Genomic DNA, 112,886 nt, shown 5'->3' with positions numbered 1-112,886 from the left:
TGGATTTACCGCGTCAGGTTGCCTGATAATGCGACCGACGATCGCGCCGCGACCCGGCTGGTCGACGATGCGCGCGCCACGCACCCGCAAGCCGGCTGGGAAATTCGCAGCCGCGGCAACGCCTCGCCGCAGCTCGAGCGCACCATCAGCCGCTTCACGCAATTCCTCACGCTGGTCGGCCTTGCCGCGCTGCTGGTCGGCGGCGTCGGCGTCGCCAATGCGGTCAAGAGCCACATCGACCGCCGCCGCGACGTCATCGCCGCGTTCAAGGCGCTCGGCGCCACCGGCCGCGACGTTTTTTCGATCTATCTGACCCAGGTGGTCGTGCTGGCCGGGATCGGCTCGATCATCGGGCTCGCGGCCGGCGCCGCGCTGCCGTTCGTCATCGTCGGCGTGTTCGGCAAGGTGCTGCCGCTGCCGGTGATCCCGGCGCTGCACCCGGACGAACTCGCATTGTCGTTCATCTACGGGCTGCTCACCGCGCTCGCCTTCGGGCTATGGCCGCTCGGCCGGGTCCATGACGTGCCGGTCGCGGCATTGTTCCGCGAAGAGGTCGCCCGCGAATGGCATCGCCCGCGCTGGAGCTATCTCGCGCTGATGGCCGCCGTGATCGCGCTGCTGATCGGCGTTGCCATCGGCCTTGCCTATGACAAGCGCGTCGCCGCGGTGTTCGTGGTTTCCTCGATCGTCGTCTTCGTGGTGCTGCGCGGCGTTGCCGCCGGCCTGATGGCGCTGGCGCGCCGCCTGCCGCGGTCCCGCATCACCATGCTGCGGCTGGCGATTGCCAACATCTACCGGCCGGGCGCACTGACGCCGTCGGTGGTGATGTCGCTCGGCCTTGGCCTCGCGGTACTGGTCACGATCACCCAGATCGACGGCAATCTGCGGCGGCAGTTTCTGGCCGCCTTGCCGGATCGCGCGCCGTCGTTCTTCTTCATCGACATTCCGACCACGGAGGCCGACCGTTTCTCAGCCTTCCTCAAGCAGACCGCACCCGACTCGACCGTGGAGGACGTGCCGATGCTGCGCGGGCGTATCGTCGCCGCCCGCGGCGTCAAGGCCGAAGAACTCGGCGCCTCCCAGGATTCCGAATGGGTGCTGCAGAGCGACCGCGGCCTGACCTATACCGGCGAGATTCCCAAAGGCTCGAAGATCGTCGAGGGCGAATGGTGGGGCGCCGACTATAGCGGCCCGCCGCTGGTCTCGATGGAGAAGAAGATCGCCGACGGCCTGAAGCTCAAGATCGGCGACGAGGTCGTGGTCAATGTGCTCGGCCGCGACATCCCGGCGAAAATCGCCAACCTGCGCAACATCGACTGGCAGGGGCTGGGCTTCAATTTCGTGCTGGTGTTCTCGCCGAACGCCTTCAAGGGCGCGCCGCTGACCCATGTCGCTACGCTAACCGAAGCCCATCCGGACGCCGCCGGCGACGCCAGGATCATCAGGCAGGTCGCGGACGCCTTCCCGATGGTGACGAGCGTGCGGGTGCGCGAGGCGCTGGAGACCATCGGCACCGTCGTCACCAACCTCGTGCTCGCGATCCGCGGCGCCAGCGCGGTGACGCTGATCTCGGCCATCCTGGTGCTGGGCGGCGCGCTGGCCGCCGGCCACAGGCACCGGGTCTACGACGCCGTGATCCTGAAGACGCTGGGCGCCACAAGGGTGCGGCTGCTCGGCGCCTATGCGCTGGAATATCTGATGATCGGGTTTGCCACCGCCGTGTTCGGCGTGATCGCGGGCTCGGTCGCGGCCTGGCTGATCGTGACCCGGATCATGACGTTGAGCTTCATTTGGCAGGCCGGCAGCGCGGCCGGCGTGGTCGCCGCCGCCCTGATCGTCACCGTCGGCCTCGGACTCGCGGGGACGTTGCTGGCCCTGAACCAGAAGCCGGCCAGCGTGTTGCGGAATTTGTGACAAATTGTAGCGGCCGCAAGGCAGGGTTAACCCTGCTTTTGCTCGGGAATCGCTGATCGGAGCGACATTCAGCCGCGCGTGGAAGCTTGCAGCGAATGTGTTAGTTTCCCACATATCGGATGGGAACAGACCCGGTTTGATGACGTAAAATTAATGTCGGCAAATCGCGGTGATCTGAGATAGATTTCTAACCGGCGTCGCAAAACCCCTTGCGCTCCGCCGGGCAACCAACGGGAATTCGACCATGTCGGACCTAGACCGTAACTACGCTTCTCCTTTCGGCCGGGCCGCCGGGCGCGCTGATGCCGCGACCGTCGATGCCGGTCTGCGCGCCTACATGCTGCGCATCTACAACTACATGAGCATCGGCCTGGCCATCACCGGCCTGGCGGCGCTCGGCGTCTATATGGCGGCGGTGACGACGGATCCGTCGGCGGGTGCTGCCAAATTCGGCAACGCCTTCCTGACGCCGTTCGGCTACGCGATGTATGTCAGCCCGCTGAAGTGGCTGTTCATCTTCGCGCCGCTGGCGATGGTGTTCGCGATCTCCGCCGGCATCAACCGGCTGCGGCCGGCGACCGCCCAGATGCTGTTCTGGGTGTTTGCCGCACTGATGGGCATTTCGCTGTCGTCGATCTTCCTGGTGTACACCCACACCTCGATCGTGCGGGTGTTCTTCATCACCGCGGCATCGTTCGGCGCGCTGAGCCTCTACGGTTACACCACCAAGCGTGACATGACTGGCATGGGCTCGTTCCTGATCATGGGCCTGTTCGGCATCATCATCGCGAGCCTGGTCAACATCTTCCTGGCGAGCTCGATGCTGCAGTTCATCGTCTCCGTGGTCGGCGTGCTGGTGTTCGCGGGCCTCACCGCCTGGGATACCCAGCGGCTGAAGAACGACTACATCTACGGCTATGCCTCGCAGGGCGGTGACATTGCGGAGCGGGCGGCGATCACCGGCGCGCTGTCGCTCTACCTGAACTTCATCAACCTGTTCACGCTGCTGCTGCAGCTGCTCGGCCAGCGCGACTAGCGCTTCAGCCTAGCCCGACGATTTAAAGCCCCGGCCTTCGCGCCGGGGCTTTTTGTTTTCTCTTCCCCTCTCCCCTTGTGGGAGAAGGGAAGAAGTGCGGAGCGGCTTCCCTTTCACGGAAAAGATTCTAATCTTCCCCCATGTCCGCAGCAGAAATCAGGCCCGCGACCGAGGCCGACCTCCCCTTTGTCACCGAAATCTACGAACACGCGGTGCGCTACGGCACCGCGACCTTCGAGCTGATCCCGCCCGACCTTGCCGAGATGACCCGGCGCTTCCGGGCCTTGATCGACGGCGGGTTTCCGTACCTGGTCGCCGCCGTCGAAGGCCGCGTCATCGGCTACGCCTATGCCGGGCCGTACCGGCCACGGCCGGCCTATCGCTTCACGGTGGAGAATTCGGTCTACCTGCAGCCTTCGACCCACCGCCGCGGCATCGGCCTGCAACTCATGCAGCGGCTGATCGTCGAATGCGAGGCGCGCGGCTATCGGCAGATGATCGCCGTGATCGGCGACTCCGCCAATGCCGGTTCGATCGGCGTCCACACCAAGACCGGTTTCCAGATGATCGGGACCCATCCCAGTGTCGGCCTCAAATTCGGCCGTTGGCTCGACACCGTGATGATGCAGCGCGCGCTGGGCGAAGGTGCGGGCACGCTGCCGGATGGGAAAGCGTGAGCTTCGCAAATGCGTAGGGTGGGTTAGCGAAGCGTAACCCACCAACTTCGTGCGGCGCTGTTAATACCGCGGTGGGTTACGGCTTCGCCTGACCCACCCTACGATTAAACCACCGCCAGCTTGCGGTCGATCACCAGCAGCACGCGCTCGAGTTCGTGGCCGCGGCGCAGGATCAGCCCGGTCGCCGTGATCACGCTGTACATGCCCTGCTTGCGCGCCAGCCGCGGATCTTTCTCGATGCGATAGATCGGGACTTCGGAGGCGCGGCGAAACACCGAGAACACGGCGCGGTCTTTCAGGAAGTCGATGGCGTAGTCGCGCCACTCGCCGTCGGCGACCATGCGGCCGTACAGGTTGAGGATGCGGTTGAGTTCGAGGCGGTTGAACGTGACGCGATTTGGCGAGGGAGTTGTTTGCCCGGGGCTCGCAACGGCGGCGCGCGCCGCTGCGCGGTTCTCGCTTGGATCGGTGTCCTCCGATATCGAACTCATCGGGTGCCTCCTGTCATCCCGATGACAGCACTTCCTGTCATCGCCATGACATGATTGCGCTAACCGCGGAGCGTCGCAAGGGCCTTTGTCGATATCCCGGGAAGCCGGACATCGCGGGAGCCGCGACGGATTGTCCGGCTCGGTTTCTCCCGATACCGCAGGAAACGTCGAGTCACGCGATCGTTAGCGGAATCTTATTGCTGCCCTACTTCCGCCAACCGACCGCCCCGCTGGATTGCGAGAAGATAATTCTGCGTTGACCCGGTCCTTTCGGTTCCGGATTCCTCAGCCCCCAGCCCCCCGGGGCCGTCGGGATCGGGTCTGTTCGCAGGGGAGTTAATCCCGAACTCGGGCCAACGAAAGTTGGTCCTTTTTCGTTTCTGGGGTCTGCTTTCCGGAGCCCTGCTGCGCCGGCCGTGTTTCGACAGCCGCCAAGCCCTCGCCGGCAGCCGCGACATCCGCTCCAAAATTTCCTTTGGAATTTAACGCAGCGGCGTATAGGCCGCGCCGAGCATCGGGCCCGGCTTCTCGCGATTGCCGTCCTGAACATAGACCACCGCGGCATCGACGCCGTCACGCGAGATATTCTCGATCGGCACGGTCCAGCTTCCGGAATTGCCATTCCAGTCGCCGACCTTCAAGAGATTGCGCACCACATTGTAGTAGGTGATTTCGCGGCCGCGATTTTCTCCGCGCCCGATCGAAATCGGCACCGCCTTCGAGACCGAACAGATCCAGACCTCGCCGTGCGCGATCGTCGGCGCCTTGCTGGCGGCGACCGAAACATTGATCAGCTTGCCGGACAGTGTCATCGTCACCGGCACCGACATCACGCCATCGGCCTTGGTCGTATCCTGGATCGCGCCTTCGATGCTGTCGCGATCGCTGCCGATCACATGCGCCGAACCGTTGACGATCACCTGCGGCGTATAGACGTCGCGATCGCCGCGCATATGCGAGTAGGCTTTCTGGCGGGCGCTGAAGCGCGAGTCCGCCAGCGTGTCCTTCCAGCCGAGATAATCCCAATAGTCGATCGGCATGCTCAGCGCGATCACCGAGGGGTCCTTGGAGAGCTCGCCGAGGATCTTGTCGGCGGGCGGACAGGACGAACATCCCTGCGAGGTGAACAGCTCGACCACGGCGCGCGGGTCGGCATGGGCGGGTCTGATAACGGCGACGATCGCGCAGACGCCGAGTGCACCTGCACTGAGCGCGCCGGACCAACGTGAAATACGGTTATAGGCCATCATCGCTGTCATACTGCGAACCGGTCGTAGCGATTTCCATCCGTAGTTTTACGGGGCGAGTTCGTAAGGGGCATCGTCCTGATCCTTGTGAGCGTGCCCCAAAACGCCGAAAGCGGCCCTTTTCATAGGCCGCCTTCTTGGGTGTCGCTACTCACTTCGCAGTGAGGCGCTGATCACAAATCCGCGTCAGGCCGCGAGATTGCGCAGCACATACTGCAGAATGCCGCCGTTGCGGTAGTACTCGAGCTCGTCGAGGGTATCGATGCGGCCCAGCAGCGGCACGCGCCGCAGCGAGCCGTCGCCGGAGACGATTTCCGCGGTCAGGGTCTGGCGCGGCTTCAGGTCGCCCTGCAAGCCCCGGATCGTCACCTTCTCGTCGCCCTTCAGGCCCAGCGACGACCACGAGGTTCCTTCCTCGAAGGTCAGCGGCAGCACGCCCATGCCGACCAGGTTCGAGCGATGGATGCGCTCGAAGCTCTGGCAGATCACGGCGCGAACGCCGAGCAGCCGGGTTCCCTTGGCGGCCCAGTCGCGCGACGAGCCGTTGCCGTATTCGGCGCCGGCGAACACCACCAGCGGCACCTGCTCCTGCTGATACTTCATCGCGGCATCGTAGATCGACATCTGCTCGCCGTCGGGCCAGTGCTTGGTGAGGCCGCCTTCCGGAATGTTGCCGTCGGCGCCCTTCAGCATGAAGTTCTTGATGCGGATGTTGGCGAAGGTGCCGCGCATCATGATCTGGTGATTGCCGCGCCGCGTGCCGTACTGGTTGAAGTCGGCGGGGCGTACCTGGTGCTCCGACAGATATTTTCCGGCCGGCGAAGTCAGCTTGATCGAACCGGCCGGCGAGATGTGGTCGGTGGTGATCTTGTCGCCGAACATCGCCAGAATCCGCGCATCGACGACGTCAATGATCGGCTCGGGCTCCTTCTTCATGCCTTCGAAGTAAGGCGGGTTCTGCACGTAGGTCGAGCTCATGTTCCAGCGATAGGTCTCGCTCTCGACCGTCTTGATCTTGCGCCAGTTGACGTCGCCCTTGAACACGTCGGCGTAGCGCTTCTTGAAGATCGTCGCGGTGACGTACTTCTTCATGTAGGCGTTGATTTCCTTGGTCGTCGGCCAGATGTCCTTCAGGTACACCGGCTTGCCGTCCTTGCCGTTGCCGATCGGCTCGACCGAGAGATCCTTGGTCACCGTTCCCGCCAGCGCGTAGGCCACCACCAGCGGCGGCGAGGCGAGGTAATTCGCTTGCACGTCGGGGCTGACGCGGCCTTCGAAGTTGCGGTTACCCGACAGCACGGCGGCACCGATGATGCCGTTGTCGTTGATCGACTTCGAAATCTCCTCCGGCAGCGGGCCCGAGTTGCCGATGCAGGTGGTGCAGCCGAAGCCGACCAGGTTGAAGCCGACCTTGTCGAGTTCGAGCTGTAGGCCGGAATTGGAAAGATACTCCGCGACCACCTGGCTGCCCGGAGCCAGCGAGGTCTTGACCCAGGGCGCGGCCTTGAGACCCTTGGCGGCGGCGTTGCGGGCCAGCAGGCCGGCACCGATCAGCACGCTCGGGTTCGAGGTGTTGGTGCAGGAGGTGATCGCCGCGATCACGACGTCGCCGTGGCCGAGATCGAAATTGCGGGCCTCGACCGCATAGCGCTTCGAGATGTCCGCGGCCTTCTTGTATTCGGTGCTCATCGCCGCGGAGAAGCCTGCGGCGACCGCGGGCAGCGCGACGCGGCCTTCGGGCCGTTTCGGTCCGGCCATCGACGGCACCACGTCGCCAAGGTCGAGCATCAGCTTTTCCGTGAACACCGGATCGGCGGACTTGGCGGTGCGGAACAGGCCCTGCGCCTTGGCATAGGCAACGACCAGCTTGACGCGCTCCGGCTTGCGGCCGGAAGTCTTGAGATAATCGATGGTCGCGGCATCGACCGGGAAGAAGCCGCAGGTCGCGCCATATTCCGGCGCCATGTTGCCGATGGTGGCCTTGTCGGCGACCGAGAGATGATCGAGGCCGGGGCCGTAGAACTCGACGAACTTGCCGACCACGCCCTGCTTGCGCAGCATCTGCGTCACGGTCAGCACCAGGTCGGTTGCGGTCACGCCTTCCTTCAGCGAGCCCTTGAGCTTGAAGCCAATCACTTCCGGCAGCAGCATCGACTGCGGCTGGCCGAGCATCGCGGCTTCCGCCTCGATGCCGCCGACGCCCCAACCGAGCACGGCGAGGCCGTTGACCATGGTGGTGTGCGAGTCGGTGCCGACCAGCGTGTCGGGATAGGCCACCTCGAAGGTGCCGGTCTTCTTGCCGACCGTCAGCTTCTCCTTGCGGGTCCACACCGTCTGCGCGAGATATTCGAGATTGACCTGGTGGCAGATGCCGGTGCCGGGCGGCACCACGGAGAAATTCGAAAACGCCTTCTGGCCCCACTTCAGGAACTCATAGCGCTCCTGGTTCTGCTTGTATTCCTCGACCACGTTCTTGCCGAACGCCTTGTTGTCACCGAAGAAGTTCACGATCACCGAGTGGTCGATGACGAGATCGACCGGCACCAGCGGATTGATCTTCTCGGCGTCACCGCCGAGCGCCTGCATCGCGTTGCGCATCGCGGCGAGGTCGACCACCGCCGGCACGCCGGTGAAATCCTGCATCAGCACGCGCGCGGGACGGAACGCGATTTCATGCTGCAGCTTGCGCGTCTTCATCCACTTCGACACCGCGATGATGTCGGCCTTCTTGACCGTGCGATCGTCCTCGAACCGCAGCAGGTTCTCCAGCAGCACCTTCATCGAATAGGGAAGCTTCGAAATTCCCTTCAGACCGTTCTTCTCGGCGGCGGGCAGGCTGTAATAAACGTAGGTCTTGCCACCGACCTTGAGGGTCTTGCGGCATTTGAAGCTGTCGAGCGAGGTCATGTGAGGAAATCCCAATTCTCAGTTATACCCGGCAAGGGTATTTAAACACCGCCGCTTGGTCAGCCAATTGGCTTGCGGCGGCCGATTGTGTGCTGCATCAAGTTCCGGACTTATAGAATCTTTCTAGAAGCGCCGCCACACCGACAATCGCGCGGCGGCACGGCGCGACCCACAAATTTGGATGCGGTACCCATAGGATTCAAAGGGCTGGCTTTCAGAGGGCTGGGTTTTCAGAGGGCTGTGCAAAGGGCTGTGAAGGACAAGATGCGGCTCTCGGGGCGCCAAGTCAGTTGTATCAGGGGCGGCCGCGAGGTGTTTTCCGGCCTCGATTTCGAGGCTTCCTCCGGCCAGGCGCTGGCCGTCACCGGCCCGAACGGATCGGGCAAGACCTCGCTGCTGCGCCTGATCGCAGGGCTGCTGGTGCCGGCGGGCGGATCGTTCGACCTGGAAGGCGGCGACACTGAGCTGACCCTATCAGAACAATCCCACTATCTCGGCCACCGCGACGCGCTGAAGCCGGCGCTCAGCGTCGCCGAAAACCTGTCGTTCTGGCGCGATTTTCTCGGCGGCGAGGTCGCGGATCTCAGCCCATGCCTCGCCTCGGTCGGGCTCGGCCATGCCACCCATTTGCCGGCAGCGTTTTTGTCGGCCGGCCAGCGGCGGCGGCTGTCGATCGCCCGGCTGCTGGTGGTGCGGCGGCCGGTCTGGCTCCTGGACGAGCCGACCTCGGCGCTCGATGCCGCCGGGCAAGACCTGTTCGCTGGACTAGCGCGCGACCATCTGGCCCGCGGCGGCATCGTCATCGCCGCCACCCACGCCCCGCTCGGCATCGAGGCGCAGGAATTGCGGATCGGGGGTGCGACGTGATGGTGCCAGAGGCGACTTCGCTGGTCCGCTTCGCCTCTCCCGCTTGCGGGGGAGGCCGACGCGCTCGAAGAGCGCGGCGGGTGGGGGCTCTCTCCACGCAGGGAATCCCGATGCGGAAACACCCCCACCCCAACCCTCCCCCGCAAGCGGGAGAGGGAGCGCACCGCGCATGTCGAGGTGCCGCATGACTGCCCTCGCCGCGCTGATCCGACGGGACATCAAAATCGCGCTGCGCGTCGGCGGCGGCGCGCTGATCGGCGTGCTGTTTTTCCTCACCGTCACGGTGCTGATGCCGTTCGCGATCGGGCCGGATCTGGCGCTGCTGACCCGGCTTGGACCCGCGATCCTCTGGCTTGGCGCGCTGCTGGCGAGCCTGCTGACGCTCGATCGCCTGTTCACGTCGGACCATGACGACGGTTCCCTCGACCTGATCGTGATGGGGCGGACCCCGCTGGAACTGGCCTGCGCCGCCAAAGCGCTGGCGCACTGGCTCGCCGCCGGGCTGCCGCTGGTGATCGCAACTCCCGTGCTCGGGCTGCTGTTGAACCTGGATGCGGCCGCGACCACGGCGGTGGCGCTGACGCTGCTGGTCGGAACGCCAGCGCTGACCTTTACCGGCATGATCGGCGCGGCGCTGGCCGTGACATTGCACCGCGGCGGGTTGTTGCTGGCGGTGCTGGTGCTGCCGCTGTCGATCCCGGTGCTGATTTTTGGCGTCGCGGCCTCGCAGGCCGCGATCACGGGGCCGCTGTCGTTCGGAACGCCATTTTCGATCCTGTGCGCGCTGTCGCTGGTCAGTTTCGTCATCGGCCCGTTTGCCGCGGCGGCTAGCCTGCGGCACGGGTTGGACTGATCAAGGAAATGCGATGGACCAGCGATTGCCTGTGACGCCGCCGACGACTATCAGGATGCCATGACGCTGCTCGACCTCGCCAACCCCACGAAATTCCTGTCGCTGACGGCGCGCGTGCTGCCGTGGCTGGCGGGCGCGACCGCGATCCTGCTGCTGATCGGCCTCTATCAGTCGGCGATGGCGCCCGACGACTACCAACAGGGCGCCACCGTCAAGATCATGTTCATCCACGTACCGAACGCGTGGCTGTCGATGTTCGTCTGGGGCGTGATGAGCCTTGCGGCGCTGGGCACGCTGGTGTGGCGGCATCCGCTAGCCGACGTCGCCGCCAAGGCCGCCGCCCCGATCGGCGCCGCCTTTACCTTCCTGGCGCTGGTCACCGGTTCCCTGTGGGGCCGGCCGATGTGGGGCACCTATTGGGAATGGGATGCGCGGCTGACCTCGGTGCTGATTTTATTTCTGATGTATCTCGGCCTGATTGCGCTGTGGCGCGCGGTCGACGATCCCTCGCGCGCCGCGCGCGCGGCGGCGATTCTGACACTGGTCGGCGCGCTCAACCTGCCGATCATCAAATTCTCGGTCGACTGGTGGAACACGCTGCATCAGCCGGCCTCGGTGATGCGGATGGGCGGGCCCTCGCTCGACAAGGCGTTCCTGATTCCGTTGCTGGTGATGGCGGTCGGGTTTTCCCTGCTGTTCGTCACGCTGCATCTGGCGGCGATGCGTAACGAGATCCTGCGCCGCCGCGTCCGCGCCTTGCAGATGATGCAAGCCAGCCAGCAGGCGGCGTGACGCGATGACGCTCGGTCCCTACGCCTCCTTCATCGTGACGTCCTACGCGCTGGTAGCGGCCATGGTGCTGATCCTGATCGTCTGGATCGCGATCGACTATCGCCGGCAGCAGGCGCGGTTGCGCGAACTCGAGGCCAGCGGCGTCACCCGTCGCTCCGGCCGCAACGCGACGGACATCTGATGGGCGAGCCAGCGCAATCGGACGTTCCCCCGCGCGGCCGGCGCTGGGTGGTGGCGCTGCCGCTGATCGGCTTCGCAGCCCTGGCCGGACTGTTTCTGGTGCGGCTGCATGGCGGCGATCCCGCGAAGATTCCGTCCGCCCTGATCGGCCGTCCGGCGCCGCAGACCGTGCTGCCGGCGCTGGAAGGCCTTGCCGTCAACGGCGCGGTGGTGCCAGGGCTCGATCCGGCGGCGTTGAAGGGCAAGGTCAGCATCGTCAACGTCTGGGCATCCTGGTGCGTGCCCTGCCACGACGAGGCGCCGCTGTTCGTGCAACTGGCCAAGGACAAGCGGCTGCAGGTCATAGGCATCAACTACAAGGACTCCGCTGATAACGCCCGCCGGTTCCTCGGCCGCTACGGCAATCCGTTCGGCATCGTCGGCGTCGATGCCAACGGCCGCGGCTCGATCGAATGGGGCGTCTACGGCGTGCCCGAAACGTTCGTGGTCGGCCGCGAAGGCACCATCCTCTACAAGATGGTCGGGCCGGTGACGTCTGACAATATCGACAGTGTGCTGAAGGTCGAGATCGAGAAGGCGCTGAGGGCCGGGACGTAACTGCTCGCCGTCATTCCGGGGCATCGCGCAGCGATGAACCCGGAATCTCGAGATTCCGGGTTCGATGCTACGCATCGCCCCGGAATGACGTGCCCTCCAAATATTTCCGCGCTTTTATCTGCCGTTCATTCTGAGGCCATGGCGCCGCCACGAATCCGAAGCTAGTTTAATGGCGTTACTTAAACCGTCCTTGGAGGGACACTTCTATGCGTCATTTCACGCTCGCTTCCGTTCTCGCAACCGCGCTCACCCTGGGCATGCTGACGGCCACCCCGTCGATGGCCCAGACCGCGCAGCCCGCCGCCAAATCCGACGGCAAGATGATGGCTCCGGCTCCGAAGGCGCCCGCCGCCGAGTCGAAGATGGCACCTGCGCCGAAGGCCGAGCTGCTGGATATCAACACCGCGACCGCCGATCAGCTCGATGCGCTCCCCGGCATCGGCAAGGCCTATTCGGCCAAGATCATCGCGGGCCGCCCCTACAAGGGCAAGGATGACCTGGTGAACAAGGACATCGTCCCGCGGAAGACCTATGACGGGATCAAGGACAAGATCATCGCCAAGCAGAAGAGCTGATCTTCTCGTCATTGCGAGCGAAGCGAAGCAATCCATCTTTCGGCACAAAGAAAGAATGGAATGCTTCGTCGCTTCGCTCCTCGCAATGACGGCGCGGGGTGAGTAGGAGAATCTATCCCCGAGCACACTGTGCGGAACCACCCCCACCCCGGCCCTCCCCCGCAAGCGGGAGAGGGAGCGCAAGCACCGACCTCAGCCCTTGCTGATATCCCCGCCCTCCGCCTCGCTCGCTTCGAGCGTGGCCGGCTCCAGATGATAGCGCTTGGTCAGCGGCATCTGGGCGATCGCAAAAATCATCGTCAGCGGCGTCACGCCGAACACTTTGAAATTCACCCAGAAGTCCGTCGTCTGGCTGCGCCAGATGATTTCGTTCAAAATCGCCATGCCAAAGAAGAACAGCGCCCAGCGCAGCGTCAGGATGCGCCAGCCATGTGGCGTCAGGTTGAACATCTGGTCGAACATGATGGCGATGAAGGAACGACCGAACAACAACCCGCCGCCGAGGATCGCGGCGAACAGGCCGTAGATGATGGTCGGCTTCACCTTGATGAAGGTTTCATCGTGCAGCACCAGGGTCAGCGTGCCAAACACGATGACGATGACGCCGGTGACGACAGCCATGATCGGAATGTGCCGCGTCACCACATAGGACGCGATCATCGCCGCCACGATCGCCACCATGAAGGCGCCGGTGGCGACGAACAGGTTGGCCTTGGCGTTGGCGACAAAGAACACGAGCAGCGGACCGAGTTCGGTCGCGAGCTTGAACAGCGGATGCGGCTGGGTCTTGTCCATTTCATACCCTGTGTTGTCGTCATCACTCGCCTTGTGCGCCATTGCGCACTGAAGCGGGTGATCCAGTATTCCGAGCGCCTCGATTCTGATCAGCAGCGCGGCGTACTGGATGCCCCGCCTGCGCGGGGCATGACAAGTGAAACCTAAGACTCGATTCCTGCGATCGCGTTGGCGAAATCACGCGCGGTGAACGGCGCGAGATCGTCGACGCTTTCGCCGACGCCGATGAAGTGCACCGGCAGTTTGAATTTCTCCGACAGCGCCACCAGAATGCCCCCGCGCGCGGTGCCATCGAGCTTGGTCATGACAAGGCCGGTGACCCCAGCGGTACGATGAAATGCCTCGACCTGCGACAGCGCATTTTGTCCCACCGTGGCGTCGAGCACCAGCAGCACCGCATGTGGCGCCGAGGCATCGACCTTCTTGATGACGCGAACGACCTTTTCCAGTTCGTTCATCAGCTCGGCCTTGTTCTGCAGCCGGCCGGCGGTATCGACCAAGAGCACGTCGATGTTCTGCTCTTTCGCTGCCGTCAGCGCGTTGAAGGCCAGACTCGCCGAGTCCGAGCCTTGCGTACCCGCAATGACCGGCGATTTGGTGCGCTCGCCCCAAACCTTCAATTGCTCGATGGCGGCGGCACGAAAGGTGTCGCCGGCCGCCAGCATCAGCTTGCGACCTTCGGCGGAAAGTTTCGCCGCCAGCTTGCCGATGGTGGTGGTCTTGCCGGAACCGTTGACGCCGACCACGAGGATGACGAACGGCTTGTGCGAGGAGTCGATCTCCAGCGGCTTTGCCACCGGCGACAGCACTTTTTCAACTTCGGTCGCGACCACCGCCTTGACGTCGTCCGCCGAGATCGCCTTGTCGTAGCGGCCGGTGCCGACGGCGGTCGCGATGCGGGCTGCGACCTCGGTGCCGAGATCGGCGCGCAGCAGCACATCCTCGATATCGTCGAGCATGGCGCGGTCGAGCTTGCGCTTGGTGACGAGGTCGGCAACGGCGGTCCCGAGCGAACTCGAGGTCCGCTTCAGGCCGCCCGAAAGCCGCCGCCACCAGCTCAATTTGGGGGGTCCGGGAGTGGTATCGTTCATGTCGGCGCTGTGTTAGCGGTTTCGCGCCATGAACGAAAGTCACAACAAACCCTTCGATATCCCCCCGGCATCACTTGATGTCCGGAGGACATCGTTTGATGTTCCCGGATTGACCGAAGCGGAAATCCAGGCCCGCGTGCTCCACCGCGACGGCCTGATGCTGGTCATCAACAAGCCGGCCGGCCTGCCGGTGCATCGCGGCCCCAAGGGCGGCGCCAATCTGGAGGCCTCGTTCGACGGCTTGCGATACGGCCTGCCGCGGCCGCCGGTGCTGGCCCACCGGCTCGACAAGGATACCTCCGGCTGCCTGGTGCTGGGACGCCACCGCAAGGCCACCGCTTCGCTCGGCCTGCTGTTCAAGCACGGCAAGATTTCGAAGACCTATTGGGCGGTGGTCGAAGGCGGACCTACGGAGGACGAAGGCACCATCGACATGCCGCTCGGCCGCCTCAACGAGGAACGCGGCTGGTGGCAGAAGCCGGACCCGGACGGTCAAAAAGCCGTCACAAACTGGAAAGTCTGCGGACGCGGCGACGGCCTCTGTTGGCTGGCGCTGGAGCCGGTCACCGGCCGCACCCATCAACTGCGCGTGCATACGTCGGCGACGGGCTGGCCGATCGTCGGCGACAACATCTATGGCAACGGTCCAAGATTCGGCGAGCCGGTCCTGCATCTGCATTCCCGAGAAATCGGGATTCCGATCTCGAGGAACAAGGAGCCCGTGCACGTGGTGGCACCGGCGCCGGAGCATATGCACGAGCGGTTGCGCAAGTGCGGATGGAACGGGGAGTAGCTTCTTCCCTCTCCCCATCCTCCGTTGTCATTATCCGCGAAAGCGGATGATCCAGTATTCCGAGTAGCCGGCGATCAACCGAGAAGCCGCGGCGTACTGGGTCGCCCGGTCAAGCCGGGCGATGACAGCGGAATTAGCGGCTCACACCGTCAGCCGAGCACCATCATTCCCCGTGACGGCCAGCGCCCGCACCGCGCCCGGCGATTCACCTTCAATCGCCACCGGCAGGAAATGCTCGGTGCGCCCCTGTTTCCCACTCTCGATCAAGACCTGACGCGTTGCGCCCGTCTCCGACGCCAGACGCCTTTGCAGCGCCACGTCTCCCGTCGCGCGCAATCGCTTGGCGCGTTCCTTGATCGCCTCGCCCGCCACCTGCGGCATCCGTGCCGCCGGCGTGCCCGGACGCTTGGAATAGGGAAACACGTGCAGGAAGGTGAGATCGCATTCGTCGACCAGATCCTGCGAACGGGAAAACATCTCTTCGGTCTCGGTCGGAAAGCCCGCGATGATGTCGGCTCCGAGCGCGATGTCCGGCCGCAGCCGCCGCACCTGCGCGCAAAATTCGATGGCGTCATTCCGTAAATGCCGCCGCTTCATCCGCTTCAGGATCAGATCGTCGCCGGACTGCAGCGATAAATGCAGATGCGGCATCAGCCGCTCTTCTTCCGATATAACGTCGAGCAGATCGCGGTCGGCCTCGATCGAATCGATCGATGAAATTCGCAAGCGTTTCAGTTCCGGCACATGCCGCAGGATCTGCTTGGTGAGTCGCCCGAGCTTCGGCTCGCCTGGCAGATCGGCGCCGTAGCTCGTCATGTCGACGCCGGTCAGCACGATCTCGGCGTGGCCGCGCTCGACCAGCGCACGGACCTGATCGACGACGGCACCCATCGGCACCGAGCGCGAATTGCCGCGGCCATAGGGGATGATGCAGAAAGTGCAGCGATGGTCGCAGCCGTTCTGCACCTGCACGAATACGCGAGGCAGGCCGGTCTTGAAGCCGTCAAGCAGATGCGGCGCCATCTCGCGCACCGCCATGATATCGGCAACCGCAATCTTCTCGCTTGTCTCGATACCGAAGCCGCCGTCAAACGCCGCGCGCGCATCGCGCCAGGCGTCTCCGCGCATCTTCTCGTCATTGCCGACGACGCGATCGACCTCGATCATTTCGGCAAACATGCCCGGCTGGGTCTGCGCCGCGCAGCCGGTGACGACGATGCGTAACCCAGGCCGCTCGCGCTTCAGCCGCCGGATCGATTGCCGCGCCTGCGCCACCGCCTCGTTGGTGACGGCGCAACTGTTGATGACGACGGTATCGGAGAGGCCGGCGCGCTCGGCCTCGCGCGCGATCACTTCGGATTCGAAGGCGTTGAGGCGGCAGCCGAAGGTGAGGACGTCGACGCTCATCTCACGCGACGTGGGCGAACAGCGCCGGATCGAAACGACCCTCATATTCGAAATCGGCGGTACCGGTCATCAGCACATGGTCGTCGCGCTCGCGCCACTCGATCGAAAGCTTGCCGCCGGGCAGCGTCATCTCGACGGTGCGGTTGGTGCGCTTCAGCCGCGCGGCCGCGACCGCGGTGGCACAGGCCGCCGAGCCGCAGGCCCGCGTCAGACCGGCGCCGCGCTCCCAGGTGCGCATCGTGATGTGATCGCGGTCGACGATATGAGCGAGCGTGATGTTGGCGCGATCGGGAAAGATCGGATGATTTTCCAGCAGCGGCCCGAAGCGTTCGAGGTCATAGGCCTCGATATCGTCGACCCAGAAGATCGCATGCGGATTGCCCATGTTGACCACCGAAGGCGAATGCAGGATCGGCGCGTCGATCGGTCCGACCTGCAACTCGATATAGCGGGTGTCGCGAAACTCTTCCGCCAGCGGAATGTCCTGCCAGCCGAACTTGGGCGCGCCCATGTCCACCGTATAGAGATCAGGCGCCGGGCCCTGCCAGCAGTTCAGGAGGCCAGCGCGGGTCTCGAACGTCACGGCGGACTGGCCGGTCTTCTCGAACAGGCGGCGCACCACGCAGCGCATGCCGTTGCCGCAGGCGCCGGCTTCCGAGCCGTCATTGTTGTAGATCTTGATGAAGGCTTCGGTGCCCTGCAGCCGCGGCGGCTGCAGCACCATCAACTGGTCGTAGGGCACGCCGGCCGGCGACGCTACCGCGCGCGCCTCCTCGGCCGTCACGGCCGCCTTCGAATCGCGCAAATCCACCACGACGATTTCGTTGCCGATCCCGTTCATCTTGGCAAAGCTGTGGTTGGCCAGCGCGCTCATGGAAATTCCCAATTTCTGCCTGCTTATATGGCGAATGATGGCGCGTTGACCAGTCCGCAGGGGTGCATGACGCATCTGTCATGGGACGAAAGCAGACCTCACGTGTTAGGAACGGATTGCGCCTTTTGCAGGCATCGGCCGGGACACGCCGCAGGCGCTCTTGTTGTACCGCAGGCGCTTGGTGGGATGGAGAATACCTGAATGAACCGTATCCGCAGTTTCCGCTCGGCCCTGGTCGCGCTGGTCCCCGTCGTGGCGATCGCGCTGGGTGGCACCGCCCTGGCGCAGGCCCCAGCGGCCACGCCAACCCCAGCCCCGCAGGCCACCCCGGCGCCTGCCGCAACCCCCGAGCCTTCGGCCACGCCGGCGCCGGCCGCATCGGCCACACCCGCGCCGGCTGCGACGCCGGCCCCCGTCGCGAGCCCGTCGGCAGCACCGTCACCCCCGCCGGCAACCGCGCAGACCCCGGCCGCCCCGCCGCCGGCCGCAACCGTCCAGACCGCCGACCCCTTCGGCGAGCCGTTCGCGCTGGAGCCCAAAAAGGTGGTGGTCATGAAGGGCACCGCCAATTGGGATGCCGCCTTCGACACCCTGATCGATTCGTTCAAGGCGCTGACCGCGCTGCTCGACAAGCAGGGCATCAAGGCCACGGGCAATTCGATGATCGTCTACACCTCGACCGACGATACCGGATTTACGTTCCTGGCCGAAATTCCGGTCGAGCAGGATCCGAAGAACCTGACCAAGGACATGAGCATCAGCAAATCGCCGGAGGGCAAGGCGCTGAAATTCGTCCATCGCGGCTCCTACGACAATATGGACAACACCTATGAGGCGATCACCAATCACCTCGACGACAAGAAACTGGAAGCCAAGGACACCTTCATCGAGGAATACATCACCGATCCCTTGAAGACCGCGGAAGACAAGCTGGTGATCAACGTCTATGTGCCGCTGAAGTGATCCGCATGAAGCACGCGCTCGCACTCGCCGTTGCCGCCGCCACCTGGCTCGTCGCGCCCGCGTTGGCCGAGACGGCGCCGCCACCAGCGATCTCCGTGACCGGCGAAGCCACCGTGTCGGTGCCGCCGGACCAGGCACAGATCGATGGCGGCGTGACCTCCGACGCCAAGACCGCGCGCGAGGCCTCCGATGCCAACAATGCGGCGATGGGCAAGGTGCTGCTGGCGCTGAAAGGCGCCGGGATCGACGAGAAGGACTATCAGACCTCGCGGCTGTCGTTGCAGCCGCAATACGCGCCGAACCGCTCCGGCCCATCGCCCGTGGTCGGCTATCGCGCCAGCAACCGCGTCACGGTGAAACTGCGCGACGTCACCAAGGTCGCCAGCATCATCGACGTCCTGGTCAGCGCCGGCGCCAACGAACTCGGCGGCATCAATTTTGTGGTGTCGCAGGCGTCGAAGCTGCTGGATGAGGCCCGCGAGAAGGCTGTCGCTGACGCGCGCCGCAAGGCGGAAATCTACGCCAAGGCGGCCGGTGTGACGCTCGGCGAACCGCTCGGCATTTCCGAGGAAGGCGGTTCAGGTCCGCCGGTATTCCGCAGCAAGATGGCAGCTCCGATGGCCGCCGGCGCACAGGTGGCGCAAGGCGAAGAGACGCTGTCGGTGACGGTCAGCGTGTCCTGGGCGATCAAGCCGAAGGAATGATCCGTCGTCCCGGCTACGCACTCAGCCGTCATTGCCTGCAACAAACGCGAAGCGTTTGTGCAAGGGAGCGAAGCGACGAAGCAATCCATTCTTCCTTATGTGCCGCCAACTGGATTGCTTCGCTTTCGCTCGCAATGACGTTGATGGGTTTTACGATCACCGCTCGTGCAGAACATCCTGCTGATAGCGAATCAGCGGCGACAGCAGATAATCCAGAATCGTCCGTGACCCGGTCTTGATCTCCACCGTGACCGCCATGCCCGGCGACAAATCGACCATCCGGTCGTCGATCTGCATCTTGGTGCGATCGAGCGATACGCGTGCGCTATAGTTCAACTCCTGGCCCTTCGGTTCGCTGGAGTCGTTCTGCGTACCCGGGCGGCGGTCGCCCGAGCGATCCTGCGGCTGGTCGCGAATGATGGCATCCTGCGAAACGCTCAAGACCTCACCGCGCAGCAGGCCGTAGCGGGTGAAATTGAAGGTATCGATCTTGATCTCGGCGTCCTGCCCGGGATGGACAAAACCGATGTCGCGGTTCGACACCATTGCCTCGATTTCCAGCCGGCTGTCGCTCGGCACGATCACCAGCAGCGCCTGCGCGGGCGTGACGACACCGCCGACCGTATGGATCGCGAGCTGCTGCACCACGCCGTCAACCGGTGAAGCCAACTGCTGGAGCCTGGTCTTCTGCTCGGCCTTGATCAGGTCCTGGGCCAATCCGCTGGCCTTTTGCTCGGCCTTGGCGAGTTCGTCCGACAGCGTGTGCCGGTATTCGGCCGCCGCCTGGCCGCGGGTCTCGCGTATAGCCGCCACCGCGGCCTCGGCTTCCGTCAGATGGCTCTTCTGGACGCTGAGTTCCTCCTGCTGTTCGACCAGCAACTGAAGGGTCTCGAAGTAAGTGATCTTCGAACTCAGCTCCCGCTCCATCAGCGTCTTGCGGATGTCGACGCGTTGCTGGACCACCGGAATCATCGCTTCGAGCTTGTGGATGGTGGCTGCGGTGGTGGCCTGCTCGGCCTCCTTCTGCGCCTGTTGACGGGCCAATGCTGCGATCTTGGCGCGGTGCTCGGTCACCTGATTGAGCAACAACTGGCGCTGGGTGCTGACCAAGCCCGGGTCCGCGCCGGCCGGCGGGATGAAATCGGCCTCGCGATCGTCCACGGCCGCCAGCGCCGCACGCAGCCGCGCGATATTGAGCTTCTCGGCGATCAGGTCGTTCTGGGAATGATCGCGTTCGGCCGCGTTGACGGTCGGATCGAGCTCGACCAGCACGTCGCCGGCCTTCACTACCTGCCCGTCCTGCACCCGGATCGAACGCACCACGCCAGTCTCGAACGGCTGGATTACCTTGGTGCGGCCGCTCGGCATGATCTTGCCGGTTGCCGACGCCACGATGTCGATGGTCCCGAACCACGACCAGATCAGTACCAGGCAGAACAGCAGGACGATGCTTGCCACCAGCAGGCGGCCGGTCGGCGACGGCGGCGTCTCCACGATCTCCAGCGCGGCCGGCAGGAAAGCGAGTTCGTCGCCGCGCCTCTCCGGCTTGCGCTTGAACGGAATGACGGTTTGCGCCGGCTTGACCGGCAACGCCTGGTTAGCCGACTTCATAGATTCCTCCCTGCATCCGGTGCAGCGTCGCATAACGGCCGCCGGTCTTGATCAGGGCATCGTGGGTTCCGTCCTCGACCAGACGGCCGCGCTCCAGCGTCACGATGCGGTCCGCCGCCCGGACGGTGGAGAGCCGGTGCGCGATGATCAAAACCGTGCGTCCCCTCGCGATCTCCTTCATGTTCTGCTGGATGATGCGCTCGCTCTCGTAGTCGAGCGCGCTCGTTGCCTCATCGAAGATCAGGATTCGGGGGTCAGCGATCAGCGCGCGGGCAATCGCGATCCGCTGGCGCTGGCCACCTGACAGCGTCGAGCCCCGTTCGCCGACGACGGTGTCGTAGCCTTCGGGCAGTTCGAGGATGAATTCATGCGCGCCCGCCAGCGTCGCGGCCGCGACGATACGCGCCATCGGCATCGCCGGATCGCTGAGCGCGATGTTCTCGCGCACCGAACGGTTGAACAGCACGTTTTCCTGCAGCACCACGCCGATCTGGCGACGCAGCCCGGCCGGATCGGCCATCGCGATATCGGTTCCGTCAATCAATACCCGCCCGCTTTCCGGCACGTAGAGCCGCTGCACCAGTTTTGCAAACGTGCTCTTGCCCGAACCGGACGGACCGACGATGCCGACCATCTGTCCCGCGGGTACGTCGAAGCTGATGTCGTGCAGGATTTCCTGGCCATCGACCCGGTAGCGAAATGTCACGTGCTCGAAGCTGATGTTGCCGCGGAGCGCGGGCAACTGCGCGCGGCCCACCGAATAGGTCGGCTCCGCGGTCGTGTTCAGGATATCGCCCAGCCGCTGCACCGAAAGCCGCGCCTGGTGAAAGTCCTGCCAGATCTGCGCCAGACGCAGCACCGGCGCGCTGACCCGGCCGGCCAGGATGTTGAAGGCCACGAGTTCGCCGACCGACAGGCTGTTATCGATCACCAGCCGGGCGCCGAAATACAGGATGGCCGCGATGACGACCTTGCTGACGAACTGGACCATCTGGCTAGCGGTATTGCCCAGACTGAGGACCCGAAAGCTCGCCGTGACATAACCCGCGAGTTGCTCCTCCCAGCGCCGCTGCATCTGCGGCTCGACCGCCATCGCCTTGAGCGTCTCGATGCCGGTTACGCTCTCGACCAGAAAAGCCTGGTTCTCGGCGCCGCGGCGGAATTTCTCGTCGAGCCGTCGCCGGAACAGCGGCGTCACGCCTGCCGAGATCGCGATGTAGAACGGGAACGAGCCGAGCACGATTCCTGTCAGCAGCGGCGAATAGACGAACATGACCGCGAGAAACACAAAGGTGAACAGCAGATCGATCGCCAGCGTCAGCGCCGAGCTGGTGAGGAAATTGCGGATATTCTCGAGTTCGCGCACCCTCGCCACGGAATCGCCGACCCGCCGCGCCTGGAAGTAGGCCATCGGCAATGCCAGCAGGTGACGGAACAGGCGCGCGCCGAGTTCGACGTCGATGCGGTTGGTGGTGTGCGCGAACAGGTAGGTTCGCAGGATGCCCAGAATGGTCTCGAACATCGAGATCGCGACCAACCCGATCACCAGCACGTCCAGCGTGCTCAGCGAGCGATGCACCAGCACCTTGTCGATCACCACCTGGAAGAACAGCGGCGAGACCAGCGCAAAGATCTGCAGGAAGAACGACGCGACCAATACCTCGCCGAGCAGGCGCCGGTACTTGTGGATCGCGCCGAGAAACCAGGTGATGTCGAAGCGCCTGACGATGTCGGACAAGCCGGCCCGGCGCGTCATCAGGATCAACCCGCCGTCCCAGATCGCGAGCAGTTCGGTCCTGGTCATGAAAGCGGGGCGAGCCTGCCCGGATAACTGAACCAGCACCTGATCCTCGGTGGCTTTGCCGATCACCATGAAGCCGCCGTCACGCAAGCTCGCGATCGCGGGCAGCGGCGTGCGGGCGAGCCGCGACCAGCCGGTGCGGAAGGACCGTGCCTTTAACCCGAGATCCCTGGCGCACCGGAGAATCTCCGATGCGCCGACCTTGTCCGTTCCCAGCCGATGCCGGATCTGCTCGCGATCGGCTGCGACGCCCTGGAAATGCAGCAACAACACGAGGGCTTCGAGTCCTTGATCTAGCCGTCTCATGCTGCCGGTTTCATCGCTCATCTGCATTCTCCAGGGCAATCAGTCTTCAAGGCAACGCCACGATCACGCGTGCTGTGACATCGCCAACACCGGCTGCTGACCGGCTTGCGGATCGGCCATCGCCATCGCTCCAAGGCCCGGGCCCGCCGGGGCAAAGCTCGACGCCATGAACTGGCCGAGCAGAGCCGCACTCGCGCCCGGCGCCGGGCCGGCAAAGCCCTGGATCACGATGTTGTTGCCGGGTCCGCCATCGAGCACGTCCTGCCCGCCACCGCCGATCAGAACGTCATCGCCGTTGCCGCCGGTCAGGATGTCGTTGCCGAGGCCGCCGATGATGACGTCATCGCCATCGCCGCCATTGGCGGTCAACTGGATGCCCGGCTGAAGGCCGGACGCAGTGATGACGTCGTCGCCGCCAAGACCGTTGATCACGATGCGATCGCCGGTATCGAACCCCTTGATCGTCACATCCTCGGCGAGGCCCGACACGGTAACCACACCATTGCTTTCGCTGATGTTGATGACGTCGTCGCCGTTGGTCGCGTTGATGACGATCGTATCCGCCTGGCCGTCCCCGACGCCGCTGCCGATTGTGCCGCTGAGATCGATCGCGACCTGCTTGGCGTCGGTCCCGGTCAGGTCGTTGACGGTGATGGTGTCGGCGCCTCCGAGTGCCGCAACGTTGATATTCTCGACGCCGTTGAGATCCATCGTGACATTGCCGACGTCGCGGAACAGCCGCACCCGGCTGCCATTGGCCGAGATGTCGATATTCTCGTTCGCGTTGGAACCGTTGAACTGCAGCGTGTCGGTGCCGGCCTGGCCCTCGACCGTGTCGCTGCCGTCGCCCGGATTCCAGACGAAGGTGTCGTTGCCGGCGCCCATCAAGGCGACGTCGTTGCCGCGGCCGCCGTTGACGATATCGTCGCCGGCGCTGCCAATGATCTGGTCGTTGCCGTCGCCACCGTTGAGCGTGAGCTGGAGCTGCCCGGCCTTGATCGAGGACGCGTCGATCACGTCATTGCCGCCGAGGCCGTTGACGACGAGCTGGTCGCCGGCTTCGGCGTTCGCGATCGACACCTGTGCCGCGAGGCCTCTCACCACCACCGAACCGCCGCTGTTGACGACGCTGATGTGGTCGTCCGCCTGCGTCCCGTTGGCGATCACGGTGTCATGCTGGCCGTCACCGCCGGGAGTGCCCGGCGTGGCGCCCAGATTGATCGCCACTTGCGTGACGCCGGTCCCGGAGAGATCGTTGACCGTGATGGTGTCGGCGCCGCCAAGCGCGTTGAGCTGAATGTGCTCGACGCTGTTGAGATCCATCGTGACGTTACCGACATCGCGGAACAGCCTGGCGCGGGTGCCATTGGCCGAGATATCCATGTTCTCGGCGGCATTGGAGCCATTGAACACCAGCGTATCGGTGCCGTCCTGGCCCTCGACCGTGTCGCTGCCGTCGCCCGGATTCCAGACGAAGGCATCGTTGCCGCTCCCGAGCAAGGCCACGTCGTTGCCGCGCCCGCCGGTGACCGTATCGTTGCCGTCGCCGCCGAGCAGCGTGTCATTGCCGGCGCTGCCGATGATGGTGTCGTTGCCGGCACCGCCGTCGAGGACAAGGTTCATGGCGCCCGATTGAACGCCGGACGCGTTGATGGTGTCGTTGCCGTTGCCGGCACTGACGGTCAACGTATCGCCGACCTCGATACCGGTGATGCCGATCGCGGCCGCCAGCCCTGTGACGGTAACCGAAGTGCCGGAGCTCGCGATCTGGATCTGGTCGTTACCATTGGTGCCGTTGACGGACACGGCGTCCGCCTGGCCATCGCCGGTGCCGCTGCCGGGCGTCCCGCTCAGATCGATATTGACTTGCGTAATGCCGGTCCTGGTCAGATCGCCGACCGTGATGTTGTCCGCACCGCCCAGCGCCACGATGTTGATCTGCTCCATGGCGTTGAGATCCATGGTGACGTTGCCGACATCGCGGGTGAGCCGCGCGCGGGTGCCGTTGGCGGAGAGATTGATCTTTTCTCCGACGTTCGCGCCGTTGAACTGCAGCGTGTCCCGGCCGGCGCCGCCGTCGACCGTGTCGCTGCCATCACCGGGATTCCAGATGAAAGTGTCGTCGCCGTTGCCGAGCCGCGCCGTATCACTGCCGCGGCCGCCGGTGATGACGTCGTTGCCGTCGCCGCCGATCAGCGTGTCGTTGCCGTCGCCGCCGGTGATGGTGTCGTTGCCGGCACCGCCGTCGATGGTGAGCTTGATCAGGCTGGCGAGACCGTTCCCCGCCGTGATGACGTCGTCGCCGCCGTTGGCGTTCACCACCAGGTTTTCGGTGGTTCCGATGTCAAGCGAGAACGGGGCCGGGCTGATCCGGTCGAAGCGGACCCGGGAGCCATTGGCCGTGATCGTGAAAACTTCGGCGCCGTTGCCGCCGTTGACCTGCGCGGTGTCGATGCCGTCGCCGCCTTCCATCAGATCGGTGCCGTCGCCGGGATTCCAGATCATGAGATCGTTGCCGGCCTCGCCGAACATCTGGTCGTCGCCGCTGCCGCCGATCAGGGTATCGTTACCCGCGCCGCCGAACAGCAGATCGTTGCCGCCTTTGCCGATCAGGGTGTCGTCGCCCGCCTGGCCGAACAAGATGTCATTGCCCGAACCGCCGGTGAGGGTGTCGTTGCCGTTACCACCGAACATCGAGACCGGAGGCATCGCACCGTTGGTTTCGTCGACCGTGAGGCTGTCGTTGCCGTCCAGGCCGAACATCTGGATGTTCGTGGTGTTGGCGACCGTCGCGCTGCCGCCCAGGATCTTGACTGCGCCGCCATTGATCAAAATGCGGCCTGCCGCATCGCGGCTCACGACCACGCTGTTCTTGTTCGCGTCGCCGAATATCGAAAGAAGACCATTGGAAGAAAAACTCGCCGTGATAGCCATGCTGAAATATCCTTCTGAAGGGGCAGCCCTGAGCATCACGCTTAGTCGCGGTTCGCATGGCGGTCCTGAAGCTTGGCTTCAGGCCAGCTTGAGTTGTTGTGGAGATTTCCTGACTGTTTTCCCGGACGTAAATCTGTTTCACGACGCGGTGATTATTCCGCGACCGGCGTACAATTTCTCGTCAGCGATTACGTGCGCGGAGGACTGCCGCGAACTGCGGCGCGGTAATTCGTCGTCCAGGCCTGGTGCGCAACTGCGCGCGAGCACCGGGACGATGGCGGACTAAATCTCCATCACCTGCCCCGGCTTCAACGCCGCAAACCGCTCGCGCGGAATTTTGGCTTCGTCGAGCGCCTCGCCGAGCGCGATGACCGGCGCATCGATCGCTTCATCGGTCAACTGGAACGTGCCGTGATGATGCGCCAGTGCTTGTTGCGCGCTGCAATCGGCCAGCGCCTTCACCGCGTCGGACGGATTCATGTGCTGGTCTTTCATGAACCAGCGCGGCTCATAGGCGCCAATGGGAAGGATCGCCAGCCTTAGCGGGCCGTGCTGCTCGGCGACGCGGCGGAAATGCTTGCCTTCGCCGTAACCGGAATCGCAGACGATGTAGAGCTTGCCGGCCGGCGTCTCCAAAACAAAACTCGCCCACAGCGCCTTGTTGCGGTCGAACAATCCACGCGCCGACCAGTGCCGCGTCGGCACCAGGGTGACCGCGAGGCCATTGCCGAGTTCGACGCGATCCTGCCAGTCGAACGCTTCGGCCTTGATCGCCGCATCCGCGTCGCGCATCGTGACGTCGTTGCCGAGCGGCGTGATCACCCGCGGCGAAAATTTTGCGGCGAGTTTCGACAGCGTCGCGAGGTCGAGATGATCGTAATGGCCGTGCGACACCAGCACGATATCGATCCTGGGCAAGGCATCGAACGCGATGCCGGGATCGTTGTGACGTTTGGGCCCGGCGAACGAGAACGGCGAGGCCCGCATCGACCACACGGGATCGACCAGGATGTTGAGACCGGCGGTCTGGACCAGCCAGCTCGCATGGCCGACGAACGACAGCCGCACCTTGTTGCCCTCGACCCGCGCCGGCGGCGTGTCGGAAAACGGACTCGGCACCCACTCCGCCCAGTTTTCGCGCTGCTGGCCAGAGCCGAACTGCCAGCGCAGCACTTCGCCCAGCGACTTCGGCGGCGCTCCGTCGGGATCGAAGAACTGCAGGCCATCGAAATGATCGGAGACCGGGCCGTCATAGGTTTTCATGCGGGACATCCAGATTGACGGCACACCCACGGCCGCGGCGGCCCCTGCGAGCACTCCAAGAACACGGCGGCGGGTGATGGGCACGGGGTGGGATCACGAAGGGAGGGAGAAAGAAACCATGCCGCGATATATGGCGTGTGCCGGCCCAACCGGAACCCTGCGGCAACTAAACGATGCTCTGGAAGGCCCAAACACAAAATTGCGAAAACAACCCCATGCAAAGTAGAATGGCGCGCATGCTTTAGACGCCCCTTCGCGTCGCCGAAATTTTCCTGATTCCAGAAACGTCAGCTATTACAATATCTTGACGGAGGTATAATAGTACTCTATCGCGACTTTCCTTGACTTTGCCTCTTTCCAGGGGTTTAAACCGCCGACTTCTCGAAAAGACGTTCTTTTCGACCCGCCGCCCGGCCCTTGAGACCGGAGGCCAACGCCCGACAGCGCGATGCGCCCTCGGGCGTAAAATTGTTTGGAAGACGACTGGCGTTCCGGTCATCACCCGCGAAAGCGGGTGATCCAGTATCCCAGAGCTGCTCGCTTGAACCGAGAGGCTGCGGCGTACTGGATACCCCGCCTTCGCGGGGTATGACGGTGGTGGATTAGGCGACGCCTGCAAGATGCAGGACAGAGGAAAACGGCATTGTTCGACAATCTGTCGGAAAAGCTTGGTGGGATACTCGATCGGCTGACGGGCCGCGGTTCGCTGTCGGAAGCCGACGTCGATGCCGCGATGCGCGAGGTGCGCCGCGCGCTGCTCGAAGCCGACGTCTCGCTCGATGTCGTGCGCAGCTTCACCGACCGCGTCCGCGAGCAGGCGGTCGGCGCCACCGTCGTCAAGTCGGTCACGCCCGGCCAGATGGTGGTCAAGATCGTCCATGACGAGCTGGTCAACACGCTCGGCTCCGACGCTCAGAGCATCGATCTCAACGCCGTCCCGCCTGTCGCGATCATGATGGTCGGCCTGCAGGGCTCCGGCAAAACCACCACCACCGCCAAGCTCGCGCGCCGCATGGTCCAGCGCGACAAGCGCAAGGTCTTGATGGCCTCGCTCGACATCTACCGCCCGGCGGCGATGGAGCAGCTGGCCGTGCTCGGCCGCGATCTCGATATCCCGACACTGCCGATCGTGGCCGGCCAGAAGCCGGCGCAGATCGCGCGCCGCGCGCTGGAGGCCGGCAAGCTCGGCGGCTACGACGTGGTGCTGCTCGACACTGCCGGCCGCACCACGCTCGACGAAGAGATGATGAGCGAGGCTGCGGAAATCAAAACCGCCGCCAACCCGCATGAAGTGCTGCTGGTCGCGGACTCCCTCACCGGCCAGGACGCCGTCAATCTCGCACGCGCCTTCGATCAACGCGTCGGCCTCACCGGCATCGTGCTCACACGAGTGGACGGCGACGGCCGCGGCGGCGCTGCATTGTCGATGCGCGCGGTCACCGGCAAGCCGATCAAGCTGATCGGGACCGGCGAAAAGACCGATGCGCTGGAAGATTTCCATCCCTCACGTATTGCCGGCCGCATTCTCGGCATGGGCGACGTGGTGTCGCTGGTCGAAAAGGCCGCCGCCAATATCGACGCCGAGAAAGCCGCGCGCACCGCCGAGCGCATGCGCAAGGGTCAGTTCGATCTCACTGACATGCGCGAGCAGCTTTTGCAGATGGCGAACATGGGCGGCATCAGCGGCCTGATGGGCATGATGCCCGGCATTGCCAAGATGAAGAACCAGATTTCGGCCGCCGGAATCGACGACAAGATCATCAAGCGCCAGGTCGCGGTGATCGATTCGATGACGCGGCAGGAGCGCAAGAACCCCGACATCCTCAAGGCCAGCCGCAAAAAACGCATCGCCGCCGGCGCCGGCTCCAAGGTCGAGGAAGTCAACAAGCTCTTGAAGATGCACCGGAACATGGCCGACATGATGAAGGCCATGGGTTCGGGCAAGCGCGGCCCGATGGCCGGGATCGCGCAGGCCATGGGCTTTGGCGGCGGCATGCCGTCGCCCGAACAGATGAAGGCGCTGGCGGAGAAAATGCCGGGCGGCGCAGCACCGGGCGGCATGCCTGCGCTGCCCAAGGATCTTCCGGCCGGCTTGCGTTCAGGCCTGCCGAACCTACCGGGCTTAACCGGGCTCAGCGGCAAGCCAGGCTTGCCTGGCCTCGGCTTTCCGGGGAAGAAAAAATGATCGCTTCCGTCATTGCGAGCGCAGCGAAGCAATCCAGAGAGCCACAAGGAAGACTGGATTGCTTCGTCGCTTCGCTCCCTTGCACAAACGCTTCGCGTTTGTGCAAGCAATGACGAACTAACAAACCATCGCTTAATCCAACCACACGCAGGAGAACTAAATGTCAGTCGTTATCCGCCTCGCTCGCGCAGGCACCAAGAAGCGTCCGGTCTATCACGTCGTCGTCGCCGACTCGCGCTTTCCCCGCGACGGCCGCTTCATCGAGCGTCTCGGCCATTTCAATCCGCTGCTGCCGAAGGACAACGAGTCCCGGCTCAAGCTCGACATGGACAAGGTCAAGGCCTGGCTCGCCAAGGGCGCGCAGCCGTCGGACCGCGTGACCCGCTTCCTGGATGCTGCCGGCGTCGTCAAGCGCGCCGCGCGCAACAACCCGGAAAAGGCCGTGCCGCGCAAGGAGCGCAAGGCCGCCGCTGAAGCTGCTTCGAAGTAAGACGTAGCGGCGCACGACGGTGGCAGCACCGATTTGCGTCGCCCGGATCGGCGCCGCGCATGGCGTGCGCGGCGCAGTGAAACTGTGGCCATTTACCGAAGACCCGCTGGCCGTGATGGATTACGGCCCGCTGACGACCAAAGACGGCGCGCGCCAGTTCGAAGTGACGCACGCCCGTCCGGCCAAGGACCATCTGGTGGCGACGCTGAAAGGCGTTGCGACTCGCGAGGACGCCGAGCGCCTCAACGGCATCGAACTCTATGTCGCGCGTGACAAACTGCCCGCGACCGACGCGGACGAATATTACCACGCCGACCTGATCGGGCTTGCCGCCGTCAATGCTGCGAATGAACCGATCGGCCGCGTGCTGGCGATCCATAATTTCGGCGCCGGCGACATCATCGAGATCGCGCCACCGAGCGGTCCCACGTTGTTGCTGCCGTTCACCAATGCTGTGGTGCCCACGGTCGATCTTGCCGGCGGACGCGTGGTGATCGAACTGCCGCAGGAAATCGAAGGCGACGACGTTCCGACGCTCACGTGATGGGTTTCCAATGACGTGTTTTCAATGATTTGGCGCGCCACCGTTCTCACGCTTTTCCCCGACATGTTTCCGGGGCCGCTCGGCGTCAGCCTGGCGGGCAAGGCGCTGGCCTCGGGGCTGTGGTCGCTGGAGGCGCGCGATATCCGGGATTCCGCCACCGACAAGCATCGCAGCGTTGACGACACTCCGGCCGGCGGCGGACCCGGCATGGTGCTGCGGGCCGACGTGCTGGCAGCCGCCATCGATGTCGCGGAGGCTGACCAGACCAGGCCGCGCCTGCTGATGAGCCCGCGGGGTCGGCCATTGACCCAGTCGCGGGTGCTGGAACTCGCCGCCGGGCCCGGCCCCCTGATCGTCTGCGGCCGGTTCGAGGGCATCGACCAGCGGGTCATCGACGCGCGGAACCTCGAGGAAGTCTCGGTCGGCGATTACGTGCTGTCAGGCGGCGAAATCGCAGCGTTAGCGCTGATCGACGCCTGCGTGCGGCTTTTGCCGGGCGTGATGGGCAAACTGGCCTCCGGGACGGACGAGAGCTTTTCCGAAGGACTACTGGAATACCCCCAATATACCCGGCCGCAGGAGTTCGAGGGCCGGACCATCCCCGAAACCCTTACTTCCGGCGACCATGCCAAGGTGGCGGCCTGGCGCCGGGCCGAGTCCGAGGCCCTGACCCGGGCGCGGCGCCCGGATCTGTGGGCGATAAAGTCCCGCCAAACCGGGACAAAAAGCACGACAGACGGGTGACAAGCGCGCGCCTTTGCCTTATACGGGCGCCAAATCCGCGCATGGATAGATGGACGTTCGCGCAGCCCGCGCTGGACTGGCTGGGCGCGCCGCCGATGGAGATTTCAAAATGAACCTCATTCAAGAGCTCGAAAAAGAGCAGTTCGACAAGCTCGCCGCCACCAAGACGATTCCGGAATTTGGCCCCGGCGATACCGTGATCGTCAACGTCAAGGTGGTCGAAGGCGAGCGCACCCGCGTGCAGGCCTATGAAGGCGTCTGCATCGGCCGTTCCGGCGGCGGGCTCAACGAGAGCTTCACCGTTCGCAAGATCTCCTACGGCGAAGGCGTCGAGCGCGTATTCCCCGTGATGTCGCCGATGATCGACTCGATCAAGGTGGTGCGCCGCGGCAAGGTGCGTCGCGCCAAGCTGTATTACCTGCGTCAGCTGCGCGGCAAGTCGGCCCGCATCGTCGAAAAGACCGAGCGCGCTGCCGCCGTCGGCGAGTAATTCGTCTCCTCAGGAGATGTGACGGAGAGCGCGGGGCTTGCCCCGCGCTTTTTTGTTGCCCGGTACCTATATGGACATCTGCCCTGTCCAATCGATTGATTGTCGCGGCTGCAGGGCCTGTGTTAGAAATTTAAAATGGTTCCAGATCAGACCAGCACTGCCGGCCGGAACGTCGCCCCCATCGTGATCGACGACCGCTCGCGGCTGCCTGGCCGCTTCTTCGGACGCTTTGCGACCTCGGCGACCTCAGAGCTTACAAGCGCAGCCTGATGCTGCGCTGAATCTGCTCTGCTCGCGCGCTGCCGCGCTTTATCGCTCACACAGAATTTCCTTTGGAGCTGACGCTCATGTCCAAACCGACCACGCTGTACGACAAGATCTGGAACGACCACCTGGTGCACGAAGCCGATGACGGCACCTGCCTGCTCTACATCGACCGCCACCTGGTGCACGAGGTGACCTCGCCGCAGGCGTTCGAAGGCCTGCGCGCCACCGGCCGCAAGGTACACGCGCCGGAGAAGACGCTGGCCGTGGTCGATCACAACATCCCGACCACCGACCGCTCCAAGCCCAATCCCGATCCGGAGAGCATCGAGCAGATGCGGGTGATGGAAGCGAACGCCAAGGAATTCGGCATCGAGTATTTCAACGAATTCGACAAGCGTCAGGGCATCGTCCACGTCATCGGCCCGGAGCAGGGCTTTACGCTGCCCGGCACCACCATCGTCTGCGGTGACAGCCACACCTCGACGCATGGCGCGTTCGGCGCGCTGGCGCACGGCATCGGCACCTCGGAAGTCGAGCACGTGCTGGCGACGCAGACGCTGATCCAGAAGAAGGCCAAGAACATGCGCGTGTCGGTCGACGGCAAATTGCCCGACGGCGTCACCGGCAAGGACATCATCCTGGCGATCATCGGCGAGATCGGCACCGCCGGCGGCACCGGCTATGTGCTGGAATATGCCGGCGATGCGATCCGTGCACTGTCGATGGAAGGCCGCATGACCGTCTGCAACATGTCGATCGAAGGCGGCGCCCGCGCCGGCCTGATCGCGCCAGACGAAAAGGCGTTCGAATTCCTCAAGGGCCGCCCGAAATCGCCGAAGGACGAGGCCTGGGATGCCGCGATGCGCTACTGGGACACGCTACGCTCCGACCAGGGCGCGCATTTCGACCACGAGCTCAAGCTGGACGCGGCCAAACTGCCGCCGATCGTAACCTGGGGCACCTCGCCCGAAGACGTGGTCTCGATCGCGGGCCTGGTGCCGGATCCCGATGAGATCGCCGACGAAGCCAAGCGGCTGTCGAAGCATCGTGCGCTGAAATATATGGGCCTGACGGCGGGAACGAAGATCACCGACATCAAGCTGGATCGGGTTTTCATCGGCTCCTGCACCAACGGCCGCATCGAGGATCTGCGCGCGGCCGCCAAGGTCGCCGCGGGCAAGACCGTCAGCAGTCATGTCAACGCGATGATCGTGCCGGGCTCCGGCATCGTGAAGGAGCAGGCGGAAGCCGAAGGCCTCGACAAGATCTTCATCGCGGCCGGCTTCGAATGGCGCGAGCCGGGCTGCTCGATGTGCCTTGCCATGAACCCGGACAAGCTGGCGCCGGAAGAACGCTGCGCTTCGACCTCGAACCGCAACTTCGAAGGCCGTCAGGGTTTCAAGGGCCGCACCCACCTGGTGTCGCCGGCAATGGCAGCGGCCGCGGCGATCGCCGGGCACTTCGTCGACATCCGGGACTGGCATTAAAAAAGCGTTTTCGAGCGAAGCATGCCCTCGGACTTGATCCGTGGGTGGGCACCGGTTCGCACCGCAATCAAGCTTGCGCAGATTGCGTAAACTTATCTGCGGCAGAAAACGCGTCAGAACAAAAGAAGCCGTTTGTCTCGACAACGAGGCGTTCTGGAAACGCCTCGTTAACGGGCTGGGCGCAGATTGATCCCTTGCGGAAGCATTTTCGCGAGGAAACCGGCCATGGCGGACAAGCCCGAATTCGTCGATTTGATCAGCGAGGCGACCAGGCAGTCGCGTCGCAGCAATCAGTCGCGCATCGTCGATCTTCCGCCGGAGGTACCGGGCAAGGAAACCTCCCGTCTCAGCCATCGGTCGGAGCGGATGGAACAGTGGCGGCTTGAAAATATCACGCCGTGGAAGATCAAGCCGTGGAAATTCAAGGACTGGGGTTTCGGCAGCTAAGCCCTGGCAGCTAAGCCCGCGACGCTTTCCGTGAAGAAAAACAGGCGCCCGATCGGGCGCCTGTTTTTCTTTATGCTCACCAATAGCGATAGTGGTGCCAGTGGTGGCGCCGATGCCAATAGTGGTGACGGTACCACGGGCGATAGCGGCAGATCCTGTGCGGCCCGTAATAGGTCCAGACCACCCGGCAGTAGCGGTGCGGATAACCGTAATAGTAGGGATAGTAGGACGCTCCGTAGAAGCGCCGGAAGTGATGATGCCGGTGAAAGAAGTGCGGCCGATAGTACGCATGGCGATAGCCGCCATAGTGGAACGCGCGATAGCCGCCATAGCCACCACCGCGGAACACGTGCGCGGCGCGGAAACCACCGCCATGAAAGCCGCCGCCGTGAAAACTACCACCGTGGAAACCTCCACCATGGAAACCTCCACCGTGGAAGCCACCACCTCCGCCGTGGAAACCGCCGCCGCCATGGCCGCCACCACCGTGACCGCCGCGAACCGGGATCACCGATCCGTCGGTCGCGACTTTCGCCAACGGCGCAGTGCCGGGACTGGCAAGCGAAAACGCCTCGGCGCGCTGTTGTGAGAAGGCTGCGAGAACGAGGATGGCCGCAGCCGCAAGACCCAGACGGCGGACAAGGCCGCGTCCGGGATTGGATGTCGTCATCGATGAACCTCCCTAACCGGCGTCGATGCCTTGCGCCGCACGGCGGCGGGCCGCGCCGCGTTTGTGTGCGATCGCCCCATCATGACATTACGGACAGGCACGTGAACCCGCCATGAATGCGCGCGCCGCAACGAAGAAATGCTTCGTCGCTTCGTAGGGTGGGTTAGCCGCAAGGCGTAACCTACCTCTTCTCTCTCGGGCAAAGAGGGTGGATTACGCTAGCGCTAATCCACCCTACGATTCATCTTCACCAGAACGGACCAAAGCCGAGGCCGAACGGGAACGGCGCCGGCGCGTAATACGGATACGGCCGATAATAATAGGGCCGCGCATAGTAATAGGACCGATCGTACGTACGATAGCCGTAGTGACGATCATGGTGCCGGTAGTGACGGCGTGCGCTGATGTCGATCGGATCTCGCGTAACAGCCGACTTTGCTTGCGGCGCAGCCGCAACCTGATCGATCGTTGCCGGAGTGGCAAATACAAATGCGCCCGCAACGAGGGCCGCGCCGATCAAACGCTTCATGATGAGCTCCTGGTTGGATCGATATGGCCAGATAACGTGAAGCGAACGGGCCGGTTTCGCAACCGCGACATCATGCACCAGCGGAGATTGAAACGAAAAGACCGCCGAAACGAAAACAGGCCCGCGATAGCGGGCCTATTTGAATTCAATTATTTGGTTGACGCGTTTTCTACCGCAGATAAGTCTACGCAATCTGCGCAAGCTTGATTGCTATGCGAACCGGTAGCCACTTCGCTTGAAAACGCTACGGGATATTACCAGCGGCGCCAGTGATGACGATGATGCCAGCGGTGGTGACGATGCCAGCCGCGGTGCCAGCGATGGTGATGATGATATCCCCACCTGACTTCGGTGGTATCGGCTTTGATATCCTGCTGGACCGCCGCGGCGGCGCCGGGATTGCTGAGCGACAGCGCTTGTGCGGTCGGAGCGGCGAGCACGAGCAATGCGCCGACGGCCGCAAGCCCAAAAACTTTGGCCGGAGATACTTTCGTCACCTGCATCTAGGGTCTCCCTGGGTTCATGTGAGCCGCATCGACGCGACGCAGTTCAGATGTTGAAGCTGATCACGTGAATGCGGCCTGAATGATCGCGCCACGAACATGAATGCGGATCACATGTCGTTGTTCCGCTGCGCAGGACAATATTTTCACGCGCGTGCGCAAAACCGTCGTAGACTGTCGCCGTATCTTCTTGAGTTGGTTCTTCAGGAGATCGTCATGACATTACCATGCATGCACAGTTCGATGTCGCGCGCCGCGATGGCGACGGCTTCGATCGTCGCTGGCGTGTCGTGGGCCAGTGCTGCCCTTGCGTCGCAGGGCCCCGGCGGCGGGATGGGAACCGCAAGCCATCTCACCCAGGTGGTCATGGCCATCCTGGTCTACGGCGCATCAGCGCTTGTCGTCGCCGCCGGACTGATCGGTGCCATGCGAAAGCAACACTAAGTCAGCAAGCGACAGAGTGCCTAGCCGGGCCGCCAGTAGCAGTTCATGCGCGGCGTGATCACCGTGCCGCTCGGCCGACGTTCCTGCACATAGGTCGCCGTGCAATCCCGCACCGCGTTGGGGCCGGGGTTGTAGCGGGGATAGACGTCGGGCTCCCAATCGGGCCGGTAGATCGGCACGCGCCGCAGCTTTCGGCTTTGCGCGGACACGTCCGTGACCGACACGGCCGGCTTCCGCGCGCCCTGCGTCGCCGTTTGCGCCTGCGCGGCCGTGCCCGTGAGCAAAAGCCCGGCGAAAGCCACCCAAAGTGCAACCGTCACAAACCGCGTCATATCGCCCACCCAAGCCTGATATCAGGCCGTACGGTCTCCGATTGGAGCGCCAAGGTCAACTCCCGCAAAACCGGTATGCGCCGGTCGGGAACATGTTCTAAGTAGGCGTCATGTGGACCGAAGCAAAAGCCCCCTCGCTCGCCGAAATGGAAGCCATGGCGCATGAGGTGTTCGAGCGCCTGCCGGCTGATTTTCGCACTCTGTGCGAAGGCGTGATCCTGCGCGTCGACGATTTTCCGACCGACGAAGTCCTGGACGAGATGCAGGCGCAATCCGAATTCGACCTGCTCGGCCTGTTCCAGGGCACCGGCCTGCCGCAGCAGAGCCACGGCGACATCGCCCGCCTGCCCAACATGATCTGGCTCTACCGCCGGCCGATCCTCGACTACTGGGCCGAGCATGAGGAAACGCTGGGCCATATCGTCCGCCACGTCCTGATTCACGAAATCGGGCACCATTTCGGGCTCTCCGACGCCGATATGGAGGCGATCGAGGCCAATGCAGGTTAGGCCATAGCGTTTTGTGGAGCCCGGTTCGCGTCAAGAAAACGCGTCAAACAAAGCAACCATGCGGAAATTAGCCTTTTGCCAAGGCCCTATTCGGTATAAATCAGCCGCCCTATCCCTCATTTCAGACCGGGAAGCGATCGATGGAAAAGTTCACCACACTGGAAGGCGTCGCGGCGCCCTTGAAGATCATCAATGTCGACACCGACATGATCATTCCGAAGCAGTACCTGAAAACCATCAAGCGCACCGGCCTCGGCAAGGGGCTTTTCTCGGAACAGCGCTACAAGGATGACGGCAGCGAGAATCCCGATTTCATCCTCAACAAGCCGGCCTACCGGAATTCGAAGGTGCTGGTCGCCGGTGATAATTTCGGCTGCGGCTCGAGCCGTGAGCACGCGCCGTGGGCGCTGTTGGATTTCGGCATCCGCTGCGTGATCTCGACCTCGTTCGGCGACATCTTCTACAACAACTGCTTCAAGAACGGCATTCTGCCGATCCGCGTTGCCCAAGAAGATCTCGACAAGCTGTTCGACGATGCCGACCGCGGCTCCAATGCGACGTTGTCGATCGATCTCGCCAAGCAGGAAATCCGTGGCCCCGACGGCGGCACGGTGAAGTTCGAGATCGATCCGTTCCGCAAGCATTGCCTGCTCAACGGCCTCGACGACATCGGGCTGACGATGGAGAAGAAGACCTCGATCGACAGCTACGAAGCCAAGGCGAAGAAAGAACGCGCCTGGGCTTGATGTTTCTCTGAGAGCCCCGAGCAAAAATCGGGGCTCTTTTTTTATGGGGCGACGCGGATGCGGCCTGACGTCGTCAGCTTCTGGCATGGCCCGCTCGACGGGCTCCGGCTGACCTGCCTGCGATCGCAGGTCGCTGCCGGCCACAAGGTCACCGTCTACAGTTTCGACCCGCTCGCCGGCCTGCCCGACGGCGTCGGCAATGCCGAGGCCGAGGCGATCCTGCCGCATTTCTTTGCCGAACGGCTGCGTCCGCCGGAGCCCGACGGAAGCTGGCGTGACTGGACCATTCTGCAGTTCAGCGATTTCTTCCGCATGCGGCTGATGGCGGAAAAGGCCGGGCTCTGGCTCGACGCCGACGTGCTGCTGTTGAAGCCGGTCGAGATCGATCCGGCAAAACCCTATTTCGCCTGGGAGCGTCCGCGCCAGCTCGGCAACTCGGTGCTGTATTTGCCGCCGGACGACAAAATCGTGCGCGCGTTCGAAGAGCTGATGGAACAGGACGAACTGACGCCGGACTGGCTGGCGCTGCGCCATCGCCTGACCTTTGCCTGGCGGCAATGGCGCGGCCGTTCAAACCGCCTTTCCGATATCAGGGTCGCGATCTACGGTCCGGCCGCGCTCACAGCCTTGGCGCGCCGGTCGAATGAATTGCAGCATGCGCTGCCGAAGCAGTCGTTCTATGCCGTGCATGCCGAACCGAAGCTGTTTTTCGAGCGCTCGGATTTTTCGGCGCTGCTCGCCGATCCCGGCATCATCGGCCTGCACATCTCGCCCAAGGGCCGCGGCGGTGAAGAGCCGATCCCGGGAAGCCTGTATGCCTGGGCGGCGGAGAAGTTCGGTTGAGCACGGACTCCTCCCTTCTCCCATCGAAGTCGGATTTATCCGACTTCGACAATTAATATGCCCAACTCGGGTAAACCCGAGTTGGGATGGGAGAAGGTGGCGCGCAAAGCGCGCCGGATGAGGGGTTTCTATCCGCGGAGAGAACCCCTCACCCGTCCGCGATGCCGCGCATCGCGTCCACCCTCTCCCACAGGGGGGAGAGGGGAAGAGGGCCTCGACCGTGGGATGAATCAACTTCCCATCGCCGCGATCGCGTCGGCAATCGCGATCGTGCGCTTGGCCATGTCGGCGTGCAGCCGCTCTACCATCCGGCCGTCGAGCTGGATCGCGCCGCGCGAGGCGTTTTCGGGCTTGGCAAATGCCGCGATGATCTTGCGGGCTTCAGCGACCTCTTCGGCCGGCGGCGTGAAGATGGCGTTGCAGGCTTCGATGTGGCTCGGATGGATCAGTGTCTTGCCGTCGAAGCCGAGATCGCGGCCCTGGGCGCATTCGGCGGCAAAGCCGTCGATATTGGCGATGTCGCTGTAGGGACCGTCGAGAATTTCCAGCCCGTGTGCGCGCGTCGCCAGAATACAATGCGTGATCATCGGGATCATCGCCGCCCGGCCCGGCGCCATCCGGATCCGCGTCTCCCGCGAAATATCATTGGGTCCGAACACGAAGCCGGCGAGGCGGGTTTCCGAATCCTTGGCCGCGGCAGCGAGCTTGTCCGCGTCCAACACCGCGCGCGCGGTCTCGATCATGGCCCAGACCCGGATCGAGGTGTCGGCGTTGATGTCACTAAGACGGTCGGCGATGGCATTGAGATCGCCGACGGTGGAGATTTTGGGAACCAGGATGCCGTCGGGCCTGGCCTTGCCGGCCATGCCGATATCGTCGACCCACCAGGGCGTATCGAGGCTGTTGATGCGGATCAGCACCTCGCGCTTGCCGAACCCACCGGCCGCGACCGCCTTGGCGATCTGGTCGCGGGCGGTAGCCTTGGCGTCCGGCGCCACCGAATCCTCGAGGTCGAGAATGATGCCATCGGCGGGCAATATGCGCGCCTTCTCCAGCGCCCGCGCGTTCGATCCCGGCATGAACAACAGGCTGCGGCGCGGACGGGTCATCGGCGAGTTCCTTGAGCATTTTTTTGGCAACCACGCCTAACATTTCGAGCCGGGGCCCGAAAGCCTTGTTCCTGTCATCGGCCTGTGGTTAGGCAAGGGCCAATCAAGGCGGAAAGCATGGCTGAATTTCCCAAACATCTGATCGAAGGCTACCGGACCTTCACCTCGCAGCGGCTGCCGACCGAGCAGACCCGCTATCGGGAACTTTCCGAGCGCGGCCAGTCGCCCGCCGTCATGGTGATCGGCTGCTGCGATTCCCGGGTTTCGCCGGAAGTGATTTTCGACGCCGGCCCGGGCGAGCTGTTCGTGGTGCGCAACGTCGCCAATCTGGTGCCGGTATTCCAGCCCGACGGCGGCGCGCATGGCGTCTCGGCGGCATTGGAATACGCGGTACAGGTCTTGAAGGTGAAACACGTCGTGGTGCTCGGCCATGCCCAGTGCGGCGGCATCAAAGCCTTCATCGACGATATCGATCCGCTGTCGCCGGGCGACTTCATCGGGCGGTGGATGCAGATGTTCATCAAGCCCGGCGAGAAGGTCAGCCAGCGCGAGCATGAGAGCCGGCAGGATTTCACGACGCGGATCGAAAAGGCCGCGGTGTTTCGCAGCCTCGAAAACCTGATGACGTTTCCGTTCGTGCGCAACAGTGTCGAGCGCGGCGAGATGAGCCTGCACGGCGCCTATTTCGGCGTCGCCGAAGGCTCGCTGTTCGTGCTCGATCCGGTGGCGAAGGAATTTCGCGGCATCGGCGAGTTAGTGGGCGAATAGCGAGATCGCGTAGTCTCGTGGCCCGGAACTGTCCTCATCCTGAGGAGCGGCCACTTGGCCGCGTCTCGAAGGATGGGCCACGGGCCTCATGGTTCGAGACGCGCGAAGACGCGCTCCTCACCATGAGGGACTCACTTCAATAATCCTATTCGCCGCCGCTCAGGCGGCCTTCTTCTTGGCGCTGATCAGCTTGCGGTTGATCAGGCACTCGGCGATCTGGATCGCGTTCAGCGCGGCACCCTTGCGCAGGTTGTCGGAGACGCACCACAGCGACAGGCCGTTCTCGACCGTATTATCCTCGCGGATGCGGCTGATATAGGTCGCGTCCTCGCCGGCCGCCTCATACGGCGTGACGTAGCCGCCTGGCTCGTGTTTGTCGATGACGAGGCAACCCGGCGCGTTGCGCAGGATGTTGCGCGCCTCGTCGGCGCTGATCGGGTTGGCGAATTCGATGTTAACGGCTTCGGAGTGGCCGACGAACACAGGCACGCGGACGCAGGTCGCGGTCAGCCTGATTTTGGGATCAAGAATCTTCTTGGTCTCCATCATCATCTTCCACTCTTCCTTGGTGTAGCCGTCCTCCATGAACACGTCGATCTCGGGGATGACGTTGAAGGCGATACGCTTCGGGAATTTCTTGTTGACCAGTTCGCTGTTGGTGTAGACGGCCTTGGTCTGCGTGAACAGTTCGTCCATCGCATCCTTGCCGGCGCCCGACACCGATTGATAGGTCGCGACCACGACGCGGGTGATGGTAGCCTTGTCGTGCAGCGGCTTCAGCGCGACCACGAGTTGCGCGGTCGAGCAGTTCGGGTTGGCGATGATGTTCTTCTTGGTGAAGCCCGCGACCGCGTCGGCGTTCACTTCCGGCACGATCAGCGGCACGTCCGGATCCATCCGCCAGGCCGACGAATTGTCGATCACGACGCAGCCTGCGGCGCCGATCTTGGGCGACCATTCCTTCGACACCGCGCCACCGGCCGACATCAGGCAAATATCGACGTCGGAAAAATCATAGTGCTCGAGCGCTTTGACCTTCAGGGTTCGGTCGCCATAGGAGACCTCGACGCCGACGCTGCGGCGCGAGGCCAGCACCACGACCTCGTCGGCGGGGAATTTGCGCTCGTCCAGGATGTTGAGCATTTCGCGCCCGACATTGCCGGTCGCACCGACCACCGCGACTTTGTAACCCATCGTTCACTCTCCGAGGAAAAATGCTTGCCCGCCGCGTCAAGCGGAAAGGGAAGAGGCAGCGCTTCTATGCGAGAAACGCCCGCAAGACAACGTTTTACCGTGCGTTTGGGCGTTTGATGCATTCGTTTCCGGCTAGAACAGCCACCTCCAATTATACGACAAGAATCCATCCCCTGCTGATGGGTTTCGTCGACGAAGTCTGCGGCACCGTGGCCCGGCTCTGTGCCTATGTGATGACGCTGGCGCTGGTGGCCATCGTCGGTATCGCGCTGTGGCAGCAGTTGCCGGATGCGACCGCGATGGCCCCCTCGGTGCGGGACGGCTGGGCCGTGGCCACCCGCTCGGCGCCGGCCTTTGCCGTCAGCCAGTTTATTTTCCAAGGCAAAACAGAGGTTTATCAGATATCCCGGCACCCCGAGGGCGGCCGCAAGGACGCCTTTCACTGGAGCGGCCCCGACGGCAAACCGGTCGCCGAACTCGAACTCTATCGCCCGGGCGACGAGCATCAGGCCGTGCCCGCCGTCGCCGACATCGCCGCGCGCATGGACCCGGACGGCGCGCTGGCGCTGGAGGCCGCGGGGGTCATCGACAGCAAATTCGGCCCGGTGACGCTGCTTCGCCTGGTCGGCGGCGCGGACGACGCCCGCGCCTGCCTCGGCTTCATCAAGCGCTTCGACGATCCCAATTTCCGCATTTCCGGCTGGTCGTGCCAAGGCGAGAACTTCCCGGCCCGCCGCGCCGCGATCGGCTGCATGCTGAACCGCCTGATGCTGCTGACCGCCGGAAACGAACCCAAACTGGCGGAATTGTTCGCTCATGCCGAACTGCGGCGAAGCGATTGCACGGTGACATCGGTGCCGGCGCTGTCGGCGGACTGGCTGACCGGCGCCGACAACCCGCGGCTGCGCGGCGCGTTCTGATACCGGTTTGGCGGATCGAGCTTTCGCAACCATCCGTAATTGTGGCGACATCCGGCCAAGACACTGGTTTTCATGAAATTTTTTCGCTTTTCGTGGCATTATTCTGATCCGGTGTGGCGCAATTGACCTAGCGATGCCACGTGAGGGGCGGCTACAATGCGCCCAATCAGACGTGACGATCCGCCGGCCCGCGCGGGTTGACCAGGACGAGGATGTGATGACCCCGAAATTCCCTGCTGCGAGCAAGCTCGCGATGCTGCTTGCTGCCGCGGCGCTCGTCGCTGCCAGCGTAACTTCCGCCAGCGCCCAGTCCCGCCCGAAATACGACAAGGACGGCCGCATCGTTTACGGCCCGCAGGGTCCGAACCGGGTCTATCAGCAGGGGCCGCACACCCGCGTTTACGTCACCACGCGCTCCTGGCTCGACGCCGGCACCGAAGTGCTGCCGGGCGACCGCAAATTCCAGGACTACGCCTTCCCGCCGGCGATCGGTTACCCGTCCTTCGCGCGCGAAAACAACAACCGCCCGATCGACCGCCAGCCGCTTAACCCGCCGTCGGATCTCGGCGGTGTCCCCACGCCGTTCCCGCTGTATTGATCGCGACCACTTCGCTTCAAGAAAAAGCCCGGTCTCACGACCGGGCTTTTTGTTTGGTGCGTGGAACGCTTACGCGTGCAGCTTCTGCAATTCCTTCAAAATCGCATCGCCCATCTGCGTAGTGCTGGCCGCGGTGGTGCCCTCGGACTTGATGTCGGCGGTGCGCAGCCCGCTCGCCAGCACGGCGGCGATCGCGGCTTCGATCTTGTCGGCGAGATCGCCCATGTCGAACGAATAGCGCAGCGCCATCGCAAACGAGGAAATCATCGCGATCGGATTGGCGAGGCCTTTGCCGGCAATGTCAGGCGCCGAGCCGTGCACCGGCTCGAACAGCGAGCGGCGCTTTTTGGTCTTGGCGTCGATTTCGCCGAGCGAGGCCGACGGCAGCATGCCGAGAGATCCCGTCAGCATCGCCGCGATATCGCTGAGCATGTCGCCGAACAGATTGTCGGTAACGATGACGTCGAACTGCTTCGGCGCCTTCACCAGATTCATGCCGCCGGAATCGGCGAGCTGATGTTCTAGCGTGACATCCTTGTATTCGCGGGCATGCACCTGCGTCACCACCTCGTTCCAGAGCACGCCTGACTTCATGACGTTGCGCTTTTCCATCGAGGTCAGCTTGTTGCGGCGCTTGCGCGCCAGGTCAAACGCGACGCGGGCGATGCGCTCGATCTCGTAGGTGTCGTAGACCTGGGTATCGATGGCGCGCTTCTGGCCGTTGCCGAGATCGGTGATGGTCTTCGGCTCGCCGAAATACACGCCGCCGGTGAGTTCGCGCACGATCATGATGTCGAGGCCTTCGACGATCTCGCGCTTCAGGCTGGAGGCCTCCGCCAGCGCCGGGTAGCACACCGCCGGACGCAGGTTGGCGAACAGGCCGAGATCCTTGCGCAGCCGCAACAGCCCGGCTTCGGGCCGCACCTCATAGGGCACGCTGTCCCACTTCGGACCGCCCACCGCGCCGAAGATCACGGCGTCGGCGGCTGTGGCCTTGGCCATGTCGCCCTCGCTGATGGAAACCTTGTGCGCGTCATAGGCGGAGCCGCCGACCAGCCCCTGCTCGGTCTCGAAACGCGCGATGCCTGCCGCGTTGATCCAGTCGATCAGGCGTTTCACCTCGCCCATCACTTCGGGGCCGATGCCGTCGCCGGAGAGAAGCAGCAGTTTATGGGTCGCCATGAATATGTCCTCGTTCAGCCCGTCATGGCCGGGCTTGTCCCGGCCATCCACGTCTTTGGCGCAGCAAGCAGGAAGGGCGTGGATGCCCGGGTCACCTAGTGCGAAGACGTGCTTCGCACTTCTGCCCGGGCATGACGACCACTGTCGCAGCGCGCGGGAGTGCTAAAACGCCCGAAGCCGATTGGCAAGGCGGCTTGCACGGGCGACAATTGCGCTGGGCGCGCAGGTCCATGTGCACGGCCTTATTCGCTGGCTTTGACCGCACTGCCAACCGCCCATTGAACGCCGAATTTGTCGGTGAAGTTGCCGTAGTGATCGCCCCAAAACTGCTTCTTGAACGCAACGGTGATCCGCCCGCCAGCGGACAACGCGTCGAACAGCTTCTCGGCCGTACCGGCGTCGTCAGCTTCGAGGAAGATGGCGCATCCCTTCATCGGCTCTGAATCGGCACCGTCGGATGCGCAGAGACGAAGTCCAGGGCCTTCGAAACGGGAAAACAGCACTTTCTGATTCCAGGCCGGGCCATCGCGTTCCGCCAGCGGGGTCCCTTCGATTCGCCTGAGCTCCACAATCTTGCCGAGGCCGCAGGCCTGGTAGAATTGCAGCGCGCTTTCGCAATCGCCGTTGAAATAGAGAAACGGTGCGGCGCGCATGCGGAGCTCCAAGGGTTTGAAAACGGTTTGGGGATGGTACGGGTTGCAACCGATACACCGCCGCCGTCGGCCTGAATACGGCGCCGGCAAAACCGGACATCGGCCCACCATTCTGGTATAGATGCATCCAGTTTCCCCGACCGGGGGTGCGTCTTGAGCAGCGAGCACGTAGAGCGGCGACTGGCGGCTATTCTGGCGGCGGATGTCGTGGGCTCTTGCCGCTTGATAGGGATCGACGAAGTAGGCACGCTGGCGCGACTGAAAGCTCTTAGAAAGACGCTTTTCGATCCCAAAATCAGCGAGCATCACGGACGCATCGTCAAGAATACCGGGGACGGTGCTCTGGTTGAGTTCGCCAGCGTCGTCGACGCCGTGCGATGCGCCGTCGAAGTTCAGCGCGGCGTGGCCAAGCGAAATACCGACGTGCCGCAGGACAAGCGGATCGAACTCCGCATCGGCATTCACGTCGGTGACATCATTATCGAAGCCGACGATATCTTTGGTGATGGGGTCAATATTGCGGTGCGTCTCGAAGGGCTCGCGGAACCCGGCGGTGTCAGCATCTCCGACGATGCCCATCGGCAAATTCGCGGCAAGGTGGATATTACCTTTGAGGATACAGGTTCGCGATCCCTGAAGAATATCGCCGAACCGATGCGCGTCTGGCGCATTCCAACCGGTCCCGCCGTGCCATTTGTGCCGAACCGCCTGCCCCCTGACGACGCTGAACCGCTCGCCCTTCCCGATAAGCCTTCCATCGCGGTCTTGCCGTTCCAGAATATGAGTGGTGATCCGGAGCAGGACTATTTCGCGGATGGCATGGTGGACGAAATCATCACCGCCTTGTCGCGGTTCAAATCCCTGTTCGTGATCGCGCGCAATTCGAGCTTTACCTACAAAGGGAGGGCCGTCGATATCAAACAGGTCGGGCGCGAGCTCGGTGTTCGCTACGTCCTGGAAGGAAGTGTGCGCAAGGCAGCCGGCAAAGTCCGCATTGCCGGCCAATTGATTGATGCCATGACCGGCGCGCACCTTTGGGCTGATCGATTTGAAGGTGATCTAACCGATGTTTTTGCGCTGCAGGACGAGGTGGCGGTGAACGTTGTTTCTGCCATCCAGCCAAAATTGCTTCAAACCGAAATGGCCTTGGCGGCGCGTCGGCCGAACAACTTCAGCGCCTACGACCTCTGTCTTCGAGCACAACACCTCCTGTCATGGACCCGGGACGGATCGGCCGAGAGCTTTCGGCTTGCCTCGCGCGCGTTGGAGATTGACCCTCGGAGCAGCTTTGCCGCTACCCTTGCAGCGGAGTGCCACCTGCGAAATGCACGCCTGGGATGGGCGGCCGATCCGAAGTCGGAAATTGCGGAAGGATTGCGGCTGCTCCGGTTGGCACTCAGTATCGACGGGAACGCCACTTTCGCATTGAGTGTGCTTGGCAACGCAACCGCTTCCTTCTCTGACGATTACGATACGGCGAGGGAGATGGTGGACCGTGCGGTCACCCTAAACCCCAATTCATCCCGCGTATGGGACCAGCGGGGTTTCGCCTACCTGATGGCGGGGCAGCCCGAAGAGGCAATCCGGAGCTTTGAGCGCCGCATTCGACTAAGCCCGTTTGATCCGTTGCTTTTTTCAACGTTTGCAGGAATGGGCGTTGCATTCATCGGTCTTCGTCGTTTCGATGAGGCCGTCTCGGCAGCCAGGAAGGCCGCCCGCCAGAATCCGCTCTATCCCTTCGCTTATCGCTGCCTCGCATCGGCTCTGGCTCATCTGGGACGCGAAGCAGAGGCAAGGGAGGCCGTAGCCGGTCTGCTCGAACTCGAACCCGGTTTTCGCATTTCTGAACGGGTACCGCACGGCGACCTACCGGGGCTTCAATTGTATATCGACGGCCTCCGCAAAGCAGGACTTCCCGAGTGAGCGGCGTCTTGTCTCGCGGCACCAGCGATTTGATCGCGTAGGCCGCCACCGCGAATTCTGCTGTTGGCACTTTTCGGTCGTTGCGCGAATAACAAGACACCGTTGCGAACCGGCCGGCTGTGCAACGCAGGCTTTGCCTGTCACAATGCGGCCCCTGCCGGAGTTTTCCGTGAAATCCCCTGATGTTCACCAGCTTTACCCGCATCCCGCGCGGCTGATCCTCATTCTGTCGCTGGCGCCGACCGTCGGTCTCGGCATCGGCCGCTTCGCCTATGCGCTGGTGCTGCCTGACATGCGCGACTCGCTGGCCTGGTCGTATTCCGCCGCCGGCTTCATGAACACGATCAATGCGGCCGGCTATCTCGCCGGCGCCCTGCTCGTCTCGCGCGTGATCCGGCGCTACGGCCTCGCCGCTACGGCGCGCTGGGGGACGCTGGCCTGCGTGCTGTCGCTGGCGCTCTGCGCGCTGTCAGGTAATTTCGTGGTGCTGAGTTTTGCTCGCCTCCTCGCCGGCGTTGGCGCCGCGGCTGGATTCGTCGGCGGCGGCGCGCTGGCCGCGACGATCGCGCAGTCGCGGCCCGAACGGGCGAATTTTCTGCTGAGCCTGTTCTATGCCGGACCCGGCATCGGCATCCTGGCCTCGGGTCTGGCGGCGCCGTTCGTGCTGCAGGCCTTCGGGCCGGGTTCGTGGTGGATCGTGTGGTGGGCGATGACCCTTCTGGCAGTCGGCATGACCATTCCGCTGCTGCTGGCGCCGCTGCACGCCGACGCCACCGGCGCCACGGCAGCCAAATCCAAATTCACGATCGCGCCGGTTGCGATCTATCTCGCCGCCTACTTCCTGTTCGGTGCCGGCTACATCGCCTACATGACCTTCATGATCGCCTATGTGCGCGATGCCGGCGGCGGCGCCGCAGCGCAAAGCGCGTTCTGGAGCCTGATCGGCTTGAGCGCCTTCGTGACCCCTTGGGTGTGGCGGCGCGTGCTCGCGCTCGATCGCGGCGGCCTCACCACCACCGTCATCCTCGGCGTCAACGCGATCGGCGCGGCGATGCCGATCTTCGGCCACTCGGTGTGGCTATTGGCGCTGTCAGCGCTGGTGTTCGGCGTCGCGTTCTTCGCCGTGGTCGGCTCGACCACCGCCTTCGTCCGCATGAACTATCCGCCCGCGGCGTGGCCGACCGCGATCGCGGCGATGACGATCTCCTTCGGCATCGGCCAGACGCTGGGCCCGATCGCGGTCGGCGCCATCACCGACGCGATGGGCAGCCTGTCGGTCGCGCTGAACGTTTCGGCCGCGATGCTGGCGCTGGGTGCGGTGCTGGCGGCGTTTCAGAGGAGGCTGCCCGCGCAAACCTCATCCTGAGGAGCCGCGAAGCGGCGTCTCGAAGGATGGCGACATAGGGGCCTCATGGTTCGAGACGGCGCTCCTGCGGAGCGCCTCCTCACCACGAGGGTTCAACTCCCGCTGAACGAATTGTACCCCTGGTCTTCCCAGTAGCCGCCCTTGTAGTCGTTGGTGACTTCCATCGACAGGACGTATTTCGGGTTCTTGAAGCCGAGTTTGGTCGGCACCCGGATCTTCATCGGAAAACCGTAGGCGCGCGGCAATATCTCGTCGGCGAACTTGAACGTCATCTGGGTCTGCGGATGCAGCGCAGTCGCCATGTCGAGCGGCGAATTGTAGCCGTCCTTGTCGGCGCACTGGAACCAGACATATTTGGCGCGGGTGTCGGCGCCGATGATTTTCAGGAAATCGCGCAGCGGCGTGCCGGTCCAGCTTCCGATCGCGCTCCAACCTTCGACGCAGATATGGCGCGTGATCTGCTTGACCTGCGGCAGCTTGTACAATTCTTCCAGTGTCCACGGCTTGTTGTTGTCGACGAGGCCGCGCACTTCGAGCTTCCAGCTCTTGCCGTCGACCTCGGGCGCGTCGTCGATGTCGTAATAGGCGTTGAACGGAAACGGCTTGGTAATGTCCTTTTCCGAAAACGTTGGCGCCAGCGCGTTGGGATTGAAGATCGCGGCCTGCACGCCGTCGTTGAATTTCGAAATCTGCTTCAGCATCTCCTCAGCGGAAAAACTGTCCTTGACGTCGCAGCCGGTCAACAGCGTCAGCGCGCCGAGGCTGGCGCCTGCGGTGATGAAGCGGCGCCGCGTGAAGTCCGGCATCGCCCTGGCGGCGTCCCTGACCAGCAGATTCTTGTCGACGCCCGGAATCAGAAGTTTGCGCATGCGGCCCATGATCTTGCTCCCTTACCGGCCAATGATCATGGCGCGCAGGCTCTTCGGCACCAGAAGGGCGAGCGCGACATGAACCACCATGAAAGCGACAATCGCCGCCATGCAGATGAAGTGAACGTAACGGGCCACGTCGTAGCCGCCGAACAGCGCCGTCAGCCATTGCAACTGCACCGGTTTCCAGATCGACAGGCCGGACAGCACGATGACGATGCCGACGACGATAATTCCCGCGTAGAGCAGCTTCTGCACCGAATTGTATTTGCTGAGGTCGTCGTGCGACAGCTTGAAGGTCAGCGCTGCTTTGGTATCGGAGACCACGCCCGCGGGCGTGATCGGCAGCAGCTTCTTGCGGAAGCGGCCGGTGGCAAACCCGAGCGCCAGATAGATCAGGCCGTTGACCATCAACAGCCACATCGCGGCAAAGTGCCAGAGCAGCGCGCCGCCGAGCCAGCCGCCCAGCGTGATCGAGGGCGGGAACGAGAAGCCGAACAACGGCGAGGCGTTATAGATCTGCCAGCCCGACATGATCATCAGCACCATCGCGACCGCGTTGGTCCAGTGCAGCGCCCGCACCCAGGCGGGCTGGATCACTTTCGCCGGGGTCGCTGTGGCGTGCTCGTCGCTGACGGTCAAGGTCGACATGGCTGTTTTCCACGCTAGCGTTTTCCCGTGAAGTGGATACCGGTTCACGTCAAGAAAACGCGTCAAACAAGAAGGCAATTCATACCGGTTTATACGCCGGGAACCTGGATTCCGTTACCTGGATGACGCGATCAAATCGACGCACGACGGCGTTTCGCGGTCACAAAAAAGCGAGCCGGGTGGCCCCGGCTCGCCTCGTTACGCATCCTGCCGGGACAATGCAGGGACGCGCGGGAGTCAGGACGCCGGCATCAGCACGGTATCGACCACATGGATCACGCCGTTCGACTGATTGACGTTCGAGATCGTCACCATCGAGGAACCGCCCTTGGCGTCGATGATCCAGACCTTGCCGTCGGCCTTCTTGACGGTCAGTTCCTCACCTTCGGCGGTCTTGAGCTTCTTGCCATCGGTCAGGTCCGACGCCTCGAGCTTGCCGGGAACCACATGGTAGGTGAGGATCTTGGTCAGGGTCGCCTTGTTCTCGGGCTTCACCAGCGTGTCGACGGTGCCGGCCGGCAGCTTGCCGAAGGCGGCGTTGGTCGGCGCGAACACCGTGAACGGGCCCTTGCTTTCCAGCGTGTCGACCAGGCCGGCGGCCTTCACCGCGGCGACCAGCGTGGTGTGGTCCTTGGAGTTGACGGCGTTCTGAACGATGTTCTTGGAGGGGAACATCGCGGCGCCGCCGACCATGACGGTCTTTTCTTCGGCGCTGGCCGGCGCAGTGATGGTGGCCGACAGGGCGAGAAGGCTGAAGGCCGCGGCGGACAGAAGTGCAATACGCTTCGACATGGATAATCTCCCGATTGATGAGGTGACCGACGGATGTCGGCCGGATCGTGTCACGACAGCGGCGGAGCCTTTAGGGGGGTCCGACTGCGCCGTCGTTGGCCGAGCTACGGGAGGTTCTGGGGGTGGTTTCGGCGAATAATTTATCGTGATGTTTGAAACTAAGTGCGGGGTAAGCCGTGCGCCCTCCACATCGTCGTCCCTGCGAACGCAGGGACGACAGCTTCCCTCCAATTTCCACTTCGCGGAAATGACGCGTGCACCGCCGCGAGTAATCTTCTTGATGCACCCTCCGAGTTAGTCCAGCCTGACGCATCCGGCATCGCGCAAAAAACAAAGCCGGTGACAACAAGCGCCGTCAACGGTGCGGCGCGATGCGGGAGGACGACCATGAGCAGCATCACTGCGGATGGATTAGCCGCACCTGCGGCAAGTCCGGTGGGCGGAGAAGTTGGACCGCTCGAACAGAAACATCTTCAGAACGCCAATTACCGCGCCGTCGCCGGTAGCGAAGAACTCACCAAAACACACTGGCATATTGCTTCCGCCAACGCGCTGGGCTGGGGTTTTGACGGCATGGACGGCGTGATCTTCGGGCTGATCTCGCCCCTGGTGGTCAAGGAATTCGCGCTCACCATTCCCGAATATCGTTCGGGCATACAGATCGCCTTGTTCTTCGGAATAGCCGGGCTTTACTTCTGGCCGTGGCTGTCGGACAGGCTCGGCCGCCGCACGCTGCTCGCCGTCAACATCGCGATGTTCTCGTTGTTGATGCCGGTCGTCGCCCTGTCGCCGACCTTTGCCACGTTCGTGATCGCGCGATCGATGGTCGGCTTCGCGCTCAACGGCGAATGGTCGCTCGGATCGATGCTGGTTGCCGAAACCTGGCCGGCGCGGCTGCGCGGCCGGGTGATCAGCGCGTCGCGCGCGAGCTGGTGTCTCGGTGCATCGCTGGCGGGCGGCATTACGGGATTGGTCGCTGCCGACTTCGGTTGGCGGGTCGCGGTGATGGTGCCCGGCGTGATCGCACTGCTGGCGATCTACGTTCGCGCCACCTGCCCGGAATCGCCCTATTGGGTGCGCGCGCAGGATCGCAAGCAGCGCATTGCGGAAACATTGTCGCGCGGCGGCAGCGTCAGCGACGAGGACAAAACCTGGTTCGGCAAGGCCAAATCGGTCGGCATCCGCCAGGCGTTCCTGCCGGACGCGCTGCCGGCCACGCTGGTGGCGCTGTTCGTGGCGTGCTGCAGCACCTGCATCTTCGGCACCGTCGGCGGCTGGATGCCGCTCTATCTCGCCACCGAAAAACACTGGTCGACCGCCGAATACAGCCTGTTCTACGTGTTCTGGGGCCTCTCGGGATTCCTCGGCCTCTGCGTCGCGGGCTGGCTCGCCGACAAGATCGGCCGCCGGCTGGCCTTCGTCGTGACGCTGATCGAGGGCGCTATCTTCCTGACGCTGTGGGTCCTGACCGACAACCACGTGCTGATGTGGGTGTTCGGTCTGGCCTGGAGTTTTGGCTTCCTCGGCTTCTGGGGGCCGAGCACGACGCTGACCGCGGAAGTGTTTCCGACCCGGATCCGGGGTGCGGCCAATGGCGTGGTGTGGGCGATCGCCTATTTCGTCGGCTTCGTGCTGTTCCCGTTCGTCACCATCGCACTTCAGCAATATGCCGGATCGTTCACGCTGTCGTTCCTCTGCATTCCCGTGCTGATGGCCGCGATGGCGGTCGGCGTGACCATGATGGTGCCGGAACATTCCGGCAAGGAACTGAACGAGATTATCGTGTGAGGTGAAATTGTAGGGTGGGCAAAGGCGCACTTGCGCCGTGCCCACCATAACAACTCGCGTTCAATAAAGTTGGTGGACACGCTTGCGCTTTGCCCACCCTACGACATCGAGATCAATCCCGGTTCGCCGGCACCACCGGCCTTATTTCACCTTGTCCTGCGCCACATCCATGATCATGCGCACCGAGAGGTAAAGGCGCGGCACGATGGTCTCCAGCTTCACGTATTCGGCATCGTTCGAGTGGGCACCATAGCCGCTCAGGCCGAATCCCTCGATGACGGGGGCTGCGGTCTTGAGGGCGGCGAACGCGGCGTCGGTGCCGCCGCCGCTGGCGACGTCGACCACCTTCAACGGCAATCCCAGTTCCTCGTAGATGGTAGCGCCGTGGGCAGCCAGGCCGCGCGACGCGGGCGTGGCTTCCAGCGGCGGGCGGCGCATCTCGAACCGGAGCTGCACCTTGGCGTCGGGGAGGCGCTGGGTCTGCACACGTTGCTGCAGCGTGGCCTCCAACTCGGTGAAATCGGACACCTTCAACGCCCTTGCGTCCGCCTGGGCGCTGGCCTGTGCCGGGATGACGTTGCGGTTGGTGCCGGCCTGCGAGACCGTCCAGTTCAGCGAAAGGCCCTGGTCGCGCCGCGACAAATCGCTCAATTGCAGCACCTGGTGCGACAGCTCGACCAGCGCGTTCACGCCCTTGTCCGGCGCCGAGCCGGCGTGCGAGGCCTTGCCGTCCACCGTGAGGTAGGCCGCGCCGACGCCGCTGGTGGCAAGCCGCAGGCGGCCGTCCTCTCCGCCGCCTTCGTAGGAGAACACGGCGTCCTGTTCGGCCGCCATGCGGGTGATGGTGCTGCGCGAGCCCGGTGAGCTGATCTCCTCATCGCCGTTGATCAGCACGGTCAGCGTGCCGTAATCCGCGAACTTCAGTGTTTGCAGCATCGCCACGGTGTGCAGGATGAGCGCAACGCCCTGCTTGTCGTCGGCAACGGCCAGGCCGTAGGCGCGCTCGCCGTCGATGCGGAAGGGCTGGTCTTTCAGCATGCCGCGCAGGTACACGGTGTCCATGTGGGCGATCAGCATGACCTTCTTGCTGCCGGTCCCCTTGAATTCGGCGTGTACCATGGCCCCCGGCTTGGGCGGCGTGTCGCCCATCCGGTAGATGTCGGTCGGCTCGATGGTCTCGACCTTGCCGCCCAGCCGGGTCAGGCGTTCGCCGATCAACGCCGCCAGCCGGGCCAGGCCCTCGGCATCCTTGCTGCCGGATTCGATATTCACGAGGTCGCGCAGCGTGTCGAGCAGCGGGGCTTGTTCCTGCTGCGCCAGCTCGTGGATGCGATCCATCGGCGCGGCCGACGAGGTCACGGCCGACAACGCCAAGGTGCAGGCGGCGATACAAGCCAGGGAGAGATGCGGAGAGAACCGGACGAGACGCAACATGGTGAGCCTTTCAAAGTGCGTAGGGCGGGCGGGTTAGCCAACGGGTCGCGCGTATGCGCGCCCGATGATAAACTCCGCGTAACCCGCCAACACATTAGGGTAAGGCGGATTACGCTGCGCTAATCCGCCCTACATCATCAATCCCGATTATGCGGCGTCTGAATGAAGCCGCGATTATGCGTCGGGCTGATCAGGATCTCGTTCATGCACACCCGCGGCGGCATGCTGGCGACGAAGGCGATGGTGCGGCCGCAATCCTCGGGCTGCAGCATCTTGGCCTGCTCGGCTTCCGACGGCACCACGGGGCGCAGTTTCAGAATCGGGGTCGCGACTTCGCCGGGCGAGAAGCAGCAGGCGCGCAGGCCGTTGACACATTCGTCCATGTTGAAGGAATGGGTCAGCGCCTGCACCGCATGCTTGGTCGTGGTGTAGGCCGGACCCGGCATCTTCGAGACGTGGCGGCCGGCCCACGACGCGACGTTGATGATGCAGCCGTCCTTCTGCTTGCGCATGGTCGGCAGCACCGCGTGCATGCAATACAGCACGCCGTTGAGATTGATTTCGACCAGCTTGTCCCAGCCCGACAGTTCCATGTCGGCCCAGCTTCGCTTCGGCACGTTGATCCCGGCGCTGTTGACCAACAGGTCGATCCGGGCATGTTTGGCGACGATCTGGTCGGCGGCCTTGTTGACGCTGTCCTTGTCAGAGACGTCGAGCGCGATGGCCTCGGCCTTGCCGCCGTTTTTGGTGATGTTAGCGACCACGTGCTCCAGCGCGTCCTTGCGGCGCCCCGAAACCACCACGATCCAGCCATCCGCTGCCAGCGCTGCCGCCGCGGCCTCGCCGATCCCGCTGCCGCCGCCGGTCACCCAGGCCACGCGTTTCCCGTTATTTGACATGCAAACTGTCTCCGTTGCTTTGTGAAGGGCGTTTTTGCTATTGAATTATGTGGTTGCCGCGTCCTACTGGACCGCACCCGCCCCCCGCAATGATGCATGAATGCGACCCGGAAAACCATCATGAACGCCAACCTGTTTTCTCGCCTGTTCGACACGTCAGACAATCCGAACCGGCTCGCGATCGAGATGCTTGACGGCACCAAAATCAGCTACGGCGACCTGATCGCCCGCGCCGGGCAGATGGCGAATGTGCTGGTTGCACGCGGCGTCAAGACCGGCGACCGTGTTGCGGCGCAAACCGAAAAATCGGTGCCGGCGCTGGTGCTCTATCTCGCGACCGTGCGCGCGGGCGCGGTGTACCTGCCGCTCAACACCGCCTACACGCTGAACGAACTCGACTACTTCATCGGCGATGCCGAACCGTCGCTGGTGGTGTGCGATCCCTCGAAGGCCGAAGGCATCGGCGCGATCGCGGCCAAGGTCAACGCCAAGGTCGAAACGCTCGGCGCCGACGGCAAGGGTTCGCTGACCGATGCCGCGGCGAAAGCGTCTTCCGATTTCACCACCGTCGCGCGCGCCGACGATGACCTCGCCGCAATCCTCTATACCTCAGGCACCACCGGCCGCTCCAAGGGCGCGATGCTGACGCATGACAATCTGGCGTCGAACTCCCTGGGCCTGGTCGACTACTGGCGCTTCACCGACAAGGACGTTTTGATCCACGCGCTGCCGATCTATCACACCCACGGCCTGTTCGTGGCGAGCAACGTCACGCTGTTCGCGCGCGCCTCGATGATCTTCCTGCCGAAGCTCGACCCCGAACTGATCATCAAGCTGATGGCGCGGGCCACCGTGCTGATGGGCGTGCCGACCTTCTATACGCGGCTGCTGCAGAGCCCGGCGCTGACCAAAGAGACGACCAAGCACATGCGGCTGTTCATTTCAGGCTCGGCGCCGCTGCTGGCCGATACCCATCGCGAATGGTCGGCTCGAACAGGTTTTGCCATCCTCGAACGCTACGGCATGACCGAAACCAACATGAACACCTCGAACCCCTATGACGGCGATCGCGTCCCCGGCGCCGTCGGCCTTCCCCTGCCCGGCGTCTCCGTGCGCGTCACCGATCCCGAGACCGGCAAGGAGCTGGCGCGCGACACCATCGGCATGATCGAGGTCAAGGGCCCGAACGTCTTCAAGGGTTATTGGCGGATGCCGGAGAAGACAAAAGCCGAATTCCGCGATGACGGCTTCTTCATCACCGGCGATCTCGGCAAGATCGACGACAAGGGCTATGTCCACATCCTCGGCCGCGGCAAGGATCTCGTCATCTCCGGCGGCTTCAACGTCTACCCGAAGGAAATCGAGAGCGAGATCGACGCCATGCCGGGGGTGGTGGAATCCGCCGTGATCGGCGTGCCGCATGCCGATTTCGGCGAAGGCGTCACCGCGGTGCTGGTCTGCACCAAGGATGCCGACGTCACCGAGGCCGGCGTGCTGAAGGCGCTCGACGGCCGGCTCGCCAAATTCAAGATGCCGAAGCGCGTCTTCGTCGTCGACGAACTGCCGCGCAACGCCATGGGCAAGGTGCAGAAGAATATCTTGCGGGATACCTACGCGAAGATTTACGCGAAGTAGCCAAGTGGCGCCGGCAGAGCGAAGCGAAGCAATCCATCTATCCCTCGCGAAAATATGGATTGCTTCGTCGCGCTGCTCCTCGCAATGACGGAGGGGAGAGCGTCGGAAAACTTCTTAGCTCCGCCCTCGACTGCCTGAGAAGATCGATCGCATCCTCGCGGCCGTCGACCTTGAGCCGGAGATTTTTCAGCGACCAAACTCCGTTCTGTTTGATCGCTTCCAGGAAAATCCGTCCCGAGGCCTTCGGCCCGGTCGCCGAAAAATTGAGAAGGGCGCGTCCGGACGCTCCGTTGGTTGAAATCTTGCCCATGGGAAAGCCGGTTATGATCGGCGTCCCGAGCACGGCAACCGCATCGGCATTGGTCTGGAGCGTGGAGGCGCCAAGCTCGTAAGCGTCGGAATGCTGGAGCGCATAGAACACGCCGCCGAAGATCCCGCCGGCCAGCACAATGGCTCCGAGGTAGATCACGACGGCCCAGATCGCCCACAGCCGCTGGACCCGTTTGAAGTGCTCGATGCTGTCCCAACGCCCGTTGCGCCACGCCCAACGGCTGCCTTTGGCGCCAAGCACGAAGACCATGACGATGCCGACGCCGGGAACAAAGCACAGCAACGCGATGAAGGTGTTGTTGCCGACGCCCCATATCCAGTTCAGCAGAAACGCGCCCCAATTCCAGCGGTCGAGTTCTGGCGGAATCGCCGCCGGCATGATGGGAGGAGGCGTGCTGGTCATGTCGGCTCCCGCGGAGAAAATTACTGCCCGGACGCCAAGCTTATCACGAAACGGCTGCCGACGATGAACAGGTAGCTGCCGAACGCCACCTCGAGCGTGCGCTTCGACATCGCATGCGCGACGCGGACGCCGAGCGGTGCGACCAGCAGGCTGGTCGGCATCACCAAGAGCGCACCGATCAGCGAGACGTAACCGAGTGCGAATGGAAATTGCAGCGCTGTGACCTCTGGATAATGTGCTGCCGCCGGCCAGCCGGCATAGACGTAGCCGATCGCGCCGGGGATCGAGATCAGGACCGCCAGCGCCGACGAGGTCGCGACCGCTTGGTGGATCGGCCTTCCATAGAACGTCATCAGCAAGTTGAGGAACAGCCCGCCGCCGACCCCCATCAGGGTCGAGAGCAGCCCGACGATGAAGCCATAGATTTTCATCAGCGGCCCCGATGGGAATTCGTCGCCGAGCTTCCAGCTGGCGCGGCCGAGGATCAGCCGCGCCGCCGCGGTCCAGGCCACGCAGACGAACACGATCTTGAACAGCCGCTCCGGCGCGTAACGCGCGGTGATCCCGCCGGCGATGACGCCGATCACGATCGGGATCAGCCAGGTCTTCAATATCTCCATGTCGACCGCGCCGCGGGCGTAATGGGCGCGAAACGAGCTGAGCGAGGTCGGAATGATGATGGCGAGCGAGGTGCCGATGCAGAGCGGCATCCGTACTTCCAGCGGCACGCCGGCGAGCCGGAAGCATTCGTAGAACACCGGCACCAGGATCGCACCGCCGCCGATCCCGAACACGCCGGCGAAAAACCCCGATATCGCGCCGACGCCGACCAGCATCAGCGCCAGTTCGACAAGCTCGGTGACGTTAAGCCCGGCGATGGCCATCTGTGGCTTCCCCTGTCGTTTCCCCTGAAGTTTGACCTGCAGTTTGACCTGCAGTTTCTTGGCCCGCGCGACGAGCCGCGCGCGTTCATGAATCGTGCTTCAGGTATACCAGAACGGACCTAGCCATGGACCACCAAGGGTGTTTGTCAACGTCTGCAATTGCAGGCCTCCTCCATAGGTATGAACCATCGTTCGGAATTGATGATTTTGGTCGTTGCACTCGCTGTTTCGACTACGTAAATAGAATTACTCTACCGCGATCCGCGATGGGCCATCCCGTGGCCCCGCCAACTTTCAAAGCCGCCGATGACCGCCAGGATCGAACGACCGCTTTCCCCGCATATGCAGACCTATCGCTGGACCCTGACGATGGCGCTGTCCATCGTTCACCGGGCAACCGGGATCGCGCTGTATTTCGGCACGCTTCTATTGGCCTGGTGGCTGATTGCCGCCGCCTCCGGCCCCACCGCCTACGCCCATGTGCAGGCCTTTACCGGCAGCTTCATCGGGCGGCTGATCGTGTTCGGCTACACTTGGGCGCTGCTGCACCATCTGCTCTCGGGGCTGCGCCATTTCGTCTGGGACCTCGGCTACGGCTTCAAGGCGAGCGAGCGCGAGGGCCTGACCTGGGGTGCTGCGATCGGCGGCATTTCGCTGACGGTACTGGTCTGGATCGTCGCCTACACGATCGGAGGCGGCCGATGACCGCGCCCAAATCTCCCTCGATGCGCACGCCGCTGGGGCGCGTTCGCAACCTCGGCGCCTCGCATTCCGGCACGTCCGATTTCTGGCGCCAGCGCCTCACGGCGGTAGCGATGACGCTGCTGATCGTGCCCGTCATCGTGGTCGTGCTGATGCTGATCGGCCGCAACCAGGCGGGTGCGGCACAGATTCTCGGCTCGCTGCCGATCGCGATCATCCTGTTGCTGTTCATCATCGCCAGCGCCTGGCACATGAAGATCGGCATGCAGGTCGTGATCGAGGACTACATCCACAGTGAGAAACTGAAGCTCGCCAGCGTGATGGCCAACAACTTCTTCTGTTTCGCGGTGGCGCTGGCCTCGATCTACGCCATTCTAAAATTGTCATCGGGAGTCTAACCCATGGCTTCTAAAGATTCGGCCAACGAGGCTAACGGCAAGGGCAGCAACGGCAGCGGCCCCGCCACCAACGGCAAGGCCTATCCGATCGAAGACCACACCTACGACGTCGTGGTCGTCGGCGCCGGCGGCGCAGGCCTGCGCGCCGTGGTCGGCTGCAGCGAAGCGGGCTTGCGCACCGCCTGCATCACCAAGGTGTTCCCGACCCGGTCGCACACCGTCGCCGCCCAGGGCGGCATCTCGGCCTCGCTCGGCAACATGCATCCGGACGACTGGCGCTGGCACATGTACGACACCGTCAAGGGGTCGGACTGGCTCGGCGACCAGGACGCGATCGAATACATGGTGCGCAACGCGCCCGACGCCGTCTACGAGCTCGAACATTGGGGCGTGCCGTTCTCGCGCACCGAGGACGGCAAGATCTACCAGCGCCCGTTCGGCGGCATGACGCTGGACTACGGCAAGGGCCAGGCGCAGCGCACCTGTGCCGCCGCCGACCGCACCGGCCACGCCATGCTGCACACGATGTACGGCCAGGCGCTGCGCCACGCGGCCGAATTCTACATCGAGTTCTTCGCCATCGACCTGATCATGGACGACCAGGGCGTCTGCCGCGGCGTCATCGCGCTCAAGCTCGACGACGGCACGCTGCATCGCTTCCGCGCCCAGACCACGATTCTGGCCACCGGCGGCTACGGCCGCGCCTATGCCTCCTGCACCTCGGCGCATACCTGCACCGGCGACGGCGGCGCCATGGCGCTGCGCGCCGGCCTGCCGCTGCAGGACATGGAATTCATCCAGTTCCACCCGACCGGCATCTACGGTTCGGGCTGTCTGGTCACCGAGGGCGCGCGCGGCGAAGGCGGCTATCTCGTCAATGCCGAGGGCGAGCGCTTCATGGAGCGCTATGCGCCTTCCGCCAAGGACCTCGCCTCGCGCGACGTGGTCTCGCGTGCGATGACGATCGAAATCCGCGAAGGCCGCGGCGTCGGCAAGAAGAAGGATCACATCTTCCTGCACCTCGACCATCTCGATCCCAAGGTGCTGCACGAACGGCTGCCCGGCATTTCCGAATCGGCGAAGATCTTCGCCAATGTCGACGTCACCCGCGAGCCGATCCCGATCGTGCCGACCGTGCACTACAACATGGGCGGCATCCCGACCAACTTCCACGCCGAAGTGCTGACCAAGAAGAACGGCGACGACAACGCGATCGTGCCCGGCCTGATGGCGATCGGCGAAGCCGCCTGCGTCTCGGTGCACGGCGCCAACCGCCTCGGCTCCAACTCGCTGATCGACCTCGTCGTGTTCGGCCGCGCCGCAGCCCTGCGGCTGGCCGAAAAGCTGACGCCGAACGGCAAGCAGCCGGAACTGCCGGCGGGCTCCGCCGATCTCGCGCTCGGCCGGCTCGATCATTACCGCTACGCCTCCGGCGGCACGCCGACCGCAAAGCTGCGCGACGGCATGCAGCATGTGATGCAGACCAACTGCGCGGTGTTCCGCACCGGCGACATCCTGCACGAAGGCCAGAACCTGATTCACAAGGTGCATGGCGGTATCGGCGACGTCGGCACCTCGGACCGTTCGCTGGTCTGGAATTCGGACCTGATCGAGACGCTCGAATTCGACAATCTGATCGTGCAGGCGGTGGTGACGATGGACTCGGCCGCCAACCGCACCGAAAGCCGCGGCGCCCACGCCCGCGAGGATTTCGCCGCCCGCGACGACAAGAACTGGATGAAGCACACGCTGGCGTGGATCGACAACGGCGGCAAGACCGCGATCGATTACCGCCCGGTGCATGATTACACGATGACGAACGACGTGCAGTACATCCCGCCGAAGGCGCGAGTGTATTGATCCCGACAGCGAAGGCTAGCAGACATGGTTGAATTCGCGCTTCCGAAGAATTCCAAGATCACCGGCGGCAAGGCATGGCCGAAGCCGGCGGGCGCGACCGAGACACGCGAGTTCAAGGTTTATCGCTGGAACCCGGACGACGGCAAAAATCCTGGTATCGATACCTACCATATCGACGTCAACGATTGCGGGCCGATGGTGCTCGACGGCCTGATCTGGATCAAGAACAACATCGATCCGACGCTGACCTTCCGCCGCTCCTGCCGCGAAGGCGTCTGCGGCTCCTGCGCCATGAACATCGACGGCCAGAACACGCTGGCCTGCACCAAGTCGATGCACGACGTGGCGGCAGGCGGCGCGGTCAAGGTCAATCCGCTGCCGCACCAGCCTGTCGTCAAGGATCTGGTTCCTGACCTGACCAATTTCTATGCCCAATATGCCTCGATCGAGCCGTGGCTGAAGACCACGACGCCGACGCCGCAGAAGGAATGGAAGCAGAGCCACGAGGACCGCGAAAAGCTCGACGGGCTCTACGAGTGCATCCTCTGCGCCTGCTGCTCGACCTCGTGCCCGAGCTACTGGTGGAACAGCGACCGCTTCCTCGGCCCCGCCGCGCTGCTGCAGGCGACGCGCTGGGTCAAGGACTCCCGCGACGAGGCCACCGGCGAGCGGCTCGACAATCTCGAAGACCCGTTCCGGCTCTATCGCTGCCACACCATCATGAACTGCGCCAAGGCATGCCCGAAGGGTTTGAATCCGTCGGAAGCGATCGCGGAACTCAAGCTGAAGATGGTCGAGCGGCAGATCTAGGCTGCAAGATTATTCTCCGAACGTCGTCCAGCATCCTTCGAGGCTCACCTTCGAGCCTCGCGCCTCCGGATGACGTCGAAATCACCGCCTACGCCGCCCGCTGCGGCGTCACCGAGACATCGGCATTGAGCTTGCGAAATGCGCCGGGCGCCATGCCGACGACGCGGTGGAAGGCCTTGCTCAGCGCCGCGTCGCTCTCATAGCCGACTTCATTGGCGATCTCGGCCAGCGAACGCTCGCTGTGCCGCAGCAGCACGCCGGCGCGGAACATCCGCCATCGCGTCAGGTATTCCAGCGGCGCCTCGCCGAGCCTGGCCTTGAAGCGCGCGGCAAAAGCCGAGCGCGACATGTTCGAAAGCACGGCCAGCTTCTCGACCGTCCAGGGATCCGCGGGCTTGCCGTGCAGCGCGCGCATCGCCGCGCCGATGCGTTTGTCGGACAACGCCGCGAGCCAGCCGACATCGTCTTCATTGGTGTTGTTGAGATGGCTGCGGATCGCCTGCACGAATAGAATATCCGCAAGCCCCGAGATCACGACGCCGGAGCCTAAGCCGGGACGCTCGGTCTCCTTCGCCAGCAGTTCGAGCGTGGTTTTCAGAATATCGGTGCGGTAGCCGTCGACACGGGTATGCAGCACGCGCGGCAACAGCGCCATCAACGGGCGCGCGCCGAGTTCGTCATAGACGAACCATCCGGTCACGACGGTGGCCGCCGTTCCGCCGCCGCCGATGCTGACGGCGCCATCGACCAGTTTCGGCACCACGTCGAAACAATTCAGCGGCGTCGAGCGCGTGTTGTCGCCGAGCGTGTAGGTCGATCCGTCCAGGATCACGTAGCAATCGCCCGCCGCGAGCGGGATCGATCGCTCGGGCGCCTCCATCGTCAGCCAGCATGTGCCTGAGATCACGAGGCCGAATCGCGCCGCCTTGCCTTCCCTGAAGCGAATCGCCCAGGGCGCGCTGGCATCGACCCGCGCATAGAGCGATTCGCGCACCCGCATGGCCGCAAAGGCGTCGTCGAGGGGGTCCATGGAACAGCTCCTTGTCGCCGCTGGACTGGACGATTGGACAATAATCTAGGCTAAACAGCCATTCATCGTCCAGATATTTCTCCCTATCCTTTGGGTGTCGTCGCTGATCCGGCCCGACCGTCGTCAGGAGTGAGAGCTGTCATGTCCCCCGCAGAAGACCTCGCCAAGCGTTACATCCACATCTGGAATGAAGCCGATCCGGCCGCGCGCCGCGCCCAGATCGCCGCTCTCTGGATCGAAAATGGCACCCATTATGTGCATCTGCGCGAGGTGCACGGCCACGCCGATCTGGAAACGCGCGTTGCCACCTCGCACCAGACCAACGTCGCCGAGCGCAACAACTGGTTCGAGGTCGACGGTGGCGTCGAGCATCTGCGCGACATGGTCAAGTTCAACTGGCGCATGGTACCGAAGGGCGGCGCCACGGTGGCTGCGACCGGCCTGATCGTGTGCCTGCTGGCCGAGGATGGCCGTATTAGAATTGATTATCAGTTTATCGATCCGGACTAGCCGACGAAGGCAAGTTCCTGTTCGCTCGCTCCGCTTTGTGACCTGCGCCGGTTTGCAGTAAGCTCGGCGCAGACTCGGAGCGCCCGTGCAGACGGCACAACGCAATTCGCTGAGACTGCTGCAGTGGATGATGGTCGCCTCATTGGCGCTGCCGCTGGCGTTATTTGTCTTTGCATCCGCGCTGTCCTGGGTTTCGATCCAGCAAGCCGCCGACCGCGAGATCGAGCGAACGCTGGATGTCGCGCACGAACACGCACTGAAAGTGTTCGAAACCATCGACCGCACTTTGTCGGAGATCGCCGAAATCATCCGCGGCATCCCCGATGCCGGCATCGTTTCCCGTGAGGAAATCCTGCATCAGCGGCTGAAACAGCTTGCGGATTCGCTGCCGCAGGTGAAATCGGCCTGGATTTTCGACGCCAAGGGCCATGCGCTCGCCAACAGCCTGGTCGTGCCGGCGCCCGAGATCGATTTTTCGGACCGGGATTATTTCAAGGCCCATGTCGACCACGAAATCGGCACCTATATCGGCGAGGCGCTGAAGCCGCGGCCGCCCTATCAGGGCGCGGCATTCTTCGGCGTCAGCCGACGGCGCAGCAACGAGGACGGCAGCTTTGCCGGCGTGATCCAGGCCTCGGTACTGCCGGAATATTTCGAGAATTTCTACGCCCGGATCGGCCGCGAGCCCGGCAGCTTTTTCGCGTTCGGCCTGACCGACGGCATGGTGCTGGCCCGCTTCCCGGCCAGCGACCGCGATATCAGGCTCGACCGCAACGGGCCCATCGGCCAAAAGATCGCAGCCGATCCCAAGGCCGGACTGATCACCGTGACGTCGCCAGCCGACGGCATCGAGCGCCGGCTCGGCTACCAGCGGCTCGCCGAATATCCGATCTATATCTCAGCCGGCCTCGAGACGGCGGCGATCCGCTCGCGCTGGCTCGCCACCATGAGCCAGCATCTGATCTTCGGCGCGCCGGCCACAGCGCTGTTGTTCGTGCTGCTCGCCTCGGCGTTGCGGCGAACGCGCCGGCTGTATTTCGAAGCCGACAGGCGGCTGGAAGCCGAGGAGGCGCTGAAGCACGGCCAGCGGCTCGAGGCGCTGGGCCAGCTCACCGGCGGCGTCGCGCACGACTTCAACAACCTGCTCACGGTGATTCGCGCTTCCGTCGACCTGCTGCGACGGCCGGACCTGCCGGAACAGAGGCGGCTGCGCTATATCGAGGCGATCTCCGATACCGTGACGCGCGCCGCCAGGCTGACCAGCCAGTTGCTGGCTTTCGCGCGACGGCAGACCTTGAAACCCGAACGGTTCGACGTCGGGCATAATGTGCGGATGCTCGGCGAAATGATCGGCACGCTGATCGGGTCGCGGATCGAGATCGTCATCGCTGCGCCGGACCAGCCCTGCTTCATCAACGCCGACGCCGGCCAGTTCGAGACCGCCATCATTAACATGGCGGTCAATGCGCGGGACGCGATGGACGCCATGGACGGCCGGGGCCGGCTCACGGTGACTGTGCGAACCGCCGACGCATTGCCCAACGCTGCCGCGCCTTCGCAACATCCGCATGCCCCAAATCCGCTCGGCTATGTCGCGGTGTCGGTCGCCGATACCGGCATCGGCATTCCCAAGGATCAGTTCGAACGCATCTTCGAGCCGTTCTTCACCACCAAGCAGGTCGGCCAGGGCACCGGGCTCGGCCTCTCGCAGGTGTTCGGCTTTGCCAAGCAGTCCGGCGGCGAAGTCGTCGTCGCCAGCGAAGTCGGCAACGGCAGCACCTTCACGCTGTATCTGCCGCGCGCCGCCGCATCGGGCGGGCCGCAACAGATGCCGGAGCAAGATGCGCCGCCGCTCGACGGCCACGGCATGACGGTGCTGGTGGTCGAGGACAATCCCGAGGTCGGAAAATTTGCCGCCGACGCGCTGGCCGGGCTCGGCTACACCGCCAAACTGGTCGGCAACGCCACGCACGCGCTCGAAGAGCTGACCGCGGACGCCGACCGTTTCGACGTGGTGTTCACCGACGTGGTGATGCCGGGGATGACCGGCATCGAACTGGCGCAGGAAATCGGTCGCCGCCATGGCGATCTGCCGGTCGTGCTGACCAGCGGCTACAGCCATGTGCTGTCGGAACACGGCAGCACCGGCTACGAGCTGCTGCAAAAGCCCTATTCGGCCGAACAGCTCGCGCGCGTGCTGAACCGGCTGGGACGCGCGCGCAAGGAGAGGCGCGCGGCCGCGACGGCGGCGGAGTGAGACCCTCCCCTCCCCGTCATTGCGAGGAGCGAAGCGACGCGGCAATCCATCTTGCCGCGCAAAGAAAGACTGGATTGCTTCGTCGCTTCGCTCCTCGCAATGACGGGGAAGGCCTGGAACCCGATGGAACCTTCTGATTTCCCTCGCGTTACCGCGCCATGGCCAAATCAGTCGTCAAGCCGAAACCGTCCGCGAAGAAATCCCCGGCGAAGGATTCCACTGCGAAGAAAACCTCTGAAAAGAAGTCCGAGATCGTCGATATCGCCGACGAAGACGGCGAGCATGTCGAACCGCCGCCGCCGGAGGTGGTCGAGCCCGATCCGGAGTGGACCGAGGAAGAAGCCGAACAAGCGCGAAAGGATTACCTGCTGACGCGATTCTGGATCAGCGCGCGCGGCTTCTGGGGTAAAAGCGGCGACCGGCTGGCGTGGATTTTCACGATCGGTCTTCTGGTCCTGATCGTCGCCAATGTCGGTTTTCAATACGGCATCAACGTCTGGAACCGGGCGATCTTCGACGCCATCGAGAAGAAGGACTCCATAGGCGTCCTCCATCTCTCCGCGGTGTTCTTTCCGCTGGCGATCGGCAGCGTCCTGCTCGGCGTGGCGCAGGTGTTCGCGCGCATGGGCATTCAGCGCCGCTGGCGCGCCTGGCTGACCAGTTCGGTGGTGTCGCGCTGGCTCGCCAGCGGCCGCTACTACCAGCTCAACCTCGTCGGCGGCGACCACAAGAATCCGGAATACCGCATCGCCGAGGATCTGCGGATCGCCACCGACTCGCCGGTCGATTTCATCGCCGGCGTCACCTCGGCATTTCTGTCGGCCGCGACCTTCATCCTGGTGCTCTGGACCATTGGCGGCGCGCTGACCGTGACCGTCGGCGGATCGACGCTCACCATTCCCGGCTTCCTCGTGATCGCCGCCGTGCTCTACGCGGCCATTGCCTCAGGGGCGATCATGACCATCGGACGCCGCTTCGTGCAGGTGTCCGAGGACAAGAACCAGGCTGAGGCCGAATACCGCTACACGCTGACGCGGGTGCGCGAGAACGGCGAGAGCATCGCGCTGCTCGGCGGCGAGGAGGAAGAGCGCGACGGCATCGACAAGACCTTTACGAAAGTGCTGCGGCAATGGGCGCGGCTGGCCGGCCAGCATATGCGCACCACGCTGGTGTCGCAGGGATCGAGCCTGATCGCGCCGGTAGTTCCGCTGCTGTTGTGCGCGCCAAAATTTCTCGACGGCAGCATGTCGCTCGGACAGGTGATGCAGGCGGCTTCCGCTTTCACCATCGTGCAGACCGCGTTCGGCTGGCTGGTCGACAATTATCCGCGGCTGGCGGACTGGAACGCCTGCGCGCGGCGCATCGCCTCGCTGATGATGTCGCTCGACGGGCTGGAGCGCGCCGAGCGCGGCGACGGTATCGGCCGCATCAAGCGCGGCGAAACCGAGGGCAGTGCCATGCTCAGCCTCAACGATCTCTCGGTGACGCTCGACGACGGCACCGCGGTGGTCGGCGAAACCGAAGTGGTGATCGAGCCGGGCGAGCGCTTGCTGGTCGCCGGCGAATCCGGCACCGGCAAGAGCACGCTGGTGCGCGCGATCGCGGGGCTGTGGCCATGGGGCGGCGGCAGCGTCAATTTCCATCCCGACCGGCGGCTGTTCATGCTGCCGCAGAAGCCCTACATCCCTTCCGGCACCTTGCGCCGCGCCATCGCCTATCCCGGCGCCGCCGAGGACTGGAACGTCGATCAGATGGGCGACGCCCTGCACAAGGTCGGCCTCGATCATCTCAAGGAGAAGATCGAGGAAGAGGCGCCGTGGGACCAGACTTTGTCCGGCGGCGAAAAGCAGCGGCTGGCCTTCGCGCGGCTATTGCTGCACAACCCCGACATCGTGGTGCTGGATGAAGCGACCTCGGCGCTCGACGAAAAGAGCCAGGACAAGATGATGGACATCGTCATCAAGGAATTGCCGAGGGCCACCATCGTCAGCGTCGCCCATCGCGTCGAACTCGAAGCCTTCCACAGCCGCAAGATCGTGCTGGAGCGGCGCAAGGGCGGCGCCAAGCTCGTCAGCGACATCGACCTGATCCCGCGCAAAGGCAAGCGTCGCCTGCTCGGCCGCTTCCTGCGTCACCGCAACGGGACGAAGAAGGCGGCTTAGTCTCTTCCCTTCTTCCACAACGGGAAAAGGAAAAGCCGCCCCGCGATCAGCGCAGCACGCATTGCATCGATTGCCGGCTCCATCGATGGTATTGGCCGCAAGGGGGCGTCGGTCGGGACGTGGCCGGGCACTCGTTGCGAACCGGCAATCCCTGCTCCCATCCGTCGCGGACGCATGACCCGGAGGGCGAGGCGTGACAGCCGACACCGCAGCTATCCTCGGCAAAAGCGGGCCTCGCAAGGGCGAAGACAACGAAGCACGATGCCAGGCAGGCAGATCGCAAGGTCATGGTAGCTCCTCCTTGTCGTTAGATTTTGTGCGCCGGACTAATGTTGACGCGTCAACATCGTTCCCACCGTCGGCTTTGCGCCAGGAGCGGCTCGGCCTCAGCCATGATACGCAAACAATTCGATCGGGTCGTTGAAGCCGCGCACCGGATGTTCGCCGACGCGTTCGAGTTCGAAATCGTCCTTGACGAAGTCGGCGAACGCGCGCGACAGCAGCACCGTCCGGCCCAGCTGCTTGGTGAGGGCTTCGAGGCGCGAGGCCATGTTGACGGCGGGGCCGATCACGGTGAAATCGAGACGGGCGCGCGAGCCGATGTTGCCGTACATGACGTCGCCGACATGGATGCCGATGCCGTAATTGAGCGGCGCACGACCGGTCTCGCGGTTCTTTTCGTTCAGGGCAATCATGGCCTGCCGGGCTTCGGACACGGCGTGCATCAGGTTGGCGCAGGCATGGGGCTGGCTGAGCGGGAAAATCGCCAGCATGCCGTCGCCGATGAATTTCAATATTTCTCCGCCGTGCTTCGCCACCGGCTCCGACATCGCGTCGAAATAGCCGTTCAGGAGATCGATGACGTCATCGCGCGGCCAGTTGTCGGAGATTTTTGTAAAATCCCTGAGATCGCAGATCATGATGGCGGCGCTCACCGTCGTCCCGGTTCCGCGCCTTGTGGCGCCGGCCAGAATAAGTTCGCCGGCATGCGACCCGACATAGGTTTCGAGCAGCGTTCGCGCCAGGCGGTTCTTGACCCGGATTTCGCTGACCAGCGCCAGAACCGGCAACACGCTCAACAGGCTGGCGAGATGCGCATCGTCGAAACCACCGGGCCGGTCGGTGGCAAAGGTCACGAAGTGCCGCTTGCCGAGCGTGTGGTACAGCGGCCACGCCACATAGTCGGTGAGGCCTTTCGCCCGCATCTCGTCATAAACGGCGTGCTGGCGGCCGAGCGAGCGATCGCGCTCGAAATTCTCGCGCACCTCGGTCGCACCGTCATGAATTTCGTTGGCGGGACTGCCGATATATTCCGATCGCTCCCGGACATCGTGGTCCACCCGCGCCAGCTCGGCCTCGCGCATGCCGTCGGCCCACATGATCCGGGCGCCAAGCCATTGCGGATGCTGAATCAGGATGTGAAGCGTCGCCCGCTTGACCGGAAGGCCCGCCCGCTGGAGCCGGATACACAGCTCGGCGAAAATATTGTCGATGAAGCGCTCATCGCGCGTCCCGTTGGTCAGCCAGTAGACGACGTCGTCGACGGAATACGCGGTGGCGGGATCGATGTGTGACGGCGCGTCCATAACTTGCTCCCGAGCAGTGCCCCCGATCGGCGGTACCGGATATGTCGTGTCCCCGCCCGGCGGCGTCAATGGCGGCCGCATCCACGGCGGCCGTCATCAGTCGGGCGATGCGGCGGTGAAAACCGCCAATTGAGCGTCGAAAGCACGCCTGAAGGCCGGCCGCGCTTCGCCGCGGGCGACGTAGGCGGAGAGAACAGGATATTCCTGCAGGATAGCCGATCCGTTCAACCTGCGCAGCACGGTCACCATCAGAAGATCACCGGCGCTGAACGCGCCATCGAGCCAGTCGGCATCGCCCAGGCGCTCCGCGAGTTCGCCGAGCCGCCCACGAATGCGATCCTCGACCAGAGGCAGGCGCTGCGCATACCAGTTCCTGTCGCGCTCCAGCAGCACAGCTACTCCCAGATCGACGATCGGGGGCTCTATCGTGCTGAGCGCGGCAAACATCCATGCGATCGCGCGGGCACGGGCATTCGCATCGTCGGGTAGCAGGCCACTATGGCGCCCCGCAATATGGAACACGATCGCCCCCGACTCGAACAAAGCGAGATCGCCTTCCTCATAGGTCGGAATCTGCCCAAACGGATGAAGCGCACGGTGCGCGGGTTCCTTCATCTCGCTGAACGAAACCAGACGAACGCCGTAAGGCTGGCCCACTTCTTCGAGCGCCCAGCGAACACGCATGTCACGTGCCTGTCCCTTGCCGCGGTCGGGCGACCGTTCAAAGGCTGTGATGGTGGGGTTCATTGGAAGCCTCCGGATGAGCGCATGACGCTGTTTGCATCCAGAGGACGAACGATCAGCGCAGATCCCGACAGCCTGCGCCGTTTTCCCTGGCCATCGGATTTCGCGGTCCGGTGGCGCGCGGCCTATTCAACCTTGATGCCCGCGACCTTGATCACCTTCGCCCACTTTTCGGTGGCCTCGATGAGGATCGTGCCGAATTCCGCGGGCGAGCCCCCAGCCACTGTGCCGCCCAACTCAACAATCCGGGCCTTGATTTTGGGATCGGCGAGCCCGGCATTGAGCTCCTTGTTCAAGAGATCGATGATGTCGGCCGGGGTGTTTTTCGGCGCGCCGATGCCCGCGAAACCGCTGGCTTCGTAACCGGGCACGAAGTCAGCCACGACAGGAACATCCGGCAGCACGTCCAAACGGGTCGTGGTCGTTACCGCCAAAGCGCGCAGCTTGCCGGCCTTGATGTGTTCGATCGATTCCGACAGCGGACTGAAGATCACATGCAGATGGCCGCCGACCAGATCGGTGGTCGCAGGCGCACCGCCCCGGTACGGGACGTGGACCAGGTCCACGCCAGTCATCATCTTGAAGAGTTCGCACGCAATGTTTTGCGGCGTGCCGGGACCGGCCGATCCGTAATTGATCTTGCCCGGGTTGGCCTTGGCGTAGGCGATGAATTCGGGGATCGTCTTGGCGGGTACCGACGGATGCACCACGACGACGTAGGCCAGCCGCGCCGCGCAGATCACCGGAGCGATGTCGCGCAAGAAGTCGAAATTGAGATTGCTGTAGAGCGCGGCATTGATCGCATGCGGCGTTACGATCTGCAGCAGCGTGTAGCCGTCAGGGGCCGCCTTGGCGACTGCCTCGGTGCCGATGTTGCCGCTGGCGCCGGCGCGGTTTTCGATGATGAATTGCTGGCCGATCCGATCCGACAGCCACTGACCCATCAGCCGCGCCTGGATGTCGGTGGCTCCGCCCGCGGCAAAGCCGACGATGATGCGTCCCGGCCGCGACGGATAGGCTTGCGCCCACGACATGCGGGTCACCGCCGGTAACACCCCAGCACCCGCGGCCAGATGCAGGAATGTGCGGCGAGGAAATTTCATGGCGCTCCCTCCACGGTCTGCGCGGCGTCGCGGTTGAGAAATTCAACCGTACGCTTTTTTGCAGACAGACTACACCTGTCCCGTGAAGGGGTGGAAGGGCCAATGCCTACGCTGGACATTTAACCGCATCACCCATCGGCAACGCCGGCCGCGAACACTTCGACAACCAATTCAAGGTAGCGTCGGGGCGCTCCTGCTCCTGTCCAATTGTGGATAAGAAATGCTTGCACGCCTGCCTAAACCTGTCGTGATTGCACTGGGTGTGCTGGCGGCCTTCGTTGCCCTGCAGATTCTCTGGGCGCCGCTTCTGCTCTTCCTCATCGGCGACGGGGATGGACTGGGTCTCCTGCTCCGCTTCGGCCTGCTGGCGGCCGTCATCGCGGGAGCGAGACCGCTCGCACGAGTCTTGAAAGAGAACCGCGCATCGCTGCTCACGGCAAGCGTAGCCGTTGCCAGGACTGTACCACCCGTGGCCCGGACGATTACACGCGGGACAGGCCGACTTTTCAACGCCCTCGGGAGCGCCGTCACATACCTGCGCGGATGCCGCTGGCCCAAGGCGTTGGTCTGGTTCTGGCTGACATTCGGCATCTTCCTGCTTCAGGCCATACCGGATATCGGCTTCTTTCTCATGTTCCTGGCCGCGCCGCTCTGGTCGATCGTCACGATCAATCTCGGCTTCGCCCAACTCGTCGTCGAACCCACCAAGGGGAAAATATCGCCGGCGTGGTCGCTCGTCGGCCTTGCCTGGTTCTTCGGCTACGCTGCGGTAGCCATCCACGGGCACGTCGCGCTCGATCGTCTCGCTGCAGAGATTGCGACGGAGAATTCCGGCCAGTCGCTGCCGTTCGATCCGGGCACGCAATCGCTCGTCGTCCTCGGAAAGCTCTATGACGCGCCGAGTGCGGAGCGCTTGCTGCTGACCTATCCACTGTCCGTCGTGTACGAAGAGAACGAGGACGCCGGCGATAGAACCATATCGCCTGCGCTGCGCGATGACCGTCCACGCTTCACGGCCCTGCGCCTCGGCGCGCCGGAGCTCTGCGACCGCATCGCGGAAAACGCGCGCTGGAAAGCCGCCGTGACGCGGGACGTCAAGACGACCATCGGCGGCACGCCGTTCTGCCTCTACGCCACGGTCGAAACGCCCGATCTTCCCGTGGTTCGGCTTCGGTTTGCGCAGGAAGAATTGCGCATTATCGGCGCGGAAGGCCACATCGACAGGATCACGCTCACGTCTGGCGACGACAAGCACCAGGTCGCGTCGGTCAAGGCCGCGCCCTACCAGTATCTGCCATTGCCGATCGTCGGCTGCTTTGTCAGCGGCGGAGGCTCCCGCTGGGAGTGCCCGAACCATTTCATGACAGAGCGCTGGCGGCCACATCCGGACAACGTTGCCCTGGTGGGTGCAAGTCTCGGCCTGCAGCCCTCCAGCCCCGCGTCGCGCTCGGAACAAATCTATGCCGCGGGCTCTGCGGCGCTCGAACGGGCTCAAGATCTGGGCGAAGCGGCCGCGGCAGCCGAGCTCGATCGCCTGCTCGCCCATCCGCTCGGTTCTACGGCCGGGCTCACCCTGAAGATTCTGACGGCCAGACCCGACCTGATCGCCAGCCGCGCCGAACGATTGGCGGTCGCGGCGGCCGAAGCCCTCACCACGCAACCAAATTCGCGCGATGTGCAGATCTGGAGCGACATGATGGTCGCGCTTCCCGATGCGGACTTTCGGCGGGTAGCGCCGAGCTTCGTCAGCGCCGTGCTCGCGCGCTGGAGGGATGCATCAGGGCGCCACTATGCCTCGCTCGGCGAGTCATTGATTTACAAATTGGCCGATCTGGGACCGGTCGCGCTACCGCTGCTGGAGCGCATCTATCAAGACAACGGCCCCTTCGATCGCTTCGTAAGCGTCGTCGCCCTCTGCCGCGTCGGCGTTCCAGCCACCGACCTCACCGAGAAAATCCGCGCAGGTGTCTTCGGCGATCGCCATCAGGACTATTACGACTTCGAGATGCGCCAGGCCATGATCCTGGCGTTGATGCGGCAGGGACGAAGTGATCTTGCCGACGCAGGACACCAGCAATACGACCAATGGGCGGCAGCCGGTAACACGGGCATCACCGTCCATCGCTGGAGCGAGAAATTCGAAGCGAAACGGCGCATCATGACGCCGTCCAGCAGCCCGGACGCATGCATGATCACGCGCGAGTGAGGCTTGGAAGCGGATCTTGGGAGTCCTGTTGCCAATGCGGGAAGCTATGATTACGCTTTACCCCAGGTAGGCCTCAACGGCCTTTCGATCGGTTGCACGTTCATGCCCAATTTCCTTCGCGTCGGCGTCCATCAGTCGAACGTTTCCGGATACACGTCAAAGGCATGGTGCATTCGACGGGTTGGTTCGGCGGTCTTCCTGAAGTGGGGCGCCGTGGAGGTCCATGGCGTCGGAGCTGGACGCAAGGTCTACTGGACGCTTCCGCCGCGGGACAAGACCATTCGTTGCCGCACGGTGCAGCGTGCCAGCGATTACGCGAAAGCCGCGATCGCGCGGCGGCGCAACCACCGCTACGAACCGCTGACTGGAAGCATCGCGACCCGGCGCCGAACCGCCGCCAACGACCCCGAGCTCAAACAGGCGCTCGCGACGATCCTCTTCGTCGACATCGTTCGGTCTACCGAAAAGGCAGCACGGCTCGGCGATGTCCGCTGGACCCAGGTGATGAATCACTATTACGCCGCCGTCCGTAAAGAGCTGAAGAGTTCGCGCGGCAAGGAAGTGGTGACGACGGGGGACGGATTGCTGGCGACGTTCAAGGCGCCGGCGGCCGGTATCAGTTGCGCGGCCGCGATCCACGAGGCCGTGCGCACGCTCGGGCTGGAGATCAGGGTGGGCCTGCACGCCGGCGAATACAAGGTGAGCGGCGGCGAGGTGGTCGGTCTCGCGTTTCACATCGGTGCGCGCGTCGCCGCGAAAGCGCGCGCCGGCGAGGTGCTGGTCTCGAGCGCGGTCAGGGATCTGATGCCGCAATCCCAGGTCCGCTTCCAGGATCGCGGCCTTCACCAGCTCAAGGGCGTGCCGGCACGGTGGCGCCTGTACCGGGTCGAACGCTAGGACACGCTGCAAGCGTGGATCCCATTTTGCAGTTCAGATCGGTTTCGCTGCTGCCTTCGCGCGAATGGCCGCCGACCGCTTGTGAAGCGGCTCGGCATCGGCGGTGCGGCCCTGATCCGTGTAGACCCCGGCCAAATTATCCAGCACATCGGCGAGATCAGGATGTGCCTTGGTCGGATGTTTCTTTGTTGCGATATTTGGATGGTGGCATCCAACCACCTGAGCATCCGCTACGGCACTTAGCCGTTGCCTGGCCAGGCCGCCATGGCCGCTGCGGCGACGGCCCATCCCATCGCACCTTCCAGCCGCGCGCGCTGCCCAGCATTTCGAGCCGGACCTTCTTGACGACGCGCAATCGAGGCAGGCATTGGGCCGGTATGGCAGACCGGAGGACATCGCCAACGCGGTCGCGTTCCTGGCGAGCGCAAAGGCTCAGTACATCACCGGTTCGACGCTGACCGTCGACGGCGGCGCGAACGCCTAAATACCGAAAGGGCCGGCTGGATGTCGTACCATCCGGCCGGCCCTTTTGATTTGCCGGTTTCAACCGCCTGTTGGATCGGCGCGGTTAACTGCAGCGTTACCATAATTTACGCAATTCTGGTCTGCCTTGATGTCGAAAGGCATGGCCTTGCCCAGGCCGGCGCCGCGCGCCAGCCAACCGACGATCCGGACTCGCATTGCCTCGACCCACAGGCTCGCCAGCCGTGCCCATTCCAGCAGCGGCCACAATGTCAGCTTCACAACGTCGTTGCGCGGTATGCCGGCGGCGCCGACGGGCGTGTCGCATGGTCCTGGGACGCGATAGGTGCCAAACATCCAGTCGAAGAACGGAAAGACGTTGGCGAGGTTCTTGCCGTGGGCCTCCGGCACATCGGCATGGTGCCAGCGGTGAAAGCGCGGCGAGGCGACCAACAAGCGCAGCGGGCCGTGGCCCCAGTCGACATTGATATGGACGTAGACGTTGTGGAACGTCAGCAATAGCGCACCGACACCTATTGCGTCGGCGGGCATGCCGAGCCACGTCAGCATGATGATATAGGAGCCCCACATCACCAGCGCCTCCAGGATGTGGATGCGATATGCCGTCAAGCCGTTGACGACAGGATCGGAATGATGAATTGCGTGCACCGGCCACAGCCATTTCAAATGCATGGCGCGATGGTTCCAATAGTTGGCGAAATCCTGAGCCAGGATGGCGATGAGGCTGAGCAGCCAGAGCGGCAATCCCTCCCAGACGGAGCCCGGCACACTCGGTATTCCAAGCAACGCATAAAGCGCCTTGAAGTGCTCCGACAAAAGCCACACGACGGGCGTCAGCACGAGGTTGATGTTGATGATGGCCAGCGTCGCCGTCACGCTTTCGGCCGCATCGGCCGCGCGGCGCGGCCAGGAAGACCGCCAACCCATGTAAGCGCCCAGCAACACGAGCAGGGCGGCGAAGACCAACTGCTTGCCGGGATCGAAAACCTGGCCCCGCCAGGCATCGAGCACGAAAGTGATGGGATGGGCGATGTTGTCCACGTTACCCGCATTGGTCTGGATGCAAAGCCGGCGCGGACCCATTGCGAAGCCAGGCCGGCAGCCCGGTTTTAGCGAGATTTGCCTTAAGGCAGGGTGAATCGAAACCTCGGTTCCGGTGACAGTCCCGGGCTGCACCCTCCATTTAACTGCCTGGCGCATGACGGCGCTGCCGCAAGTTCACGAAGCGGTCACTTGCGATATATAGACCAGTTGGTCTACATATCAGCCATGCGCCACCAAACCCCTGTGCAGTTGCCCCGTGGCCGTCCCCGAAGTTTCGACACCGAAGCCGCTGTCGAACGCGCGATGGGGGTGTTCTGGTCGCGCGGCTATCATGCCACGGCGCTACCGGACCTGCTTCGTGCGACCAAGCTCTCGCGTGGCAGCCTCTACGCCGCTTTCGGTGACAAGCACTCGCTGTTCCTGCGGGCGCTCGATCGCTACGTTGCCGATGCCCTGACACGGATGGATATCGAACTCGACCCCCGCGGAGAGCCGGTCGACCGCCTGCGGGCCTACCTTGCCGGCTACGTTGACCGGGCGAGCGGTGCCAATGGCAGGCGCGGATGCCTGCTGCTGGCCACAGCCATGGAACTGGCTGGCCATGACGCTGAGGTTGATCGTCGCATCGGGAGCTACTTCAAAGCCGTGGAGGCCCGGGTGGCTGATGCACTTTCCCGTGTGAAGGCGGCGGGCAAGTTGGCCGATGGCGTTGAGCCTTCAAGTGCGGCCCGAATTCTCGTCTGTTTCTTCTGGGGGCTGCGCGTGGTCGGTAAAACGGCACCGACACGGATCACGTCGCAAGCCACCGTTGACGCTCTTATCGCCCGCTTCATCAAGTAGACAACCCATGAACGGCTCCGCTGTTAGCGCGCTTATATCTGGACCGAATGGTCTTGAAAGGAAGAATGCCATGTCTGCCCTCCAGATCGTCTGTGCGGTGGCCGTCCCCTTGCTCTGGGGTTATCAGTTCGTGGCCATCAAAGTGGGCGTTACGGAGTTTCCGCCTCTCTTCTTCCTCGCACTGCGCTTCGTGGCCATCGCGCTGCTGCTTGTTCCGTTCGTCAAAAGACCCACACGTCGACAGATCGGCCCTATCGCAGCTATTTCGTTTTTCCTTGGTGGACTGAACTTCGGGCTGTTCTATGTTGGCCTTGGGCTCGGCTCGGGAAGCATGTCGGCCGTCGCATTACAACTCGCCACGCCCTTCACCGTCCTGTTGGCCTGGCCGTTGCTCGCGGAGAGGCCGTCTTTAACTACGTCCGCCGGAGTGGTGCTTGGATTCGCCGGCGTGGTCGTGTTGGCAGCGGGGCCTGGCCTGTCGGCCAACGCGCTTCCGCTGCTGCTTGTGGTCGGGGCAGCCTTCGCATTCGCGGTGTCCAACATCCTTACCAAGCGCTACGGCCCTTTTGATCCCCTGATGTTGATGGGGTGGTCGTCGCTACTCACGGTGCCGCAGGTCATGTTGATGTCGTTACTCATTGAACATGGACAACTGGCAAGCCTTGTCACGGCGGATGAACGTGGCTGGCTGGCGCTCGCCTACACCATTTTCATCGGCGGAATTGCCGGCTTCGGGCTTTGGTTCTGGCTGATCGCCCGATGCTCCATGGGCCGCGTCGCACCCTTCGGTCTGCTGCTTCCGGTGTTCGCCTTGATTTCGAGCGTGCTGTTCCTTGGCGACCGAATGACCCCGAAGCTGATTGTCGGCGGGCTGCTCGCGATCTCCGGCGTCGCCGTGACACAGGTAAGAGCGAGCGCTCGAGCGATTTGAAGGCGAAATCGACTGTGGCGACTTCCGGGTTCGGCACTTAACGGGCATTGGCAATTTACGGGATGTCCGCTTTGCGCCACAAGCGCCGATCAGAGACGGCCCCTTGGGTGAGCTCAAAGACGGTTTTGAAGCTATGGTCTTCGGCTCGCTATAGAGCGACGCGGAGGGCGGGATGGCGAAGCGACTGTCATGCCTACGCTGCCATCGGCGTCCAGGGGATATCGCGGAATTTCGGCGGCCCGACTTTGCAAGGGGACGCGTTTCGATTCGGAGATAAATTTCATCAATGATCGAATCACTGATTTACGGCAGATCGAGGCGGGGGACCCGCCTCGATCTGTCAGTGACAGGCAGCATCTGCAGGGAGAACACGTATGACGAATTCCGAGGATAAACCGCCTCCCGCAGTCGGGGCCTATTGGATCAAGGAGGAAGATTATCCCGCGTTGCTGCAGCTTTTCGACGATGGCGACAAGATGCCCCCGAACTGGAAAGAATGGCTCAAGATGGCCGAGGAAATGGAGCACGGGCTCAAGGCCTATGGACACGTCGTGCTGCGTGTTTACATCGACCCCTCCACATTTCCGGACTGGTGCGCCGCCCATGGCACAAGCCCAGGCAGCACCGGACGCAGAAAGTTCGTCGCGGCGGCGGTAACCGAGAGATACGGCCGGCAGGCCTGACCAGCACCGTCTTGGCAGGTCGCCGGCCATCGCCAGCCCAGACGCTCACAGCGAGTTGAGGACGAGGCTTTCCCTAAACGGTATCCGCCAGAAGCTGCCATTTCCTTAGAGTCAGCTCTGACCTGAAGCCGACCTCGAAAAAGCTGACCTCAAATCGTCATCCAGGGGACCTGCTCTCAGGCCAGTACCCGAATCCGGTCGGCACGGAAATTAAACTAGATGCATTCTGCATCCCTGGAACTATTGTTCGTCATCGAACAACGCGAGGCGGAGCAATTTCATGATAAGGACGGCAAACCCTCTGGTGCTCCTGGGATTTGGCCTGTGCCTCGCCAGCCCAACGTACGCGCAACAGGCGGACCCGCGTTCGCCCGACCTGGTTCTGATCAACGGAAAAGTCCTGACCATGGATGATCGGTCATCCGTCGTGGAGGCGTTGGCCGTTCTGGACGGCAAGATACTCGCAACAGGAAGCAACGCGTCGGTCAAATCCACCATCGGCACACGGACACGTGTGCTGGACCTGGCCGGCAAGACTGTCGTTCCTGGGCTGATCGATACTCACGCGCATTTCAAGGCCGCCGGTCTCTCGGAGTACGTAGTGAGCATGAGCAGGGCTAAGACGGTCGTCGAGGCTCTCGATGCAATCAAGACATTTGCTGCCAAGAAGAACCCGGGCGAATGGATCGTGGGCGGCGCATGGCATCCACCGTCGCAGCTCGCTGAGAAGCGCTATCTCACCAAACAGGAAATCGATGGCGTCGCTCCGAACAATCCCGTCTACCTGCGGACCGTTGGTCACTTTTCGATGGCGAACGGCTTGGCACTGCAGAAAGCGGGAGTCGACAAGAGCACGCCCAATCCAAGCGGCGGATCTTTCGAAAAGGACGCATCCGGGGAGTTAACCGGCGTTCTCGTCGAGACTGCGATCGATCGGGTCGAGAGGGCCGTGCCGCCGTGGAGTGAGGAAGACGAGGTCCGGCAGTTCAAGATCGCCGAGGGGGTCCTGAACAGCTTCGGGATTACGAGTGTGGTCGAGGGAGCGACGGAAGCTCGGGACATCCGGACGCTTCAGAAGATCGCTGTTTCTGGAGAAGCCACTCTCCGCGCGGGTCTGATGTTCCGGCCGGAGCCGCCGGTGGACATGGCTGCGTGGGAAGCGGTCATGTCCGGTAACGGCGCGTCGTCCGGATTTGGTGACGACTGGCTGAAGTTTGCCGGCATCAAGATCTTCTACGACGGCGGCATGACTCTGAAGACCGCGCTGACCCGCGATGTCTATCCCGATTCGCATGACGACTACCACGGCATCGCGCAGCAGACGCCCGAGCGATTGAAGCAACTCGTCTCGATCTGCAACCGATACAATTGGCGCGTAGGCGTCCACGTCGTGGGAGACCTCGGTATCGACCATGTACTCGACGCGTTCGAGGCTGCGGACAGGGAAAAGTCGATCCGAGACCGGCGCTTCATCCTCATCCATGCAAGCTTAATCAGGCCCGAACAGATGGAGCGCGCCCATAGGCTAGGGGCCCGCGTCGATTTTCAGAACGTATTCATGTGGGACAAGGCGGCGACTGTCGAGCGCTTCCTCGGGCGAGCGACTGCGGACCGTGCCGTGCCCACAAAGACCTTGATCGAGAGGATGGGCATCGACAGTCTCGGAGCTGGAACCGATTTTCCAGTCAATCCCATCAACCCGCTTCTCAACATGTACATCATGGTGACACGGAAGGACCCCAACGGTAACGTTTACGGCGCTTCCGAAGCCATCACCCGCGAGCAGGCTCTGCGCCTCTATACGAGTGCTGCTGCACGTTACACGTTCGAAGAAGGGCGGAAGGGTACGCTTGAGCCAGGAAAGTTGGCCGACCTAGTGGTTCTCTCGGCGGATTACATGGCCGTGCCGGCGGATCAGATCAAGGACATCAAGGCCGACGTAACGATAGTTGGCGGCAAAATCGTATTTCAGCGCTGAGCCGTTGCGCCAGTAAGCGAGACCATAGCGATCGAAGGCATTGGCACCTGGGTGAACGACCGCTTCGCGCCGATATTGTTGATTTAGTCCGCCGTTGATCGGCGGTGGCTGGCGTGATTCCATCCTCGTATTGATTTGCGGAGGAGCGGGACGATGATGGGGATGCAGACGGCGCCGGCGCAGCTGTTCTACGATTTCTGCCTCGACGACCATGTCCCCGAAGATCACCTGCTCCGACGCATTGACCGGTTCCTCGACCTCGAGAAGGTGCGCACGGAGCTGAAGCCGTTCTACAGCAACATCGGCCGCCCCTCGATTGATCCCGAACTGATGATGCGGATGCTGATTGTCGGCTACTGCATGGGCATCCGGTCCGAACGGCGGCTGTGCGAGGAGATCCATCTCAACCTGGCCTATCGCTGGTTTTGTCACCTCGGGCTCGACGGCAGGGTTCCGGACCACTCCACCTTCTCGCGCAACCGGCATGGTCGGTTCCGGCAGAGCGATATGCTGCGGCATTTGTTCGAGACCGTGGTGGAGCGGTGCCTTCGCGAGGGTCTTGTCGGTGGCGAAGGCTTTGCGGTGGACGCGAGCCTGATCGCTGCCGACGCCAACAAGCAGCGGTCCGTTCCCGGCGACCAGTGGCCGATCGCAAGTCTGGGCGCCGATGCCGGCAGGGCCGTTCGCGAGTATCTGGCAACGCTGGACGATGCTGCCTTCGGTGCGGCCAGCGAGGTGAAGCCGAAGTTCGTCTCACCGTCGGATCCGGCGGCGCAATGGACCGGCGCCCACAAGGGGCACGCCTTCTTCGCCTACGCCACCAACTATCTGATCGATACTGAGAATGCTGTCATTCTCGACGTCGAAGCCAGCCGAGCCATCCGCCAGGCGGAGGTCGGCGCCTCACGTACCATGATCGATCGAACCGCCAGACGCTTTGGCATAATGCCCCGGCACCTTGCCGCTGACAGCGCCTATGGCTCGGCCGCAAACCTGGCCTGGCTGGTCAAGGAGAGGCAGATCGAGCCGCATATTCCGGTGTTCGACAAGTCCAACCGGACCGACGGGACCTTCTCGCGATCCGACTTCGTGTTCGATGCTGAACGCAACCATTACACTTGCCCGCAGGGCAAGCTGCTGGTGCAGTTCCGGCGGACATTCGCGACGCCGCGCTCAGGCATCACCAAGGAAGGGACGCGGTTATACCGCTCAAGCAAGTCTGATTGCCAAGGCTGCGCCTTCAAGCCAAAGTGCTGTCCCAACACGCCACAACGTAAAGTGCCGCGCGATCTCGACGAAGATGCGCGGGATGTTGCCCGAAGCTTGGCAAACACGCCGGCCTATGAGCGTTCGCGACATCGCCGGAAGAAGATCGAGATGTTGTTCGCCCATCTCAAGCGCATCCTCAGACTCGGTCGCCTTAGACTGCGCGGTCCGAGCGGTGCGCGAGACGAGTTCCTACTCGCGGCCACGGCGCAGAATCTGAGGAAGCTCGCAAAGCTTCGAGCGATGCCAGCCGCTTGCCCCGTGCCGGCATGACGGCTCCAAAGAAATCGGCGCCGATGCCCGGCCCGATCCTGAGACAACACCCCAAAAAATAGACCATGACCCTGAAAACGGAGGAGTCCGAAACAAAGCGGCGACTAAATCAACAAAATCCGCCAGATGCGGTCGTTCGATCCATATCGGCGTTCGACCCGGAGTTGGCATGGGCGGCGCACGCGCGGCGCGCTTTGCCGCAAGGTTGATCGGGTATCCCTCGCGGCCTTACGCAGGCGCGCGCTCCACCTTGTGACGCAGCCAGACCATTCCGCCCTCCAGCATTGGCCGGGGAAGTTCCACCGCCTGCGAAGGGGCAAATGCACGACTGAACTGCTACGCTTGTCTTCGGTCGACTGGCAGCGGATAAGATACGTGATTGCAGGGGTACAATCCTGAATTCTGCAAGGGGTGAATTTGCCGGCAAAAGATCGACATCGGGCGGCCTCCGGCCCAACCGAGAAGGCAGAAGACAGCGAGGGCGTCTTCGCTCGCCCATCTTTTTATGCCGAGTTCGCCCCTCTGGCGGATCATGGCGGATTCGTGGATTCGATCTACGTCCTGAAGGACCGCGGAAGGCTGACGGAGAGCCGGCTCACTTTCGCTTCTCCGCTGAAGGAGCTTACTTTCATATTTCGCGAGGCCGCACCTGGCGGCCGAGTGGTCTTCAACGAGCCAAACGGTGTTCATCGAAGGAAAAGCGGCGCTTTCTTCGGCTGGATTGTCGGCGTCAAGTTCAAGTCGACCTGGCCAAATTCGGCGAGTGCCGACGATCCTGCGGTCATCGCATGCCGCGATCTGTTGGCTTGCGTCATCCAGAGGAGCCCATCGCAGCTTGATATCCTCGCTCCGCTGGACCGGGCCTTGTTCGCTTTATCCCGGCAGGCCGGGCACCGATCGGAGACGAGCGCCGGGCACTTCGATGCCGAGCACTTCGACACCAAGCACGACCGCGTCGACAACCTGGCGCATCAAATCGGTAGATCGGTGCGCACGATTCACAGACGAATGAGAACGTCGACCGGCTTTCCGCCGAAGCGTTTTCTGGCCATGCAGCGGTTTCGCCGGTCGGTGTTTGAAATCGCGGCGGGGGAAGCCGGTCTGTCTGCGGCCGCCGGCGATCTGGGATTTTCCGACCAGGCTCATCTGACCAGGGAGTTTCGGCGGCACGCCGGCGTCACCCCTGGCGCATTCCGAAAGGCCTGGCGCGGACCTCACGCGCAGGCTGTCCGATTTCTTCAAGACGCTGACCGGTCCACGCGCCTAATGATGGCGGTGTGGCCACGAGAGACCACGACCAAAGCCGGTTGAGCAGCTTCGCCTTTCGCGTCGACGGGTCGCAGGTGTCAGCCTCGATCGTCAGACGCGAGCACCGCAAAATGATCATCGACGCCTGGATGCAGCACCCGAACCCCGCCTGGATCGGGAATCCAATGTTCGAGTCGTTGCGGCGCTGGAGACCGGGCAAGTGGTCGGAAACGGCGCCTCCAATAGAAGACACGCTTGCCGAGATGGACCGCGCGGGCGTCGCCGTCGGCATGCTCTGCGGCTGGCACGGCCCGAGCGGCCCGATGATCAGCAACGACGAGGTCGCCCAGCACTGTCGGGCTTATCCCGATCGTTTCATCGGGATCGCATCGGTCGATCTGTTCCGCCCGATGGATGCGGTGCGGGAGTTGAGGCTGCGGGTGAAGAGGGACGGCTTCAAGGGACTGCGCGTTCTGCCCTGGGTGTGGGGGCTGCCGCCGGACGATCGCCGGTACTATCCGCTGTTCGCGGAGTGCTGCGAGCTCGACATCCCGTTCTGCACGCAGGTCGGACACGCGGGGCCGCTGCGCGAATCCGAACCGGGGCGCCCCATTCCTTATCTCGATCGCGTCGCGCTCGAATTTCCGGAACTTCGCATTCTCGGCGGCCATATCGGCGTGCCGTGGCTCGACGAAATGTTGTCACTCGTCATGAAGTACCCGAACGTCTTCATCGATACGTCCGCCTACAAGGTCAGCCGCTACCCGTCCGATCTCGTCGAGTACATGCGCGGCAACAAGAGGCATCGGGTTCTCTTCGGATCCAACCATCCCTTCTGGCCTGCGGGCGAATGTATCGCCGGCCTCGATGGCCTGAATCTCGGCGTCGAAGCCCGATCGGCGTTCCTGACGGACAACGCACGGCGTCTGTTCAAACTCGCCTGAACTTCCGTGACCCGAGACCCCTGAACCGAAGGATGACCGATGCCCTGGACCATTGAACGCAAGCACCCGCACGTGGCCGTGGTGACGATGAACACCAACAAGGTCAACGCGCAGAATCCGGCTTTCTTCGCCGATCTTCACGCGGCGTTCGATCGCCTGGAATCCGAGTTCGACGATTGCGCCGTGGTTCTTACCGGATCGGGCGCGGTGTTCACGGCGGGCCTCGACTTCGATCATCATTTCCCGATGTTCGCGCGTCGATCGATCAAGGAAATCGACGCCTGGTTCGACGAATATCGCGCGACCAACCTGCGTCTGTTCACGTATCCGAGGCCCACCGTCGCGGCGATCAACGGCCACGCCTATGCCGGGGGATTCATCACCGCGATTGATTGCGATCACCGGATCGCCTGCGAAGGCCCGCTGCAGTTCTCGTTGAACGAGGTGCCGATCGGGATTCCAATGCCCGCCGTTTACTGCGAGATCATCAAGCACGCGATAGGTCCGCGCTCGGCGTTCGAGATGACGCTGTTTGGTCAGATCTACGATCTGGCGGCCGCGACCCGCCTGGGCATCGTCCAGCAGACAGTTGCACCGGACAAATTGCTGGAGACCGCCGTCGCCTGGGCGGCGCTGGTACCGCCGGATTGCCATGCGGCCTACGCCTTCGCGAAACGAGCGCTTCAGGCGACCACCATGGCGGCTATCGATGACGCCGCACGCCTTGATCGAGATTGGCTGTCGCGCGGCATGTCCGATCTCGGAAGCATCCGCGCTCACACACGGCGCTACAAGGAACTAAAAGGTAAGGACGTCACCTGGCCCTTGCCGACCTGACGGCGTCCCCCGCTCCATTTCTGGCTCAAAAGCCGACTTCGAGCTCGTCCCATTGGGGAGAACGCCGGCGCGGGCATGAAGCCGCAGATCCATATGCAAATGCCAACGCTTCCGGCTAACATCCGGGCAAAAGCGCCGCGACGCAGGGAGAGCAGACATGATCGAGAATGCGGACAGCTATGTTTGCGGTGTCGCCGATGCGCCGCTGCTGGGCATCACCATTGGCCGAAGTCTTGATCAGGCGGCCGGGCTCTGGGCCGATCGTGAGGCGCTGGTTTCGCCGAGCCATGGCGTCAGATGGACTTGGAAGGAACTGGCCGAGCGAGTCGATGCGCTCGCGGCCGGTTTTCTCGCCCTTGGCCTCGAACGCGGCGCGCGCATCGGGGTGTGGTCGCTCAACCGTCCTGAATGGACGTTGACGCAGTTTGCCGCGGCCAAGGCCGGGCTCATCCTCGTCACCATCAATCCCGCCTACCGCCTGAGCGAACTTGAATTCGCGCTTGCCAAGGTCGGATGCGCCGCGCTCGTTACGGCCACCGAATTCAAGACCTCCAACTACATGGAGATGCTGAACACGCTGATGCCCGAGCTAAACAAGGCACGACCGGGTGATCTGCGCGCCGCGCGGTTGCCGCAGCTCCGCGCGGTGATCCAGATCGGAGCGCCGGCTTGCCCTGGCGCGATACCGTTTGAAGAAATAGCCCGCATGGGTGGACCGCGCCACCGCAGCGCGCTTGCGACGCTGACAGCTACCTTGCAGTTCGACGACCCCGTCAACATCCAGTTCACCAGCGGCACGACAGGATCGCCCAAGGGCGTCACGCTGACGCACCACAATATCCTCAACAACGGCTATTTCCTCGGCCGCACCATGCGGCTGACGGAACAAGATCGTATTTGCATCCCGGTGCCGCTCTATCACTGCTTCGGCATGGTGATCGGTAACCTGGCTTCGCTCACCTCGGGCGCAACCATGATCTATCCCGGCGAAGGCTTTGATCCTCTGGTGACGCTGCAGACGGTGGAGCGGGAGAAATGCACAGCGCTTTACGGTGTTCCGACCATGTTCATCGCCGAACTCGACCACCCCGACTTTGCCAAATTCGATCTGTCATCGCTGCGCACTGGCATGATGGCCGGCGCGCCTTGCCCGATCGAGGTGATGCGGCGCGTCAACAGTCTGATGAATATGCGTGAGGTGACCATTGGCTATGGCATGACCGAGACGAGCCCAGCCAGCTTCCAAAGTGCCACCGATGATCCGTTGGAGCGCCGGGTCTCGACCGTCGGACGCGTTCATCCACATGTCGAGGTCAAGATCGTCGACCTTGAGGGCCGCATCGTGCCGCGCGGCGAACCCGGCGAATTGTGCACCCGCGGCTACTGCGTGATGCTGGGCTATTGGGACGAACCTGAAAAGACTGACGAGGTCCTCGACGCCAAGGGTTGGATGCACACAGGTGACATCGCCGTGATCGATAACGAAGGCTACTGCAACATCGTTGGCCGTATCAAGGACATGGTGATCCGCGGCGGCGAGAACCTGTATCCGCGCGAGATCGAGGAATTTCTCTACCGCCACCCCAAGATTCAGGACGTGCAGATTTTTGGGGTCGCCGATGATCGCAACGGCGAAGAACTCTGCGCCTGGATCAGGCCGCGTTCCGGCGAGACGCTGACACCAGAGGAGGTCCGCAGCTTCTGCGAGGGCCAGATCGCCCACAACAAGATCCCGCGCTACATCGAATTCGTCGATGAGTTTCCCATGACGGTCACCGGCAAGATCCAAAAATTCGTGATGCGCGAAGCGGTCGAGGCGCGGCTTGGACTTAAGGCGGCGAAAACAGCGTGAAAGCTCTTTTGCTGCACAAAAGACCCGCCGACTGGGAAGCGCAAGCACGGGAGCGTGTATCGTGCCCGCCCTACCCGGGCGCACGCTCCACCTTGTGACGCAGCCAGACCATTCCGCCCTCCAGCATTTCGCAGTGCGTGAGCCGCAACGACTGGCCGGCGCCGGGGCGGTCGCCTTCCGGGCCGGTGTAGTCGACGATGCTCTGCGTGCCGGCCACCCCGTCGACGGCCGGGTAGATCAGCGTGCTGAACTCGTCGATGAGATGGTGTTTGAGGAAGGCGCCATTGATCCTGCCGCCGCCTTCGAGAAGCAGTTTTTTGGCGCCGAAAACCGAGCCCAGTTGCGCCATCGCCCCGGACAGGTCATCGCCTGTTTTGCCGGCGAAGACATAGGAAACACCATCTTCGCGAAGTTCGGCGAGATAGGCATCGGAAACCTGTTCGCCGAGCACCGCAACGACGTGGTCGCCGCCGACATTGTCCTTGCCGTAATGAGCACGGCCCGACGGGTCGATCCCGACGGCGAGCTTGCGGCCGTCGGGTTTGGCGATATGTGCTTGGCGTGGCAGCTTCGGTGCTGCGGCCATGCTGCGTTCGGTTCCCTTGGCCATTTCACTCATGGTCTTGCGGCCGACGATCCATCCATCGGCCTCGAAGTTGTCATGCACCTTTTCGTAATGGCTGCGCAGAACGTCCTGCGAAATGCCTTCGGCTGCCCGCGTAAAGCGGCTGGGATGCAGCCGTCCATCGATTGACGTGCCCATGTGACAGATGATGTAAGGTCGCATACGCTTCTCACCGGGTTGGGGACTGGTTACCGTCCTTGTATTGTGCGTCCACCAAATTTTCCATCGCTATACGCCAACGTCATTGCCTGCAACAAACGCGAAGCGTTTGTGCAAGGGAGCGAAGCGACGACTTGTCCGCCGAAGCTCAACGAGCAAAGGCGGAAGCAATCCATTCTTTCTTGATCGCGCAAGATGGATTGCTTCGCGGAGCCTGTCACCGGGCGCGCATTCGCGCGACCCGTTGGCTCGCAATGACGTGGTTGGGCCGCGGCGTATCGGCCCCTGCGTTCGCAGGGACGACGATGTCGTTGGAGTCGCGCCCAAAACGGGCTATGCAAACCCTGTTTTCACCGAGGACGACAGCTTGAAGCCCGACAATGACCCTTCGCCCGCGCCGTTCGGCGCGTTTGCCCCGACTGCCGCGCAGGGCGCCATCATCCGGTTGGCGCATCGCTCGCGGCTGAAGCGCGGCGCGTTTCGTCCATGGCTGTCGCGGCTGGTCAACCTGCTGCGCGCGGGTCCTGTGGATGTCGCCTACCAGGGCGCGGCGTTCCGCTTTTATCACCAGGCCAGCGCCACCGAACGCGGCGCGCTGTTCAATCCCGATTACAATATCGAGGAACTGGATTTTCTGCGCGCCCATGTGCCTGCCGACGGCGTGTTCGTCGACGTCGGCGCCAATGTCGGCACCTATGCGATGGTGCTGGCGCGCCATGTCGGACCGGCCGGCAAGGTGATCGCGATCGAGCCGTATCCCGTGACCCACGCGCGGCTGGCCTTCAACAATTCAGCGTCCGGTTATACGCAGGTCCAACTGGTGGCCGCGGCCGCGGCCGCAACCGACGGCGAACTGATGATCGAACCCGATGGCGACAATCTCGGCGCCAGCCATATCGTGACAGGTGAAGTTTCGAGCAAGGCGATCAAGGTGCCGTCGCTGCGGCTGCAGCGCATTCTCGAGGACGCCGGCGTCGCACGCGTCGACGCCCTGAAGATCGACATCGAAGGATTCGAGGACCGCGCGCTGATTCCCTTCTTCCAGGACGCCCCGCCAACGCTGTGGCCCCGCGCGGTGGTGATCGAGCATCTATCAAAGAACGAGTGGCTTGAGGACTGCATCGCCGACATGCGCGCCCGCGGCTATGCGGAGACCGGCAAGACCCGCAGCAACACGCTGCTGGTTCTGGGTTCCAGATAATTGCGTGACCCGGAAAAGTGGGCAGCGGTTTTCCTCGGGACAAACGCAAAGCGTTTGCCCGGAGGTCATGCACACAGGGCCATTGTGTCGCACGGAACATAGCTGCATCTACGACGTTGTCCGCGATGCCGATCGAACCTCCCGAAATTCCACCGGCAACGCCGGGACATCCAACCGAACCACCGCAAGAGGCACCTCCGGGCAATCCGCGTCCGGAGATACCGCCGCCGATGCACGAGCCGGGCGCGCCGCCGCAGCCGCAGGAGCTACCGGGCAAGATGCCTGACGAACTTCCGCTGCGTGGACCGGATGGACCTCGCACGCCGAATCCGGCTACTGATCTCTACAGCAACATGGGCCGCACCTGATGGGGGCGGCCTGAATGAGCAATGAATAATGATGCATGTAACCTGTTGCTTCGACGAAATATATCGCGTCCGAGTTTCATACCCCGCCACAATCCGGCCTAACGATTAGCTGTTGATCGACCAGCCGAAACCTTCGGCAAAGGCCAATCCATTGCTTCCAAGAACCTTCCGGGACCTAGAGACATCATGACAAATCTTCGCATCCTGCTGCTGGCCACCACTGCTCTGACGGTAGCTCAGCTCGCGACTTCCGCATCGCATGCGCAAACTGCACCGCTCGTCATGGCGCAAGCCAGGGAAGAGCTTGGCCCCGATGGAAAGCCGAAAGGGCCGCCACCGAAGGGCCCGCCGCCCGCCGCAGTACCGCATCCCGCACCGCCGCCGCCGCCGGCTGCTGCACCGCGTCCCGCACCACCGCCGCCGCCTCCCCCGGCTGCAGCGCCGCGTCCCGCTCCGCCGCCACCACCGCCGCCTCCGCATGCGCCACCCCCGCCGCCGCCCCCGCCTCCGCATGTGGCACCGGCACCGGCACCCCATGTGGCACCGCCACCACCGCCGCCACCACCCCCGCCTCCGCCGCAGAAGCCTGTGGCGCCTGTCGCGCCGAAGCAGCCCGAGACGCCAGCTACGCCTGCACCGCGGATTGAACGGCTCGAAAAGGGTGCTCCGGTGTCTCCGGGCGGCCGGGAACAGCTTCAGCAGAAGCCCGGTGGCGCTGCGTCGCCGCAACCGGCTGCGCCGCCGCCTCCGCCGCCTCCTCCTCCTTCCGGCGCCAAGCAGGCACCTGCGACGATTCCGCAAACGGCGCCGCCGACAACCACGCCTCCGACGTCTACCCCTCCTGCGGGCACGAGCCCGACGGGGGCGCCGCCGCCGCGTGGTCCCGGCGGACCTGGTGGACCTGGTCAGCAGGGACAGGGACGTCCCGGCGGGCCGCCTCCGGGCACCACCGCACCGGGTGCTATCCCGGGAACCGCACCTGCGGCCGGGGCACCAGCCGCAGGCGTTCCCGCGGCACCCACCGCTGTGCCGGCCGGGCCGAACTCCGCGCCACCTCCCGGTCGGACGCAGAACGCGCCGCCGACGGTCACTCCGGCGTTCCAGCGCGCCCCGCAGATCACCGCGCCGCTGCCGGCCATACCGCGCCCCGCGGTTGCCCTGGCGCCGATCGCGGCGGGTGCGGTCATGCAGGGACCGCGCAACCTCAGTGACTTCCGCGGTCAGCGCCGCGAAGTCCAGGAGGGCGGCCGCACCGTCATCACCGAGCCGGGCCGGATCATCATCCGCGACCCGGGCGGACAGGAATATGTCCGTCACGACGAGATGGATCGCTTCCAGTACGGTGCGCGTGACATCCGGACCGAGGTGATCGGCGGCGAAACCCGCACGGTCGTGATCCGTCCGGACGGCTCGGAGGTCATCACGGTGATCGGCCCCGACGGCCAGTTGCTGCGGCGGATTCGCCGCGACGATCGCGGTCGCGAGATCATCATCATCGACAACAGCTACCGCGATCCGCGCGCGGTCGGCGGCTTCTATGTCGACCTGCCGCCGCCGGTGGTCCGCATCCCTTATGATCGATACATCGTCGATTCCGAGGAAGCGCCGCCCGAGCTGATCTACGACACCATGGAGGCACCGCCGGTGGACCGGATCGAGCGGCGTTATTCGCTCGACGAAATCCGCTACAGCCCGAACGTGCGCCAGTTGATGCCGAGCATCGACGTCAACACCATCAACTTCGCGACCGGATCGTGGGAAATTCCTCCCGACCAGGCCTCGAAGCTGCAGGCGATCGCCGATGGCCTCAACCGGGCGATCCAGCGCAACCCGCGCGAGGTGTTCCTGATCGAGGGCCACACCGACGCGGTCGGCAGCGACACCGACAACCTGTCGCTGTCGGACCGCCGCGCCGAATCCGCCGCGACGTTGCTGACGCAGCAGTTCGGGGTGCCCGCCGAAAACCTGACCTCGCAGGGCTACGGCAAGCAGTACCTGAAGGAGCAGACCGACGGGCCGAGCGCCATCAACCGGCGCGTCACCGTCCGCCGCATCACGCCGCTGCTCAATGGCGGCCAGGCGTCGCTGCCGCCGCCCCCGCCCGGCGTCGCGCCGCCGCGGTAACGCGAGCACGTCGTCATCAAATGAAATGGCCGGGAGCAATCCCGGCCATTGTCGTATGTCTAATCCGTCATTCCGGGGCGATGCGGAGCATCGAACCCGGAATCTCGAGATTCCGGGTTCGCTTCGCGCCCCGGAATGACAGCAGAAGACAATATGGATTGCTTCCGCCTTCGCTCTTCGAGCTACGGCGGACAAGTCGTCGCTTACGCTCCTCGCAATGACGTGGGTAGAGCCCCCGCGCCTCAGTCCTTGTCGCTGCCAAGTCTGAAGATGTCCGCGCCCTCGCCGCTCGATAGCAGGCCGTTGTCGGCGTAAAGATTGAGCTTGGTCCGGGTATCGGCGATATCCAGGTTGCGCATCGTCAGTTGCCCGATGCGGTCGGCCGGCGTGAACGGCGCGTCCTCGACCTTCTCCATGCTCAGCCGCTCCGGCGCGTAGGTCAGGTTCGGGCTCTCGGTGTTCAGGATCGAGTAGTCGTTGCCGCGGCGCAGTTCGAGCGCCACCTCGCCGGTGACGGCACGCGCCACCCAGCGCTGCGCGGTTTCGCGCAGCATCAGCGCCTGCGAATCGAACCACCGTCCCTGGTACAGCAGCCGGCCGAGGCGCATGCCGCTGATGCGGTATTGCTCGATAGTATCCTCGTTGTGGATGCCGGTGACCAGGCGCTCATAAGCGATGTGCAGCAGCGCCATGCCGGGCGCTTCGTAGATGCCGCGGCTCTTGGCCTCGATGATCCGGTTCTCGATCTGGTCGCTCATGCCAAGGCCATGCCGGCCGCCGATGGCGTTGGCCTCGAGGAACAGCGCGACCGGATCGGCAAACGTCTTGCCGTTCAGCGCCACCGGCTGACCTTCCGCGAACCGCACGGTGACCTTCTCGGCCTTGACGGCGCAGTCGTCGCGCCAGAACGGCACGCCCATGATCGGATTGACGATCTTGATGCCGCTGTCGAGCTGCTCGAGATCCTTGGCCTCGTGGGTGGCGCCGAGGATGTTGCTGTCGGTCGAATAGGCCTTCTCGGCGCTCATCTTGTAACCGAAGCCATGCGCGGTCATGAACGCCGACATTTCGGCGCGGCCGCCGAGTTCGTCGATGAACTGCTGGTCGAGCCAGGGCTTGTAGATGCGGAGATTCGGGTTGGTCAGCAGGCCGTAACGGTAGAAGCGCTCGATGTCGTTGCCCTTGAAGGTCGAGCCGTCGCCCCAGATGTTGACGCCGTCCTCCTTCATCGCCGCCACCAGCATCGTGCCGGTCACGGCGCGGCCGAGCGGCGTGGTGTTGAAATAGGTGATGCCGCCGGTCGAGATATGGAAGGCGCCGGACTGGATCGCGGCGATGCCTTCGTGGACCAGTTGGGTGCGGCAATCGACCAGCCGGGCTTTCTCGGCGCCGTACTCCATCGCCTTGCGCGGAATCTCGTTGTAGTCGGCCTCGTCGGGCTGGCCGAGGTTGGCGGTGTAGGCGAAGGTCCGCGCGCCCTTCTGCTTCATCCACAACAGCGCCGCGCTGGTATCGAGCCCGCCCGAGAAGGCGATGCCGACTTTCTCGCCCTTGGGCAGGCTCTTCAAAATCGTGCTCATAAACCTTCCAATCGCTCGAAATGTCTTGTGACGTTGAGGGCGCGAATAGCAAATTTCGCAGCCAGGGGCACGCGTTTTAAGGGACGGCGCGGCCGCGCCAGCGCTGCCACAGGCGATAGCCGGGGCTGCCCAGCCGCGCCAGCGCGGCCTCGATCTGCGCATCCGACAGCCGGGTCGACGGCCAGCGGTAGATCCAGGCATAGGCCAGCCAGATCACCAGAAAGCTGACCAGCCCGGCGGCCGCGACATCGGTGAAGAAATGCCCGCCGAACGCCATCCGCAGCACGCTGGTGGTGATCCCGAACAGGGTCGCCGCTGCATAGGCCAGCGGCCGCCACGCCGGCGGCGTCAGCACCGCAGGCGCAAAGGTCCAGAACGCGGTGGCGCCCTCGCCGGAGAAAAACGAGCAGTTGCGCTCGCATTCGCCGCGCGGGTCCCACCACGGCACGAATTGCCAGGGCCCGTCGAACTGCGTCACCATCACCGGCCGCGGCCGGCCCCAATGGCTCTTGAAGGTGAGATTAGTGAGGACGACGGCGGACAGAAGTATCGTGACCAGCAAAAACACCGCCGCGCGGCCGGGGATCAGCATCGGCCGGTCCGGCCGCAGCAGCTTGGCGACGATGGCAACCAGCGCCGGCAGCGCCAGCGCCCACGCCACCCACATCGCACCGTCGCGCGCCCATGCGGCCACGGCATCGGCCTTTGCCGGGAACGATTTGGTGGCGGGATCGTAGAACAGCGCCGCCAGCTTCAGATCGAGTTCGGGAAAAATCCCGAACAGCAATCCGATGACCAGCGCGAGGCCGAGCGCGATGAGAAGTCCGGTCCGGTTCATGGCGCGGGGTTTAGCCGAGGCGGTTGGCGTTGGAAAGCATCACGGCTGCGGCCTCGACTGCGACGGCAGTGGCGGCGGAGGCCGCAACGGGCGCGGCGGTTCGCGCCAGGCGCCCGCACTGCGGCCGGCGATCATCCAGTAGACAAGGCCGGCGACGATGCCCGCGCCGGTCATGATTTCGAGGTGACGACGCACGATGCCATCGAACTGCATCGTCTGCGTATCGAACGGAACCAGTCCGAGATAGCAGGCCGCGCCGACGATCGCGCCGCCAACCGCGTAAGTGAGCACGCTCCGGATATAAAATGCCTCGGTGATCAGAACCACGATCAGCGCCGGCAACAGCGCAAAGCCCGAGATAAAGATGAAGCCAAAGCCGAGCACGACGTTGATCGCGCTCTGATCGATCTCACGGACGCCGAGATCGCTGAATTCCGGATACAGCACCGCAACGACCACGATCGCCCCGGCTGCGAAGCACGCCAGCAGGAAAGCAAAGAACACGACAAAGAGGCGGCCGATCAGCGCCATGACTGCACACCGTCATTGCGAGCCAACGGGTCGGCGCAAAGCGCCGCCCGATGACAGGCTCCGCGAAGCAATCCACAGGCTCCGATCGAGCCTCTGGATTGCTTCGTCGCTACGCTCCTCGCAATGACGGCTGAAACAAGACTCGCCATCTTCAGTCCGTCATCGCCATGGCGCGCAGCGCATCGCGCTCGCGCACGGACAATTTTTCGGTCTCCGACTTCAACTGGCCGCAGGCGGCGAGGATGTCGCGGCCGCGCGGGGTACGTACCGGCGAGGAGTAGCCGGCGTTGAAAATATACTCGGAGAATTTTTCGATCTGCTCCCAGTCCGAGCATTCGTAGCGCGTGCCTGGCCACGGATTGAACGGAATCAGATTGATCTTGGCGTGAATGCCCTTCAGCAGCTTCACCAGCAGCTTGGCGTCATCCAGGGAATCGTTGACGCCCTTCAGCATCACATATTCGAAGGTGATGCGCCGCGCATTCGACGAGCCCGGATAGTCGCGGCAGGCCTGCAGCAATTCGGCAATCGGATATTTGCGATTGAGCGGCACCAGTTCGTTGCGCAGTTCGTCGCGCACCGCATGCAGCGAAATCGCCAGCATGACGCCGATCTCGTCGCCGGTGCGGATGATGTTGGGCACCACGCCCGAGGTCGACAGCGTGATGCGACGGCGGGAAATGCCGATGCCCTCGTTGTCGGCAACGATCAAGAGCGCGTCGCGCACCGCGTCGAAATTGTACAGCGGCTCGCCCATGCCCATCATGACGACATTGGTGACGCGGCGGCTGCCGGTCGGGGTCTCGCGATCGGCCCAATCGTCGAGGCGGTCGCGCGCCACCATGATCTGGCCGACGATTTCACCCGCGGTGAGATTGCGCACCAGCCGCTGCGTGCCGGTGTGGCAGAACGAGCAATTCAGCGTGCAGCCAACCTGCGAGGAGACGCACAGCGTGCCGCGGTCGGTTTCGGGGATGTAGACGCATTCGACTTCATGCGCCTTCTGCAGATCGTCGCCGCTCGGCAGCCGCAGCAGCCATTTTCGGGTGCCGTCGTTGGAAATCTGCTCGGCGACCACTTCGGGACGCGCGACGGTGAAATGCTGCACGAGCTGCGCGCGCATTTCCTTGGAAATGCTGGTCATCTCGTCGAACTCTTTGGCGCCGCGGACATACATCCAGTGCCAGAGCTGCTGCGTGCGCATCTTGCGCTGGCCGGCCGCAACCCCGATCTCGCCCAACCGGTCCGCGATCTCGGCGCGCGACAGGCCGATCAGCGACGGCTTGGCCGGCGGCACATAGGTTTCGAGCGGCAATTTTTCCAAAGGTGCGGTTGCCCCGGAAGGGGCCGCGGTCTTGCTGGTCACGGTGTCGGTCATGGCCCATCAAATAGGCTTTCCGGCGCCCGCTGGAAAGCCACCAAATGCGTCAGTTTGGGCCTAAAAAGCCGCTAATCCTGCTTGTCTTGCTTGGAGCATGATCTTTTCGGAAAGCCGGGGACCACTTTTCCGGATCATGCTCTAACGCCGGCAATCCTGCGCCAGCCGGTCGAGCGCCTGGGCCAGACCCTTCAGCGAGAAGGTGTCGGTGGTCTCGGTGCCCTTGGCGGAGACGCCCTTGACGGTGGCGTCGGCGGATTTGCGCATGGCCTCGACCATCCGCTCTTCCTCGGCGGCGTTCTTGATCCAGAGCCCGTCGCCCTGGGTGTACATCGCGTACGACGCGCCACCGACCTCGAGCGAGGATTCCGAGCCCGGCTTCAGCGCGTAGCCGATCATGATCGAGACTTCGTTGACGACCTTCTCCGCCGGGCGCGTCGAGACGAACGCGTAGGCCGGATCGCGCGGACGGTTCGGAGGATTGGTCTTCGAGGAAGCCGGCTTGGCCAATGCGAAGCAGACCTTCCTGCCGTTCGGCATCGCGGTGTAGGCGCCCCAGGTGCCGAATTGACCGATCAGGTTCGGCTCTGCGCCGCCCGCCGCAGCGGTTGCGGCCGGGTCCGGCTTGGCCGCGGGCTTTGCGGCAGCCGCAGGTTTGGCCGCATCCTTGGCGCCCTTCGGCGCAGCCGTTTGCGCGTGCGCGAAGGATGTCACCCCGCACAACGCAACAACAGCAACCAGAGATGTCAGCTTTCCCCGCACGGACGACTGATTCCCTTATCATTGTGACTGGAAGATGGCCCGACGACACAACGAGTCGTCGGGCATGGATAGCCGGGAAATGCTTTTTTGGAAAGGCAGTTACGCCTTTGCCCACCGCTGAGCCTGCGTTCCGGTGCAAGTCTTGTTAGCAGACTCTTTACGCGATCTTCGAGTCTCACCCTTGCGAGTCCAGCTCCTGCCTAGCTCTTGGCGCGACCTTCGCGCTGCTTCTCCCACTGCGCTTCGGTCCATTGCAGCAGATCCTCCGCTCCGGAACTGCGCAGATGCGAGCCGCCGTCCTGCACCACCATCTCGCCATTGATGTAGCCGGCCTGGTCCGAAATCAGGAAACTCGCGAGATTGGCGAGCTCGCTGTGTTCGCCGGCGCGGCCGAGCGGATTGCGATGCGCCCAGCTTTCGTCGCGGCCCTCGGGCCGCAACTGGCCGGAAGCGCCGGGGGTCGGAAACGCGCCGGGCGCGATTGCGACCAAACGAACGCCCTTCGGGCCCCATTCCACCGCAAGGCTCTTGGTCATCGCCAGTACGGCGGTCTTGGCCATCGCCGAGGGCACCGTGAAGGCGCGTCCGGTGATGGTCGAGGTCGAGAGAATGCTCAGCACCACGCCCTTGTGCTTGCCGTCGATCCAGCGCTTGCCGGCGGCGAGCGTGCAATACATCGTGCCATGGAGCGTCGGCGCCAGGATCGCATCCGCGGCGCGGAACGACAGATGTTCGGTCTGCGCGATGAAGGTCGCGGCGGCGTTGTTGACCAGCACGTCGATCGGCGCTTCGCCCCAGACCGAATCCATCATGGCCTCGACCGCGGCGCCATCGCGGATATCGCATCTCGCCACCGAGACCTTGCCGCCCATTTCGCTGCGCATCTGCGCGGCGGTCGCCTCCAGCAATTCGAGCCGGCGGCCGCAAACGATCAGCTCGGCACCGAGTTCGACGAAGCGGCGTCCCATCGCGGCCCCGAGCCCGGAGCCGCCGCCGGTCACCAAGATCCGCTTTCCCGCCAGCAGGCCTTTTTCAAACATTGTTTCACTCCCCTTTAGCCCGGTTTTTCTCACTCCCCGTCATTGCGAGGAGCGTGAGCGACGAAGCAATCAAGTCCTCGGTCGCAGCTCTGGATTGCTTCGCTTCGCTCGCAATGACGGCGGATAGGCCGGCATGCGACCTAAGCACCGAATCGGATTGTAGCCCGGCTTCAAATCCGGCAAGAAGCATCCAGCCTTCCTTGTGCGTCCGAAAATCAGGTGTGTCCATGAAAGCCATTCTCTGCTCGCAATATTGCCAACCCGACGATCTCGTGCTGGCCGACGTGCCCGATCCCGTCGCCGAGCCGGGCCAGGCCGTGATCGCGATCAAATCCGCGGCGCTGAATTTCTTCGACATCCTGATGATCCAGGGCAAATACCAGATCAAGCCGCCGTTCCCGTTCTCGCCGGCCGCCGAGGTTGCGGGCGTGATCGAAAGCGTCGGCGCCGGCGTCACCGACCTGAAGGTCGGAGATCGCGTGGTGGCTTCTTGCGGTCACAACGGCGCGCGCGAAAAGATCGCGCTGCCGGCGAATACGATCGTGAAGATTCCGGACAATCTGGATTTCGATCGCGCCGCCGGAATCATCATCATCTACGGCACCGCGCTGCATGCGCTGGAAGATCGCGCCAGCCCGAAGCCCGGCGAGACGCTGGCGGTGCTGGGCGCGGCCGGCGGCACCGGCCTTGCCGCCTGCGAACTCGGCAAACTGATGGGCCTGAAGGTGATCGCCTGCGCATCTTCGGATGAGAAGCTTGAATTCGCCAAGGCCCACGGCGCCGAACTGACGCTGAACTACGCCAAGGAAGATCTGAAGGAAGGCCTGAAGCGGCTGACCGGCGGCAAGGGCGTCGACATCATTTTCGATCCGGTCGGCGGCAGCTATGCCGAAGCCGCGTTGCGCGCCATCGCGTGGGAGGGACGCTTCCTGGTGATCGGCTTTGCCGCCGGCGACATTCCAAAGATGCCGCTCAATCTGGCGCTGCTCAAGGGCTGCGATATCCGCGGCGTATTCTGGGGCGCATGGACCCGGCTCAATCCGGAACAGAACCGCGCCAATCTGGAGAAGCTCGTGAAGTGGACCGCGGAAGGCAAGATCTCCTCGCATGTCGACCGCACCTTCCCGCTGGCGCAAACCGCCGAGGCGCTGAAAGTGCTCGCCGGCCGCCAGGCGATGGGCAAGGTGATCCTGCATCCCTGAGACGCGGGCGCCTCGCCGGCGACAACAACTCGCTACCGACGGCGGCCAATGCTCGGCCGCCGTATCACTTCGGGACAGACGCGTCACTTCGGGACAGACGCGCGCAATTTGAGATAATTAGTTGCTAAGTAATCCGCATTTTAAATCTATGAATTAGGCGATTACGCCTCAATCAAACCAAAATATCTCCCAATTCGCGCCGGTCGGCGTCGTTTTTTGAACCCATTCGGCGTGCGATTTAGCGACGAGTTAAAGGGTTGCCGCGCGCCAACAATAAAACAACCAGATGCGGGGTACCCACAGTTGCGTTTGTAGGTGGGAGCATCACCATGGTGGAGCGTACAAGGCAGGTTCATTCGAGCGATCCGTACGACAGGTTCGACGAAGCCATCAGCGATTCCCGGTTGTATGAGACGCATCCCCCCGGTCGCGCCGTCGCACTGCCTTATGAAGCGCCGGACGAATTGCAGGAAGATGCGCTGGGCTACGAGCCGGTCCCGCTGTTCCTATCCAACTATGACGATGACGAAGAACCCAAACACCGGTTTGGCAGCGGCGGCGAGCGGAACATCAGCCGCGCACTGCTTTGGTCGCGAATTCTCAAGGGCGGCATCGCCGCAGCAACCGCCGCCGGCATCGCGCTCGCGATCATGTCGATGGACAATCCGCTTTCGGTATTCGCCAACGCGAAGGCCTCGCTCGCCGGCGAAACACCCGGTCAGCTCAGCGCGACGGAGCCGGCGCTGCCGCCGCAAAGCGTCGCCGCACGGCCAACCGATTCCGAGCCGGCGCCAGACACTGCAACGCCCCGCCGGATTCAGCCCGCCGGCCTGACGTCGGTGTCGCCGTCGCGCGACGAGATCGCAGCCGCCTATCAGGGCGCTATCAAGAACAAGGTTGTGGCGATCGAACCGGCAACACAAGCAGCCCCGGTAGAGGCGGCTCCGCCGCCGTCGGCAAGACGTATCGCCCCGGATGAACTCGCGGCGCTGCTGAAGCGGGCAAAGGGATTGCTCGCGATCGGTGACATCACCTCCGCCCGGCTGTTGCTCGAGCGGGCGGCGGATGCGCAGGAAGCCGAAGCGGCCCTGATGCTGGCGGGGACCTATGACCCGCAGGTGCTCGGCACCCAGGACATGCGCAGCGTCACACCCGATCCCGCTGCGGCACGGCTTTGGTACCAGAAGGCGGCCCAGCTCGGTTCAGTCGACGCCAAGCGCCGGCTCCAGACTCAGAACTAGGCTTCACTCAAAGACAGGCACTACGCAGGGGGATACATGCGACGTTTGTTTGCGATGGCACTGGTTGCCATCATGATGGTTTGTGGTCAGACCGCTCGCGCCGAAGAGGCCGAGCTCGATCCGGCCAAGGTCAGCGAAAGCCTCAAGGCTATTTTCCAGTTCGGTTCGGCCGCCACCAAGCAGGCCCTGAATCAGAACACGGTCACGCTGATCTCCGGCACGATCGGCGGCACCTATGTGCAGATCGGCGCCGACCTCGCCTCCGTACTCGACGACGGCAACAAGTTGCGCGTACTCCCGATCGTCGGGCGCGGATCGGTGCAGAGCGTCGCCGACATTCTGTTCCTGCAGGGCGTCGATCTCGGCATCGTGCGCGCCGATACGCTCGATTATCTCGAGCGGAAGGGCTTTGCGAAGGACATCAAGAAGCAGTTCACCTATGTGACCAAGCTCTACAACGAAGAGATGTATGTCATCGCCTCGAAATCGGTCCGCAGTCTCGCCGATCTCAACGGCAAGAGGGTCAGCGTCGACCTTCCCAACGGCGGCACCTTCGTCACGGCGTCCATCGTATTCGAGCGCCTCGGCCTCAAGCCGAACCTCGTCTATATCGAGCAGCGCATCTCGATGGAGATGCTGAAGAAAGGTGAACTCGACGCCGTGATTGCCGTGGGCGGCAAGCCGTACAAGTCGGTCAGCGCATTCAAGGACGACAAGGACCGTTTCCACTTCGTTCCGGTCGACTACGCCAAGCCGTTGCAGGGCGACTATCTACCGGCGGTGCTGACGGCGAAGGATTACCCGAACCTGATTACGGAGGGCGAGCGCGTCGACACCATCGCGGTCCCCGCGGTGCTGGCGGCCTACAACTGGGCGCCGAACACCGACCGCTATCGCAAGCTTTCGCTGTTCGTCGATGCCTTCTTCACGAAATTCCCGACGTTCCAGAACCCACCCTTCCATCCGAAATGGAAGGAGGTCTCGCTGTCGGCGCCGCTGCAGGATTGGCATCGCCTTCCGATCGCCGATCAATGGCTGAAGAGCCATAACATCGAAGCGGTGACCCGCGCCCGGTTCGACACGTTCCTGCAACAGAGCCCGGCGACCGCGGCGACCGTGAAGAACGAGACCGACCGCGAAGCGCTGTTCAAGCAGTTCCAGGCCTGGGAAGCCGACAAGAACGCGCGGGCCCAGGTGGTCCGTCCTCCGGCCCCCGCGAAGTGATCTTGTCGTAATACTCGTCATGCCCGGCCGTGTGCCGGGCATCCACGTCTTTGCTCACAGCAAGCGGGAAAGACGTGGATGGCCGGGACAAGCCCGGCCATGACGGGAATTGAATGGCTCGTCTCTGCTATTCCACCTCTGCTTCATCGATCCCGCGCTTCAAGGCGGCGCGGGCGGCATCGCGATGGTCCTGGGTGATATGGCCCGCGACCATGCGGATGGCGGTGGCCAGGATCGCGGCGTCGTCGGTGAAACCGAGCACCGGCAGCATGTCCGGTATGAAATCGAACGGCAGGATGAAGTAGGCGATGGCGCCGAGCAGCGCCGCCTGCACATGGCGCGGCGTCTGTTTGTCGAACGCGCAATAATAGGCCGCGAGCAGGTCCTCGGCGAACGGAAGCTTCGCAACGACCCGCTTCAGCTTGATCCAGAAGCGCCGGCGCACACTCTCGCGGTCCTGCGCCAGCCGGTCGGCAGGCTCGAAACCCACGGTATGTTCGGACGAGGCCATCGCGGCGCTCCTTGAAATCCGGCGCGGCGGACCGCCGCTGCCGATGCAACTGGTTCAAAAACTGGTGATGCATCGCCGCCCGCGCAAGGTCGAAAGCTGCGCGGAATCAACCAACGCCCAGTTGCCTCGCGATCCCGTTCATGGCCCGGGCCAACTCGATATCGAGCCGGGTGACGCCGCCGGCGTCGTGGGTCGCCAGCACGACTTCCACCGTCTTGTAGATGTTCTTCCACTCCGGATGATGGTCTTTCTTTTCGGCGACCAGCGCCGCGCGGGTCATGAAGCCGAAGGCTTCGTTGAAATCCCTGAAGATGAACGTCCGGGCGATCGCCTCGCGGCCGGTGGTCTCCGACCAGCCCGGCAGCTCCGCCAGCGCCGCCACGCGCGCCTCCGCCGACAGCCGTTCCACCATGATCGCCTCCCTGTTTCACACCGGTCTAACCTAACACCGATGGGCGCCCGCGGGATCCCCACCTGAAACCGGCCGCCCGGCGCGTCCAATGGCCACGCGCGGACCCGGTAACCATGACGTAGATGTAACCCCGGTTGGGCAGGAAATTTGCTAGAATGACCCCATAAGTAGATGGCCGACACGATATTGCAGCTCAAACGATCGTTCAGGGATTGATGACTGACGGCCCCGCCCCCGCCGAAAAGCCGGCTCCGGCCTCGCCCCGCCCGGCAAAGCAGCGCCCGACATTCGTCATGCTGGCCGGCGTGCTGGCGATCGTCGGCGCGCTGGCGGCGGGTTATTATTTTGCGATGCGCCCGGTGACGCTCAGAGTAGCGGTTGGCCCGGCCAACAGCGACGACCTCAAGGTCGTCCAGGCGTTGACGCAGGCCTTCAACAACCAACAACGCAGCCAGGTCCGGCTGCGCCCGATCCAGACCGACGGGGCGGCCGCGAGCGCCAATCTGCTCGGCGAAGGCAAGGCCGATATCGCCATTATCCGCGGCGACCTCGAGGTACCCAAAAATGCGCAAGCGGTGGCGACGCTGCGCAAGAACGTCGTCGTCCTTTGGGTGCCACCCGCGCCAAAGACCAAGGGCAAGAAGGCCGCGCCGAAGATCGCGAAAATCGCGCAGCTCTCCGGCCGCCGGGTCGGCGTCGTCGGCCGCACCCCGGCCAACGTCAATTTGTTGAAAGTGATCCTGGCACAATACGGCGTCGATCCCGCCAAGGTCGAGATCATTCAGTTTCCGGCCAACGAGGCCGCCGATGCCATTCGCAACCAGAAGGCGGACGCCTATCTTGCGGCCGGCCCGGTCAACAGCAAGATCACCGCGGATGCGATCGCGGCCTCGACGCGCGACGGCGGAACGCCGAAATTCCTGGCGATCGACCTGGCGGACGCGATTGCGCAGAACCACCCGGCCTATGAGGCGTCGGAAATCCCGGCCGGAACCTTTGGCGCCGCGCCGGACAAGCCCGAGGAAGAGGTCAAGACCATCAGCTTCTCGCACCACATCGTGGCGCGCAAAGGCGTTTCGGAATCGACCGTCGCCGCCTTCACCCGGCAATTGTTCGCGATCCGGCAAACCCTGAAGACTGAATTTCCACTTGCCGCGAAGATCGAGACGCCGGACACCGACAAGGACGCCACCATCCCGGTCCATCCCGGCGCCGCCGCCTTTGTCGACGGCGAGGAAAAAACCTTCCTCGACCGCTACAGCGATTTCATCTGGTGGGGATTGATGGGATTGTCGGCGATGGGCTCCGCCGGTGCGTGGTTTGCCGGCTACCTGAAGAAGGACGAGCGCAGCCTCAACACCTCGCAGCGCGACCGGCTGCTGGAAATGCTGACCGCCGCCCGCGGCAGCGATTCGATGGACGAGCTCGACCAGATGCAATCGGAAGCCGACGCCATTCTGCGCGATACGCTGGTGTGCTTCGAACACGGCGCGATCGAAGATGGCACGTTGACGGCGTTCAACATCGCGATCGAGCAATTTCACAACGCCGTCGCCGATCGCAAGGCGCTGTTGATGAACATGCCGCAAAACCTGCAGCGGGCGAGCGCCCAGTTCCGGGCCGCCGGTATCGCCTGAACGGCTTGTTTCTGTAATCGAACCGTCATCAATTCTTTTTAGGTCTGTCGGCGATTGCCGTGCACTATGGTGCCTGGCTTAAGGAGGCTCGCATGACGTTTCGCATTTCCCGGCGCCGTTTTCTTTCCACCGCGGGTTCAGGCGCCATCGGCGTGCTGGCGATGCCCTATCTCAGCCGCGCTGCTGACAGGCCACTGATCACGCATGGCGTGCAATCCGGCGACGTCGGCGCCGATGGCGGCGTGGTGTGGGCGCGCGCCGACCGGCCCTCGCAGATGATGGTCGAGGTCGCCACCACGGAATCCTTTGCCAATGCGCGAGCGCTGCCGCCGATCGCGGCGCTGCCCGAAAGCGATTTCACCGCAAAAATGCTGCTGGAAAACCTGCCCGCGGGACAGGACATCTTCTACCGCGTCCGCTTTCGCGACCTCTCGCATACCGACATCCAGAGCGAAGCCGTGGTCGGACGGTTCCGGACCGCGCCGGCCGATCGACGCGACGTCAGTTTCGTCTGGGGCGGCGACGTCGCCGGACAGGGCTGGGGCATCAATCCGGATGACGGCGGCATGTTCACCTTTGCCACCATGCGCAAGCACCGTCCGGATTTCCTGCTGCATTCCGGCGACACCATCTATGCCGACGGCGTGATCCCGTCCGAAGTGAAGCTTGCCGACGGCAAACTCTGGAAGAACGTGACGATCCCGGAGAAGGCCAAGGTCGCCGAGACGCTCGACGAATTCCGCGCCGCCCACAAATACAATTTCCTGGACGACAATCTGCGCGCCTTCAACGCCGAGGTGCCGATCTTCGTGCAGTGGGACGACCACGAGGTCACCAACAACTGGTCGGCCTCGAAGCAGTTGCCCGCCGCCTACAAGGAGCGCGACATCACCCTGCTGGCGGCGCGCGCCGCCCGCGCGTTCCACGAAATGTATCCGATGCGCGAGAGCATCGTCGAGCCGGGCCGGGTCTATCGCACGCTCAATTACGGCCCGCATCTCGACGTCTTCATGCTGGACGAGCGCAGCTATCGCGGTCCCAACGGTCCGAACCTGCAGACCAGCTACGGGCACGACAGCTATTTCATCGGACCCGAGCAGCTCGCGTGGCTGAAGCGCGCGCTGTTGAACTCGCGCGCCACCTGGAAGGTGATCGCCTCCGACATGCCGCTTTCCATCATCGTCTATGACGATGCGGCCAACAAAAAGGGTTCGGAAGCCTTTGCCCAGGGTGATGGTCCGCCGCGCGGGCGCGAACTCGAGATCGCCGACATCCTGCGCTTCATCAAGACCTCGGGCGTCGTCAACACGGTATGGCTGACGGCGGACGTGCATTACGCCGCCGCGCATTACTACAACCCGGACAAGGCCCAGTTCCAGGAATTCGATCCGTTCTGGGAATTCGTCTCCGGCCCGCTGCATGCCGGCACGTTCGGCCCGAACGAACTCGACAATACGTTTGGCCCCGAGGTGCGCTTCATCAAGGCGCCCGGCCTCGACAAGCAGAACCTGCCGCCATCCGCCGGCATGCAGTTCTTCGGCCACGTCAAGATCGACGGCGCCAGCGGGCAGATGACGGTGACGCTGCGCGATCGCGCCGACGTCGCGTTGTGGTCGACGACGCTGGATCCGAAGCCGGTTTAGGCGGCAGACGCGCTCAGCGCTTGTTCAACAGCGCCTTGAGCGCGTCGGTCGAATAGGGTTTGGGCAGCCGCGGCTGGTTGGCGAAAGCGGCCGGCAGCCGGGCGTCGCTGCCATAGCCGGTGACGAAAACGAACGGAATCTTTAGCGCCGCCAGCCGTTCGGCGACCGCAAAACTGTTTTCGCGGATCAGGCCGACGTCGAGCAGCGCAAAATCCGGCGGCCGCTGTTCGATCAGATCGAGCGCCCTGACCACACTGGCCGCGCTGCGGACCGTCTTCACGCCAAAGCCGAGCAGCGTGTCCTCGAAGTCGAGGGCGATGATCGGATCGTCCTCGACGATCAAGACGTCGTTGGGCATGCCGTCGAAAGAGGCGGGTTTCATGCTCGTGCCGGATGACAGGTTCAGCATTGATGCCTCGGCGAAAGCCCGGAGGGAAACCTGAAAATCGACGCCTCGGGGTGAGCGCGCCGCAGGTTCCGGAACTGAAACCACCACATCGCCGTTACCTAGTCTGTTCACTAGTGAACATACCGGCGGCGGGAAGCCGATTATTGTGTTTGGAGGGGAACAGGGATTTCCATGCTCACGCGACCAAACGAGGCGGCCGGCGAGCGGCCGCTCAACAACCTGCTGCGCCGGCTCAGCAGCGCCGATTTCGCGCTGATCGATCCGCATCTGGTCGCGGCCGACACCGGTCCGGGCGAGCTGCTCTATAACCCCGGCGACGACGTCGAGACCGTGCATTTCCCATGCGGACCCAGTCTGGTGTCCTACTTGGTTGCCAACGAGGACGGCCGCGACGTCGAAACCATTCTGGTCGGCCGCGAAGGCGCGGTCGGCGGCATCGTCAGCCAGGGATATCTGCCGGCCTATACCCGCATCATGGTCAAGTTCGCCGGTCCCTTCGTGCGGCTGGCGGTCAGCAAGCTCGATGCGGTGAAGGCGAAATCGCCCACGCTGAGCAATATCTTCGCACGCTACGCCGACTGCATGCTGGCGCAGATGTTCCAGTCCACCGCCTGCAACGCCATCCATTCGATCGAGCAGCGAACCGCCAAATGGATCATTTCGGCGATGGAACGCACGGACGGCGACGAGGTCGTCCCGCTGACCCACGAGCAGTTGTCGACGCTGCTGGGTGTCGGCCGCTCCTATACCAGCCGGGTGATCCAGACCTTCAAGGCGGAGGGTATTCTGGAGACGCGCCGGGGCTCGATTCTGGTCCGCAACCCGGACGGCCTGCGGGCTCGATCCTGCCTCTGCAACGAGGCGGTCAAGAACCATTTCGAAGAAGTCTTGCGGGGGGTCTATCCTGACCCCGAAAAGGGCAATTAGGCCGCTGCCAAGCGACTGCCATGCCGAAATCGGCTAACCAACCACCCAATAAACCCTTGTTTTTTGGCGTTTTCTGAATATATTGCGCCGCAACGAGTAGGGTTTGCCCGGTCCTTTTGGCCGGGCTTCCTTTTTGGGACCAAGCGTCCCCCGAATTTCAGGTTTTGAGCACGATCCGGAAAAGTGGGTCCCGGTTTTCCGGCGAGATCGCGCTCCAGCCTATGTCCTGATGCAGAAGAGAATCATGAAGCTTCGCAACATCGCCATCATCGCCCACGTCGACCACGGCAAAACCACGCTCGTCGACAAGCTGCTGCAACAATCCGGCACCTATCGCGACAACGAACGTCAGGTAGAGCGCGCGATGGACTCCAACGATCTGGAGCGCGAACGCGGCATCACCATTCTGGCCAAGTGCACTTCGGTGCAGTGGAAAGACACCCAGATCAACATCGTCGACACCCCCGGCCACGCCGATTTCGGTGGTGAGGTCGAGCGCATCCTGTCGATGGTCGACGGCGTGATCGTGCTGGTCGACGCCGCCGAAGGCCCGATGCCGCAGACCAAGTTCGTGGTCGGCAAGGCACTCAAGCTCGGCCTGAAGCCGATCGTCGCCATCAACAAGGTCGACCGCCCGGACGCCCGCATCACCGAAGTCGTGAACGAGGTGTTTGACCTGTTCGCCGCGCTCGACGCTACCGACGACCAGCTCGATTTCCCGATCCTGTACGGTTCGGGCAAGAACGGCTGGATGGGGACCACCCCGGAGGCCTCCCACGAGGACGGCATGCAGCCGCTGTTCGACCTCGTCATCAAGCACGTGGCGCCGCCGGTGGTCGAGGAAGGCCCGTTCCGGCTGCTCGGCACCATCCTCGAAGCCAACCCCTATCTCGGCCGCATCATCACCGGCCGCATCGCCTCCGGCTCGGTCAAACCGAACCAGTCGGTGAAGGTGATTTCGCGCGACGGCAAGCTGGTGGAAACCGGCCGCATCACCAAGATCCTGGCGTTCCGCGGCCTTGAACGGCAGCCGGTCGACCTCGCCGAGGCCGGCGACATCGTCGCGATCGCGGGCTTGCCCAAGGGCACCGTCGCTGACACCTTCTGCGATCCCTCCGTCGAAACGCCGATCCAGGCGCAGCCGATCGATCCGCCGACGGTGTCGATGTCGTTCATCGTCAACAACTCCCCGCTCGCCGGCACCGAAGGCGACAAGGTCACCAGCCGCCTGATCCGCGACCGCCTGCTGCGCGAGGCCGAGGGTAACGTCGCGCTCCGCGTCGTCGAATCGCAGGACCGCGATGCCATGGAAGTGTCGGGCCGCGGCGAATTGCAGCTCGCGATCCTGATCGAGACCATGCGCCGCGAAGGTTTCGAGCTGTCGGTGTCGCGCCCGCGCGTGGTGCTGACCAAGGACGAGAACGGCACCTTGCTGGAGCCGGTCGAGGAAGTCGTGATCGACGTCGACGAGGAATTCTCCGGCGTGGTCGTGCAGAAGATGAGCGAGCGCAAGGCCGAGATGATCGAGATGCGCCCGTCGGGCGGCAACCGCCTGCGTCTGGTATTCTACGCGCCGACCCGCGGCCTGATCGGCTATCAGGGTGAACTGATGACCGACACCAAGGGCACGGCGATCATCAACCGCCTGTTCCACAACTACCTGCCCTACAAGGGCGACATCCAGGGCCGCCGCAACGGCGTCTTGATCTCCAACGACCAGGGCGAGGCCGTCGCCTACGCCATGTTCAAGCTGGAAGACCGCGGCCCGATGATGATCGAGCCGGGCTGGAAGGTCTACAAGGGCATGATCGTCGGCGAGCACACCCGCGACAACGACCTCGAGATCAACATCCTCAAGGGCAAGCAGCTCACCAACATCCGCACCACGTCGAAGGACGAAGCGGTGCGCTTGACGCCGCCAATCCGCATGACCCTGGAAAAGGCGCTGGCCTATATCGAGGAAGACGAACTGGTCGAGATCACCCCGAAGTCGATCCGCCTGCGCAAGAAGTTCTTGGACGCCAACGACCGCAAGCGCGCGGAAAAGTCCAAGCAGGAAGTGGCGTAAGCTGTCATGCCCCGCGAAGACGGGGCATCCAGTACGCCGCAGTTTATCGGATAATCACAACCCTCTCGGAATACTGGGTCACCCGCCTTCGCGGGTGACGACAGTGTGAATGAGGCGGCTTCAGGGCGGCCGCCGAACATGCTAGAGGCGGAGACATGACGTCCCTCCCCTCCTCAGTCGATGTCGCGATCATCGGCGCCGGCGCCGCAGGCCTCGGCGCCGCGCATGCCCTGAAGCTTTCAGGCCTTTCCACCCTCGTGCTGGAAGCGCGCGACCGCGTCGGCGGCCGCGCCCACACCATCATGGCTTCGCCTGACGTCGTCTTCGACCTTGGTTGCGGCTGGCTGCATTCGGCCGACCAGAACTCGTTCGTGAAGATCGCCGAACAACTCAACTTCGAGATCAACAAGACCCTGCCGCCGTGGCGCGAACGCGCCTATGGCAAGGCGTTCCCGCAAGCCGAGCGCGACGATTTCATCGCCGCCCTCGACGGCTTCTATGACCGCGCCGAGCAAGCGGCCAAAGTCGCCAAGAAAAATCATCGCGACAGCGCCGCCAATCTCTGCCTCGAACCCGGCAACCGCTGGAACCCGATGATCGACGCGATCTCGACCTACATCAACGGCTGCGAGCTCGACCAGGTCTCAATCCTGGACATGGACGCCTATGAAGATACCGATCTCAACTGGCGCGTCCGCCGCGGCTATGGCGCGCTGATGGCGGCCTATGGCGCAACATGCCCGCTCGCGCTCAACTGCGAGGTGACGCTGATCGATCACTCCGGCCAGCGCATCCGCATCGAGACCTCGCAGGGCACCCTGACCGCAGCCAAGGTGATCGTCACCGTGCCGACCAACCTGATCGCCGACGAAGCGATCCGCTTCGATCCGCCCTTGACCGCCAAGATCGACGCCGCGCGCGGCCTGCCGCTCGGCCTCGCCGACAAGGTGACGCTGGCGCTCGCAGAGCCCGAAGCCTTGCCGGTCGAAGGCAATCTGCGCGGCGCCACCATGCGCACCGAGATGGGCACCTATCACATCCGCCCGTTCGGCCAGCCCTGCATCGAAGGCTTTTTCGGCGGCCGTTTCGCGCATTCGCTGGAAGACGCCGGCCCGGGCGCGTTTGCCGAGCATAGCATCGACGAGATCGTGGGCTTCCTCGGCAACGACTTGAGAAAGAAGCTGAAGCCGCTTGCCGAGTCGCGCTGGGCCCACGACCCCTTCGCCCGCGGCTCCTACTCCCATGCTTTGCCCGGTCACGCCGACAAGCGCGCGGTGCTGGCGGCACCGGTCGATGGCCGTCTGTTCTTTGCGGGCGAAGCGACCTCGCCGGGATTTTTCTCGACCGCGCATGGGGCGAGGGACAGTGGTCAGAGAGCGGCGGGAGAGGTGCTGGCGCTGGCGCGATGAACGTCATTACCGTCATTGCGAGCGAAGCGAAGCAATCCATTCTTTCTTTGCTCGGCGCGATGGATTGCGTCGTCGCTAGCGCTCCTCGCAATGACGGCTTGCTCCATCAACCAACCTCCGCCAGCACCGCATTCTTGAACGCGTGATACTCAGCTTTCAGATCGACACTATACGCCTCCGAATACGGCGGCTGCGGTTGGCATGACAGCGTGACGATGACGACCCCGGCCTTGCGGTTCACATAGAGCGACTGACCGGCAAAGCCGACGGCGGCCATGGAGTCGTCCGGATCGATCCACCAGCTATAGCCGTATCCTGTCGCTCCGTACCGATTGGTGTCGGCTTCGAAGACGAACGCGCGGCGGTTCGCGCTTTCGATCCAGTCGGCGGGAAGCACGGGCGTGTGATCGATCACGCCGTTGCGCAGCAGGAAAACGCCGAAGCGGCCGAAATCCCGCAGCGCGATGCCGGCGCGGCTGCCGCCGATCTCCTGCCCGCCTTCCGATTCCAGCGTATAGAAAGCGTCGAACTCCATGCCGAGCGGAGACCAGATCGTCTCCGACATGAAATCGGCGAGGTTTTTCCCCGTCACCGCCGAAACCAGGCAGCCGAGCACGTAGGTGTCGCCGGTGTTGTAGGAAAAATGATGGCCGGGCGGATGCTCGGCCTTCAGGCTGCGCATCAGCGCCAGCACGCCGCCGGGGACCTTGTCGCCGAGCGACTTGCTGTAGCGGTTCACGTCGGAGTTTCGATCGGTGTAATCCTCGCTCCAGCGCACGCCGGAGGACATCGTGAGCAGGCTGCGAACCGTGACCGCGTCGTAGGCGCAGCCGCGCAGCGCCGGGATATATTTCGAGACTGCGTCGTCGAGGCTCGAGATCGCGCCCTGCTGCAACGCGGCGCCGACCAATGTCGACGTCAGCGACTTGATCATCGACATCGACGACCAGCGCTGGTTTTCCTCCAACCCGAGGGAGTAGCGCTCCAAAACGATCTGCTCGTTCCTGATGACCAAAAGGCCTGCGACGTTGGCGCGTTCGATATACGCGTCGACGCCATGCGTGGCCTGATCGGCCTGGTATTGCGGCGAAATCTCCCGGCCCCGCTCGAGTTGCAAAACCGTATTGCCCCGGCGGATCGGCCGCGTCGCGAACATGCGATCGACGTTGCGGTACGCATAGGCCTGCGCCGTTGGCGACAGCAGCAGAAAATCCTCACCCGCCGGGACGTGGAATTTCGCGGAGGCAACGCTAACGTGATCCATGGCCACCTACTCCATCACCCGCGCCCGCATCTCCGCATCCGGGATAAAGCATTCCTCATACTTCCCGAAAATCCGGTAGCGGTTGCGCGCAACAAGGCTGTAGACCGCGTTACGGAGCGGCTTCGGCACCCCGAACAAGGCGCGCGTCCAGCCCCATCCCGGCAGCGAACTCAGCACGGTCAACGCCGCGTCGGACTTGAAGTATGCGACGCCGCCATGAACCACGGCGTTGGTGTCGGGATCATTGGGGTCGATGCCGAAGGCCTGCGCCAGTCTTGTGCCGTAAGGCGACTGGATCGCCGTGAAGCGGAAGCGGTGCGCGGTGTCGCTGACGGCAACGAAGCGGATCCAGCGCGAGCAGAAGATGCAAACGCCATCGTACAGGATCACGTCGTCGTCAGGCCAGTTGCTCATCGGTTATCCATTATCAGCAGCGCTACCAGCATCAGCACGATCGCCGGCCCGGTCTTGACCAGCGCGCCGAGCGGTTCGATCCAGAGATCCGGCGTCAGGATCGCCGCGCCCACCATATAGCCGAGCGAGGCGAGAATACCGGCGACTAATCCAATCGCGCAGGTGCGGCGGAAGGCGATCAGCACGCCAATGCTCATGTCCGTCAGGCTGGTGAGCACAGTCACCGGCCCGATCAGCGACGGCGGAAAGCCGTGCGAGCTCAGAATACCGGTGGCTGCGGAATAGGAAATGAACAGCGCGATGAAGCCCGACACGGTCCAGAACAGGCTCAGGCTCGCGATGACAAGCGCCTTCACTGGGAATAGCCGCGCGAACCATTTGTCCTGAATGGTGGCGACGTGGCCGCCCACGGCCTGGGCGATGGTTTTCGGCACGATGCCGGTCGCTTCCATCCAGCCCGAGGGGTCACCGGTGACACCGCGCCGCAATTCGGCGATCGCAGTGAAACGCATCGGCGGCATCCAGCCGAGGCGGTTGGCGAGGTCGCCCAATCGGGCGCCGAGATCGAGCAGGAAGGCCGGCATCGTCACGCGCGGCCAGCGGGACGTGCCGAGCGACCAGCGGAATTGGTCGATGACGCCGGACAGCGTCACCGGCTGCGGCTGCATCATGTCCCAGGCCACGGCACGGGTCGCGGCGTCATCGATGTCGCGGAGGGCGAGCCAGGCAATGGTCGCGGCGATATCCTCCACCGCGACCGGCTGGAACGGGGTCGCGGCTTCCTCCGCCGGCAATTGCAGCGGAAACGCCGCCAGCGCACGCAGCATCGCGCTGCCGCCATAGGCCGCCGGCGCGACCACAAAGCCCGGCCGCAGAATTGCGTAAGCTGCGCCAGATGCCGCGATCAGCCGCTCGGCCTCCCGCTTGGTCTGGCTGAAGGCGGTACGGTCCTCGTTGGCGGCGCCGGGGATCGAGATGTGGACCAGACGAACCGGCCGGCCACTGTCGCGGATCGCCGCCAGCAGCCGCGCGACGAAATCGCGGTGCACGGCGCCGGTATCGCTGCCCGGACCGTCCTGCAACACGCCTAGGCAGTTGACCACGACATCAATCTCGCGCTCCCAGATCAACCGCGACAGCGCCGCCGCATCCATCGACATGACCGGCAATTCGAGATCGGCAGCGCTTTGCCTTTGCGACGGCGAAAACTGCCGCGCGACGCCGAACACCTGAAAGCCGCGCAGGCGCAGATCGTCGGTGACGAACCGTCCGATCAGGCCGGAAGCGCCGAGGACCAGGATTTTGCGTGATACGATCGCGGCTTCCACATCGACCTCAAAAGGGTTTGGCGATCATCAGCCAGAGGATCGCCATGACCGAACCGAAGCCGGGAATGCCGAACAGGAACCAGCGGCGGAACAGCGCGAAATAACGTGGCGGCAACGGTAGGCTCTCCGTTGCAGCCTTGCGTGCGAGCTCGCGCATCTCGATCTGCATGAAGATCACGGGCACCCAGAACAATCCTGCGACCGCATAAAGCCCGAGCGAAGTCATTAGCCAGCGTTCGGTCACCTCGGTTGACGAGAGCATCATCAATACGCCGCCGCTGACGGGTTGCAGCAACACCGCCGTCAGCGTGAACAGCATGTCGGCGAACACGACCGTCGCCGCCGTGCGCGCGATGAAGGCCGCATCGCCCGAGCGATGCGCCATCAGCATGAAGAACGCGATTCCCGAGCCGGTGCCGAGGATCACGATGGCGCCCAGCACGTGCAGATATTTGACGAGAAAATACAGCGTCATCGTTTTTTGGCCGGCGTGGGGGATCGCGGTTTCAAGGCGCGATCGAGATCGGGTCCGGCCAGTCTTACACCAGCTTCGGTTTCGGGCAGCCAGTGTCCCTCGCTGCCGTAGGCCGGCAACGCGCGAAAATCGACCTGACCGCCGGCGTTGCGGAACGCGTCGGCCA

At 63.5% G+C, this 112,886-nt stretch carries 109 protein-coding genes and 1 pseudogene (2 of these 110 running past the window's edge); 61 read left to right on the top strand and 49 right to left on the bottom strand.

Going from position 1 to position 112,886, the window contains the following annotated elements; genetic code table 11:
- The 3 genes from BLS26_RS18580 to BLS26_RS18570 form a co-directional block, all read left to right on the top strand.
- A protein-coding gene (locus BLS26_RS18580) for an ABC transporter permease (protein ID WP_092513485.1) crosses the window boundary here: on the top strand, nt 1-1,914 show its 3' portion. The gene continues 657 nt to the left of window position 1, outside the view; 1,914 of the gene's 2,571 nt are visible here — the last part of the coding sequence; its start codon lies off the left edge, out of view; the stop codon is at nt 1,912-1,914.
- A 244-nt stretch (nt 1,915-2,158) separates the two neighbouring features.
- Nucleotides 2,159-2,950, top strand: coding sequence for a Bax inhibitor-1/YccA family protein (locus BLS26_RS18575; RefSeq protein ID WP_092513483.1), 792 nt, complete (start codon nt 2,159-2,161; stop codon nt 2,948-2,950).
- Between the two features lie 140 nt (nt 2,951-3,090).
- Nucleotides 3,091-3,627, top strand: coding sequence for a GNAT family N-acetyltransferase (locus BLS26_RS18570; RefSeq protein ID WP_092513481.1), 537 nt, complete (start codon nt 3,091-3,093; stop codon nt 3,625-3,627).
- A gap of 104 nt (nt 3,628-3,731) precedes the next feature.
- Here the strand turns inward: BLS26_RS18570 and BLS26_RS18565 are convergent, their stop codons facing one another.
- The 3 genes from BLS26_RS18565 to acnA all read right to left on the bottom strand — a co-directional run bounded on the left by BLS26_RS18565 (nt 3,732) and on the right by acnA (nt 8,272).
- Nucleotides 3,732-4,118, bottom strand: a complete 387-nt coding sequence (locus BLS26_RS18565; protein WP_092513479.1) for a DUF2794 domain-containing protein — start codon at nt 4,116-4,118, stop codon at nt 3,732-3,734.
- Between the two features lie 482 nt (nt 4,119-4,600).
- Nucleotides 4,601-5,377: a thioredoxin family protein gene (locus BLS26_RS18560; protein ID WP_092513477.1), complete on the bottom strand. Its 777-nt coding sequence runs from the start codon at nt 5,375-5,377 to the stop codon at nt 4,601-4,603.
- A 174-nt stretch (nt 5,378-5,551) separates the two neighbouring features.
- Nucleotides 5,552-8,272: an aconitate hydratase AcnA gene (acnA, locus tag BLS26_RS18555; RefSeq protein WP_092513475.1), complete on the bottom strand. Its 2,721-nt coding sequence runs from the start codon at nt 8,270-8,272 to the stop codon at nt 5,552-5,554.
- Nucleotides 8,273-8,536: 264 nt separating this feature from the next.
- Here acnA and ccmA point away from each other — a divergent pair, with 264 nt between their 5' ends.
- From ccmA to BLS26_RS18525, 6 genes are all read left to right on the top strand, one after another.
- The gene (ccmA, locus tag BLS26_RS18550) at nt 8,537-9,139 is read left to right on the top strand and encodes a heme ABC exporter ATP-binding protein CcmA (protein ID WP_092518240.1); all 603 of its coding nucleotides are present in this window, start codon (nt 8,537-8,539) and stop codon (nt 9,137-9,139) included.
- 184 nt (nt 9,140-9,323) lie between these two features.
- A complete protein-coding gene (ccmB, locus tag BLS26_RS18545; RefSeq protein WP_092513473.1) occupies nt 9,324-9,992 on the top strand; it encodes a heme exporter protein CcmB in 669 nt (222 codons plus the stop codon).
- A gap of 60 nt (nt 9,993-10,052) precedes the next feature.
- Nucleotides 10,053-10,784: a heme ABC transporter permease gene (locus tag BLS26_RS18540; RefSeq protein WP_092513471.1), complete on the top strand. Its 732-nt coding sequence runs from the start codon at nt 10,053-10,055 to the stop codon at nt 10,782-10,784.
- A gap of 4 nt (nt 10,785-10,788) precedes the next feature.
- Nucleotides 10,789-10,965 (top strand): heme exporter protein CcmD, encoded by a 177-nt coding sequence (ccmD, locus tag BLS26_RS18535; protein ID WP_092513469.1) that lies wholly within the window; start codon nt 10,789-10,791, stop codon nt 10,963-10,965.
- A complete protein-coding gene (locus tag BLS26_RS18530; RefSeq protein ID WP_092513467.1) occupies nt 10,965-11,561 on the top strand; it encodes a DsbE family thiol:disulfide interchange protein in 597 nt (198 codons plus the stop codon). The genes ccmD and BLS26_RS18530 overlap by 1 nt, the downstream gene beginning before the upstream one ends.
- 206 nt (nt 11,562-11,767) lie before the next feature.
- Nucleotides 11,768-12,136, top strand: a complete 369-nt coding sequence (locus BLS26_RS18525) for a helix-hairpin-helix domain-containing protein (RefSeq protein ID WP_092513465.1) — start codon at nt 11,768-11,770, stop codon at nt 12,134-12,136.
- Between the two features lie 192 nt (nt 12,137-12,328).
- Here the strand turns inward: BLS26_RS18525 and BLS26_RS18520 are convergent, their stop codons facing one another.
- Together BLS26_RS18520 and ftsY are read right to left on the bottom strand one after the other, a co-directional pair.
- Entirely contained in the window at nt 12,329-12,931 is a 603-nt protein-coding gene (locus tag BLS26_RS18520) for a septation protein A (protein ID WP_092513463.1), read from the bottom strand.
- A 143-nt stretch (nt 12,932-13,074) separates the two neighbouring features.
- Nucleotides 13,075-14,022, bottom strand: a complete 948-nt coding sequence (ftsY, locus tag BLS26_RS18515) for a signal recognition particle-docking protein FtsY (RefSeq protein ID WP_092513461.1) — start codon at nt 14,020-14,022, stop codon at nt 13,075-13,077.
- Between the two features lie 157 nt (nt 14,023-14,179).
- On the opposite strand from ftsY, the gene BLS26_RS18510 reads away from it, so the two are divergent.
- Nucleotides 14,180-14,815, top strand: coding sequence for an RluA family pseudouridine synthase (locus BLS26_RS18510; protein WP_244542007.1), 636 nt, complete (start codon nt 14,180-14,182; stop codon nt 14,813-14,815).
- A 141-nt stretch (nt 14,816-14,956) separates the two neighbouring features.
- On the opposite strand, the gene mtaB is transcribed toward BLS26_RS18510, so the two are convergent.
- Both mtaB and dapF read right to left on the bottom strand, forming a co-directional pair.
- The gene (mtaB, locus tag BLS26_RS18505; protein ID WP_092513459.1) at nt 14,957-16,222 is read right to left on the bottom strand and encodes a tRNA (N(6)-L-threonylcarbamoyladenosine(37)-C(2))-methylthiotransferase MtaB; all 1,266 of its coding nucleotides are present in this window, start codon (nt 16,220-16,222) and stop codon (nt 14,957-14,959) included.
- 1 nt (nt 16,223) lies between these two features.
- Complete coding sequence (gene dapF / locus BLS26_RS18500) at nt 16,224-17,096, bottom strand: diaminopimelate epimerase (RefSeq protein ID WP_092513457.1); 873 nt, start codon at nt 17,094-17,096, stop codon at nt 16,224-16,226.
- Nucleotides 17,097-17,297: 201 nt separating this feature from the next.
- Between dapF and BLS26_RS18495 the strand changes: the two genes are divergently transcribed.
- Both BLS26_RS18495 and BLS26_RS18490 read left to right on the top strand, forming a co-directional pair.
- Nucleotides 17,298-18,059, top strand: a complete 762-nt coding sequence (locus tag BLS26_RS18495; protein ID WP_092513455.1) for a GyrI-like domain-containing protein — start codon at nt 17,298-17,300, stop codon at nt 18,057-18,059.
- Between the two features lie 5 nt (nt 18,060-18,064).
- Complete coding sequence (locus BLS26_RS18490; RefSeq protein WP_092518238.1) at nt 18,065-18,763, top strand: SIMPL domain-containing protein; 699 nt, start codon at nt 18,065-18,067, stop codon at nt 18,761-18,763.
- A gap of 156 nt (nt 18,764-18,919) precedes the next feature.
- Here the strand turns inward: BLS26_RS18490 and BLS26_RS18485 are convergent, their stop codons facing one another.
- The 4 genes from BLS26_RS18485 to BLS26_RS18470 all read right to left on the bottom strand — a co-directional run bounded on the left by BLS26_RS18485 (nt 18,920) and on the right by BLS26_RS18470 (nt 26,762).
- Nucleotides 18,920-20,374, bottom strand: a complete 1,455-nt coding sequence (locus BLS26_RS18485; RefSeq protein ID WP_092513453.1) for an HlyD family type I secretion periplasmic adaptor subunit — start codon at nt 20,372-20,374, stop codon at nt 18,920-18,922.
- Nucleotides 20,361-22,502, bottom strand: a complete 2,142-nt coding sequence (locus BLS26_RS18480) for a type I secretion system permease/ATPase (RefSeq protein WP_244541618.1) — start codon at nt 22,500-22,502, stop codon at nt 20,361-20,363. Before BLS26_RS18480 ends, BLS26_RS18485 begins: the two co-directional genes overlap by 14 nt.
- A gap of 42 nt (nt 22,503-22,544) precedes the next feature.
- A complete protein-coding gene (locus BLS26_RS18475) occupies nt 22,545-25,415 on the bottom strand; it encodes a calcium-binding protein (protein ID WP_092513451.1) in 2,871 nt (956 codons plus the stop codon).
- Nucleotides 25,416-25,697: 282 nt separating this feature from the next.
- The gene (locus BLS26_RS18470) at nt 25,698-26,762 is read right to left on the bottom strand and encodes an MBL fold metallo-hydrolase (protein WP_172804628.1); all 1,065 of its coding nucleotides are present in this window, start codon (nt 26,760-26,762) and stop codon (nt 25,698-25,700) included.
- A gap of 559 nt (nt 26,763-27,321) precedes the next feature.
- Here BLS26_RS18470 and ffh point away from each other — a divergent pair.
- The 8 genes from ffh (at nt 27,322) to BLS26_RS18435 (ending at nt 33,332) form a co-directional block, all read left to right on the top strand.
- Nucleotides 27,322-28,863, top strand: coding sequence for a signal recognition particle protein (ffh, locus tag BLS26_RS18465; RefSeq protein ID WP_092513447.1), 1,542 nt, complete (start codon nt 27,322-27,324; stop codon nt 28,861-28,863).
- A 160-nt stretch (nt 28,864-29,023) separates the two neighbouring features.
- Nucleotides 29,024-29,353, top strand: coding sequence for a 30S ribosomal protein S16 (rpsP, locus tag BLS26_RS18460; protein ID WP_092513445.1), 330 nt, complete (start codon nt 29,024-29,026; stop codon nt 29,351-29,353).
- Nucleotides 29,354-29,372: 19 nt separating this feature from the next.
- Complete coding sequence (gene rimM / locus BLS26_RS18455; RefSeq protein WP_092513443.1) at nt 29,373-29,897, top strand: ribosome maturation factor RimM; 525 nt, start codon at nt 29,373-29,375, stop codon at nt 29,895-29,897.
- Between the two features lie 24 nt (nt 29,898-29,921).
- A complete protein-coding gene (gene trmD, locus BLS26_RS18450) occupies nt 29,922-30,641 on the top strand; it encodes a tRNA (guanosine(37)-N1)-methyltransferase TrmD (protein ID WP_092513441.1) in 720 nt (239 codons plus the stop codon).
- A 109-nt stretch (nt 30,642-30,750) separates the two neighbouring features.
- Complete coding sequence (rplS, locus tag BLS26_RS18445) at nt 30,751-31,131, top strand: 50S ribosomal protein L19 (RefSeq protein WP_074821565.1); 381 nt, start codon at nt 30,751-30,753, stop codon at nt 31,129-31,131.
- A gap of 135 nt (nt 31,132-31,266) precedes the next feature.
- Nucleotides 31,267-31,401, top strand: a complete 135-nt coding sequence (locus BLS26_RS37065; RefSeq protein WP_256385877.1) for a hypothetical protein — start codon at nt 31,267-31,269, stop codon at nt 31,399-31,401.
- A 77-nt stretch (nt 31,402-31,478) separates the two neighbouring features.
- Nucleotides 31,479-32,885: a 3-isopropylmalate dehydratase large subunit gene (gene leuC, locus BLS26_RS18440; protein WP_092518226.1), complete on the top strand. Its 1,407-nt coding sequence runs from the start codon at nt 31,479-31,481 to the stop codon at nt 32,883-32,885.
- Nucleotides 32,886-33,110: 225 nt separating this feature from the next.
- On the top strand, nt 33,111-33,332 hold the full coding sequence (locus BLS26_RS18435) for a hypothetical protein (protein WP_092513439.1): 222 nt from the start codon (nt 33,111-33,113) through the stop codon (nt 33,330-33,332).
- Nucleotides 33,333-33,408: 76 nt separating this feature from the next.
- Here the strand turns inward: BLS26_RS18435 and BLS26_RS36310 are convergent, their stop codons facing one another.
- The 3 genes from BLS26_RS36310 to BLS26_RS18415 all read right to left on the bottom strand — a co-directional run bounded on the left by BLS26_RS36310 (nt 33,409) and on the right by BLS26_RS18415 (nt 35,034).
- On the bottom strand, nt 33,409-34,002 hold the full coding sequence (locus BLS26_RS36310; protein WP_172804627.1) for a hypothetical protein: 594 nt from the start codon (nt 34,000-34,002) through the stop codon (nt 33,409-33,411).
- Nucleotides 34,003-34,249: 247 nt separating this feature from the next.
- Nucleotides 34,250-34,531, bottom strand: coding sequence for a hypothetical protein (locus BLS26_RS18420; RefSeq protein WP_092518224.1), 282 nt, complete (start codon nt 34,529-34,531; stop codon nt 34,250-34,252).
- Between the two features lie 254 nt (nt 34,532-34,785).
- Entirely contained in the window at nt 34,786-35,034 is a 249-nt protein-coding gene (locus BLS26_RS18415; RefSeq protein ID WP_092513435.1) for a hypothetical protein, read from the bottom strand.
- A 216-nt stretch (nt 35,035-35,250) separates the two neighbouring features.
- Here BLS26_RS18415 and BLS26_RS18410 point away from each other — a divergent pair, with 216 nt between their 5' ends.
- Complete coding sequence (locus BLS26_RS18410; RefSeq protein WP_244541617.1) at nt 35,251-35,478, top strand: hypothetical protein; 228 nt, start codon at nt 35,251-35,253, stop codon at nt 35,476-35,478.
- Nucleotides 35,479-35,498: 20 nt separating this feature from the next.
- Here BLS26_RS18410 and BLS26_RS18405 read toward each other — a convergent pair whose 3' ends face one another.
- The gene (locus BLS26_RS18405) at nt 35,499-35,810 is read right to left on the bottom strand and encodes a hypothetical protein (RefSeq protein WP_092518220.1); all 312 of its coding nucleotides are present in this window, start codon (nt 35,808-35,810) and stop codon (nt 35,499-35,501) included.
- Nucleotides 35,811-35,920: 110 nt separating this feature from the next.
- Here BLS26_RS18405 and BLS26_RS18400 point away from each other — a divergent pair, with 110 nt between their 5' ends.
- The 3 genes from BLS26_RS18400 (at nt 35,921) to BLS26_RS18390 (ending at nt 37,908) form a co-directional block, all read left to right on the top strand.
- Complete coding sequence (locus tag BLS26_RS18400; RefSeq protein ID WP_092513433.1) at nt 35,921-36,319, top strand: metallopeptidase family protein; 399 nt, start codon at nt 35,921-35,923, stop codon at nt 36,317-36,319.
- Between the two features lie 140 nt (nt 36,320-36,459).
- Complete coding sequence (leuD, locus tag BLS26_RS18395) at nt 36,460-37,065, top strand: 3-isopropylmalate dehydratase small subunit (protein ID WP_092513431.1); 606 nt, start codon at nt 36,460-36,462, stop codon at nt 37,063-37,065.
- A 57-nt stretch (nt 37,066-37,122) separates the two neighbouring features.
- Nucleotides 37,123-37,908, top strand: coding sequence for a hypothetical protein (locus BLS26_RS18390; protein ID WP_092513429.1), 786 nt, complete (start codon nt 37,123-37,125; stop codon nt 37,906-37,908).
- 230 nt (nt 37,909-38,138) lie between these two features.
- Here BLS26_RS18390 and BLS26_RS18385 read toward each other — a convergent pair whose 3' ends face one another.
- Nucleotides 38,139-39,017, bottom strand: a complete 879-nt coding sequence (locus BLS26_RS18385) for a CoA ester lyase (protein WP_092513427.1) — start codon at nt 39,015-39,017, stop codon at nt 38,139-38,141.
- Nucleotides 39,018-39,134: 117 nt separating this feature from the next.
- On the opposite strand from BLS26_RS18385, the gene BLS26_RS18380 reads away from it, so the two are divergent.
- Nucleotides 39,135-39,785, top strand: a complete 651-nt coding sequence (locus BLS26_RS18380; RefSeq protein WP_092513425.1) for a carbonic anhydrase — start codon at nt 39,135-39,137, stop codon at nt 39,783-39,785.
- 159 nt (nt 39,786-39,944) lie between these two features.
- On the opposite strand, the gene BLS26_RS18375 is transcribed toward BLS26_RS18380, so the two are convergent.
- Nucleotides 39,945-40,979 (bottom strand): aspartate-semialdehyde dehydrogenase, encoded by a 1,035-nt coding sequence (locus BLS26_RS18375; RefSeq protein WP_092513423.1) that lies wholly within the window; start codon nt 40,977-40,979, stop codon nt 39,945-39,947.
- 179 nt (nt 40,980-41,158) lie between these two features.
- On the opposite strand from BLS26_RS18375, the gene BLS26_RS18370 reads away from it, so the two are divergent.
- Nucleotides 41,159-41,899: a hypothetical protein gene (locus tag BLS26_RS18370; RefSeq protein WP_371360593.1), complete on the top strand. Its 741-nt coding sequence runs from the start codon at nt 41,159-41,161 to the stop codon at nt 41,897-41,899.
- A gap of 217 nt (nt 41,900-42,116) precedes the next feature.
- Entirely contained in the window at nt 42,117-42,497 is a 381-nt protein-coding gene (locus tag BLS26_RS18365) for a hypothetical protein (protein WP_092518216.1), read from the top strand.
- 69 nt (nt 42,498-42,566) lie between these two features.
- On the opposite strand, the gene leuB is transcribed toward BLS26_RS18365, so the two are convergent.
- Together leuB and BLS26_RS18355 are read right to left on the bottom strand one after the other, a co-directional pair.
- Nucleotides 42,567-43,679 (bottom strand): 3-isopropylmalate dehydrogenase, encoded by a 1,113-nt coding sequence (gene leuB / locus BLS26_RS18360; RefSeq protein ID WP_092518214.1) that lies wholly within the window; start codon nt 43,677-43,679, stop codon nt 42,567-42,569.
- Nucleotides 43,680-43,921: 242 nt separating this feature from the next.
- Nucleotides 43,922-44,332 (bottom strand): VOC family protein, encoded by a 411-nt coding sequence (locus tag BLS26_RS18355; RefSeq protein WP_157676488.1) that lies wholly within the window; start codon nt 44,330-44,332, stop codon nt 43,922-43,924.
- A 207-nt stretch (nt 44,333-44,539) separates the two neighbouring features.
- Between BLS26_RS18355 and BLS26_RS18350 the strand changes: the two genes are divergently transcribed.
- Nucleotides 44,540-46,255, top strand: a complete 1,716-nt coding sequence (locus BLS26_RS18350) for an adenylate/guanylate cyclase domain-containing protein (RefSeq protein WP_244542006.1) — start codon at nt 44,540-44,542, stop codon at nt 46,253-46,255.
- Nucleotides 46,256-46,400: 145 nt separating this feature from the next.
- Entirely contained in the window at nt 46,401-47,621 is a 1,221-nt protein-coding gene (locus BLS26_RS18345) for a YbfB/YjiJ family MFS transporter (protein WP_092513417.1), read from the top strand.
- Nucleotides 47,622-47,713: 92 nt separating this feature from the next.
- Here BLS26_RS18345 and BLS26_RS18340 read toward each other — a convergent pair whose 3' ends face one another.
- The 3 genes from BLS26_RS18340 to BLS26_RS18330 form a co-directional block, all read right to left on the bottom strand.
- Nucleotides 47,714-48,499 (bottom strand): molybdopterin-dependent oxidoreductase, encoded by a 786-nt coding sequence (locus BLS26_RS18340; RefSeq protein WP_092513415.1) that lies wholly within the window; start codon nt 48,497-48,499, stop codon nt 47,714-47,716.
- A gap of 12 nt (nt 48,500-48,511) precedes the next feature.
- A complete protein-coding gene (locus BLS26_RS18335) occupies nt 48,512-49,141 on the bottom strand; it encodes a cytochrome b/b6 domain-containing protein (RefSeq protein WP_092513413.1) in 630 nt (209 codons plus the stop codon).
- 237 nt (nt 49,142-49,378) lie between these two features.
- Nucleotides 49,379-49,933: a fasciclin domain-containing protein gene (locus BLS26_RS18330; protein WP_092513411.1), complete on the bottom strand. Its 555-nt coding sequence runs from the start codon at nt 49,931-49,933 to the stop codon at nt 49,379-49,381.
- A gap of 387 nt (nt 49,934-50,320) precedes the next feature.
- Between BLS26_RS18330 and BLS26_RS18325 the strand changes: the two genes are divergently transcribed.
- Complete coding sequence (locus tag BLS26_RS18325) at nt 50,321-51,721, top strand: MFS transporter (protein ID WP_092513409.1); 1,401 nt, start codon at nt 50,321-50,323, stop codon at nt 51,719-51,721.
- Nucleotides 51,722-51,862: 141 nt separating this feature from the next.
- Here the strand turns inward: BLS26_RS18325 and BLS26_RS18320 are convergent, their stop codons facing one another.
- Both BLS26_RS18320 and BLS26_RS18315 read right to left on the bottom strand, forming a co-directional pair.
- Entirely contained in the window at nt 51,863-53,155 is a 1,293-nt protein-coding gene (locus tag BLS26_RS18320) for a M20/M25/M40 family metallo-hydrolase (RefSeq protein WP_092513407.1), read from the bottom strand.
- A 137-nt stretch (nt 53,156-53,292) separates the two neighbouring features.
- Nucleotides 53,293-54,054, bottom strand: a complete 762-nt coding sequence (locus BLS26_RS18315; RefSeq protein ID WP_092513405.1) for an SDR family oxidoreductase — start codon at nt 54,052-54,054, stop codon at nt 53,293-53,295.
- 120 nt (nt 54,055-54,174) lie between these two features.
- Here BLS26_RS18315 and BLS26_RS18310 point away from each other — a divergent pair, with 120 nt between their 5' ends.
- The gene (locus tag BLS26_RS18310; protein ID WP_092518212.1) at nt 54,175-55,689 is read left to right on the top strand and encodes a malonyl-CoA synthase; all 1,515 of its coding nucleotides are present in this window, start codon (nt 54,175-54,177) and stop codon (nt 55,687-55,689) included.
- Between the two features lie 37 nt (nt 55,690-55,726).
- Here BLS26_RS18310 and BLS26_RS18305 read toward each other — a convergent pair whose 3' ends face one another.
- Both BLS26_RS18305 and BLS26_RS18300 read right to left on the bottom strand, forming a co-directional pair.
- Nucleotides 55,727-56,422 (bottom strand): cytochrome c oxidase assembly factor Coa1 family protein, encoded by a 696-nt coding sequence (locus BLS26_RS18305; RefSeq protein ID WP_092513403.1) that lies wholly within the window; start codon nt 56,420-56,422, stop codon nt 55,727-55,729.
- A 20-nt stretch (nt 56,423-56,442) separates the two neighbouring features.
- Entirely contained in the window at nt 56,443-57,306 is an 864-nt protein-coding gene (locus BLS26_RS18300) for a sulfite exporter TauE/SafE family protein (RefSeq protein ID WP_092513401.1), read from the bottom strand.
- Nucleotides 57,307-57,612: 306 nt separating this feature from the next.
- Here BLS26_RS18300 and sdhC point away from each other — a divergent pair, with 306 nt between their 5' ends.
- The 4 genes from sdhC to BLS26_RS18280 are packed head-to-tail and all read left to right on the top strand — an operon-like array spanning nt 57,613 to nt 61,076.
- A complete protein-coding gene (gene sdhC, locus BLS26_RS18295; RefSeq protein WP_092513399.1) occupies nt 57,613-58,011 on the top strand; it encodes a succinate dehydrogenase, cytochrome b556 subunit in 399 nt (132 codons plus the stop codon).
- Between the two features lie 20 nt (nt 58,012-58,031).
- Complete coding sequence (gene sdhD, locus BLS26_RS18290; protein WP_371360978.1) at nt 58,032-58,406, top strand: succinate dehydrogenase, hydrophobic membrane anchor protein; 375 nt, start codon at nt 58,032-58,034, stop codon at nt 58,404-58,406.
- A 3-nt stretch (nt 58,407-58,409) separates the two neighbouring features.
- Complete coding sequence (gene sdhA / locus BLS26_RS18285; RefSeq protein WP_092513395.1) at nt 58,410-60,266, top strand: succinate dehydrogenase flavoprotein subunit; 1,857 nt, start codon at nt 58,410-58,412, stop codon at nt 60,264-60,266.
- 24 nt (nt 60,267-60,290) lie between these two features.
- Complete coding sequence (locus BLS26_RS18280; RefSeq protein WP_092513393.1) at nt 60,291-61,076, top strand: succinate dehydrogenase iron-sulfur subunit; 786 nt, start codon at nt 60,291-60,293, stop codon at nt 61,074-61,076.
- Between the two features lie 88 nt (nt 61,077-61,164).
- On the opposite strand, the gene BLS26_RS18275 is transcribed toward BLS26_RS18280, so the two are convergent.
- Nucleotides 61,165-62,106, bottom strand: a complete 942-nt coding sequence (locus tag BLS26_RS18275) for an AraC family transcriptional regulator (RefSeq protein ID WP_092513391.1) — start codon at nt 62,104-62,106, stop codon at nt 61,165-61,167.
- 141 nt (nt 62,107-62,247) lie between these two features.
- On the opposite strand from BLS26_RS18275, the gene BLS26_RS18270 reads away from it, so the two are divergent.
- The 3 genes from BLS26_RS18270 to BLS26_RS18260 all read left to right on the top strand — a co-directional run bounded on the left by BLS26_RS18270 (nt 62,248) and on the right by BLS26_RS18260 (nt 67,035).
- Complete coding sequence (locus BLS26_RS18270; RefSeq protein ID WP_092513389.1) at nt 62,248-62,616, top strand: hypothetical protein; 369 nt, start codon at nt 62,248-62,250, stop codon at nt 62,614-62,616.
- An 85-nt stretch (nt 62,617-62,701) separates the two neighbouring features.
- Complete coding sequence (locus BLS26_RS18265) at nt 62,702-64,873, top strand: hybrid sensor histidine kinase/response regulator (protein WP_092513387.1); 2,172 nt, start codon at nt 62,702-62,704, stop codon at nt 64,871-64,873.
- A 158-nt stretch (nt 64,874-65,031) separates the two neighbouring features.
- Nucleotides 65,032-67,035 (top strand): ABC transporter ATP-binding protein/permease, encoded by a 2,004-nt coding sequence (locus BLS26_RS18260; RefSeq protein ID WP_092513386.1) that lies wholly within the window; start codon nt 65,032-65,034, stop codon nt 67,033-67,035.
- Nucleotides 67,036-67,421: 386 nt separating this feature from the next.
- Here BLS26_RS18260 and BLS26_RS18250 read toward each other — a convergent pair whose 3' ends face one another.
- From BLS26_RS18250 to BLS26_RS18240, 3 genes are all read right to left on the bottom strand, one after another.
- Nucleotides 67,422-68,621: an adenylate/guanylate cyclase domain-containing protein gene (locus BLS26_RS18250; protein ID WP_092513382.1), complete on the bottom strand. Its 1,200-nt coding sequence runs from the start codon at nt 68,619-68,621 to the stop codon at nt 67,422-67,424.
- Between the two features lie 96 nt (nt 68,622-68,717).
- Entirely contained in the window at nt 68,718-69,368 is a 651-nt protein-coding gene (locus tag BLS26_RS18245) for a glutathione S-transferase family protein (RefSeq protein ID WP_092513380.1), read from the bottom strand.
- A gap of 122 nt (nt 69,369-69,490) precedes the next feature.
- The gene (locus tag BLS26_RS18240) at nt 69,491-70,468 is read right to left on the bottom strand and encodes a tripartite tricarboxylate transporter substrate binding protein (protein ID WP_092513378.1); all 978 of its coding nucleotides are present in this window, start codon (nt 70,466-70,468) and stop codon (nt 69,491-69,493) included.
- A 220-nt stretch (nt 70,469-70,688) separates the two neighbouring features.
- Between BLS26_RS18240 and BLS26_RS18235 the strand changes: the two genes are divergently transcribed.
- Together BLS26_RS18235 and BLS26_RS18230 are read left to right on the top strand one after the other, a co-directional pair.
- Nucleotides 70,689-72,674, top strand: a complete 1,986-nt coding sequence (locus tag BLS26_RS18235; RefSeq protein WP_157676487.1) for a hypothetical protein — start codon at nt 70,689-70,691, stop codon at nt 72,672-72,674.
- Between the two features lie 102 nt (nt 72,675-72,776).
- A complete protein-coding gene (locus tag BLS26_RS18230) occupies nt 72,777-73,571 on the top strand; it encodes an adenylate/guanylate cyclase domain-containing protein (protein WP_092513374.1) in 795 nt (264 codons plus the stop codon).
- A 33-nt stretch (nt 73,572-73,604) separates the two neighbouring features.
- Here BLS26_RS18230 and BLS26_RS18225 read toward each other — a convergent pair whose 3' ends face one another.
- Nucleotides 73,605-73,859: a tetratricopeptide repeat protein gene (locus BLS26_RS18225; protein WP_092513372.1), complete on the bottom strand. Its 255-nt coding sequence runs from the start codon at nt 73,857-73,859 to the stop codon at nt 73,605-73,607.
- Between the two features lie 67 nt (nt 73,860-73,926).
- Here BLS26_RS18225 and BLS26_RS18220 point away from each other — a divergent pair.
- A pseudogene (locus tag BLS26_RS18220) lies at nt 73,927-74,055 on the top strand (SDR family oxidoreductase); the annotation flags it as partial.
- A gap of 59 nt (nt 74,056-74,114) precedes the next feature.
- On the opposite strand, the gene BLS26_RS18215 reads toward BLS26_RS18220, so the two are convergent.
- The gene (locus BLS26_RS18215; RefSeq protein WP_092513370.1) at nt 74,115-75,254 is read right to left on the bottom strand and encodes a sterol desaturase family protein; all 1,140 of its coding nucleotides are present in this window, start codon (nt 75,252-75,254) and stop codon (nt 74,115-74,117) included.
- Between the two features lie 69 nt (nt 75,255-75,323).
- Between BLS26_RS18215 and BLS26_RS18210 the strand changes: the two genes are divergently transcribed.
- From BLS26_RS18210 to BLS26_RS18170, 9 genes are all read left to right on the top strand, one after another.
- Complete coding sequence (locus BLS26_RS18210; RefSeq protein WP_172804626.1) at nt 75,324-75,938, top strand: TetR/AcrR family transcriptional regulator; 615 nt, start codon at nt 75,324-75,326, stop codon at nt 75,936-75,938.
- A gap of 70 nt (nt 75,939-76,008) precedes the next feature.
- Entirely contained in the window at nt 76,009-76,869 is an 861-nt protein-coding gene (locus tag BLS26_RS18205; protein ID WP_092513368.1) for a DMT family transporter, read from the top strand.
- 374 nt (nt 76,870-77,243) lie between these two features.
- On the top strand, nt 77,244-77,552 hold the full coding sequence (locus tag BLS26_RS18200) for a hypothetical protein (protein WP_092513366.1): 309 nt from the start codon (nt 77,244-77,246) through the stop codon (nt 77,550-77,552).
- Between the two features lie 280 nt (nt 77,553-77,832).
- Nucleotides 77,833-79,530 (top strand): amidohydrolase, encoded by a 1,698-nt coding sequence (locus tag BLS26_RS18195; protein ID WP_092513364.1) that lies wholly within the window; start codon nt 77,833-77,835, stop codon nt 79,528-79,530.
- 153 nt (nt 79,531-79,683) lie between these two features.
- Nucleotides 79,684-81,069 (top strand): transposase, encoded by a 1,386-nt coding sequence (locus BLS26_RS18190; protein ID WP_092513362.1) that lies wholly within the window; start codon nt 79,684-79,686, stop codon nt 81,067-81,069.
- Nucleotides 81,070-81,486: 417 nt separating this feature from the next.
- Nucleotides 81,487-82,380: an AraC family transcriptional regulator gene (locus BLS26_RS18185; protein ID WP_092513361.1), complete on the top strand. Its 894-nt coding sequence runs from the start codon at nt 81,487-81,489 to the stop codon at nt 82,378-82,380.
- A gap of 68 nt (nt 82,381-82,448) precedes the next feature.
- Nucleotides 82,449-83,261 (top strand): amidohydrolase family protein, encoded by an 813-nt coding sequence (locus BLS26_RS18180; protein ID WP_092518208.1) that lies wholly within the window; start codon nt 82,449-82,451, stop codon nt 83,259-83,261.
- 39 nt (nt 83,262-83,300) lie between these two features.
- Complete coding sequence (locus BLS26_RS18175; RefSeq protein WP_092513359.1) at nt 83,301-84,098, top strand: enoyl-CoA hydratase/isomerase family protein; 798 nt, start codon at nt 83,301-83,303, stop codon at nt 84,096-84,098.
- A gap of 157 nt (nt 84,099-84,255) precedes the next feature.
- Nucleotides 84,256-85,950, top strand: coding sequence for an AMP-binding protein (locus BLS26_RS18170; protein WP_092513357.1), 1,695 nt, complete (start codon nt 84,256-84,258; stop codon nt 85,948-85,950).
- Nucleotides 85,951-86,020: 70 nt separating this feature from the next.
- Here the strand turns inward: BLS26_RS18170 and BLS26_RS18165 are convergent, their stop codons facing one another.
- Nucleotides 86,021-86,737, bottom strand: coding sequence for a dihydrofolate reductase family protein (locus tag BLS26_RS18165; protein ID WP_092513355.1), 717 nt, complete (start codon nt 86,735-86,737; stop codon nt 86,021-86,023).
- A 364-nt stretch (nt 86,738-87,101) separates the two neighbouring features.
- Here BLS26_RS18165 and BLS26_RS18160 point away from each other — a divergent pair, with 364 nt between their 5' ends.
- Both BLS26_RS18160 and BLS26_RS36785 read left to right on the top strand, forming a co-directional pair.
- On the top strand, nt 87,102-87,935 hold the full coding sequence (locus tag BLS26_RS18160) for an FkbM family methyltransferase (protein ID WP_092513353.1): 834 nt from the start codon (nt 87,102-87,104) through the stop codon (nt 87,933-87,935).
- A gap of 125 nt (nt 87,936-88,060) precedes the next feature.
- A complete protein-coding gene (locus BLS26_RS36785) occupies nt 88,061-88,303 on the top strand; it encodes a hypothetical protein (RefSeq protein WP_092518206.1) in 243 nt (80 codons plus the stop codon).
- A 280-nt stretch (nt 88,304-88,583) separates the two neighbouring features.
- Here the strand turns inward: BLS26_RS36785 and BLS26_RS36780 are convergent, their stop codons facing one another.
- On the bottom strand, nt 88,584-88,868 hold the full coding sequence (locus tag BLS26_RS36780; RefSeq protein ID WP_244541615.1) for a hypothetical protein: 285 nt from the start codon (nt 88,866-88,868) through the stop codon (nt 88,584-88,586).
- Between the two features lie 23 nt (nt 88,869-88,891).
- Between BLS26_RS36780 and BLS26_RS18150 the strand changes: the two genes are divergently transcribed.
- On the top strand, nt 88,892-90,427 hold the full coding sequence (locus BLS26_RS18150; protein WP_244541614.1) for an OmpA family protein: 1,536 nt from the start codon (nt 88,892-88,894) through the stop codon (nt 90,425-90,427).
- 242 nt (nt 90,428-90,669) lie between these two features.
- Here the strand turns inward: BLS26_RS18150 and argG are convergent, their stop codons facing one another.
- The 7 genes from argG to BLS26_RS18115 form a co-directional block, all read right to left on the bottom strand.
- Entirely contained in the window at nt 90,670-92,007 is a 1,338-nt protein-coding gene (gene argG / locus BLS26_RS18145; protein WP_092513349.1) for an argininosuccinate synthase, read from the bottom strand.
- 76 nt (nt 92,008-92,083) lie between these two features.
- Nucleotides 92,084-92,845 (bottom strand): phosphatase PAP2 family protein, encoded by a 762-nt coding sequence (locus BLS26_RS18140; protein ID WP_092513347.1) that lies wholly within the window; start codon nt 92,843-92,845, stop codon nt 92,084-92,086.
- Between the two features lie 39 nt (nt 92,846-92,884).
- Nucleotides 92,885-93,376 carry a hypothetical protein gene (locus BLS26_RS36775; RefSeq protein WP_092513345.1) on the bottom strand — a complete coding sequence of 164 codons (492 nt, stop codon included), beginning with the start codon at nt 93,374-93,376 and terminating at the stop codon, nt 92,885-92,887.
- A gap of 151 nt (nt 93,377-93,527) precedes the next feature.
- Entirely contained in the window at nt 93,528-94,754 is a 1,227-nt protein-coding gene (rlmN, locus tag BLS26_RS18130; RefSeq protein WP_092513343.1) for a 23S rRNA (adenine(2503)-C(2))-methyltransferase RlmN, read from the bottom strand.
- Between the two features lie 141 nt (nt 94,755-94,895).
- Nucleotides 94,896-95,504 (bottom strand): invasion associated locus B family protein, encoded by a 609-nt coding sequence (locus BLS26_RS18125; RefSeq protein ID WP_172804800.1) that lies wholly within the window; start codon nt 95,502-95,504, stop codon nt 94,896-94,898.
- 212 nt (nt 95,505-95,716) lie between these two features.
- On the bottom strand, nt 95,717-96,556 hold the full coding sequence (locus BLS26_RS18120) for an SDR family oxidoreductase (protein WP_092513339.1): 840 nt from the start codon (nt 96,554-96,556) through the stop codon (nt 95,717-95,719).
- 4 nt (nt 96,557-96,560) lie between these two features.
- Entirely contained in the window at nt 96,561-96,785 is a 225-nt protein-coding gene (locus tag BLS26_RS18115; protein WP_092513337.1) for a hypothetical protein, read from the bottom strand.
- Here BLS26_RS18115 and BLS26_RS18110 point away from each other — a divergent pair.
- The 3 genes from BLS26_RS18110 to BLS26_RS18100 all read left to right on the top strand — a co-directional run bounded on the left by BLS26_RS18110 (nt 96,784) and on the right by BLS26_RS18100 (nt 100,223).
- Complete coding sequence (locus BLS26_RS18110; protein WP_092513335.1) at nt 96,784-97,758, top strand: NADPH:quinone oxidoreductase family protein; 975 nt, start codon at nt 96,784-96,786, stop codon at nt 97,756-97,758. The two genes, BLS26_RS18115 and BLS26_RS18110, sit on opposite strands and share 2 nt — an antisense overlap.
- A gap of 329 nt (nt 97,759-98,087) precedes the next feature.
- Nucleotides 98,088-98,999: a hypothetical protein gene (locus BLS26_RS18105; protein ID WP_092513333.1), complete on the top strand. Its 912-nt coding sequence runs from the start codon at nt 98,088-98,090 to the stop codon at nt 98,997-98,999.
- Nucleotides 99,000-99,035: 36 nt separating this feature from the next.
- Nucleotides 99,036-100,223: a TAXI family TRAP transporter solute-binding subunit gene (locus BLS26_RS18100; protein ID WP_092513331.1), complete on the top strand. Its 1,188-nt coding sequence runs from the start codon at nt 99,036-99,038 to the stop codon at nt 100,221-100,223.
- Between the two features lie 127 nt (nt 100,224-100,350).
- Here the strand turns inward: BLS26_RS18100 and BLS26_RS18095 are convergent, their stop codons facing one another.
- Complete coding sequence (locus BLS26_RS18095; protein ID WP_092513329.1) at nt 100,351-100,734, bottom strand: YkvA family protein; 384 nt, start codon at nt 100,732-100,734, stop codon at nt 100,351-100,353.
- A gap of 106 nt (nt 100,735-100,840) precedes the next feature.
- Nucleotides 100,841-101,146, bottom strand: coding sequence for a 4a-hydroxytetrahydrobiopterin dehydratase (locus tag BLS26_RS18090; protein ID WP_092513327.1), 306 nt, complete (start codon nt 101,144-101,146; stop codon nt 100,841-100,843).
- A gap of 215 nt (nt 101,147-101,361) precedes the next feature.
- Here BLS26_RS18090 and BLS26_RS18085 point away from each other — a divergent pair, with 215 nt between their 5' ends.
- A complete protein-coding gene (locus BLS26_RS18085) occupies nt 101,362-102,783 on the top strand; it encodes a TAXI family TRAP transporter solute-binding subunit (protein WP_092513325.1) in 1,422 nt (473 codons plus the stop codon).
- A 92-nt stretch (nt 102,784-102,875) separates the two neighbouring features.
- On the top strand, nt 102,876-104,426 hold the full coding sequence (locus tag BLS26_RS18080) for an alkaline phosphatase (RefSeq protein WP_092518204.1): 1,551 nt from the start codon (nt 102,876-102,878) through the stop codon (nt 104,424-104,426).
- A 13-nt stretch (nt 104,427-104,439) separates the two neighbouring features.
- Here BLS26_RS18080 and BLS26_RS18075 read toward each other — a convergent pair whose 3' ends face one another.
- The gene (locus BLS26_RS18075) at nt 104,440-104,835 is read right to left on the bottom strand and encodes a response regulator (protein WP_244541613.1); all 396 of its coding nucleotides are present in this window, start codon (nt 104,833-104,835) and stop codon (nt 104,440-104,442) included.
- 171 nt (nt 104,836-105,006) lie between these two features.
- Between BLS26_RS18075 and BLS26_RS18070 the strand changes: the two genes are divergently transcribed.
- From BLS26_RS18070 to BLS26_RS18060, 3 genes are all read left to right on the top strand, one after another.
- Nucleotides 105,007-105,762 (top strand): Crp/Fnr family transcriptional regulator, encoded by a 756-nt coding sequence (locus BLS26_RS18070; protein ID WP_092513323.1) that lies wholly within the window; start codon nt 105,007-105,009, stop codon nt 105,760-105,762.
- 244 nt (nt 105,763-106,006) lie between these two features.
- Nucleotides 106,007-107,830, top strand: a complete 1,824-nt coding sequence (gene typA / locus BLS26_RS18065; protein WP_092518200.1) for a translational GTPase TypA — start codon at nt 106,007-106,009, stop codon at nt 107,828-107,830.
- A 155-nt stretch (nt 107,831-107,985) separates the two neighbouring features.
- Entirely contained in the window at nt 107,986-109,239 is a 1,254-nt protein-coding gene (locus BLS26_RS18060; RefSeq protein ID WP_092513321.1) for an NAD(P)/FAD-dependent oxidoreductase, read from the top strand.
- A 106-nt stretch (nt 109,240-109,345) separates the two neighbouring features.
- On the opposite strand, the gene BLS26_RS18055 is transcribed toward BLS26_RS18060, so the two are convergent.
- The 5 genes in view from BLS26_RS18055 to BLS26_RS18035 are tightly spaced (at most 19 nt apart) and all read right to left on the bottom strand, a layout consistent with a single transcriptional unit that may run on beyond the window.
- Entirely contained in the window at nt 109,346-110,503 is a 1,158-nt protein-coding gene (locus BLS26_RS18055) for a serine hydrolase (protein WP_092513319.1), read from the bottom strand.
- Between the two features lie 6 nt (nt 110,504-110,509).
- Nucleotides 110,510-110,917 (bottom strand): thiol-disulfide oxidoreductase DCC family protein, encoded by a 408-nt coding sequence (locus tag BLS26_RS18050; RefSeq protein WP_092513317.1) that lies wholly within the window; start codon nt 110,915-110,917, stop codon nt 110,510-110,512.
- Nucleotides 110,914-112,233, bottom strand: a complete 1,320-nt coding sequence (locus BLS26_RS18045) for an SDR family oxidoreductase (RefSeq protein ID WP_092518198.1) — start codon at nt 112,231-112,233, stop codon at nt 110,914-110,916. Before BLS26_RS18045 ends, BLS26_RS18050 begins: the two co-directional genes overlap by 4 nt.
- 19 nt (nt 112,234-112,252) lie before the next feature.
- A complete protein-coding gene (locus BLS26_RS18040; RefSeq protein WP_092513315.1) occupies nt 112,253-112,720 on the bottom strand; it encodes a DUF2269 domain-containing protein in 468 nt (155 codons plus the stop codon).
- Nucleotides 112,717-112,886: the 3' portion of a S9 family peptidase gene (locus BLS26_RS18035; RefSeq protein ID WP_092513313.1), read on the bottom strand. It continues 730 nt past the right edge of the window; 170 of the gene's 900 nt are visible here — the last part of the coding sequence; its start codon lies off the right edge, out of view; its stop codon occupies nt 112,717-112,719. The genes BLS26_RS18040 and BLS26_RS18035 overlap by 4 nt, the downstream gene beginning before the upstream one ends.

Origin of the sequence: Afipia sp. GAS231 (genome assembly GCF_900103365.1) — a bacterium.
In the GTDB taxonomy this organism is placed as follows: Bacteria; Pseudomonadota; Alphaproteobacteria; order Rhizobiales; family Xanthobacteraceae; genus Bradyrhizobium.
The sequence above is the reverse complement of the archived record's forward strand: the minus strand, read 5'-3'. Positions and strand labels throughout refer to the sequence as shown.

Coding starts and splice junctions, on each gene's coding strand:
- BLS26_RS18575 (WP_092513483.1), top strand. CDS start 2,159: ATGTCGGACCTAGACCGTAACTACGCTTCTCCTTTCGGCCGGGCCGCC.
- BLS26_RS18570 (WP_092513481.1), top strand. CDS start 3,091: ATGTCCGCAGCAGAAATCAGGCCCGCGACCGAGGCCGACCTCCCCTTT.
- BLS26_RS18565 (WP_092513479.1), bottom strand. CDS start 4,118: ATGAGTTCGATATCGGAGGACACCGATCCAAGCGAGAACCGCGCAGCG.
- BLS26_RS18560 (WP_092513477.1), bottom strand. CDS start 5,377: ATGACAGCGATGATGGCCTATAACCGTATTTCACGTTGGTCCGGCGCG.
- acnA (WP_092513475.1), bottom strand. CDS start 8,272: ATGACCTCGCTCGACAGCTTCAAATGCCGCAAGACCCTCAAGGTCGGT.
- ccmA (WP_092518240.1), top strand. CDS start 8,537: ATGCGGCTCTCGGGGCGCCAAGTCAGTTGTATCAGGGGCGGCCGCGAG.
- ccmB (WP_092513473.1), top strand. CDS start 9,324: ATGACTGCCCTCGCCGCGCTGATCCGACGGGACATCAAAATCGCGCTG.
- BLS26_RS18540 (WP_092513471.1), top strand. CDS start 10,053: ATGACGCTGCTCGACCTCGCCAACCCCACGAAATTCCTGTCGCTGACG.
- ccmD (WP_092513469.1), top strand. CDS start 10,789: ATGACGCTCGGTCCCTACGCCTCCTTCATCGTGACGTCCTACGCGCTG.
- BLS26_RS18530 (WP_092513467.1), top strand. CDS start 10,965: ATGGGCGAGCCAGCGCAATCGGACGTTCCCCCGCGCGGCCGGCGCTGG.
- BLS26_RS18525 (WP_092513465.1), top strand. CDS start 11,768: ATGCGTCATTTCACGCTCGCTTCCGTTCTCGCAACCGCGCTCACCCTG.
- BLS26_RS18520 (WP_092513463.1), bottom strand. CDS start 12,931: ATGGACAAGACCCAGCCGCATCCGCTGTTCAAGCTCGCGACCGAACTC.
- ftsY (WP_092513461.1), bottom strand. CDS start 14,022: ATGAACGATACCACTCCCGGACCCCCCAAATTGAGCTGGTGGCGGCGG.
- BLS26_RS18510 (WP_244542007.1), top strand. CDS start 14,180: ATGCTGGTCATCAACAAGCCGGCCGGCCTGCCGGTGCATCGCGGCCCC.
- mtaB (WP_092513459.1), bottom strand. CDS start 16,222: ATGAGCGTCGACGTCCTCACCTTCGGCTGCCGCCTCAACGCCTTCGAA.
- dapF (WP_092513457.1), bottom strand. CDS start 17,096: ATGAGCGCGCTGGCCAACCACAGCTTTGCCAAGATGAACGGGATCGGC.
- BLS26_RS18495 (WP_092513455.1), top strand. CDS start 17,298: ATGAACCGTATCCGCAGTTTCCGCTCGGCCCTGGTCGCGCTGGTCCCC.
- BLS26_RS18490 (WP_092518238.1), top strand. CDS start 18,065: ATGAAGCACGCGCTCGCACTCGCCGTTGCCGCCGCCACCTGGCTCGTC.
- BLS26_RS18485 (WP_092513453.1), bottom strand. CDS start 20,374: ATGAAGTCGGCTAACCAGGCGTTGCCGGTCAAGCCGGCGCAAACCGTC.
- BLS26_RS18480 (WP_244541618.1), bottom strand. CDS start 22,502: ATGAGCGATGAAACCGGCAGCATGAGACGGCTAGATCAAGGACTCGAA.
- BLS26_RS18475 (WP_092513451.1), bottom strand. CDS start 25,415: ATGGCTATCACGGCGAGTTTTTCTTCCAATGGTCTTCTTTCGATATTC.
- rpsP (WP_092513445.1), top strand. CDS start 29,024: ATGTCAGTCGTTATCCGCCTCGCTCGCGCAGGCACCAAGAAGCGTCCG.
- trmD (WP_092513441.1), top strand. CDS start 29,922: ATGATTTGGCGCGCCACCGTTCTCACGCTTTTCCCCGACATGTTTCCG.
- rplS (WP_074821565.1), top strand. CDS start 30,751: ATGAACCTCATTCAAGAGCTCGAAAAAGAGCAGTTCGACAAGCTCGCC.
- BLS26_RS37065 (WP_256385877.1), top strand. CDS start 31,267: ATGGTTCCAGATCAGACCAGCACTGCCGGCCGGAACGTCGCCCCCATC.
- leuC (WP_092518226.1), top strand. CDS start 31,479: ATGTCCAAACCGACCACGCTGTACGACAAGATCTGGAACGACCACCTG.
- BLS26_RS18435 (WP_092513439.1), top strand. CDS start 33,111: ATGGCGGACAAGCCCGAATTCGTCGATTTGATCAGCGAGGCGACCAGG.
- BLS26_RS36310 (WP_172804627.1), bottom strand. CDS start 34,002: ATGACGACATCCAATCCCGGACGCGGCCTTGTCCGCCGTCTGGGTCTT.
- BLS26_RS18420 (WP_092518224.1), bottom strand. CDS start 34,531: ATGAAGCGTTTGATCGGCGCGGCCCTCGTTGCGGGCGCATTTGTATTT.
- BLS26_RS18415 (WP_092513435.1), bottom strand. CDS start 35,034: ATGCAGGTGACGAAAGTATCTCCGGCCAAAGTTTTTGGGCTTGCGGCC.
- BLS26_RS18410 (WP_244541617.1), top strand. CDS start 35,251: ATGACATTACCATGCATGCACAGTTCGATGTCGCGCGCCGCGATGGCG.
- BLS26_RS18405 (WP_092518220.1), bottom strand. CDS start 35,810: ATGACGCGGTTTGTGACGGTTGCACTTTGGGTGGCTTTCGCCGGGCTT.
- BLS26_RS18400 (WP_092513433.1), top strand. CDS start 35,921: ATGTGGACCGAAGCAAAAGCCCCCTCGCTCGCCGAAATGGAAGCCATG.
- leuD (WP_092513431.1), top strand. CDS start 36,460: ATGGAAAAGTTCACCACACTGGAAGGCGTCGCGGCGCCCTTGAAGATC.
- BLS26_RS18390 (WP_092513429.1), top strand. CDS start 37,123: ATGCGGCCTGACGTCGTCAGCTTCTGGCATGGCCCGCTCGACGGGCTC.
- BLS26_RS18385 (WP_092513427.1), bottom strand. CDS start 39,017: ATGACCCGTCCGCGCCGCAGCCTGTTGTTCATGCCGGGATCGAACGCG.
- BLS26_RS18380 (WP_092513425.1), top strand. CDS start 39,135: ATGGCTGAATTTCCCAAACATCTGATCGAAGGCTACCGGACCTTCACC.
- BLS26_RS18375 (WP_092513423.1), bottom strand. CDS start 40,979: ATGGGTTACAAAGTCGCGGTGGTCGGTGCGACCGGCAATGTCGGGCGC.
- BLS26_RS18370 (WP_371360593.1), top strand. CDS start 41,159: ATGGGTTTCGTCGACGAAGTCTGCGGCACCGTGGCCCGGCTCTGTGCC.
- BLS26_RS18365 (WP_092518216.1), top strand. CDS start 42,117: ATGACCCCGAAATTCCCTGCTGCGAGCAAGCTCGCGATGCTGCTTGCT.
- leuB (WP_092518214.1), bottom strand. CDS start 43,679: ATGGCGACCCATAAACTGCTGCTTCTCTCCGGCGACGGCATCGGCCCC.
- BLS26_RS18355 (WP_157676488.1), bottom strand. CDS start 44,332: ATGCGCGCCGCACCGTTTCTCTATTTCAACGGCGATTGCGAAAGCGCG.
- BLS26_RS18345 (WP_092513417.1), top strand. CDS start 46,401: ATGCGGCCCCTGCCGGAGTTTTCCGTGAAATCCCCTGATGTTCACCAG.
- BLS26_RS18340 (WP_092513415.1), bottom strand. CDS start 48,499: ATGGGCCGCATGCGCAAACTTCTGATTCCGGGCGTCGACAAGAATCTG.
- BLS26_RS18335 (WP_092513413.1), bottom strand. CDS start 49,141: ATGTCGACCTTGACCGTCAGCGACGAGCACGCCACAGCGACCCCGGCG.
- BLS26_RS18330 (WP_092513411.1), bottom strand. CDS start 49,933: ATGTCGAAGCGTATTGCACTTCTGTCCGCCGCGGCCTTCAGCCTTCTC.
- BLS26_RS18325 (WP_092513409.1), top strand. CDS start 50,321: ATGAGCAGCATCACTGCGGATGGATTAGCCGCACCTGCGGCAAGTCCG.
- BLS26_RS18320 (WP_092513407.1), bottom strand. CDS start 53,155: ATGTTGCGTCTCGTCCGGTTCTCTCCGCATCTCTCCCTGGCTTGTATC.
- BLS26_RS18315 (WP_092513405.1), bottom strand. CDS start 54,054: ATGTCAAATAACGGGAAACGCGTGGCCTGGGTGACCGGCGGCGGCAGC.
- BLS26_RS18310 (WP_092518212.1), top strand. CDS start 54,175: ATGAACGCCAACCTGTTTTCTCGCCTGTTCGACACGTCAGACAATCCG.
- BLS26_RS18305 (WP_092513403.1), bottom strand. CDS start 56,422: ATGACCAGCACGCCTCCTCCCATCATGCCGGCGGCGATTCCGCCAGAA.
- BLS26_RS18300 (WP_092513401.1), bottom strand. CDS start 57,306: ATGGCCATCGCCGGGCTTAACGTCACCGAGCTTGTCGAACTGGCGCTG.
- sdhC (WP_092513399.1), top strand. CDS start 57,613: ATGACCGCCAGGATCGAACGACCGCTTTCCCCGCATATGCAGACCTAT.
- sdhD (WP_371360978.1), top strand. CDS start 58,032: ATGCGCACGCCGCTGGGGCGCGTTCGCAACCTCGGCGCCTCGCATTCC.
- sdhA (WP_092513395.1), top strand. CDS start 58,410: ATGGCTTCTAAAGATTCGGCCAACGAGGCTAACGGCAAGGGCAGCAAC.
- BLS26_RS18280 (WP_092513393.1), top strand. CDS start 60,291: ATGGTTGAATTCGCGCTTCCGAAGAATTCCAAGATCACCGGCGGCAAG.
- BLS26_RS18275 (WP_092513391.1), bottom strand. CDS start 62,106: ATGGACCCCCTCGACGACGCCTTTGCGGCCATGCGGGTGCGCGAATCG.
- BLS26_RS18270 (WP_092513389.1), top strand. CDS start 62,248: ATGTCCCCCGCAGAAGACCTCGCCAAGCGTTACATCCACATCTGGAAT.
- BLS26_RS18260 (WP_092513386.1), top strand. CDS start 65,032: ATGGCCAAATCAGTCGTCAAGCCGAAACCGTCCGCGAAGAAATCCCCG.
- BLS26_RS18250 (WP_092513382.1), bottom strand. CDS start 68,621: ATGGACGCGCCGTCACACATCGATCCCGCCACCGCGTATTCCGTCGAC.
- BLS26_RS18245 (WP_092513380.1), bottom strand. CDS start 69,368: ATGAACCCCACCATCACAGCCTTTGAACGGTCGCCCGACCGCGGCAAG.
- BLS26_RS18240 (WP_092513378.1), bottom strand. CDS start 70,468: ATGAAATTTCCTCGCCGCACATTCCTGCATCTGGCCGCGGGTGCTGGG.
- BLS26_RS18235 (WP_157676487.1), top strand. CDS start 70,689: ATGCTTGCACGCCTGCCTAAACCTGTCGTGATTGCACTGGGTGTGCTG.
- BLS26_RS18230 (WP_092513374.1), top strand. CDS start 72,777: ATGCCCAATTTCCTTCGCGTCGGCGTCCATCAGTCGAACGTTTCCGGA.
- BLS26_RS18225 (WP_092513372.1), bottom strand. CDS start 73,859: ATGGGCCGTCGCCGCAGCGGCCATGGCGGCCTGGCCAGGCAACGGCTA.
- BLS26_RS18215 (WP_092513370.1), bottom strand. CDS start 75,254: ATGCGCCAGGCAGTTAAATGGAGGGTGCAGCCCGGGACTGTCACCGGA.
- BLS26_RS18210 (WP_172804626.1), top strand. CDS start 75,324: ATGCGCCACCAAACCCCTGTGCAGTTGCCCCGTGGCCGTCCCCGAAGT.
- BLS26_RS18205 (WP_092513368.1), top strand. CDS start 76,009: ATGTCTGCCCTCCAGATCGTCTGTGCGGTGGCCGTCCCCTTGCTCTGG.
- BLS26_RS18200 (WP_092513366.1), top strand. CDS start 77,244: ATGACGAATTCCGAGGATAAACCGCCTCCCGCAGTCGGGGCCTATTGG.
- BLS26_RS18195 (WP_092513364.1), top strand. CDS start 77,833: ATGATAAGGACGGCAAACCCTCTGGTGCTCCTGGGATTTGGCCTGTGC.
- BLS26_RS18190 (WP_092513362.1), top strand. CDS start 79,684: ATGATGGGGATGCAGACGGCGCCGGCGCAGCTGTTCTACGATTTCTGC.
- BLS26_RS18180 (WP_092518208.1), top strand. CDS start 82,449: ATGATCATCGACGCCTGGATGCAGCACCCGAACCCCGCCTGGATCGGG.
- BLS26_RS18175 (WP_092513359.1), top strand. CDS start 83,301: ATGCCCTGGACCATTGAACGCAAGCACCCGCACGTGGCCGTGGTGACG.
- BLS26_RS18170 (WP_092513357.1), top strand. CDS start 84,256: ATGATCGAGAATGCGGACAGCTATGTTTGCGGTGTCGCCGATGCGCCG.
- BLS26_RS18165 (WP_092513355.1), bottom strand. CDS start 86,737: ATGCGACCTTACATCATCTGTCACATGGGCACGTCAATCGATGGACGG.
- BLS26_RS36785 (WP_092518206.1), top strand. CDS start 88,061: ATGCCGATCGAACCTCCCGAAATTCCACCGGCAACGCCGGGACATCCA.
- argG (WP_092513349.1), bottom strand. CDS start 92,007: ATGAGCACGATTTTGAAGAGCCTGCCCAAGGGCGAGAAAGTCGGCATC.
- BLS26_RS18140 (WP_092513347.1), bottom strand. CDS start 92,845: ATGAACCGGACCGGACTTCTCATCGCGCTCGGCCTCGCGCTGGTCATC.
- BLS26_RS36775 (WP_092513345.1), bottom strand. CDS start 93,376: ATGGCGCTGATCGGCCGCCTCTTTGTCGTGTTCTTTGCTTTCCTGCTG.
- rlmN (WP_092513343.1), bottom strand. CDS start 94,754: ATGACCGACACCGTGACCAGCAAGACCGCGGCCCCTTCCGGGGCAACC.
- BLS26_RS18120 (WP_092513339.1), bottom strand. CDS start 96,556: ATGTTTGAAAAAGGCCTGCTGGCGGGAAAGCGGATCTTGGTGACCGGC.
- BLS26_RS18110 (WP_092513335.1), top strand. CDS start 96,784: ATGAAAGCCATTCTCTGCTCGCAATATTGCCAACCCGACGATCTCGTG.
- BLS26_RS18115 (WP_092513337.1), bottom strand. CDS start 96,785: ATGGACACACCTGATTTTCGGACGCACAAGGAAGGCTGGATGCTTCTT.
- BLS26_RS18105 (WP_092513333.1), top strand. CDS start 98,088: ATGGTGGAGCGTACAAGGCAGGTTCATTCGAGCGATCCGTACGACAGG.
- BLS26_RS18100 (WP_092513331.1), top strand. CDS start 99,036: ATGCGACGTTTGTTTGCGATGGCACTGGTTGCCATCATGATGGTTTGT.
- BLS26_RS18095 (WP_092513329.1), bottom strand. CDS start 100,734: ATGGCCTCGTCCGAACATACCGTGGGTTTCGAGCCTGCCGACCGGCTG.
- BLS26_RS18090 (WP_092513327.1), bottom strand. CDS start 101,146: ATGGTGGAACGGCTGTCGGCGGAGGCGCGCGTGGCGGCGCTGGCGGAG.
- BLS26_RS18085 (WP_092513325.1), top strand. CDS start 101,362: ATGACTGACGGCCCCGCCCCCGCCGAAAAGCCGGCTCCGGCCTCGCCC.
- BLS26_RS18080 (WP_092518204.1), top strand. CDS start 102,876: ATGACGTTTCGCATTTCCCGGCGCCGTTTTCTTTCCACCGCGGGTTCA.
- BLS26_RS18075 (WP_244541613.1), bottom strand. CDS start 104,835: ATGCTGAACCTGTCATCCGGCACGAGCATGAAACCCGCCTCTTTCGAC.
- BLS26_RS18070 (WP_092513323.1), top strand. CDS start 105,007: ATGCTCACGCGACCAAACGAGGCGGCCGGCGAGCGGCCGCTCAACAAC.
- typA (WP_092518200.1), top strand. CDS start 106,007: ATGAAGCTTCGCAACATCGCCATCATCGCCCACGTCGACCACGGCAAA.
- BLS26_RS18060 (WP_092513321.1), top strand. CDS start 107,986: ATGACGTCCCTCCCCTCCTCAGTCGATGTCGCGATCATCGGCGCCGGC.
- BLS26_RS18055 (WP_092513319.1), bottom strand. CDS start 110,503: ATGGATCACGTTAGCGTTGCCTCCGCGAAATTCCACGTCCCGGCGGGT.
- BLS26_RS18050 (WP_092513317.1), bottom strand. CDS start 110,917: ATGAGCAACTGGCCTGACGACGACGTGATCCTGTACGATGGCGTTTGC.
- BLS26_RS18040 (WP_092513315.1), bottom strand. CDS start 112,720: ATGACGCTGTATTTTCTCGTCAAATATCTGCACGTGCTGGGCGCCATC.